A 109,769-nucleotide genomic window follows, 5' to 3' on the forward strand; every position below is an offset into this window, starting at 1 on the left:
CAGGTCGCACCCGGCGTCTTCGGCCATTTTCACCAATGCGCCGGTCACATGATGGGCATCGCGGAACGGCATGTCCAGTTCGCGCACCAGCCAGTCGGCCAGATCGGTCGCGGTCGAAAAGCCCGAGGAGGCGGCCGTTTCCAGCGCATCGCGGTTGGCGGTCATGTCGCGCACCATGCCCTCCATCGCCGCCAGCGCCAGCATCAGCGTGTCGGCCGCGTCGAACACCTGCTCCTTGTCCTCCTGCATGTCCTTGGAATAGGCCAGCGGCAGGCCCTTCATGACCGTCAGAAGCGCGACATTCGCCCCCAGTATCCGCCCGATCTTGGCGCGGATCAGCTCGGCGGCATCGGGGTTCTTCTTCTGCGGCATGATCGAGGAACCGGTGGAAAACCTGTCCGACAGCGTCACGAAGCGGAACTGCGCCGAAGACCAGATCACCAGCTCTTCGGCGAAGCGGCTCAGATGCATCGCGCAGATCGTGGCCGTGGCCAGAAACTCCAGCGCGAAATCGCGGTCGCTCACCGCGTCCAGCGAATTGGCGGCGGGCCGGTCGAACCCAAGCGCCGTCGCGGTCATGTCGCGGTCGATCGGAAAGGACGTGCCGGCCAGCGCCGCCGCACCCAGGGGGCATTCGTTCATCCGCGCCCGCGCGTCGCGAAAGCGCGAGAGATCGCGACCGAACATCTCGACATAGGCCATCATGTGATGCCCCCATGTCACGGGCTGCGCAGTCTGCAGGTGGGTGAACCCGGGCATGACCCAATCCGCGCCTGCGTCGGCCTGTCCCAGCAGGGCCCGGATCAGCGCCTCCAGCCCCTCCATCGCGGCATCCATCTGCGCGCGCACCCACAGCTTGAAATCGGTCGCCACCTGATCGTTGCGGGAGCGTGCGGTATGCAACCGGCCCGCCGGCGCGCCGATCAGCTCGGCAAGTCGCGCCTCCACATTCATGTGAATGTCCTCCAGCGCGGTCGAAAACGCGAAATTTCCGCCCTCGATCTCTGACAAGACCGTGAGCAGCCCTTCCCGGATCGCGTCCGCGTCCTTAACGTCGACGATACCCTGATGGGCCAGCATCGCCGCATGGGCACGGGAGCCGTCGATATCCTGACGCGCCAACCGCTTGTCGAAACCGATCGAGGCATTAATTGCCTCCATGATCGCATCCGGCCCGGCGGCGAAGCGCCCGCCCCACATCGCGTTCGATTTTGTGTCTGTCATGTCGTGAACCCCGAGGAAGGGACCAGAAAGATGATCCGTGCCGTGATTTTGCCTGTGCTCTACATGGCCTTGGCCCTTGGTGCAAACGCCCAGACGCTCGATGATCTGCGGGTGGGCGACATGCGCGGGCTGGTGTTCCATGACGCGCCGGTGCCGGTGCCGGACACCCCGTTTATCGATATGGAGGATGTGGAACATCGGCTGGCCGATCTTCAGGGGCGCTACATCCTGCTGAATTTCTGGGCCACGTGGTGTGCGCCCTGCCGCCATGAAATGCCCTATCTGAACACCCTTCAGCACGAGCTGGGGGGCGAGCGGTTTCAGGTCGTGACCCTTGCGACCGGACGCAACCCGCCCCCGGCGATCCGCCGCTTCTTCGAGGAGGAAGGGATCGACGCGCTGCCGATGTATCGCGATCCGGGGCAGGTGATCGCCCGCGAGATGGGTGTTTTCGGCCTGCCGATCACGGTCATCCTCAACCCGGACGGGCAGGAGATCGCCCGCCTGCGCGGCGATGCGGATTGGGCCAGCCCGGAGGCCATGGCGCTGATCCGCGCGCTCCTCGCGGAGGAGGAGGGGTAAGCCCGCCCCGCGCCAGCATCGTCCCGCTTCCGTGACCCAACTGCGGCCGCACCGAGACAACTTCACCTAGTGAAAAGCGATGCGGCCGGGCTCAGCGCGCCAGGGCGGCCACCCGGGCATGGGCCGGGCAGGTCACCAGATGGTCGTTGACCAGCCCCATCGCCTGCATCGCCGCGTAAACGATGGTGGGGCCGCAAAACCGGAACCCCGCCTTCTTCAGGTCCTTCGATATCTGCGTGCTGAGCGGCGTGAAGGCGGGCACCTCGGCCAGCGCGGTCCAGGAGTTCTGCACCGGGCGGCCGCCGACATAATCCCACAGAAACCGGTCAAACCCCTGCTGCTGCTCGATTTTCTGCCAGGCGCGCGCGTTTCCGATTGTCGCCTCTATCTTGCCGCGGTGGCGCACGATGCCGGGGTTCGACAACAGATGCGCAACCTCCGCCTCGCCCCATGTGGCAATCACATTGGGGTCGAACCCCTCGAACCCCTCGCGGAACGCCGCGCGCTTCTTCAGGATCGTGATCCAGCTCAGCCCGGCCTGAAACCCGTCCAGTATCAGCTTCTCCCACAGGGCGCGGCTGTCATATTCCGGCACGCCCCATTCATCGTCGTGATAGGCCACATAGATCGGGTCGTCTCCGCACCAGCCGCAGCGTTCCGCCATATCGGCGTCTCCCGTTTCGTAAAATTAGAACAAAATGCGAATATTCATCCCTTCTTAAAGATTTTCGCGGCAACACTGCAAGCGCCGTGATCGGAGGGGCTCATGCAGGGGCAACAGCAGAAATTCAGCGATCTGGACAACGCGGGCAGCCCGCTGGACATGGCCGTGATGGAACGGGACCGTGACACGATCGCGATGGTCGCCCGTGCGCTGGACGTGAACGATGTGGCGCTGGCGTTTCAGCCGGTCGTGTCCTCGCGCGCGGGCAACAACGTGGCCTATTACGAGGGCCTGATCCGGATCTTCGACGAAACCGGCAGGGTCATCCCCGCCCGCGATTTCATGGGCGCGGTCGAAACCCGGGAGCTGGGCCGCCGGATCGACTGCGCCGCGCTCGGCATCGGGCTGAAGACGCTGCGGGCCAACCCGTCGCTCCGGCTGGCCATCAACATGTCGGCCCGGTCGATCGGCTATCCGCACTGGATGAACATTCTCAAGAAGTTCATTCGCCTGCATCCCGATGTCGTCGAACGCCTGATTCTGGAGATCACCGAAACCTCGGCCATGCTGGTGCCCGAAATCGTGACCATCTTCATGGCGGAAATGCAGGAGAAGGGTATCACCTTCGCGCTGGACGATTTCGGCGCCGGCCAGACCTCCTTCCGCCACCTCAAGGATTTCTGCTTCGATATCCTCAAGATCGACGGTCAGTTTTCCCGCAAGGTCCATTCCGATCCCGACAATCAGGTCCTGACCCAGGCATTGATGTCCATCGCCCGGCATTTCGACATGCTCGCCGTGGCGGAGGCCGTCGAAACCCGGGAAGAGGCGCAATGGCTCGTCAATTCCGGGGTGGACTGCCTGCAAGGCTATTACTTCGCCGCGCCCAGCCTCTCCGCCCCCTGGAAGGTGCAGGAGGCCCAGACCCTCATCACCGGCTGATCCGCCCTCTCCGGGGGCCGATCCGCATCTTCCGGTTGAACCGCGCGCCGGACTGAGACACCGTGTCAGTTGTGACCCGGGGTTCAACCGCCTATGACCGCCCCGGAACTGCAGCCTGTCTTCCGCGCGGGCGCTCCTGCCTGTCTGTCCGCGCGATGGTCCAAATCGAAAGGGACGTCTTCATGACCAACGTCGTCATCGCCTCCGCCGCTCGCACGCCCGTGGGCAGTTTTCTTGGCTCCTTCGCCAACACGCCCGCCCATGATCTGGGCCGCGCCGTGCTGGAAGAACTCGTTGCCCGCGCCGGGGTCGACAAATCAGAGGTGTCCGAAACGATCCTGGGTCAGGTCCTGACCGCCGCGCAGGGCCAGAACCCCGCGCGCCAGGCCCATATCAATGCAGGCTTCCCGCAGGAAAGCGCCGCCTGGGGCATCAACCAGGTCTGCGGCTCGGGCCTCCGCGCGGTCGCACTCGGCGCGCAGCACATCATGCTTGGCGATGCCACGATCGTTGCCGCCGGCGGGCAGGAAAACATGTCGATGTCGCCCCATGCGGCTGCACTCCGTCAGGGCCAGAAAATGGGCGACATGAAGTATATCGACACCATGATCCGGGACGGTCTTTGGGATGCGTTCAACGGCTATCACATGGGCCAGACCGCCGAAAACGTCGCCGAGAAGTGGCAGATCAGCCGCGAGCAGCAGGACGAGTTCGCCGTCGCCAGCCAGAACAAGGCCGAGGCCGCGCAGAAGGCCGGCAAGTTCGACGACGAGATCGTCAGCTACACGGTCCCGGGCCGCAAGGGCGACACCGTGGTCGACAAGGATGAATACATCCGCCACGGCGCCACGATGGAGGCGATGCAGAAACTGCGCCCCGCCTTCACCAAGGACGGCTCGGTGACCGCCGCCAACGCCTCCGGTCTGAATGACGGCGCGGCGGGCGCGCTGCTGATGTCCGCCGACGAGGCCGAAAAGCGCGGCATCGAACCGCTGGCGCGCATCGCCAGTTACGCCACCGCCGGGCTTGACCCGTCGATCATGGGTGTGGGGCCGATCTATGCCTCCCGCAAGGCGCTGGAGAAAGCCGGCTGGAAGGTCGAGGATCTGGATCTGGTGGAGGCCAACGAGGCCTTCGCGGCCCAGGCCTGCGCCGTCAACAAGGACATGGGCTGGGACCCGGAGATCGTCAACGTCAATGGCGGGGCGATTGCCATCGGCCACCCGATCGGTGCATCGGGCGCGCGCGTCCTCAACACGCTTCTGTTCGAGATGAAGCGCCGCGACGCCAAGAAGGGCCTCGCCACGCTGTGCATCGGCGGCGGCATGGGGGTCGCCCTCTGCGTCGAACGCCCGTAAGCGAAAAGGCGGCGTAATATCGTTGCGCCGCCTTCCGCGACCGCCTAACAATATTTCAAGGGAAGCTTAAGGAGGAGATGGGTATGGCCCGTGTTGCATTGGTCACTGGCGGAAGCCGTGGCATCGGTGAGGCGATTTCGAAGAGACTGAAAGCGGACGGCTATGAGGTTGCGGCCACATATGCCGGCAATGACGAGGCCGCCGCCGCCTTCACCAAGGAAACCGGGATCAAGACCTACAAGTGGAACGTCGCCGATTACGACGCCTCCAAGGCGGGCATCGAACAGGTCGAGGCGGATCTCGGCCCGATCGATGTCGTCGTCGCCAATGCGGGCATCACCCGCGATGCGCCGTTCCACAAGATGACCCCGCAGCAGTGGAAAGAGGTCATCGACACCAATCTCACCGGCGTGTTCAACACCGTCCATCCGGTCTGGCCCGGCATGCGGGAGCGCAAGTTCGGCCGGGTCATCGTGATCTCGTCGATCAACGGTCAGAAAGGCCAGTTCGCGCAGGTGAACTATGCCGCAACCAAGGCCGGTGACCTCGGGATCATCAAGTCCCTTGCTCAGGAGGGGGCCCGCGCCGGCATCACCGCCAATGCGGTTTGCCCCGGCTATATCGGCACCGAAATGGTCCGCGCGATCCCCGAAAAAGTTCTCAACGAGGTGATCATTCCGCAGATCCCGGCGGGCCGTCTGGGCGAGCCCGAGGAAATCGCGCGCTGCGTGGCGTTCCTTGCCTCCGACGATGCGGGCTTCATCAACGGCTCGACCATTTCGGCCAACGGGGCGCAATTCTTCGTCTGACCGGCGCGAAACAGCTTTTGCAGAACGAAAAAGGGCCGGCCCGTCATGGGCCGGCCCTTTCTTGCGGCGCGAGGGGCGCCTAACGGGCTGTTCTGGAGGTGAACAGCCCGTTGAGGGCGGCCTTGGCGGCCCGCGCCCGCTCCTGATGAGCGATTTTGTAAGCGCGGCGGGCCTCGGCGGTCATGGAAACTTCGATCATGGGTCAAATCCTTTTATGTGAGCGTTGTCTTGACACTTGTATGACGCCTTGAAACAAAATCGACAAACGAGACTTTTCAACGGTTCAGATAAGTTATACTTAACTGACATGTCCGATCGTCTCCCCCCGCTGACGGCCTTGCGCGCCTTCGATGCCGCCGCGCGGCACATGAGCTTTGCCAAGGCGGCGGAGGAGTTGAGCGTCACGCCCGCCGCGCTCAGCTTCCAGATCAAATCGCTGGAGGAGCATCTGGGCGCGCCGCTTTTCCGGCGTCTCAACCGCGCGGTCGAGCTGACCGCGGCGGGCAAGACCCTTGCCGCCGGGACCGAACAGAGCTTCGAAGGTCTGCGCCTTGCGTGGCGCAATGTGACCCGGGCGCAGGAGGAAAACACGCTGACGGTCACGGCGGGCCCCGCCTTCACCGCGAAATGGCTGGCGCCGCGGCTGTTTCACTTCGTGCAGGCCCATCCCGAGATCGAGCTGCGGTTTTCCGCCACGCTTCGGATCATGGATTTCGACCGGGACGATGTGGATGTGGCGATCCGCTTCGGAATGGGCGGGCGCAACGATGACGGGCTGTATTCGAAACCGATCATCCAGGATTGGGTCACGCCGATGATGCACCCTGTTCTGGCCGAGAAGTACCCCGACCCCGAAAGCCTGGCCCATGCCCCGCTTCTGGATCAGGAAGACACCAGATTTCTGAAGCCGGCGCTTGACTGGCCCGCCTGGTTCCGCGCCGCCGGGCTGACCGCGTCGCCCGACATTTCGGCGCATTTCAATCAGGCGGATCACGCCATCGATGCGGCGGCCGCCGGTGGCGGTGTGATTCTGGGTCGGGTGTCGCTGAGCGAACGGGACCTGCTCGAAGGGCGGCTTGTGATGCCCTTCCCCCTCGCCCTGACGACCGAGGCGCATTACCGCTTCGTCTGCCCGCATGGCACGGAAACCAGGCCGCAAGTGGCCGCGTTTCTCGCCTGGCTGGAGGCGGAGGCGCAATCCCTGCTAGCCTACCGCGAGGGGCGGGAGTTCATTTCCGCGGCGGATGTCTCTGTCTGAGATGGGGGCGCCGGTTTCGCGCCCCCGGAGTTCGCGTCCGGATCAGCCGTCGAGGCGGCTGATTTCTTCCTTCAAACGCAGTTTCTGCTTTTTGAGGTCCCGAATTGCAAGTTCGTCCATACCGGGGCTGCGTTGCGCCTGTTCGACCCGTTCCGAGAGGTGTTCATGCTTTTTCCGCAGTTCCTGAAGATGGGCGCCTAGCGACATCCGTCGTCCTCCTCTCAATGTGTATGTCATATGACAATGCAACCACAGCTTGGGCTGCATGTCACGCTGCACGTGCAATAGGATATCTCAAATTGAGCGGGTTTTCGGCGGACCGTCCCAGACAACCGGCATCCCGTCGCGCAGAATGGCGCGCGCGATCTCGCCATGGCTGTCCCCGTCGCGGTCATGCCGCGCCCCATCATGCAGGCAAAGCGGCGCCAGCAGGGTGAACGGCCCCCGCCCGGCCTTGCGCGCCTTCAGCAGGACCCGGCCCGCCGGGCGCTCCTGCCGCGGCATCAGCGGCAGGACGGTGACCGACCCGAACCCGCCCGACAGCGCCGATAGTAGATCGGGCAATCTCTCGGTCATCTGGATCATCGTCAGCCAGCCCTTCGGCGCCAGCCGCCGCCCGGCCACCGCGATCCACCGGTCGAGCGGCGTATCTTCCCGCAGCGCGGCTTCGCGGCCCGGATCGTCCGCCGCGGTGCCGTGCCCGGCGCGGTAATAGGGCGGGTTCGCGATGACATGATCGAAGCTTTGCCGGCGCAGGTCATCGGGCAGATCGGTCAGATCGGCCTCCACCACCTCCACCCCGTTCCGCCGCGCCAGATCGGCATAGGCCGCCTGCCGCTCGACGCCCAGAATGCGCAGCCCCGGCACCCGCGCGGCAAGGCAGAGGCCCGCCACCCCCGCGCCGCATCCAAGCTCCAGCACCGATTGCCCGGGCCGCGCGTCGCAGGCGGCGGCCAGAAACACCGGATCGGTCGCCGCGCGATAGCCATGGCGCGGTTGCCACGCCTGCACGCGCCCGCCCAAAAAGGCGTCCCGGGTCAGATCCTCTTCGGCAAACACGGGGCGGGCTCAGTCCGAGACGTGCAGGTCATTGTCGCGCAGAACCGCGCGGGCCGCGAAGGCGTCCTTGCTCCGCACCATCAGCCGGCGCGGCAAAATGCCGATGGAGCCTTCCAGAACGCTCATATGGACGTCGATCTCGAAGAACTCTATATCCTCCCCTGACAGAAGTGCCGAGGCAAAGGCGATGATCGTCGGGTCATTGCTGCGCAGAATTTCTTGCATATCCGGCATTTAGGCATGTGCCGCACACTTGTCGAGAGAAGGGATGACCGACCGATGAGTCTCGATGAGACCAACACCAAACCCCATGACCGGCTGCGCGCCTATCTGGAGGCCGATCTGGAAGCCGTGAACGGGCTGATCCGCGCCCGCATGGCATCCGAACATGCGCCGCGCATCCCCGAGGTAACCGCCCATCTGGTGGAGGCTGGCGGCAAGCGCATCCGCCCGATGATGACGCTCGCCGCGGCGCGGATGTGCGGCTACGAGGGCGATGCGCACCAGAAGCTGGCGGCGACGGTGGAGTTCATCCACACCGCCACGCTCCTGCATGACGATGTGGTCGACGAAAGCGGCCAGCGGCGCGGGCGGCCCACGGCCAACCTGCTCTGGGACAACAAATCCAGCGTGCTGGTGGGCGATTACCTCTTCGCCCGCGCCTTCCAGCTGATGGTCGAAACCGGCTCTCTGAACGTGCTCGATATCCTCTCCAACGCGGCCGCCACCATCGCCGAGGGGGAGGTGCTGCAACTCACCGCCGCGCAGAATCTCGCCACGACCGAAGCGATCTACACGCAGGTCATTCGCGGCAAGACCGCCGCCCTGTTCGAGGCCGCGACCGAGGTCGGCGGCGTCATCTCCGCCGTACCCGACGCGCAGGTCGAGGCGCTGGCCGCCTATGGCGATGCGCTCGGCATGAGTTTCCAGATCGTCGACGACCTGCTCGACTGGGGCGGGGCCTCGGGCGATATGGGCAAGAATGTCGGCGACGATTTCCGCGAGCGGAAGCTGACCCTGCCGGTCATCCGCGCCATTGCAAGGGCGGACGAGGCCGAACATGCCTTCTGGACGCGCACCATCGAACGCGGCCGCCAGGAGGAGGGCGATCTCGATCGGGCGATGGAGCTGCTCCGCCGCCATGGCACGCTGGAAGAGACGCGGGACGAGGCGTTGCGCTATGCCGGTCTGGCCCGGCGCGCGATGGCCCGGATGCCCGATCACCCCTTGCGTGACATGCTGGCCGATCTGGCCGATTACGTGGTGGCGCGGGTCAACTAGGGCCGCGCCTGGTCCACCAGCCGCGCCCGCGTGGTCCCGGTCAGACGTGTTGCGCGCCGTTCACCTCGATTTCCGTGCCGGAGATGTAGGAGCTGTTTTCCGAACACAGGAAATAGATCGTCTCCGCCACTTCCCGGGGCTGGCCAAGGCGCCGCAGGGGCAGGGCTGCCACGATCTTGTCGGTGCCCTCGCTCAGGATACTGGTCTCGACCTCGCCCGGCGCGATGGCGTTGACACGCACACCCAATGGCCCGAAATCATGCGCCATTTCGCGGGTGAGCGCGGCAAGTGCGGCCTTGGAGGTCGCATAGGCAGCCCCGGCAAAGGGATGCACGCGCGCCCCGGCGATGGAGGTCACATTCACCACCGCGCCCTTGCCCGCGGCCAGTTCATCCTTGAGCCCGCGCGCCAGAACGACCGAGGCGAAGAAGTTGACGTGAAACACCTTGCCCCAGGTGGCAAGATCGGTGTCCAGCGTGTTCAGCCGCCCGCCCTCCGGGCCCTTGGGGGAAATGCCCGCATTGTTCACCAGCGCGTTCAGAACGCCACCGCTCAGGCGGGATTTGATCTGCTCGATGGCCGTGATCGTCTGCTTGGGGTCGCTCAGGTCTACCTGAATATGGTCCTCCTCGCCGCGTGGCCATGGGCACTCGCTTGAAAACGGCTGCCGCGAACAGCTGATCACCCGCCATCCCTCATCGGCGAATTTCTTGACGGTGGCATGCCCGATCCCCCGGCTTGCGCCCGTCAGGAGGAGCGTCTTCTGCGTTTCATCTGCCATTGGCCATATCCTGATTCCGCGCGGTGACAGCGTATGTGTAGGTAGGTTTCCGGTCGATGGCGAGACATCGCCTCGCCATCGCGGCGGCTATCGGCGTATGATCCGGGCCTTGGCGGGCCCGGAACGTGGGGGCTAGAGCACCCGCGCCGCCGTCACCCACCACCCGGGATGTTCCGCGCCGATCGCCCGCGCCGCCTGTCGCGCGTCGGCTTCCGCGGAGAACAAACCGAAACAGGTCGCGCCCGACCCGCTCATCCGCGCCAGCGCGCAGCCCGGTTGCGCCTCCAGCGTCGCCCGTGCCGTTCCGATCCCGGGGGCGATCATCTGCGCCGGGCGCTCCAGATCGTTCCGTTGTGCGCGAAGCCATCGGGTGAAGCTGTCGAAATCGGTCCAGTCCGGCGGGTCCATGGGTGGGCCCGCAACCGTGTCCAGCCCGCCGAACACCGCGCCGGTCGGTACCGCGACACCCGGGTTCGCCAGCACCATCCACAGCACCGGCAGCGCCGGCACCTCCTCCAACATCTCGCCGATCCCACGCATCCGCGTCGGGCAGCCCGCCAGACACACCGGCAGATCGGCGCCAAGCGCCACGATCTCCGCGGTTTTCGGCAAGGGCCGGTCCCAGAATTCGGCCAGCCCTTTCAGCGCTGCCGCCGCATCCGCCGATCCGCCGCCGATCCCCGCCGCGCTCGGCAGGTGTTTTTCCAAGGTGATCCGCGCGCCGTGCCCGGGCCCGAACAGGGCCGCCGCCCGCAGCACGAGGTTCTCGGGGCCGGTCGGCACGCCCGCCGCGCGCGGGCCCATCACCTGCAACTCGACTTCGTCGGCGGCGGAAAAATGCAGCCGGTCGCCGATATCGGCAAAGACCACCAGACTGTCGAGCAGATGATACCCGTCGTCCCGTCGTCCCGTCACATGCAGCGCGAGGTTGATCTTGGCCGGCGCGAACGCACTGGCGCCTGTCACTGGGTTTCGCTCTCGGCGGCCTCTTCTTCCAGCACGCGGGTCAGACCGATCTCCAGCTTCCGGCGGATCCGCACGGCATCGTCCTCGGTCGGCTCGAAGGACAGGGCCCTGTGCCACTGAAACTCGGCCTCGCGGGTGCGTCCGACCATGTAATAGACATCGCCCAGATGGTCGTTGACGATGGGGTCGTTGGGCAGCAATTCCACCGCGCGCTCCATCGGCGCCACCGCCTCGTCGAAGCGCTCCAGCCGGTAGAGAACCCAGCCAAGGCTGTCCACGATATAGCCGCTGCGCGGTTCCGCGGCGACGGCGCGTTCGATCATCTGCAGCGCCTCGTCCAGGTTCCGGCGCTGCTCGACAAGCGAATAGCCCAGATAATTCAGCACCTGCGGCTGGTCCGGGTTCAACTCCAGCGCGCGGCGGAAATCGGCCTCCGCCTCGTCCCACCGGCCTTCCCGCTCCAGGCTGATGCCGCGGGCGTAGAACAGGAACCAATACCGGGTCTGATCCTGATCGACCTGCGCCAGCGCCGCATCATAGGCCGCCGCCGCCTCGCCGAAGCGTTCCATCCGGCGCAGCATGTCGCCAAGGGCCGCCTGAACCGAGGCCAGCTCGGGCCGGTCCTCCGTCAGCGCCTGCAACAGCGCCACCGCCTCCTCCTGCCGGTCCATGGCGTTGAGCGCCTCCGCACGGCCCAGCGTCGCCGCGATCGCCGCGGGATGGTCCTCCGGCACCTCGGCATAGACATCCGCCGCCAGATGGGCCTGCTCGTCGCGCATCAGCCACTCCGCCGCCAGCAGCAGCGCGTCGTAATGGCCGTCATCGATCACATGGGCGGCGCGGGCATAGATCAGCGGCAGGGTGGGGCCGCCCTCGTCGCCCAGCCCGGTGGCGACGCTGTAGAACACCTCCGCCACGCCCTGTTCGGCGCGGACCAGGAAATCATAGGGCCGGGTCGGATCGGCCGCGATCGCATCCCGCAGCCCGATCAGCACCGGGTCCGGCGCGTTCAGGATCGCCATGTCCAGCAGCTCAAGCGCGTCCTCGTGCCGGTCCAGCTGTACCAGAACCTGCGCATGGGCGCGCAGGCCGCGCGCGGTGGCCTGTTGCGGGCCGTAGGTTTCGCCCGACATGATCGCCTCTGCGCCCTCGAAATCGCCCACCGCCGCGCGGGCCAGCGCAAGATGGTACTGGGCCAGTCCTGCCAGCGGGCCGTCGGCGGCCATATCCTCGAAAGCGGCCTCGGCAATGCGCATGTCGCCCTCGCCCAGATGCAGCCACCCGGCGGTCAGCCCGTCGATCAGGGGGCCCGCCCCGCGGCCCGCCTCGATCGCCTCAAGCGCGCCGGACAGGTTGCCGAGCCGCACCCGCGTGACCTGTTCGACCATCCACGCCAGTTCCCGGCCCGGATCGTCGTCGGGCAGGCGCGCGGCCACCTCCATCGCGCGGTCCCACTGGCCCAGCGCGGCACGGGCCAGAAGCGCATTGCCGATCAGTCCGCGATTTCCGGGGTCGCGCTGCATCGCCCGTTCGAAATAGAGCGCCGCCTCCCGGTGATCGCCATCGATCACCGCCTGACGCGCGGCCAGATACGACCCGGCCAGCCCCAGCTGGTTCTGCGCCGCCGCGGGCAGGGGCAGGATCAGGCCGAGACCCAGAAGGGCGACAAGGGGCAGGGCGGCAAGGCGCATCGGGCTCTCCCATTCAGAACTGGTGCAGACACTAGGCACGGGCGCCGCGATAGGCAATGCGCGCGGGCCCGCGATGGCCCGCGCCTGATGGGGAAGTGATCACATATTGGGGTAATTCGGGCCGTCGCCCCCCTGCGGCACGGTCCAGTGGATGTTCTGCGACGGATCCTTGATGTCGCAGGTCTTGCAATGCACGCAGTTCTGGAAGTTGATCACGAAGCGCGGCGCCTTGCCGTCCTCCTCCACCACCTCGTACACACCGGCCGGGCAATAGCGCTGCGCGGGCTCGGCATATTCCGGCAGGTTCACCTGTATCGGAATGCTCGGATCCTTGAGCTGCAGATGCGCGGGCTGGCTTTCCTCGTGATTTGTCATCGAGAAGCTGACATTGGTCAGCCGGTCGAAGGACAGGACGCCATCGGGTTTCGGGTAGTCGATGGGCTGGAAGTCCTTGGCCTTGCCGGTGTGCTCGGCGTCGTTCCTGTGGTGCTTCATGGTGCCGAAAAGCGTGACACCGGTGATGTTCGCGGTCCACATGTCCATGCCGCCCAGAACCAGCCCGCCGGCCAGCCCGTAATGAGACCAGAGCGGCTTCACGTTCCGGACCCGTTTCAGATCCTTCGCAATGGGCCCGGTGCGCAGTTCCGTCTCATAGGCGTCCAGCTCGTCGCTGCCGCGCCCGGCGCCGATTGCCGCGAAGGCCGCCTCCGCTGCCGCCTTGCCCGACAGCATGGCGTTGTGGTTGCCCTTGATCCGCGGCACATTCACCAGACCCACGCCGCAGCCCAGAATGGCCCCGCCGGGGAAGGTCGCCTTGGGCATCGACTGCCACCCGCCTTCGGAAATCGCCCGCGCGCCATAGGCCACGCGCTTTCCGCCCCTCAGCAATTCGGCCACCATCGGATGATGCTTGAACCGCTGAAACTCCATATAGGGGTGGAGATAGGGGTTCTCGTAGTTCAGGTGAACGACGAAGCCGACATAAACCTGATTTTTATCAAGGTGGTAGATGAAGGATCCGCCGCCCGCGTTACGGCCCAGCGGCCAGCCCATGGTATGGGTGACCGTGCCTTCGCGGTGCTTGTCGGGGTCGATCTCCCAGATTTCCTTCATCCCGAGGCCGAATTTCTGCGGCCCGCGCCCCTCGCTCAGGTTGTATTTCTCCATGACCTCCTTGGTCAGGGAGCCGCGCACGCCCTCGCCCAGCAAAACGTATTTCCCGTGCAGCTCCATTCCCGGCTCATAGGCGTCCGACGGGCTGCCGTCGGCGTTCTTGCCGAACTCGCCCGCGACCACGCCCCTGACCTCGCCGTTCTCGCCATAGACCAGTTCCGAACAGGCCATGCCGGGGAAGATCTCCACGCCAAGCTCTTCGGCCTGCTCCGCCATCCAGCGGCACACATTGCCCATCGAGACGATGTAGTTGCCGTGATTGTTCATCAGCCGCGGCATGATGAAATTGGGAAGGCGGATCGATCCGCCTTCGCCCAGCATGTAGAAGTTGTCCTTGCGCACGGGCACGGTGATGGGTGCACCCCGCTCGCGCCAGTCCGGGATCAGCGCATCGAGGCCCACCGGGTCCAGCACCGCGCCCGACAGGATATGCGCGCCCACTTCGGAGCCTTTTTCCAGCACCACGACGGACAGATCGGCGTCCAGTTGCTTCAGCCGTATCGCAGCCGACAGGCCCGATGGCCCCGCCCCCACGATCACCACGTCATACTCCATCGACTCGCGTTCGATCTCGGCCATGTTGCTCCCCTTTGGCGATATGCATGTCCTCCGACTGCATATAGCTTGCAAAACAAGTTCGCGGAGGCGTAGCGCGACTGCAGGTCGCGGGTCAATCGTGACGCGGCATCACGGATGCCGCAGCGGGCCGTTGGCGCGGGACGCCGGGCGCGCTATGTCCACGATCAGGATCTTACCCCGGCGGAGGCCTGAAATGTCCATCCTGCGCATGACCTATCTGGCCCTTGCGATCATCGGCACGATCTGGCCGATGTATTACTTCATCAGCTGGTTCATGGCCAATTCATGGTCGCTCATGGCGATGATCGACGCCTGGCACGTGAATGACGCGACCTCCGGTCTGGTCTGGGATCTGACCATCGCCGCCGTCACCCTCACGATCTGGGTGCTGGTGGAGGCGATAACCCGGCGCGATTACCTCTCCCTTCTGGCGGTGCCCGCGACCTATTGCATCGGGGTCAGCTGCGGGCTGCCGCTCTACCTCTTCCTGCGGTCGCGCCCGCGGAATTGATATACCATTGTTATACCTGGGTCACGGGATCAGCACCGTCGAGCCCGTCGTTTTCCGGGCCTCCAGCACCCGGTGCGCCTCCGCCACGTCCTCCAGCGGGAACCGCTGGTCGATCCGCAATGTCACGTCGCCGGACGTGACTTTGCCGAACAGGTCCGCGGCCATCCGCTGACAGGTGTCGTGATCCGCGATATGGGTGAAGAGCGTCGGACGGGTGATCTTGAGAGAGCCCTTCTGACCCAGAATACCCACCGAAAACGGCGGGACAGGGCCGGAGGCATTGCCGAAAGAAATCATCATTCCCAAGGGCTTGAGGCTGTCGAGAGATCCTTCGAACGTGTCGGCGCCGACCGCGTCCATCACCACGTCGACGCCCGCGCCATCGGTCAGATCCCTGACTTGCGCCACCCAATCGCCGCTCCGGTAGTTGATGCAATGCGCCGCGCCGTGTTCCAGCGCCAGCGCGCATTTCTCATCCGTTCCGGCGGTGCCGATCAACGTGATCCCCTCGGATCGCGCCCATTGGCAGGCGATCAGCCCCACACCCCCGGCCGCGGCATGAAACAGCACCGTATCGCCCTTGGAGATCGGCGTGGTCCGGCGGAAAAGATAGTGTGTTGTCAGACCTTTGAGCATCATCGCGGCCCCCTCCTCGAAGGAGATGCCATCGGGCAGCGGGCAGACCTGCGCCGCGCCCATCACCCGGGCCTCGGCATAGGCGCCCGGCGGAGCCGCGGCATAGGCCGCCCGATCCCCCGCCTTCAGATGGGTCACGCCCTCCCCGACCGCCTCGATCACACCGGCCGCTTCCATGCCCAGCGCATGGGGCAACTCCATCGGATAAAGGCCAGTCCGTTGATAGACATCAATAAAATTCAGGCCACAGGCTTCGTGTCTGATCCGCACCTCGCCGGGCCCCGGGGCGCCCACCTCACGGTCCACCAGCTTGAAGACCTCCGGCCCGCCATGTTCGTCGATCACCACCGTTTTCGCCATCTGGGGCTCCTGTTCCCTGTTTCCGCGCATCATAGCCATGTCGATCCGCTTTGAAATCCCCGCACAACCTGCTACCTGCGCCAGACGTATGATTTAAAGGCTGAATATGGATCATTTCCTCTATCGCAACGGCATTCTCCATGCCGAGGATGTGCCCCTGCCGCGGATCGCGGCGGATGTCGGGACGCCGTTTTACGTCTATTCAGCCGCGACGCTGACCCGGCATTACCAGCTTTTCAAGGAGGCGCTGGACGGCATTCCCAATCTCGTCTGCTACGCGATGAAATCCAACAGCAATCAGGCGGTCCTGAAGCTTCTGGCCGATCTCGGCGCGGGGATGGACGTGGTTTCGGGCGGCGAATACCTGCGGGCCAAGGCGGCGGGCGTGCCGGGGGACCGGATCGTCTTTTCCGGCGTGGGCAAAACCCGGGCAGAGATGGAACTGGCTCTTGGCGGCGGCGTCCGGCAGGTCAATGTGGAATCGGAACCGGAACTGGAGCTTCTTGGACAAGTCGCTGTTTCAATGGGAAAAACCGTGCCGGTCACCATCCGGGTGAACCCGGATGTCGATGCGAAGACCCATGCCAAGATCGCCACCGGCAAGTCCGAGAACAAGTTCGGCATCCCGATTGCGCGCGCGCGCGAGATCTACGGGCGTGCCGCATCGACCCCCGGCATTCAGGTCATCGGCATCGATGTGCATATCGGCAGTCAGCTCACCGATCTCGCCCCGTTCGAGGCCGCCTATCTGAAAGTCGCCGAGCTGACCCATCGGCTCCGCGAAGATGGCCATGATATCAAACGTCTGGACCTTGGCGGGGGTCTCGGCATTCCCTATGCGCGCTCCAACGAGGCGCCGCCCCTGCCCGCGGATTACGGCGCGCTGATCAAGCGCACGGTGGGTGATCTGGGTGTCGAGGTCGAAATCGAACCGGGCCGCCTGATTTCGGGCAATGCGGGGCTCATGATCGCCGCCGTGATCTATGTGAAACAGGGCGAAGGCCGCGATTTCCTGATCCTCGATGCCGCGATGAACGATCTGATCCGCCCGGCCATGTACGACGCCTATCACGATATCGTGCCGGTCACCGAACCGGAGCCGGGCGTCGAACAGGCGCGGTATGACATCGTCGGTCCGGTCTGCGAGAGCGGAGATACCTTTACGAAACAACGCGATATGCCGCCGCTCGCGGCGGGCGATCTGGTCGCTTTCCGGTCGGCCGGGGCCTATGGTGCGGTGATGTCCAGTGAGTACAACACCCGCCCGCTCATTCCCGAGGTGCTGGTGAAGGGCGATCACTTTGCGGTCATCCGCCCAAGACCCGCAATTGACGAGATCATCAATCGCGATATCGTTCCGGAATGGCTATGATGGCCGAAATGCCGCCCCGAAAGGGAATATGACGGATCAGATCCCCCCCACCGACGCCGTTCTGCGGCGTCTGGCCTGGCCCCTGAGGCTGACCCGGGCCGGCATGTTTGCCGAGCGCGCGGTGCGTGCCTTCTGGCCGGTCTGGACGATCCTCCTGCTTGCGATCGCGGTTTTCGCCTTCGGCGCGGCGGATGCATTGCCGCTGGAGGTGCTCTGGGTCGCGCTGGTGCTGATCCTTGCAAGTCTGATCTGGTTCACCGTCAAGGGCTTGCGCGGGTTCCGCCTGCCCACGCGGGAGGCGGCGCTGGACCGGCTGGACCGGACGCTTCCGGGGCGCCCGATCACGGCGCTGATCGACACGCCCGCCGTGGGCGGCGACGACCCGGCCTCCCGCGCGGTGTGGGAGGCCCATGTGGCGCGCATGGCCATACGCGCCGTCACGGCCCGCGCGCCCGAGCCGGATCTGCGCATCTCCGACCGCGATCCATACGGTCTGCGCTTCATCGCGGCCACCGCCTTTGCCATGGCGCTCGTCTTCGGGGCGATCTGGCGGGTCGGGGATGTGGGGGATGCGGTTGTCGGCGCGGGCGAGGCAAGCATCAGCGGGCCAAGCTGGGAAGGCTGGGTGGAGCCGCCGCTATATACCGGGCTGCCCTCGCTCTACCTCAATGACATAACCCGGGAGGAGTTCGAGGCGCCCGCCGGTTCCCGGATCACCATGCGGTTTTACGGTGAGGTCGGCGCGCTCAGGCTGCGGCAGAGCGTGATGGCGCCCCCCGCCGGCGAGACGAACGACACGGCGGCGCCCGCGCAGGATCTGATACTGGAACGCTCGGGCGAGATCGCCGTCGAAGGCACGAACGGGCGAAGCTGGCAGATCGTCATGCTGCACGATCAGCCGCCTGCGGTCGTTCTGGATGGCGAGATGACCGGCATTCCACCGGGCCAGATGCAGTTCACCTATACCGCTACAGATGATTACGCGGTCATTTCCGGTCAGGCGCGGCTGATGCTGAACGCGGACGCGGCCGACCGCCGGTTTGGTCTGGCGGTCGAACCCGAACCCCGCGAAGCGCTGGTTCTGGACCTGCCGATGCCTTTCGCGGGGTCGCGCGCGGAGTTCTCGGAACTGCTGGTCGAGGATCTGTCTCAGCATCCTTTCGCCAATCTGCCGGTCACCCTGACGCTGACCGTGGTCGATGACGCGGGACAGATCGGCACGATCCGCGAGACGATCGACCGTTTGCCCGGAAGACGGTTCTTCGACCCGCTGGCCAATGCGATCATCGAGCAGCGGCGCGATATCCTGTGGTCCCGCGAAAACGCCCCCCGCGCGGCGCAGATCCTGCGCGCGATCAGTCACCGCCCGGACGGGGCGTTTGACGATGACGGGGCGTATCTGATGGTTCGCACGGCGATCCGTCGGCTGGAAGCCGCGGTGGACAGCATCTCGGTCGAGACCCGCGATCAGGTGGCGGAAATCCTTTGGAACGCGGCCATCGAGCTGGAGGAGGGCGATCTGGCCGATGCGCTGGAACGTCTGCGCCGCGCGCAGGATCGGCTGGCCGAAGCGATGCGGCAGGGCGCGAGCGACGAGGAAATCGCCCAGTTGATGGATGAGTTGCGGCAGGCGATGGACGATTACATGCAGCAACTGGCGGAAAACGCACAGCCGGGTGAAGATCAGCCCGATGGCGGCGAAACCATGGAAATGTCCATGGCCGATCTGAACGAAATGCTGCGCCGAATCGAGGAGTTGATGCAGCAGGGCCGGATGGCCGAGGCGCAGGAGATGCTGGATGCGCTGCGCCAGATGATGGAGAATATGCAGATCACCCAGGGGGAAGGGGGCGACGGCCCGCAAACCCCCGGGGAACAGGCGATGCAGGACCTGCAGGATACGCTGCGCGATCAGCAGAGCCTGAGCGACGACAGTTTTCAGGAGTTGCAGGAGCAGTTCAACCCGGGCCGGCCAAACCCGCAGCAGGGCCCGCAGGGTCAGCAAAGCCAGCAGGGGCCGGGGCAGCCCGGCCAGCAGGGCCAACCCGGTCAGGGCGGTCAGAACGGCGAACCCGGCGAACAGGCGCAGGACGGGCAGGGCGGCCCGCAAAGCGGCCAGCCCGGGCAGCAGCCTGGAACCGAGCAGGGCGAGGGCCGGGGCGGCGAGGGCGACGGACGCAGCCTTGCCCAACGGCAGGAGGATCTGCGCCGCCAGTTGCAGGAACAGGCCCTGGACCTGCCCGGAGAGGGCACCGAAGGAGGCGAGGCCGCCCGGCAGGCGCTTGACGATGCGGAGCGCGCGATGGATGAGGCCGCCGAGGCGCTGGGCCGGGGCGACCTGGCCGACGCGCTCGACAGCCAGTCAGAGGCCATGGAGGCGCTGCGTGAAGGCATGGGCGAACTGGGCCGGGCGCTGGCGCAGGAAAGCGGCACCGAAGAGCCGGGGCAGGGGCAGGCCGACGGTACCGCGCCGCCGGACAGGCCGCTGCAGGATCCGCTGGGGCGGCAGGCCGGGAATGCAGGTGCCTTCGGGTCGGAAGAGGGTTTCGAGCAGCGCGAAGAAGCCTTCCGCCGTGCGCGCGAATTGCTCGATGAGATCCGCCGCCGCTCTGCGGAACAGGACCGCCCCGAGGTGGAACTGGAGTATCTGAGGCGGCTTCTGGACCAGTTCTAGCGCCGATTACTCGGCGGCCTGTGCATCCTCGCGCTGCAACACGCCCTGTGCGAGCCCATCCAGCCAGAACCGCGCCTCGTCCACTTGGGTTACATAGGCCTGTATCGCGGGGCTCGCCTGCGGCAGCCGCTCGGCGATCTGGACTGCGTTGGAGTAGACGGCCACCAGCCCCGCCGCGATCAGCAGGACGAGGCCAAAACCAAGCCTGATCCCGCGGCGTCGGCGCGGCGCCTCGTCGAGCGTTTCCACATCGCTGGCCTCGCTCTCGCCGGCATTGCGGTCGCTGGTGGCCCTGAGGGTCGAGTTGATTTCTTCGATATCGGGCAACAGATCGCGGCGCGGCCCGTCATGCACGCTGGAGCTGATCATCTCGTCCAGCGCGTCATCGTCAAAGCTGTCATCGGCATCCGGCATCTGGCGATCCGCTTGCCCCCGGCCTGCCGGCGGCGCCGGCGCCGGCTGGTCCAGCGGCATCTCGTCCTGGGTTTCGACGGTTTCCTGTGCAGCCTGCCGCAGGCGCGCTTCGCGCTCGGCTTCCTCGCGCAGCAGGTCGCGCAGGGCCGGGTCCAGATCGCGGCGGGTGCGGGGCTGCGCCGATGTATCGGTCTCTTCCGGCGCGTCGTGGTCGTTTTCGCCGCCGTCCTGCGCGCGCTCGACCTCCGGCTCGACCGGCGCCTCCGCCGTCTCGGGCTCGGCGGGCTCATCTGTTTCGGTCTCTTCGGGCGGCAGCGATGCTTTGCCTGTATGTGGTGCCTCAGGCTCGCTCTCGGAAGCAGAAGCCGCAGTCCGCGGGCCGGGCTGGAACCAGGTTGTCGAGCAGTTGGAGCATTGCACGTCCCGGCCGTCGGCCGGGATCATGTCGTCGTCAACCTCGTATCGTGCGCTGCAATTGGGACATGTCAGCCGCATCGTCACCCCGTTTCCGCTTCGCGTCTGTGTGACCGCTTATTCTCTAAACTGTAATAATGTTTAACAACCAAGCGAATTGTTTCCAAGTGATTGTATATCTGTGCCAATTGCAACCTCGCTCAGCCTGAGGCATGAGAGTGACATATCGGGACGCGCGGAGTATGGAACTTTGATCGAACTGGAAGACGCGGCATATGGCTACGGGACCGAGCCGCTTCTGTCCGAGATCGGCCTGCGGCTTGCGCCGGGGTCGTTCCATTTCCTGACCGGGCCGTCCGGCGCGGGCAAGACGACGTTTCTGAGGCTTTGCTACGCTGATCTGTTGCCCACGGGCGGATCTGTCCGCCTGTTCGAGCAGGAGGCCAAGGCGATGTCCCGCGACGACATTGCGAAGGCCAGACAGCGGATCGGTGTCGTTCATCAGGATTGCCAGTTTCTGGACCATCTGCCGGTGGCCGAAAACATCGCCCTGCCCTTGACCGTGTCAGGCCGCAAAACGGGGCAGGAGGCGGCAAATCTGGAGGAACTGATCGGATGGGTGGGGTTGCGCGCCCGCGCGGATGCCCTGCCGCCGGAACTGTCGGGCGGCGAGAGGCAGCGCGCGGCCCTTGCCCGGGCGGTGATCATGGACCCGGACGTGATTCTGGCCGACGAGCCCACGGGCAATGTCGATTGGGAGATGTCGCTGCGCCTGCTGACCCTGCTGGTGGAGTTGAACAAGATGGGCAAGACCGTCCTGATCGCCACCCATGATCTGGCCCTGATCCGCGCCGCAAAGGCGCAGGTCTCGGCCCGTGTGCTGCGCATCGGGGGCGGACGGATTCATCTTGCGGGGGCGGATTTATGAACGTCGTCTCCCGATTTCTGCGGTTTGTTCAAGGCGATAGCCAGGCTGATCGCGTGGTCCCGCCGACGGGCTATTCCGCGCGGCTGACGGTGTTCACGGCCGGGGCGATGGCGTTTCTGGCGGTCTTCGCGATGGCCTTGTCTCTGGCCGCGGACCGGTTGGCGGATCGCTGGTCCGACGCGCTGGCCCGCACCTCGACCATCCGTATCTCGGCCCCTTTGGCTGAACTGGAGGCGCAGACCTGGGCCGTTCTGACGGTGCTGGAGCAGACCTCCGGCGTGGACAGCGCGCGGGCGCTGACCGATGACGAGCAGCGCGCGCTGCTGGAGCCGTGGTTCGGCCCCGATCTGCCGGTGGCCGATCTGCCGATCCCGCGGCTTGTCGAGGTGGTCGAAACGGCGGAAGGATACGATGCCGAAGGCCTGCGCCAGCGTCTGGCGGCGGAGGCGCCGGGCGCGGTGCTGGACGACCATACCCGCTGGCGCCGCCCGCTGGTGGAGGCCGCAAACGGTCTCCGTCTGCTCGGATGGGTCGCCATCGGGCTGATCCTTGCCTCCACCGCGGCGATGATCACCCTTGCCGCAGGATCCGCGCTGGCGGCCAATCAGGGTGTCATCAAGGTGCTGCGTCTGGTGGGCGCGCGGGACAATTACATCGCGCGCGCCTTCGTGCGCCGGTTCACGCTGCGCGCGCTCAGCGGAGCGATGGCGGGCACGATTGCCGGCATGATCGCTGTTGCCCTTCTGCCACGGGGGGGGGACGAACAGGCGTTTCTGACCGGGCTCGGCTTTTCCGGTCTTCACTGGCTCTGGCCGCTGACTGTGCCGGTTCTTGCCGCCGTCACGGCCTTCTGGGCCACCCGCATCGCCGCATTCCGGACGCTTGGGGGGCTCAGATGATGCAATGGCTGAGATCGCTCGTCTTCATCGTGCAGATGTATCTGGCGATGCCGGTGGTGGCGATCATCTATCTGCCATGGGCGGTGTTCAGCCCTGCGGGCGCCCATGCGGCCTGCCATGCCTATTGCCGGTGGGTGTTGTGGACGCTGGACTGGATGGTCGGCTTGCGGGTCGAGGTGCGCGGCACGCCACCGACGGACGAGGTGATGGTGGCCGCGAAACACCAGAGTTTTCTCGATATCCTCGTGATCTACAACGCCATGCCGCGCGGCAAGTTCATCATGAAACGTCTGATCATGTTCGCGCCGATCATCGGCCAGTTCGCCTTGCGCATCGGCTGCGTGCCGGTTAACCGGGGCAAGCGCGGGGCCGCGATCAAGAAGATGCTGGGCGATGTGAAAAGCGGGCGGCAACAGGGCGGGCAGTTGATCATCTATCCGCAAGGCACCCGCGTCGCGCCCGGCGTGTCGGCCCGATACAAGGTGGGGACCGGCGCGCTCTACGAACAGCTCGGGCAGCCTTGCGTTCCCGTGGCCACCAATGTCGGCGTCTTCTGGCCCAAGCGTGGCATCACCCGCAAGCCCGGTCTCGCGGTGGTGGAGTTCCTGCCGCGGATCGAACCGGGCCTTTCAGTTGCAGATTTCATGGCCCGGCTGGAGCACGACGTCGAAAGCGCAAGCGACGCGCTTCTGAACGAGGCCGGACTGGATCGGAGCCTGACATGAAGACGATCGAGGATATCGAGGCGCTGGAAACCCTTTACGATGTTGTGAACCCGCTGGCGATCCGCAAGGTCACTCCGGTTCTGACACCGCTCTACCGGCAATGGATCGGGGCCGCGCGTTTCGTGGTGTTATCGACCATCGGCCCCGAGGGCACCGATGGCAGCCCACGCGGGGATGACGGCCCGGTGGTCCGGATCGTGGACGACAGCACCCTCTGGATGCCCGATTGGCGCGGCAACAACCGGATGGATTCCCTGCGCAACATCGTGCGCGATGGGCGTGTGTCGCTGATGTTCATGATCCCGGGTGAAAACAACGTCGTCCGCGTCAACGGCACCGCCGTGGTCAGCGATGATCCCGATGTGACACGCACCTTCGAACAGGGCGGACGGTATCCGCGGACCGTCATCGTGATCCGCACTGGCGAGGTCTATTTCCAATGCGCCAAGGCGCTGATGCGGTCCGGGCTCTGGACCCGCGACGGGATGGAGGGCTTGCCGACTGCGGGGCAGTTCCTCAAGGAACGCCAGCAGGCGTTCGACGGTGCGGCCTATGACGAGACCTACGCCGATTATGCGAAGGACCGCATGTGGTGAGGACCCCGGCGGGGGGGGGTGTATCACCGCGATCGGATCGGGCCGCAGGGGCGCGCGTCCCGCCTTGCGTTCAGATCGCGCCGAGTGCGGCCAGCGACACGTCGGCCTGATGATCCCGGCCGTAGGCTACCAGTCCGAGAGAGCGAATGTCCTCCGACCGGATCCGGGCCCGCAGCATCCCGCCCGATGGCGTGAAGTCGGCCAGCGGGATCGTCACATCGACCCAGTCCAGCGGCGCATGGAACCCGGCCTGATAATACTGCCACGGCAAGCGCGAGCCCGTCGTGCGCAGATGGATGAAGTATCGCTGCTCATTGCCGCGCACCCGCAGCCGCAGGGCCGTGGCGGCCGGGGGCAGCCCATCGGGCAGGGCGGTCCGGGCCTGAATGAACCCGCCCCTGTTTTCCGTGCTGACCGAGCCGCTCAGGCGCAGGACCTCGCCGTGAAGCGCCGCTTCCCCCTCGGACACGCCGCCCATGACCGTGTCGGCCAGATAGGTCCAGTCATAGCTGTTGGCAGGTGTCATGGTCAGGGTGCTCCAGCTTTCGGACAGCGCCGCACGGGGCGCAAGGCCCGCCGCCCACCCGGTCAGGAGGAGAAAGCGCCGGTCCAGCGGTTTCAGGCCGCCAATCCCTTGAAGCCCATATCCAGATACTTCTTCCGCCGGGCCTTCACGAGCGTCTTGCCGCTCTGCCCGTCCATCTCGGCCAGCAGCGCCCCGATCGCCTTGCCGACGGCGGCGATTGTCGCGTCGCGGTCCCGCTGCGCGCCACCCATGGGCTCCTTGATGATGTGATCGGCCACGCCGAGCCGTTTGAGATCCTGCGCGGTCAGGCGCAGCGCCTCGGCGGCCTCGCGCATCTTCTCGGCATCTTTCCAGAGGATCGAGGCGCATCCTTCGGGCGAGATCACGGAGTAGATCGAGTGTTCCAGCATCGCGAGCCTGTCCGCGGTTGCAAAGGCCACCGCACCGCCGGAACCGCCCTCGCCGATGATGACTGAAATGAGCGGCACACGGATCTGAAGGCATTTCTCGGTGCTGCGCGCAATCGCCTCGGATTGTCCGCGTTCTTCGGCGCCCTTGCCGGGATAGGCGCCGGGCGTGTCGACGAGGGTGACGACGGGCAGGTTGAACCTGTCCGCCAGATCCATCAGGCGGACGGCCTTGCGGTACCCTTCGGGCCGTGCCATGCCGAAATTCCGCTCGATCCGGGTCTTGGTGTCGTGCCCCTTTTCGTGGCCGATCACCACCACGGGCGTATCGTCGAACCGGGCAAGCCCGCCCATCACCGCATGGTCGTCTGCGAAGTTCCGGTCGCCGGCCAGCGGCGTGTATTCGGTGAAAAGCGCCTCGATATAGTCGCGGCAATGGGGACGGTCCGGATGGCGCGCGACCTGACATTTCCGCCAAGGGCTGAGATCGCGGTAGAGATCCACAAGCAGGTCCGACGCTTTCTTGTCCAGCGCCTTGGCCTCCGCCTCGACATCCATCTCCTCGTTGCGTCGTGCCAGCGCGCGCAGCTCCTCGGCCTTGCCTTCGATCTCGGCAAGCGGTTTCTCAAAATCGAGATAGTTCATGCGGGCCTCCGCCAAGCGATCCTTGCGAGGTTATATGACGGTGTGGACCGGCGGATGCAACTCGGCAAGATTTGTGAATGCAAGGCGCGGCATGACAGTGGCCGAACGCTCCGGAGGACCGGCCATGGCCACAAGCTACGAAGACAGACTGCTGCGCGTGCTGGCATATATCCACGACAATCCGGCCGGTGACCTGTCGCTTGACGAACTGGCCGATGTCGCCGCGATGAGCCGGTTTCACTGGCACCGCGTCTTTCGCGCGATGACCGGCGAAACCTGCGCCCAGGCCGTGCGCCGGGTGCGTCTGCATCGCGCGGCCGTCTGGCTGGTGCAGACGGATCGGCCGCTCCGGCGGATCGCCGCGGATGTCGGTTACCCCAGCCTGTCCAGCTTCAGCCGTGCCTTTGTTGCAAGCCATGGCCTGACCCCCGGTGCGTTCAGAACCCGCGGCGAGCTGATGCCGCCGCTTCTGACTGCTGAAAAAGGAGGTTACCCCGTGTACCCGATTGATATTGCCGACCACCCCGCGCGCCGTCTGGCGGCCATCGCCCATCGTGGCCCGTATGTTATGATCGGCAAGGCATTCGAAAGCCTTGGCGCCGTCTTCAGCTCCCGCAACCTCTGGCCCCATGCGGGCGGGATGGTGGGGGTCTATTACGACGACCCCGATGCCGTTGCCGCCGACGACCTGCGCAGCCTGGCCGGTGTTGTGGTGGATGACGCCGCGCCCGTGGCCGCACCGCTGGAAGAGGTCAAGCTGCCTGCCGGGCGCTACGCGGTCATGCATTACAAGGGCCCCTATTCCGGCCTCGCCGCTGCCTACAAGCATATGTATGGCGTCTGGCTGCCGCGCTCGGGGGAGGAACTGGGCGATCACCCGCCGATCGAGGTCTATCTCAACAACCCGCAGGACACCGCGCCCGAGGATCTGCTGACGGATGTTTGTGTGCCGCTGGCGGAGCAGGCCGCATGAGCTGGCTTGCCATGGCCGCGTCGGGCCTGTCGCTGGACATCAGGGAAAGTCCGCCGTTGCGAGTGGGCGCGCTTGTGCATCGCGGGGCGCATCACGAAATCGGCGAGAGCTTCGGCAGGCTGATGCGCATTCTTGCCGCTGGCAATGCCGTCCCGATGACCCGCGGCATGATCAGCCTGCACCGCGAGGCGCCCGGCGACGTGCCGGAGGCCGACTTGCTGAGCCATGCCGGGGCGATCTGGGTTGGCCCGGGCGCCTTGCCGCCCGGTCTGGTCGAGATCACCGTGCCGCCCGGCCGGGTCGCCGTCTGCCGCTATCGCGGCCCCTATGACGGGCTTGGCGCGGTCTGGGCGCAGTTCACGCCGGCACGACTGGCCGCGCATCGGCTGGTGCGGCGCGATGCACCTGCATTCGCGCTCTATCTCAACAGCCCTGTGGAGGTCGCACCCGCGGACCTGCTGACAGATCTCTGCCTGCCGGTGGTTTAGCCCGCGATCATCTCGGATTGCCTGACGATCACTTCGGCCTGCTTGATGGATGCGATATCGACCAGGCGGCCCTTGTAAACCGTTGCTCCCGAACCGCTTTTCTTGGCCGCTTCCATTGCGGCCAGGATCTCGCGGGCTTCCGCCACGGCCTCGTCCGACGGTGTGAACACCTCATTGGCCAGCGCGATCTGTTTCGGGTGGATGGCCCATTTCCCGACCATGCCCAGCGTCGCCGAGCGGCGCGCCTGGGCGCGATAGCCGTCATCGTCGCTGAAATCGCCGAACGGCCCGTCGACGGGCAGCACGCCATGGGTGCGGCAGGCGGCGACAATCGCGGTCTGCGCCCAGTGCCAGGGGTCGCTGAAATGCCGCGCCCCGCCGTGAAGCATGTAGTAGTTTTCCTGTGTCCCGCCGATGCCTGTTGTCTGCATCCCCATGCTGGCGGCGAAATCGGCGGCGCCGAGGGACATGGCCTGAAGCCGTGGCGATGCCGCGGCTATCTCCTCCACATGGGACAGGCCGGCGGCACTTTCGATGATCACCTCGAAGCTGACTTTCCGGTCGCGGCCCCGCGCGGCTTCAATCGCCGTCACAAGCGCGTCGACGGCATAGACATCGGCGGCGCAGCCCACCTTGGGGATCATGATCTGATCCAGCCGGTCGCCGGATTGCTCCAGCAGATCGACCACATCGCGGTACCAATAGGGCGTGTCCAGCCCGTTGATCCGCACGCTCAGGGTCTTGCTCCCCCAGTCGATATCGCCGATCGCCTGAATGACATTTGCGCGGGCTTGCGGCTTGTCGTCGGGCGCAACGCTGTCTTCCAGATCGAGATTGATCACATCCGCCGCGCTGTCGGCCATCTTCTGAAACAGCTTTGTATTGGAGCCGGGCCCGAACAACTGGCAACGGTTGGGGCGGGCGACGGGCTGGGGCTGGATACGGAAGGACATAAGGGCTCTTTCGGCGCAAGGATGTTTCGTGGGCGTTGCCGGAATGGGTAGGTTATTGCGCGACCGGGCGCAAGTGCTGCGGCGCGGCATGGCGGGAACGGCAGAGTTTCTGGCGCGGTGACCGTCGATCTTCACCGTGCGGCCCTGCAGGACCTGGGCGAGCCTTCCGGGCTGCGGAGCCAATAGCCGCGTGGCCAGAACATCAGCGTTCAGGGATAGCGACCGTGATCCTTCATGATCGGCGCTCAACGCTCTCCAAGCGCGGTCTCCGCATTCGTCTGCATTCTGAGGAGAAAAGAAAACGCCAGTTCCCGTTCACTCGGCGAAAATCCCTCCAGAAGCACTGTGTTGATCCTTTCGTGGAAATCGGACAGGTGATCGAGGTCCCGGCCCTTTTCCGTCAGCGTGACGACCATGACACGGCCATCTGACGCGTGCCTTCGGCGACGTACCAACCCCCGGTCGATCATTCGATCCACAATGCGTGATGTCGCCGGAAGTCCGGTGCCGACAAGCTCCGCCAATGCGCCAACGGTCAATCCGTCGGACCGCCAGAGGCATGACAAGACAACCCATTGGGGCAATGAAAGATCATAAGGATCAAGCAGTTGCTGACAAAGCGCATTCATGCGGCCCGCCGTGAAGTTCAGCGAACGGCCAATGGATTTTGGAGGTCCGTCTTTTTTACTTGCCATGTAAATAAAAATACGATGTAGTTTACGTGTAAACCAACATAGCCCACCGGACCAGCGTCAACAACGACAATCGCGTTCAGCGGGGGTGGAGCGGCAACAATACGGGGACAAGGAAATGACAAAGACAGTGCTCATGGTGGGCTGGCACCCGACCGTCGTGGATTACGCGAAGTATCCGGGGCTGACCGCCGACAAGCTTGAAGCTGCGCTGCGGGCGGATGAGAAAAAACTGAACGATCTTGGCTACACCGCGTCTATCGGGTTCCTATACAGCGGCGATACCGCCACGGATCAACTCGTTCAGGCGTTGAAGGAAACGGCCTTTGATGTGGTGATGATCGGCGCCGGCGTCCGCAAGGATGACGACCATTTCCTGATATTCGAAAAGCTGGTGAATGTGGTTCACGAACATGCGCCCAAGGCGCGCATCGCCTTTAATACCGGGCCTACAGATTCCGAGGCCGCAATCCAGCGTTGGTGTTGATAGGAGACCGAAAGATGGCCAACCAGATCAAGAGTTCCGAGAGCCGTTTCGGTGTCGTCGCCGTCTCGGTTCATTGGATCAGCGCGCTGCTCATTCTTGTATTGCTCGGGAGCGGCTTCAGCGCAGGGTATGCATCGGACGCGGAGACCAAGGCCGCCATCCTTCGTGTGCATCTTCCCGTCGCGGTGGCCGTGTTGCTGCTGACCATCGCGCGGTTGATCTGGTGGTGGCGCTTCGACCGCAAGCCATCCTCCGTCGGCGGTGTTGCTCCTTGGCAGGATCGTATCGCGCGCTGGACGCACCGGGCCCTCTACGTCGCTTTGTTGCTGCTGCTGGCGAGTGGGATCGCAGTGTCGATCTTGTCGGGATTGCCCGATGCCCTATACGGCGAGGCGGGATTTCCCGAGCTGGCAGAACTTCCGCCACGGGTGGGCCACGGGATTGCCGCAAGGCTGCTGGTCGGGCTTGTTCTGCTTCACGCCGGCGCTGCGCTCTACCATCATTGGGTGCTCAAAGATGGAACGCTCAAGCGCATCTGGTTTCAAAAGGCATAGCGGCCGTCGGCCAGTTGCAGCTCGATAGCCAGTGAGAGCCATTGGCTGGAAACCGGCCAAGGGGCCAGCGCGGCATTGCTCAGAACGGGCGCGACGCGAAGTTTACTGCAAGTCCTTGAAAGCGGATCGCATCCGCGCCACCGCATCCTCGATCACCGCCCGTGGCGCGGCGATGTTGAAACGCAGGAAATCCTCCCCGCCCTTGCCGAAGGTCGGCCCGTGGTTCACGGCGATTTTCGCGTCCTCCGCGGTGCGCCGGGTAAATTCCGCCATATCCATGCCCGTGCCCGAGAAATCGACCCAGGCCAGATAAGTGCTTTCCAGTTTCATCGAGTGCAGGCCGGGGATGGCGTTGATCCCGTCATCGAAGATCCGCGCGTTTTCGGCCAGATACGGGGTCAGGCTGTCAACCCAGGCGGCGCCGGCGGGGGTGTAGGCCGCCGTAGCCATGAACAGCCCGAAGGAGTTGGGCGACATGCCCATCGCCATCATCCGGGCGTTGAACCGTGCGCGCAGATCCGGATCCTCGATGATCACGTTGCCCACATGGGACCCCGCGATATTGAAGGTCTTGGTCGTGGCCGTCATCATGATCAGCCGGTCGGCGATACCGTCGATCTTTGCCATCGGGATATGGGTATGCCCGGGCAGCACCAGATCGTGATGGATCTCGTCGGAGACGATCAGCAACTCGTGGCGTTTGGCAAAGGCGGCCAGCGCCTGCAACTCCCCTTGCGTCCAGACACGGCCACCCGGGTTGTGCGGCGAACACAGGATCAGCATCCGCTCGTTGCCGGTCATCTGTGCATCCCACGCGTCGATGTTCAGTTCGTACCGGCCGTCGGCATTGATCATCTCGCATTCCACCAGTTCGCGACCGGCGGCGCGGATCACCTTGGCGAAGGCATGATAGACCGGCGTCATCAGAACGATGCCATCGCCGGGCTGGGTATAGGCGTCGAGGCACATCGCCGTGCCGTTGACGAGGCCGTGGGTGGTGAAGATCCAGTCCGGCTCTATGGTCCAGCCATGGCGATGCTCCATCCACCAGCAGATCGCCGCGCGGTATTTGCTGTCATCGCCGAAATAGCCGTAAAGGCCGTGGTCGATCATCCCCTGCAGCGCATCCTGAATGCATTGCGGCGGGCGGAACTCCATATCCGCCACCCACATGGCGATCCCGTCCGACGGAGAGACGCCGTAAAGCTGCTCCATCATGTCCCATTTCACGCAATGTGTGCCGCGCCGGTCGATGATCTCGTCAAATGACATGAATGCCTCCGTCCTTGGTCCGGGCCAAGCTAGCGGACGCGGAGCCGGGCGCAAGAGCTAGCCGTCCGGCGGCAATTCGAAGAGGTCATGCACGCTGACCTCCAGTTCATCGGCCAGACACAGCGCAAGATAGGTCGACGGCGTGAAGATCCCGTTCTCGATCGTGTTGACGGTCTTGCGCGAAACGCCCACCGCGTCGGCCAGGTCGGCCTGGGTCAGTCCGGCCTTGGTCCGGTGGGCTTTCAGATGAACGATTAACCTTGCCGTCATTCGGCACGGCCCCGCAGGATCGAGGCGAGGTAATGGGCCGGTGGCGCGGCGCCCAGAACCGGCCCGAGCCAGAAGAAGGCCATGCTCGCGTCAAGGCGCCCGCTCAGCACGAGCACGAGGAAAACGATAAACACCGCAAGGACGGCCCAGAACCCGAAGATCAGGCTGTCGCGATGGGCGGCGGTGTTCTGTTCGTCCCATGCCGCCTCTGCAGCTTCGGGGTGGCGCAGGTGCATGATGGCAGACAGCACCGCGTAGCCGATGGCCGCGCCGCCGATCAGCCAGGCCCAGGTCAAGCCCGAAGGCCCGACGGAGGCAAATGAGGCGATCACCGCGGTCAGGGTGAGGATGACAATCATGGCGCTGCCGATCAGGCGGATGCGGCTGACAGGATTTGCGGACATAAGAGTGGTCTCCATGACAAGAAGTAAGTAACCTTGGGGTTACATATCCGACTCGAAAAGTAACGTCAAGGTTACACTTCCCATAACTTGCGAGATGTGCGGCGGGGCGCTAAATGCATGGCTATGAAACGTTCCATTCTGATCCACCCCGACCCGCGCCTGAAAAAGGTGGCCGACCCGGTGCCTGACAGCAGCGATGAGTTGCGCAGCCTTGCCGATGACATGCTGGAAACCATGTACGCCGCCCCCGGTATCGGGCTGGCCGCACCACAGGTCGGCATCCTGCAACGGCTGATCGTTCTGGATTGCGTGAAGGAGGAGGGGGCCACGCCGCGCCCGCTGACCATGTTCAACCCCCGCGTCCTGTCCAGCTCTGACGAGCGTAACGTGTACGAGGAGGGCTGCCTGTCGCTGCCCGAAATGTATGCGGATGTGGAACGCCCGGCGGAGGTGACGGTGGAATGGATGGACCGGGATGGCCGGGCGCAGACCGAAACCTTCGATGGGCTCTGGGCGACCTGCGTGCAGCATGAGATCGACCATCTGGATGGCAAGTTGTTCATCGACTATCTGCGCCCGCTGAAACGCCAGATGATCACCCGCAAGATGGTCAAGCTGAAGCGCGAACTGGCCTGGGAGAAGGTGTGAGCCTGCGCCCCATCCTGCGTTGGCCCGACCCACGCCTGAGCGAAACCTGCACGCCGGTGGCTGGCGATATCCGCGAGCTTTCGGCCGATATGCTCGATACGATGTATGCCGCCCGCGGGCGTGGGCTGGCCGCGCCGCAGATCGGCGTTCTGCAGCGGCTTTTCGTGATGGATGTGGGCTGGAAGGAAGGCAGCCCGACCCCCTTGATCTGCGTGAACCCCGAGATCCTGGATCGGTCGGAGCGTCAGGTCAGCGGCCCCGAGGGTTGCCTGTCGATCCCCGGCATCACGGCGCAGGTGGCGCGTGCCGAATGGATCGTCCTGCGCTGGACCGATCCGGCCGGTATGGGCCAAGAGGCGCGATTGGACGGGTTCGCCGCGATCTGCGCCCAGCACGAATACGATCATCTGGACGGGATCGTGACATTCGACCGTGTGGAGCCTGCCGCCCGCGCCGCGCTGGAGGCCGACTATGCCGGCTAGGCCATTTGTCATGTGGCCGGACAGGCGGCTGCAAACGGTCCGTGAGCCGGTTGCAGAGGTGACCGACGCGGTGCGGGCGATCTGGACCGACATGATCGACACGATGGATGCCATGCCGGGTGTGGGCCTTGCCGCGCCGCAGATCGGCGTGATGCTGCGGCTGGCGGTTGTCGATGCCTCCGATGAGCGGGGCCGGGCGATACAGATGGCCAACCCCGAGTTGCTTCATGCAAGCGTCGAGTTGCGGTCCCATCCGGAAGGCAGCCCGAACCTGCCGGGCGTGCACGCGGAGATCCGCCGTCCCCGCGCCGTGACCGTGGCCTATCTGGATGAAACCGGCGCACGGGTGGAAAAGGATCTGGTCGGGCTGTGGGCCACCAGTGTGCAGCATCAGATCGACCATCTGGACGGGCGGATGTATTTCGACCGGTTGAGCCGTGTCAAACGCGACATGCTGCTGAAAAAGGCGAGGAAACGGGCGTGAACATCCACTCGGAGAGATGCGTATGAGAGTTGTGTTCATGGGCACGCCGGCGTTTTCGGTGCCGGTGCTGGAGGCGCTGGTCGATGCGGGCCATGACATTGCGGCGGTCTATTGCCAGCCACCGCGCCCCGCGGGCAGGGGCAAGAAGGACCGGCCCTCTCCGGTGCAATCGCGTGCCGAGGCGCTGGGCCTGACGGTCCGCCACCCGATCTCTCTCAAGACGCCCGATGCGCAGTCGGACTTCGCCGCGCTTAGTGCCGATGTCGCCGTGGTGGTGGCTTACGGGCTGATCCTGCCGCAGGCGATCCTGGATGCGCCGGCGGGCGGTTGCCTCAATATTCATGCAAGCCTGCTGCCCCGCTGGCGGGGTGCCGCGCCGATCCACCGGGCGATCATGGCCGGTGACCGGGAAACCGGCATCTGCATCATGGAGATGGAGGCCGGGCTCGATACCGGGCCTGTTCTGCTGCGCAAGACCGTCGAAATCGGGGCCGAGGAAACAACCGGCGAGTTGCATGACCGGTTGAGCGTTCTGGGCGCTGACGCGATTGTCGAGGCTCTGGCGCGGCGCGATGAGCTCGTGGCTCGGCCGCAGCCGGAGGCCGGAGTGAGCTACGCGGCGAAGATCGACAAGTCCGAGGCGCGGGTGGACTGGACCCGCCCGGCGTTGGAGGTGGATCGGCTGATCCGCGGATTGTCCCCGTTTCCGGGGGCGTGGACGATGTTGGCCGGCCGCAGGATCAAGCTCTTGCGCAGTCGGGTCGTGCCGGGCGAGGGTGAACCCGGCGTCGTGCTGGACGGGCTGCGCGTGGCCTGCGGCACGGGGGCGGTGGAACTGACCGAACTTCAGGCCGAGGGGCGCGCCCGGCAGGATGGCGAGACGTTTTTGCGCGGAACCCCGGTTGCTCCGGGCACAGTGTTGGGAGACGGATGATGGGCTTTTTCGCGTTTTTCGGCTCGTTGATGATCGGCGGGTTCATGGGCTACCTCTTTGAACGCTGGGGGATCACCCATAACGGGATCATTCCATCGGTCCTGATCGCGCTGGGGGCGGTGATCGTCGTTTTCATGCTGCGGGTGATGTTCCATCTGAGCTTCGGGTCGCCCGGTGTGGATGCGATCATCGGGTCGGCGGCGGCACTGGTGCTGATCCCGACGGAATGGGCGCATCGGCGGCGCAATCGCCGGAAGTAACCGCTGTTTCCGAAAGAGGACGGGATCCGAACGAGGGGCGTTTTCCTCCGCCGCGGTCTGGCGTCGCTCAGGATCTGGGCGGGCGCGGTCGGTAGACCGGCAGCCGCCAGCCAAAGGCAAGCGAGCCTGCCCGCAGGGCAAAGGTGGTCAGGATGCAGGCGATGATCGGGGCAAGCGGATCGGCAATCACATACGGTATGGCAAGGGCGGCCCCGGCCCCGGCAAGGGCGGCGGTGACGTAGAGTTCCCCCTGTTTCAGGACCAGCGGTACCTCGTTGCAGACGACATCGCGCATCAGGCCGCCAAGCGTGCCGGTGGCAACCCCCATCACAAGGATGATCGGCACCGACTGATCCATGGCACCGGCCACGCTGACGCCTGCCGCGACCGCGATGGCCAGCGCGGCGGCGTCCAGCCAAAGTAGGACCGTGTACCGGCTTTCCAGAAGATGGGCGGTGAAGAAGACGAGAAACGCGGCGGCGCAGGCGATGGCCAGATGGGTGGGATCGGCAAGCCAGAACACCGGGTCGCGGTCAAGCAGCAGATCGCGGACCGTACCGCCGCCGACCGCCGTCAGACAGGCGACGAAGAAGAAGCCGATGATGTCCAGCTGCGCGCGGGAGGCGACCAATGCCCCGGTCAGCGCAAAGACCGCCACGGCGGCATAATCCAGCATGGCGATCATGTCGGTTTGAACGGGGCCATGCCGGCCCGGGCCAAGGCGTCGGCGCGTTCGTTTTCGGGGTGGCCCGCATGGCCCTTCACCCATTCCCAGGTCACGCTGTGGCGGGCATTCGCCGCATCCAGACGGCGCCACAGATCCTCGTTCTTGACCGGTTTTTTCGTGGCCGTGCGCCAGTTGTTCCGTTTCCAGCTATGCAGCCACGCGGTGATGCCGCCTTTGACATAGGCGCTGTCGGTGATGACGGTCAGGGTGGAGGGACGGTCCAGCGCCTCAAGGGCATGGATGGCGGCCAGCAGTTCCATCCGGTTGTTGGTGGTGTCCGCCTCGCCGCCCTTCAACTCGCGGGTCTTCAAGACCCGGGCGCCGTCGCGCGCGATCAGCAGGGCGCCCCAGCCGCCGGGGCCGGGGTTGCCGGAACAGGCCCCGTCCGTATAGGCGAACAGCTCAGCCACGGGCGATGATCAGGATATAGGGGTCAAGCGTCCCCGTAAGGCCGCGGCCCTCGCCGGTTTCGGCGCTGAGCACCGTCAGGCCGGCATCCTCCAGATGTTCGCGCAACGCGGGCTCGGTGTAATAGGTGTAGAAACGGCCAATATCGTCCCGCGCCTCGCCTGTGCCCAGCTTCATCCCGAGAAAGAGGTGCCCGCCCGGTTTCAACGCCTTTGCCAAAGCGGCGAAATGGCGGGCAAAATCGGCGCGGCGCGCATGGAGCAGGGAGAAGCTGGCCCAGACCCCGTCATACAGATCGGTTTCGGTGACATCATCGAAACTGCCAAGTCTGGCATCGACCCCGCGCGCCCGTGCGGCCTCGACGAATTCGGCGGTCGGGTCGAGCGCGGTGACCCGAAACCCGGCCTCCTGCATGGCCGCCGCATGGACGCCCGGGCCGCAACCAACATCCAGAACATGCGCGCCGGGCGGGAGATGGGACAGAAAATCCTCCATCGCCCGGGCCTGGATTTCCGTCATCGCGACGGCGGCATATTCGTCGACACGGGCGGAATAGGCCCTCAGCGTCTCCTGATCCGTCATCTGACGACTCCCACCGCAAGGCAGGCCACGACGACCGCCGTCAGCAGCAGACGCAACGCCATCCACCAACGTGGCGCGAGCCCCTGTTGCCAGAACATGTAATCCATCGGCAGCAACGCGATGAACCCCGCCAGAAGCGCGACCATGGCGCTGTCGGGCCGGCCCTGGGCCATGAAAAACGCCCAAAGCGCGGGCAGCACCGAGAGCGCATACCCGGTTGCGGCGACGGCGCCCCTGGCCTTCGTGGCGAAGCCCCAGAGCGCGCCGGACATGAAGCACAGGATCACGATGCCATAGCTCTGAAGCACAAACGGCCCGGTAAGTGCCGGGCCCAGCACACGCGCGGACCAGCCTTGCAGGGCGGGGTCGCTCAGGGTGGCGGCGCCCCACAGAAACGGGATCAGGCCGGCAAGTCCGATAAGAAGGGCGGAGCGGGGAATTCTGGTCATGGTGCCTATGTGCCGGGGCTTGGCCGCTGCGGCAAGAGGGTTCCCCGCAAATGCCGCCATTCGCGCCGCAGGGTGCATCGGCTGCGACATGAGGTGCGCCTTCGCCCGGGTCGGAACGGGTCAGGGGCCGTAGGTGGTGCAGGTCACGGCGCGCGCCATCAGCCGGGCACACGCGCGCGCGGCCTGATCCTCGGTCATGCCGTCAAACCGTGCCTCGAACCCGCCGGAGCGGCTGACGACGCGGCGCAGGGCTTCGTCGAAGGTGCCGAGTTCCGCAAGCGCCGTGGTCAGCAGCAGACGTTCGGCGCCGTGACGGGTCGGATAGCGGCCGAGCGAGACACCGTAAAGCCGGCTGCCGGTGGAGGAGGCGCGGGTCACGACCTCGGGCTCCAACGGCATGGCGCGGGCCACAACCTCGGTCAGTTGCAGGGGCCGGGGTGCGGGGGACGTATCCAGCGGGGTCAGCGCCGCAACTTCGATGGCTTCGGGTTGGGCGGGCTCCATGGCCTCCGTGACCTCTGCCTCCGCAAGCAGAGTGGCTGCGGGCGCGTCGGAGGGTTCGGGGGTGGGGTCCGCTGTCGCCGGTGCATCCTCTGCCGCCGGGGCCTCCACCGGGGCGGTGACCGCATCTTCCAGCGCGTCTTCCACCGCGGCGTCGATCGCGGCAAGCAGCACGGGCGACGCTTCGCGGACCGGGCGGCGCACCGGAACGATGCTTTGTGCCACGGCCAGGGTCGCGGGGCTGCCAGGCCGGCTTGGCTGGTTGTCATAGGTCGGCAGACTTGGCCGCCGGATCGTGGCCCGCGTGGGTGCGCGGGCGAACCCCATATCCAGAAGCTCCATGATCCGTTGATTTCGGGAGGCTGTGGATTGGCCTCCGAACACGGTCGCGATGATCCGTTCCTGCCCGCGCTCGGCGGAGGCGACGAGGTTGAACCCGGCCGCCCGGGTATAGCCGGTCTTGATCCCGTCCGCGCCGCGATAGGCGTCAAGGAACCGGCGGTTGGTGTTGCGCACCGTGGCGATACCCGCATCGGTCGAGCGCCTGGAGAAGATGTTGTAGTATTGCGGGTAGTCGAAAAAGAGACGGCGCCCCATCACGGTCATGTCACGGGCCGTGGACAGGTGGCCTTCTTCGGTCAAGCCGTGAGCATTGCGGAAGGTCGTGCGGGTCATGCCCAAGGCGCTTGCTGTACGGTTCATGCGGCGGGCGAAGGCCGCTTCGGACCCTTCGATCGCCTCGCCGATGGCCGTGGCCGCATCGTTTGCCGAGCGCACGGCGGCGGCCCGCACCAAATAGCGCAGCGCGATCCGCGACCCGGCCCGCAGGCCCAGTTCCGAAGGCGGCTCAGCGGCGGCATTGGCCGAGATCGTCACCGGCGTGTCCATGGTGATCTCGCCAAGGCGCACGGCTTCGAACGCGATGTAGAGCGTCATCATCTTGGTCAGAGATGCGGGATGAAGCCTTGTATCGGCATTGCGGGAATGCAGTACCTCGCCGGTGCGGGCATCCATGACCATGGCGGCATACGGCGCGGCGCGCGCGGGCGCACCGACCGTCAGCACCACGCACAAAAGCGCAATGAACCCGAAAAGGGCCAATGAAATCCGTCTGTGTCTCACGAGACCTGCTCTGTCTGCCTCTGGTGCCGTCTTGTGCGGCGTTTCTCTAATCGTAGGGGATTTTCCCAAGGAAATCCATGACAAAGGTGTTAACGCCGGCAGCAAATTTTTGCCTGTTGCGACCTGCGGGGAACATATCGGTGATGGCCCGGATCATGCCGCAACATCTGCCATGGCCGGGACGGATCCAGGGTCAATCGGTCGCGTCATCTTGCTCTGGCCCAATGGTCTGGGCATAAATCGTCCGGAGCGAGAGAAGGACCACCATGACCGACATGTTCGAGACCCGCAAAGCCCGCGCCTCTGCGTGGTTCCGCAGTTTGCGCGATGAGATCGTCGCCGCCTTCGAAGGGCTGGAAGACACGCAGGGCGGCGCGGAGGAACCCGGCCGGTTCGACGTCTCCGAAACCACCCGCGCCTCCGACAATGGCAGCGATGCGGGCGGCGGGCTGATGAGCGTCATGCGCAGCGGGCGGGTGTTCGAGAAAGTCGGCGTCAATGTCTCCACCGTCTATGGCACGTTGGGGGAGCGTGCGGTGCAGGCCATGGCGGCGCGCAAGGACCTGTCTGGCCTCAAGGACGACCCGCGCTTCTGGGCGTCGGGCATCTCTCTCGTGGCGCATATGCAGAATCCGCATGTGCCGGCCGTTCACATGAACACGCGCATGTTCTGGACGCCCCATGCCTGGTGGTTCGGCGGGGGGTCGGACCTGAACCCGGCGATCGAATACCCCGAGGATACGGCCGCGTTTCATGACGTGCTGAAGGATCATTGCGACCGGCATCAGCCCGCGTACTATCCGCGCTTCAAGGCCTGGGCGGATGAGTATTTCTTCGTGCCGCACCGGGGCCGGGCCCGCGGGGTCGGCGGGATTTTCTACGATGACCTGAACACCGGCGACTGGGAGGCCGATTTCGCCTTCACCCAGGATGTGGGCCGGGCATTCCTGCCTGCCTTTCTCGGGGTGGTCGAGAAACGCCGGCATGCAGCATTCACCGAGGCCGACCGGGAGGCGCAGCTGGTTCACCGGGGTCTCTATGCGGAGTACAATCTGGTCTATGACCGGGGCACGAAGTTCGGGCTGGAGACGGGTCACGACGCGAATGCCGTGTTGATGAGTTTGCCGCCGATCGCGAAGTGGACCTGAGACAGGTTACAAAAAGACGCAAATTCGGAATCTTTTGTAACCTATTTCGACCCATCCAGCAGCGCGCGGTAGATGGCGACAATCGCCTCTGCCTCGCGCTCGATCCCGAAATGGGACACCACATGAGACCGGGCATTGGCCGATTGGCGGGACCGCTCGGTCGGGTCGTCCAGCAGCCTCGCGGCAGCGCTGACCATGGCGGCGACATCGCCGGGGGCAATAAGCGCGCCCGTTTCGCCGGGGACGATCAGTTCCTCGAACGCGCCGACTGTCGTGGCGATCACCGGAACACCGCAGGCCATGGCTTCCAGCGGGGTCAGGCCGAACCCCTCCCATCGTTGCGGCGCGATGAAGAGATCAAGCGCCTGATACCATTCGGCAATGTCGTGAACGGGCACTTCCGGCGGAAACAGGAACCTGTCCGAAAGGCCCGCGGCGGCAACTCGGGCCTTCAGATCCCGCTCGAAGCCGATGTGTTTTTCGGTGGCGCGCCCCATGACGATGGCCGCGGCCTCGGGCCGGTCGCGCAGCAGCTCGATCATCGCGTCGACAAAGACATCGGTGCCCTTCTGCGCGCGGATGCGTCCGAAGCACCCCACCAGCGGGCCCGACGGCAGGCCGAGGGAGGCCTTGACCGCCGCGCGGTCGGCTGGCGGGGAAAAGCTTTTGGTGTCGATGCCATGCAGGATCACGCTGGACGGGCGATCCAGATACTCGGCGGTTTTCCGTGAGGTGGAAATCAGGGCGTCCATCTGCCGGATCAGCCATTTCGAATAGCCGGTATGGTGGCGTTGGGAGGCGGAGGTGAAAAGCAGCTTCAGCCGTTTGCGAAACAGGTGTTTCAGGACCAACCCGGCCAGCATTTCGGAGTTCCGTCGCGCATGCCAGACCCGGTGCCCCGACGGCCCGGAGGCGGACATCGTCAGAAGATCGCGCCGGCGGATCTGCGGGACGTGATCGGGGAGCGCCGGCGCCACGGCGGCAATCGCGATGTTGTCGGCCTGTAACGGCACCAGCCGCACCACGGTTGCCGTCACGCCCGACAGGCGACGTTTGAAATTCGGCGCAAGTACGTCGATCTGCCCGGGGTCGCGATAGGTCATTCTGCGCCCATAACTCGTGTGCCGGAGCCATACAAGCGCTGAGCCGGGAACCCGATGGCGGGGGCGGGCGTTCACACAATAGTTAACGGTTCTGTCGCTTGCAGTGTTTCGGGATCGTTCTACCATTAAATACTATGGGTATTGCCCCATTAATAAACACGGAAAGAGGAAAAGATGCGTATCAAGACACTTGCACTCAGCACTGCGATGCTTGCGCTGGCCGCTCCCGCGCTTGCCTCTGGCCCGGTGCAAACGACCACGCCACCGCCGGTGACGATCGTCCCGCCTGCGCCGGCCTACGACTGGACCGGCCCTTCGGTCGGTCTGCAATTCGGCCAGATCGATGTGGAAACCAGCGGTGCGGCCGCGCTCAGCGGTGACGACATGCTGATCGGTCTTCGGGCCTATTACGATTACGACTTCGGCAACTTCATCGTCGGCGGCGGTCTGCAATACGACACCACGGATGTGGATCTGGGCGGCGTGACGAATGTCGATTCCGTCCTGCGCGTCGGTGGCCGGGCCGGTATCGACCTGAACCGCAACTGGATCTATGCGACCGCCGGTTGGGCGCGGGTTGAAACCAGCGCCGCAGCCGTGGGCGATTCCGACGGGTACTTCGCCGGTCTGGGCTATGAGATTTTCCTGACTCAGAACGTGACCCTCGGCGCCGAAGTTCTGTACCATGAGTTCGACGATTTCGATCTGGGCGGACTGGAAGCCGAGGCAACGACCGCGGCACTTTCGCTGAACTTCCGGTTCTGATCCTAGGTTCTCTACCGATATGTCCCCCGGTCCGCCCGATGGGTGGGCCGGGGGTTTGATTTTGCGGGGGGGGTCAGTCAAGTACGGCGCCAAAATCCGTGCCGTATCCTTCCGCGTTCAGGGGCTGCCCCCGGGCAACCACCGCCCCCAACCGCCCCAACTCGTCACAGCATTTCGCGCCCGCCCCGTTTCCGCCTGTCAGAAGGGTGAGCCTGTCGGACAGCCGCGCGATATAGGGGAAGCCGGTTTCGGTGAAGCTGACCGCGCAACTGCCCGTATGGACCGACCGGATCGCCAGTTCCGGCATCAACTCGCGAAGATGGCCGATCAGTTTTGCGCCGACCGCAGGATTGCCATCGCCCTGAAACCATGCGGTCATTTCGGCATCATCCTGCATAATCGGGCTGTCCCCCTCACCGCCGATTTTCAGGTAGAGCCTGCCATCGGGATAGCGGATGGGTGGCAGCACATAGAGATCGTAAGCCAGCCCTTCTGGGAAGAATATGAGGCTTGGCATATGGGCCAGCCGTGCGGCTTCGGCCTCGTCGACCTCGGCGAACGCGATGGTGCGGGCGTAGACCCGCAGGTGCGGGCGCGCGGTCAAAAGCCGGTCCGTGGCGGCATAGCCGCCGGTGGCGACGACGACATGATCCGCCGCCAGATGCGTGCCGTCCGCCAGCCCGACCTTCCCACCGCGCAGGCGGGTGGCGGGGGTGCGGACCAGTTTGGCACCGGCCCGTTCGGCCAGCAGGGCTTCGGCATCCCTGATCGCGCGGGGGTTGATGTGGCCGCCGGTCGCCTCCCACGCGGCGCAGGTGCCGGGGGCAAACCGGAAGAACGGGAAGCGGCCGGGCAGGGTGGTCGCATCGTGATACTCATGGGCGATGCCCAAATCCCTTGCCACGGCCAGAAACCCCTTGGTGAAGCTTTCGCCCGATCCCGTGACGGGGCCGGCCATCATGCCGCCGCACGGGGTGAAGATGGACAGGCCGCTGCGCGCCTCCAGATCGCCGTAGCGCGCGATGGAGCGGCTGGACAGGCGGGACCAGTCCGGATCATGGGCCAGTTTGCGCGTGATCCGGCCCTGATCGTGATGGCTGCCGAAAGGGCCGATAAATGTGGCGCGATCATCGGGCTCGTCGGGCCCGACCAGCGCCACCGATGCGCCGGCTTCGGCGAGATGCCGGGCGCAGGCGCTCCCCATCAGCCCGCGTCCGATCACGGCGACGTCGAAGCCCGGTGTCATCAGCCGCGGATCGCCTCCAGCATCCGGTGTACGTTCTCGGGGTCCGCGTTCGGGGTGATGCCATGGCCCAGGTTGAAGATGTGCGGCCCGCCCCTGAATGCCTCGACGATGGCGCGGGTATCATCGACCAGCGCCTGCCCCCCGGTGACCATGTGCCGGGGGTCCAGATTGCCCTGAATGCAGCTGTCAGGTTGCAGGTGTTTCGCCGCCCATGCGGCATCCACCGACGTGTCGATGGCAAGCCCGTCGGCGCCGACGGCATTCGCGAACCCCAGATAGGCGTTGCCGGCTTCGCGCGGGAAGGCGATGACGGGCAGGCCGGGGTGGCGGGATTTCAGCTCGGATATGATCCGCTTCGCGGGCGCCAGCGCGTATTTCGCGAAGTCGTCGCCTTTCAGCGACCCGGCCCAGCTGTCGAAGAGCTTCACCACCTCCGCGCCGGCCTCCACCTGTTTGGAGAGATACTCGATCGTTGCCTCGGTCAGAAGGTGCAGCAGCGCATCGAATGTCGCGCGATCCTCGGCCTTCAGCTTGTGAGCCGGGGCCTGATCCGGCGTGCCGCGCCCGGCGATCATGTAGGTCGCAACCGTCCAGGGCGCGCCTGCAAAGCCGATCAGCGCGGTCTCCGCCGGAAGCTCACGCGACAGGATGCGGAGCGTTTCGTAGACCGGCGCCATGTGATCGTGGATGTCATCCTTGCCCTTCAGAGGAGCAAGCCCTTCGGGTCCGGTGATGGTTGACAGCCGCGGGCCTTCGCCGGTGACGAACCAGACATCCGCCCCAAGCGCATCGGGCAAGAGCAGGATATCGGCGAACAGGATCGCCGCGTCGAAACCATAACGGCGGATCGGCTGCAACGTAACCTCGGCGGCCAGATCGGAATTGTAGCAGAGCGACAAGAAGTCCCCCGCCTCCGCGCGCGTTTCCCGGTATTCTGGAAGATAGCGCCCGGCCTGCCGCATCATCCAGACGGGCGGGGTTGGCAATGTCTCGCCGGCGAGGCTGCGGAGGAGTAATTTGGTGTCAGGCATTCGTATGATCCTTTGTCGTCGCCGCACCGTCTCGTCCGGCGGGCAAACTGTCAAGCCAAGGCCCGTTGTCAAGACAAGTTGACACATATAGGAATATGAAATGACGACCGAAATGCCCTCCCCCGCCTCGCCGCTGAAGATCGGAACCCGCGGCTCGCCGCTCGCGCTGGCGCAGGCCAACGAGACCCGTGCCAGACTGGCAAAAGCCTTCGATCTGCCGTTCGAGGCGTTTCAGATCGTGATCATCAAGACCACCGGCGACAAGGTGCTGGACCGGCCTTTGAAGGAGATCGGGGGCAAGGGCCTGTTCACCAAGGAAATCGAGGAGGACATGTTGTCGGGCAAGATCGACATTGCCGTCCACTCGATGAAAGACATGCCGGTGGAGCAGCCGCGGGGGCTGCTGCTGGATACCTATCTGCCGCGCGAGGATGTGCGCGATGCGTTCGTGTCGCTGACCCATGACGCCATGGGCGATCTGGAAGCCGGTGCCAAGGTCGGCACGTCCAGCCTGCGCCGGCGGGCGCAGCTTATGGCGCGGCGGCCCGATCTGGAGGTGGTGGAGTTTCGCGGCAATGTGCAGACCCGGATGATGAAGCTGGGCAACGGGGTGGCGGATGCCACATTCCTTGCAATGGCGGGGTTGCGCCGGCTGGGCATGGAAGATGTGGTGAAATCGGCGATCGAGGTGGAGGACGTGCTGCCGGCCGTGGCCCAGGGCGCCATAGGCATCGAAAGACGGGCGGAGGACAGCCGGGCGGCGACGCTGCTGGAGGCCATCCATGACGGGCCGACCGGCCAGCGGCTTGCGGCCGAACGGGCGTTTCTCGCAGGGCTCGACGGATCCTGCGAGACGCCGATTGCGGGGCTGGCCGAGCTGGATGGCGGCACGCTGCGCCTGCGCGGAGAGATCCTGCGGCCGGACGGGTCCGAAGCGCTGAACGACGACAGGCGCGCACCGGTTGAAGACGGGGCCGAACTGGGCGCCGCGATGGCGGCCACGTTGCGGGCCGAGGCGGGAGAAGGGTTTTTCGACTGGATTACCGGATAGAAAGCCCTTGACCTTCCAGTTGCTGGAAGCCTTATGTGGGGCGGGACCGCAAATGCAGGACCTGCCCGATGCCCAAGGATCAAAGCTTTTCAGAAACCCGACTGAAGGTTGAAAACCTCACCTGCGGCAGTTGCGTGGCGCGGGCCGAGGCCGCATTGGCCGCCCAACCCGGCGTCGTTTCGGCGACGGTGAACCTGGCCACGAAACGGGCGGATGTCACAAGCGAGGGTCCGTTGGACATGCCCGCGCTGGAACAGGCGATGACCCATGCAGGGTATCCCGTGCATGCCGAGACATCCGCGCAGATCACGCGGCTGAGCGTTGAAAACCTCACCTGCGGAAGCTGCGTGGCCCGCGCTGAAACCGCGCTGCTGCGTATTCCCGGGGTGGAGAAGGCGCATGTGAACCTCGCGACCCACAGCGCGGAAATCGAAAGTGGCGGCCCGCTGGATCTGCACGCGATGCAATCGCATATGGCCGCGGCCGGCTACCCGGTCATGCCGGTTGCCGAGGCGGGCGACCCGGACGATGACGCCGCCAGCGAGATCGCCGCGCTCTGGCGCAGCTTCCTGCTGGCCGGCGTCCTGACCCTGCCGGTTTTCATTCTGGAAATGGGCAGCCACCTGATCCCGCCGTTTCACCACTGGGTGATGGCCAATATCGGAACCTTTCCGTCGCATTTCACTCAGTTTGTGCTGACCACGCTCATTCTGGCGGGGCCGGGGCGTATCTTCTTTCGCCATGGGGTGCCCGCGCTCATGCGTGGCGCGCCCGAGATGAACTCGCTCGTGGTTCTGGGAACCTTCGCGGCCTGGGCCTTTTCCACGGTTGTGACCTTCGCGCCCGGGCTTGTCCCCGAAACCTCGCGCTTCGTCTATTTCGAAGCGGCGGCGGTGATCGTGACGCTGATCCTGCTCGGGCGGTATCTGGAGATCCGCGCCCGCGGGCAGGCCGGGAGCGCGATCCGGCAATTGATGGGGTTGCGACCGGAGACGGCGACGCGCGCCAATGGCGAGCCCGTCGCCGTGGCCGGTGTTGTTCCGGGCGACGAGCTGCGCCTTTTCCCCGGTGAGCGGGTGGCCGTGGACGGGGTCGTGATCGACGGGGAAAGCTATATCGACGAGGCCATGATAACGGGCGAGCCGGTGCCATCGGCCAAGGCCGTCGGCGACACGGTGACGGGCGGCACACTGAATACGACCGGATCGCTGGTCTATCGCGCGACCCATGTGGGCGCCGATACGGTGCTGGCCCAGATCGTGCGGATGGTCGAGGATGCGCAGGCCACGCGGCTTCCCATCCAGAGCCTGATCAACAAGGTCACGGGCGTGTTCGTGCCCATCGTTCTGGTCATTGCGATCACGGCGGCCGGCGCATGGTTCCTGTTCGGTCCCGATCCGGTGAAGGCCCTGGTGATCGGGGTTTCCGTGCTTATCATCGCGTGCCCCTGCGCGATGGGGCTGGCCACGCCCGTCTCGATCATGGCGGGCACCGGGCGGGCGGCAGAACTGGGCGTGCTGTTCCGCAAGGGCGATGCCCTGCAAAGCCTGGGCCGCGTGGATCTGGTGGCGTTCGACAAGACCGGAACGCTGACCCTGGGTGCCCCTGCGGTGACGCGGATCGCCCCGGTTGCCGGGTCCGAAGAGGTGCTGCTGGCGCTGGCGGCGGCGGTTGAACAGAACTCGGAGCATCCCCTCGGCCAGGCGGTGGTGGCCGAGGCGAAGGCGCGGGAGCTGACGCTGCCCGAGGTGTCCGGCTTCCAAAGCGTCACCGGTGTGGGTGTGACTGCGCGGGACGGCGCGGCGGTGATCCGGATCGGGACCGAAGCGATGATGGCGGAGGCGGGCATAGATGAAGAGCTGTCCGGCCACGGCAGCGAGACGCTTATCCATGTCGCCCGTGACGGCGACTATCTGGGCGCGATTGCCCTGGCCGACCCGGTCAAGGAGGATGCGGCCCAGACCATCGCAACGCTGAAGGCGCAGGGCAAACGCGTGGCGCTTTTGTCAGGCGATGCGCGGGGGCCTGTCGATGATGTAGCACAGAGGCTTGGCATCGACGAAAGCTTTGCCCGGCTCAGCCCGGAGGAAAAGCTCGCCCGGGTCGAAACGTGGCAGGCCGAAGGCCTCAAGGTCGCGTTCGTGGGCGACGGCATCAACGACGCGCCCGTGCTGGCGACGGCGGATGTGGGGGTGGCTCTGGGATCCGGCACCGATGTGGCGATGGAAGCCGCGGATGTGGTCCTGATCAGCGGGGCGCCATCGGGCGTGGCGACGGCGAGCGAGGTCAGCCGCCGGACGATGCGGAACATCGTGCAGAACCTTGTATGGGCCTTCGGCTACAACGTGGCGCTGATCCCGGTGGCGGCCGGTTTGCTGGCGCTGTTCGGCGGGCCGTTCCTGTCGCCGATACTGGCGGCCGGTGCGATGGCCGCGAGTTCGGTTCTTGTGGTCATGAATGCGCTGCGGCTCAGACGGATGGAGGCGGCATGAATATCGGCGATGTGGCGGAGCGGACCGGTTTGCCGGCGAAAACCATCCGCTACTATGAGGAAATCGGACTGGTCCACCCCCTGCGCGGCACCAATGGTTACCGTAGTTTCACCGATGCGCATGTTCACAAACTGGCCTTTCTGGGCCGGGCGCGCGGTCTGGGCTTTTCGATCGAGGAATGCCGGGCGCTGCTGGCGCTTTACGAGGATCGGGGCCGTGCATCGGCGGATGTGAAGCGCATCGCCAAGACGCATCTGGCCGAGATCGAGGAAAAGATGAAGGAACTGTCAGCGATGCGCGATACGCTGGCCGATCTGGTCGAGAAATGCGCCGGCGATCACCGGCCGGATTGCCCGATCCTGAAAGACCTGTCCGAGGTCGGGCAGGACGCGCCCTGACCGGCGGTCATGCGGTCGCGAAATCGGCGACCGCGTGATCCACCAGCGCGCGCAGGTCGCTGAAATATCCGCCGGATCGCGCGGGCAGGGTCGGATCGGATGTGATGGAGATCGACATGTCCAGCGCGGGCACCACCACCAGCATCTGGCCGCCATAGCCCCGGCCGTAACAGGCCTGCTGACCGGCAAAGCTGGTGAGGAACCAGCCATATCCATAGGCGTCGCCCGACCAGCGCGAGCGCCCCCGTGGCTGCCAGGAGGTGTGGATCCATTCGGCGCTCACCACCTGCTCGTCGCCGACGCGACCGTCATTGAGAACCAACTCGCCGATCCGCGCCAGATCGCTTGGCGTCATCGCCATCTCGTTGCCGCCGAGATAGCGGCCCTGACGGTCCTGCACCCAGGGCGCGAAAGCGATGCCCATCGGCGCGCCAAGCCATGCGCGGGCCATCTCCAGCAGGCTGAGCCCGCTGGCCTGCGACAACGCCGCGCCAAGGATGTGCCACGAGCCGGTGGAATAGATGAACCGTCCGCCCGGCCTGCCGACCAGATCGCGGGTCAGCGCGTAGTCGACCCAGTCGCGGCTGGCGATCCAGGCGCCGTAATTCTCGCCCGACGTGCTTTCTAGCCCGGCCCGCATCGACAGAAGATCGCCGATGGTCAGATCATCCCGTGCGTCCCCGAAGGGCGCGCGTCCCAAAATGGGCAGAACCGGTTGATCAGGGCCTTCCAGAATGCCGCGGTCGATGGCGATGCCGGTCAGCGTGGCGAGAACGGTTTTCGAGACGGATTTGATATTGGCTGTCTGGTCAAGCCTGCGACCGCCGAATGCGTTTGCGAATCGGGTCTGCCCGCCGACCGTGATGATCAGCGTGCGAAGCTGATCGAGCCCGTCGGCATGGGTTGCCAGATCATCGGGGCGCGGCGGCGTCTGCGCCAGAAGCGCAGGTGCGGCCAGCGTTGCGGGCAGAGCCCCAAGCAAGGTGCGGCGAGACATCAAGCGGCGCATGAACGGGGTGCCTGTCGGTTGTTCGACCTCTTCGGCATCCAGCTAAACCCGAATTGTGCCGAAGTCCAATATCTTGTGGCCGGAGGCGAGTAACACCTCCGTCAGTTGTGTGACATGCCGGGTTTTCAGGCCGAGCCGGAGCATGTTGCCAATGTGGCGGGCATTATCGCAGGCGCAGGCCGGAGTCCGCGTCGAAGAACAGTGGCGCATCGGGATCGAAGCTGAGCCCCACGGTGCTACCGGGCGCGGGCGCGGTCTGGTCATGGGCTTCGACGATGATGCGCGTGCCGTCCTGCGCCGTCAGATAATGATAGGCCACACCGCCAAGCTGTTCGCTGAGATCGACGCGATGGGTTTCCCCCTCGACGATCTTCAGATGCTGCGGTCGCAGGCCCACGGTTACCGCGCCGGTGCCGATACTGGTAAGGCCCGGCGCCATTTCCGCGCCGCCGAGGCCCGGTACGGTCACCAGCCGCGCGGCGGCCTGACCGGGGAAGAAATTCATCGCTGGCGAGCCGATGAAGCCTGCCACGAACTGATTGTCCGGATCGTTGTAGAGATCCAGCGGTCGCCCGGCCTGTTCGATGATGCCGGCGCGCAGAACCACGATCTTGTCGGCCAGCGTCATCGCCTCCACTTGATCATGTGTGACATAGATCATCGTGGCGCCGATCTCCTGATGCAGGCGCGCGATTTCCACCCGCATCTCGACCCGCAATTCGGCGTCCAGATTGGACAGCGGCTCGTCGAAGAGGAACACCTCGGGCCCGCGCACGATGGCCCGCCCGATGGCGACACGCTGCCGCTGGCCACCCGACAGGGCCTTGGGTTTGCGGGCCAGGTAGTCGTCGAGCTTCAGGACGCGGGAGGCCTCCGTCACCTTCTTCCGGATCTCTTCCTTCGGATGGCCGTTCATCTTGAGGCCAAAGCCCATGTTCTCGGCCACAGTCATGTGCGGATAAAGCGCGTAGGTCTGGAACACCATCGCCACCCCGCGATCTGCGGGGTCCATATGTGTGACGTCGCGGTCGCCGATCTCGATCCGGCCGCCCGTCGTCTCCTCCAGCCCGGCCACCATGCGCAGAAGCGTGGATTTCCCGCAGCCCGACGGCCCGACAAAGACGCAGAAATCGCCATGATCGATTTGCAGATCGACCCCGTGGATGACCTTCACATCACCGTACTTCTTCACCACATTGCTGAGTGTGACGCCTGACATGGGTTATCCCCTCCCGATTTTCGGTGTGGTGTCCGCATCGGGAAAGCGCCAGCTTTGCGCCTCCTCCGCGATGGCTTGCGTGGTTCGCCGGATAAGCGGAACATGGTCTTCCAGCGCATCCAGAGAGGTGCGTTCCGTCGAGGATGTGACCGACAGCGCGCCGAGAACCCGGCCGCGCGCGGTCAGAATCGGAAGCGCGACGCAGATGATGCCCGGCTCGTGTTCTTCCCTGTCAAAAGCGTAGCCGCGCGACCGGATGCGCGCCAGTTCGGTGCGAAGCGCGGCTTCGGAGGCAAGCGTGTTCGGCGTGAAGCGGTGAAAGGACTGCTGCGCCAGTATGGGCGACAGGCCGTCCTCGGGGAGAAAGGCGATCATCGCCTTGCCCACTCCGGTGCAATAGGCCGGGCCGATCTTGCCTGCCTGCGAATACATCGGCAGCGGTTCGCGCGCGTTCCGCTTGTCGACATAAAGAACCTGGGCCGCGTCAAGCTGCGCCAGATGCACGGTTTCCCCCACGGCCTCGCTCAACAGGTCGATATGGGGCCGTGCGATGGGGGCAAGCGACGAGGTCTGCCATGCCGCATGAGCCAGCCGGACCAGCCGGATGCCAAGCGTATAGGTCTGCCGTTCGGGCTCGTAGGCCAGCATGCCCTGATTGGTGAGGGTCTGGAGAAACCGGTAGAGCGTGGCCTTGGGATAGGGGCTCTGCGAAAGCAATTCGCCGAACCGGACCGGGCGGCCGAACCCGGCCACTTCGTCCAGAACGCCAAGCGCCTTGCCCACGGTTCCGTCACCGGGTTTGTCGCCGGAATTGTCCGCGGCATGTCCCAAAACTGTTCCTCCCATCGCGTCCTCCGTTCTCGGTCGGCACTCTGGCGGTGCGGAGGAAACTGTTGACAACCCTAAGCCGAGTCGCATTATGATTTCAATATAAGAAACTAAGTTTCACATAATGGAACCAATCGGGAGGAAACCATGCGGTCCATCTTTACCACCGGCGCTGCTGCCCTGGCGGCGGCCACCATCCTGTCTGGCTCGGCTTTTGCCGAGAGCCACGCGGCGCTTTCGGGCGATCTTGTGATCTTCTCGGACATGTCCAACCCCGCGCCCCGCGCGGTGATGGAAGGCATGGTCGAGCGGTTTGGCGAAATGCACCCCGATCTGAACATCGAACTGACGATCATCGACCGGGAAGCCTACAAGACGCAGATCCGCAACTTCCTTCAAGCCAACCCGCCGGATGTGGCGAACTGGTATGCGGGCAACCGGATGCTGCCTTATGTGGAGGCGGGCCTGTTCACCGATATCTCCGATCTCTGGGAAGAAGGCGGGCTGACCGAGACGCTGGCCTCAACGCAGGCCTCAATGACGATCGGCGACGGCATCTATGGCGTGCCCTACACCTATTACCAGTGGGGTGTTTACTACCGCGAGGACATCTTCGAGGAACTTGGGCTTGAAGCGCCCGAGACCTGGGACGAGGAGATTGCGAACTGCCAGGCGATCATCGACTCCGGCCGGTTCTGCTATACTATCGGCACCAAGTTCCTGTGGACCGCCGGCGGTTGGTTCGACTATCTGAACATGCGCACCAATGGTTATGACTTCCACATGGCGCTGACCAATGGCGAGATCCCATGGACCGACGATCGCGTCCGGGCCACATTCGCCAACTGGCAGCAACTGATCGACATGGGCGCGTTTCTGGAAAATCATCAGACCTACAGCTGGCAGGAGGCGCTGCCCTTCATGGTCAATGGCGAAGCCGCGGCCTATCTGATGGGCAACTTTGCCGTGGCGCCGATGCGCGAGGCGGGGCTCACCGACGATCAGATCGGGTTCTACCAGTTCCCGCAGATCGATCCCTCGATCGAGATGGCCGAAGATGCGCCCACCGATACGTTCCACATCCCCTCGGGTGCCAATAACGTGGAGGCGGCGCGGGCCTTCCTGCTGTTCGTGACCTCGGCGGAAAACCAGACGCTGATCAACGGCGGCGACGGTCTGGGCCAGTTGCCGGTGAATTCCCAGTCCTCCGTCGATGACGACGAGTTCCTGAGTGCCGGGTTCGAGATGCTGAGCCAGAACAGCCCCGGCGGTATCGCGCAGTTCTTCGACCGGGACGCCCCGGCGGAGATGGCACAGGTGGCGATGCAGGGGTTCCAGACCTTCATGGTCGATCCCTCCTCGCTCGACTCGGTTCTCGACCGTCTGGAACAGGCGCGCCAGCGCTTCTATTGAGGATGCGAACGGGGATGGGCCCCTTGGCCCATCCCCGCGGATCTGCGGCCCGCCGGTTTCCGGATCGGCGGGCCGCCCCACCAGACCCACGCCGATATGCATCGGCTGTATCTGGATCGTCCGCGGTGCGTGCTGCCTGCGTGAACCGCTCGCCGGAGGGGCCCCGCCATGACCATGACAGCCATGCCTGAAACCGAGATTGCCGCGCCTCTGCGCCGGTTCCGCCAGCAGGCCATCGCGCCCTGGCTGTTCCTTCTGCCCGGCCTCCTGTTTTTCTCGGTCTATGTCATTGTCCCGATTATCCAGAGCTTCCAGATATCGTTCTACGACTGGAACGGGCTGGACCGGCCCGATGGCACCAGCACGGCGGTTTATGTCGGTCTGGAGAATTACCGCGATCTCTGGGACGATCCCGATTTCTGGACCTCGCTCAGAAACAACGCGATCTGGCTGGTCCTCTATCTTCTGGCGATCCCCGGCGGTCTGTTCATCGCGCTTTTCCTGAACCAGACCGTCACCGGCATCCGCCTTTACAAATCCCTGTTTTTCTTTCCGTTCGTGATCAGCCAGGTGGTTGTGGGCCTTGTCTTCACCTGGTTCTACGACCCGACCTTCGGCATGATCAACGAGCTTTTGGGCCTTGTCGGTCTGGGCCCGGTGAACATTCTGGGCGATACGCGCTATGCCACATACGGCATCATCGCCGCCGGCCTCTGGCCGCAGACGGCCTATTGCATGATCCTCTATCTCACGGGCCTGAATGCGGTGGATCCGGAACAGATCGAGGCGGCACGGCTGGACGGCGCCAAGGGTCCCAAGATGCTGTGGTACGTGGTGCTGCCGCAGCTTCGGCCGGCGACCTTCATCGCCTTCGTCGTCACGGTGATCGGGGCGCTGCGTTCCTTCGATCTGATCTCGATCATGACCGATGGCGGGCCCGGCTTCTACTCCACCAGCGTTCTGGCCTTCTACATGTGGGATGTCGCGCTCAGCGAGTTCGGGTTCCGGATGGGCTATGGAAGCGCCATCGCGGTCATCCTCTTCCTGATCATGCTGATCTATATCGCGGGCTTCCTGTGGAAGATGTACCGCGACGAGAAGGGGGTCTGAGCGATGTTTCCGACGCCTATCGCAAAGACCTCCCGCACCTGGCAGCTGACCTATCAGACGTTGCTGCCTGTCGCGATGGTCCTGTGGCTGCTGCCGCTTCTGGCGGTGATGTGGTTTTCGATCAAACCCGGCGCCGATTTCACCACCGGCAACTATTGGGGCCTGCCGAGCAGCTTCGAGGGATTTGCCAATTACTTCCTCGTGTTCACCGGGTCGGACATGCCGCGATATCTGTGGAACTCGGTGATGATCACGGTGCCGACCGTGGCGGGCGCGGTGGCGCTTTCCTGCATGACCGGGTTCGCGCTGGGGGTTTATCGCTTCAAGGGCAATCTCCTGATATTCTTCATGTTCGTGGCCGGTAACTTCGTGCCGTTCCAGATCCTGATGGTGCCCGTGCGCGATCTGACGCTGGATATGGGGCTCTATGACACCCGCATCGGGCTGGTTCTGTTTCACATCGCCTTTCAGACCGGCTTCTGTACCTTGTTCATGCGCAATTTCATCCGGGCGTTGCCCCGCGAACTGATCGAAGCGGCGCGGGTCGAAGGGGTCAGCGAATGGCGCATCTTCTGGTATGTGGTCCTGCCGCTGATGCGGCCCGCGATCGCAGCGCTGGCGGTACTGATCTTCACCTTCATCTGGAACGATTACTTCTGGGCGGTGGTCTTGACCCAGAGCCCCGAAAGCCAGCCGGTCACCGCCGGGATCACCAGCTTCAACGCGCAGTACCGGGCGATGTATCACCTGATGAGCGCGGGCAGCATCGTGGCGGCGATCCCGCCCGTGGCAATGTTTTTCGCCATGCAGAAACACTTCATAGCGGGCCTGACGCTGGGGGCCGTGAAATAACGATCTGGGTACCTTGATGGCGAGTTTTCCCGACAGCGCGGATATCCCTTCGGCCCCGGCGCATGCGCCGGTTGACGACCGTGCGGTCCGGCCTGTCCGCCGCGATGCGCGGACATGGCGGCTGGACGATGGCGGGCGGCAGACGCTTGTGCTGGCCGCCCATGGCGACCGCCTGCCGCAAGTCGTCTATTGGGGTGCGCCGCTGCCCGATGACGAGGATCTGGCCACGCTGCACGCGGCCCATGCCATCGACGTGACCGGCGGCATGCTGGACGAAAACCCCGACCTGTCGATCTGCCCCGAGGCCGTGCGAACCTTTCCGGGCCAGCCCGGGCTGATCCTGCGTGCAGGCGACGGCACGCCGCTTTTGCCGAAATTCTGCTTCGTCGCCGAAGAAGGCGATGGCCAAAGCCTGCGGCTGATCTTCGCGGATGCGGAGAACGGCCTGACGCTGACCTTCTTTTTCCTGACCGATACCAGCACGCGGGTCATCACCGCGCGGTCGCGGCTGGATGCGTCGGACCCGGTACATCTGCACTGGCTGGCGGCGCCGGTTCTGCCCGCGCCGCAGCAAAGCGTCGAGATGATCGATGTCTCGGGGCGCTGGTGCGGCGAGTTTCAGTTGAACCGCACGCCCTGGTCCGCCGGGATGCGGTATCGCGAAAACCGCACCGGGCGGACCGGGCATGAACATTTTCCGGGCCTTCTGGTTCCCTGCATCGGGTGCAGCAACACCGCGGGCGAGGCCTATGGCTTCCACTATGGCTGGTCCGGCGGGCACAAGATGATCGCCGAGGAGTTGCCCGATGGGCGGCGTCAGGTGCAGTTCGGGCATGCCGCGCGGATGGAAACAAGGCCCGCGAAACGCTTCGAAAGCGCCCCGCTCTACATCACCTATTCCGCAAGCGGGCTGAACGGTTGTGCGGTCGCGTTTCAACGCCACCTGCGGGACAGGATCGTGAACTGGCCAAAGCCGGCCGTTCCGCGGCCGGTGCATTACAATTGCTGGGAGGCCGTCTATTTCGACCATTCGCTTCCGGTTCTGAAGGACATCGCGGGCCGCGCGGCCGATCTGGGGGCGGAGCGGTTCGTGCTTGATGACGGATGGTTCGGCCAGCGCGATGACGATACCCGCTCCCTGAGCGACTGGGAGGTCGATGCGCGCAAGTATCCCGAAGGGCTCGATCCGCTGATCCGCCATGTCCACGGGCTTGGAATGAGCTTCGGGATCTGGTTCGAACCCGAGATGATCAACCCAGACAGCGATATTCACCGGGCCCATCCCGACTGGGCCCTTGGCGGCGAGGACCAGACGCTCGGGCGCCAGCAGAAAGCGCTGAACATGGCGCTGCCGGAGGTGCGCGATTTCATCTATGATCGGATGGCCGCCATCCTCTCGGCGCACGAGATCGACTATGTCAAATGGGATCATAACAGGGTTCTGCCGATGCCCGACGCGGACCAGACCCGTGGATCCTATGCCTTGATCGACCGGCTGCGCGCGGAGTTCCCGAAGGTCGAGATAGAAAGCTGCGCCTCCGGCGGGGGGCGGATAGATTTCGGGATCATGAAGCGGACGCAGCGGGTTTGGCTGAGCGACAGCAACGATGCGCTGGAGCGTCTTCGGATCCAGCACGACGCGGCGCTGTTTCTGCCGATGGTCGTCACCGGCTCCCATGTGGGGCCGCGGCGCTGCCACACCTCGGGGCGGGTTCTGGATATCGCCTTCCGGGCCTGGATCGCGGCACAGCGGCATATGGGCTTCGAGATGGATCCGCGTGAGCTGGATACCCGCGAAGCCGCCGTTCTCAGGCAAGTCACCGCCTGGTGGAAAGCCAATCGCGACTGGATGGCGGGCGCGGATATCCTCCGGCTGGACAGCGCCGACCCCGCCGTTCTTGCAGAGCAGCAGATGACCCGCGAAGGTGACCGGTTCGTGGTCTTTGCGGGCAAGGCCGCGACCTCAGCCCAGATCTCGCCGCGACCCCTGCGGCTGACGGCGCTGGACCCGCTCGCGCGCTACCGGATCGGGTTTCTGAACCGGGCGGACATTCCGGCGTTGAGCCGGGGCGAGCCGATCCTGAAGACCGGGCCGATCGAGGTTTCCGGCGCCTGGCTGATGCATCATGGTCTGGTTCTGCCTTGGGCCTTTCCGGAAACCATGTGGGTAATCGAAGGAGAACGGTTGTGACATCGGACCCGACGGAGATGACGGCTATTTTCCCCGACCTCAAAGGGGCCTCGGTGTTCATCACCGGCGGCGGGTCGGGCATTGGCGCGGCCCTGACCGAAGGGTTCCTGCGGCAAGGCGCGCAGGTGGCGTTCGTGCAGCGCTCCGACGCATCGGAGTTTGTGGCGCAGATGGAGATCGACACAGGTGCGCGCCCGCATTTCATGCCATGCGACATCACCGATATTCCTCGGCTGAGAGCCTGCATCGCCGAAGCCGCGGAGGTGAATGGACCCGCCACCATTCTGGTCAACAACGCGGCTAATGACAGGCGCCACGCGACCGAAGACGTGACCGAAGAGTTCTGGGACTGGTCGCAGGCGATCAATCTCAAGGCCTATTTCTTTGCCTGTCAGGCCGTGATCGACGGTATGCGCAAGGCCGGGGGTGGTGCGATCGTGAACTTTTCCTCGGTATCCTACATGATGGGGAATGCGGGCTATCCGGCCTATACGACCGCCAATGGCGGCATCACCGCGATGACCCGGAGCCTCGCGCGGGAGTTCGGCCCGGACGGTATCCGCGCCAACGCCCTGCTGCCTGGCTGGGTTCTGACCGACAAGCAGCTTGAGATGTGGGCCAGCCCCGAGGATCTTGCCGCTCATATGGAAAAGCAATGCCTCAAGGCGCATCTGGCGCCGGCCGATATTGTGGGCGGAACACTGTTCCTGGCTTCCGATGCCAGCCGGATGATGACCGGCCAGTCCCTGGTGATCGACGGCGGCGTGGTGTTTCCGGGATGAGCGGCGCGGCTGCATATGCCGACTGGATCGCCGTGGACTGGGGCACCTCGCGGCTGCGGGTCTGGGCGATGTCGCGGGAGGGTGTGGCACGCGCCTGGGCCAGTTCCGAAGACGGCATGAACGGGCTTGCCCGCGATGCGTTCGAACCGGCCCTGCTGCATCTGATAGAGCCATGGCTGGGAACCGGGCAGGTCCCGGTTCTGGCCTGCGGTATGGTCGGCTCCCGGCAGGGGTGGGCGGAGGTGCCCTATCAGCCGGTGCCCTGCGTGCCCGGGGCGCTCAAACCGGTTGCCGTGCCGACACGGGATGCGCGGATTCGGCTGTTCATCATGCCGGGCATGAGCCAGATGACACCCGCCGACGTGATGCGTGGCGAGGAAACCCAGATTGCCGGATTTCTTGTAGACGAACCGACGTTTGACGGTGTGCTGTGCCTGCCCGGCACGCATGCCAAATGGGTTCATATCAGCGCCGGCGAAGTGGTCAGCTTCCAGACCTTCATGACGGGCGAGCTGTTTCGGCTCCTGTCCGAGCAGAGCGTGTTGCGGCACGGGGTTTCACGGGAGAACATGGATGGCGCGCGCTTCATGTCTGCGGTGTCCGACGCGCTGTCGCGGCCCGAGAGGATGGCGCAGCGCCTGTTCGCCATCCGCGCCGAAGGCGTTTTGCAGGGCCTGACGCCCGAGGCGGCCCGGGGGCAGCTTTCGGGGGGGCTGATCGGCGCGGAACTGGCCGCCGCGCGCCCCTATTGGCTGGGCCAGCAGGTGGTGGTTGCGGGCGCGCCCGCGCTTGCCGCGCTCTATGTCGAGGCGCTTGCGTCGCAAGGTGCCGCGGCGCGGATGCTGGATGCCGGTCCGCTGACACGAACCGGATTGGCGCGCGCCTATCGGACGATTGCGGAGACGACATCATGAGCCGACCCCTCATTGCGATCCTGCGGGGAATAACGACTTCCGAAGCCGCGCCGGTCGCTGACGTGCTGATCGCGGCGGGTATCGACCGGATCGAGGTGCCGCTGAACTCGCCCGACCCTTTGGACAGCATCGCCGTGATGGTGCAGAGCTTTGGCCGGGACGCGCTGATCGGTGCGGGAACCGTGCTGACCCGGCAGGACGTGGCGCATGTGGCCGGTGCGGGCGGACGGCTGATCGTCTCTCCCAATTTCGATGCCGAGGTGGTGGCGGCCACCAAGGCGGCGGGTATGCAAAGCTTTCCCGGGGTGCTGACCCCGACGGAATGCTTTGCCGCGCTGAAAGCGGGCGCCGATGGATTGAAGGTCTTTCCCAGCCATCTGATGGGGTTTGACGGGCTGAAGGCCCTGCGTGCGGTGCTGCCACGGGGTGTGCAGGTTTACATGGTGGGCGGTGTCGGGCCGGCGAATTTCGCGGACTGGGTCGCCGCCAGCGCCGACGGTTTCGGGCTTGGCACGGGCATCTACACGCCGGGGATGCAGGTGGCCGACGTTGCCGCACGCGCCGCGGAGATCGTCGCGGCCTTCGACGAGGCATCGGGATGACAGCCGAAGTTTTCGACGACCGCCGGAATATTCTGGGCGAGGGGCCGCTGTGGCACCCCCGGCTGGAGCGCCTGTTCTGGTTCGATATCATGGGCAAGCGGCTGTTTTCACGGGCGGGCGGCGACCGGCAGGAATGGGCGTTCGATCGCCATGTATCCGCGGCGGGGTGGGTGGATGATAGCACGCTGCTGCTCGCGACGGAACGTGACCTGATCAGTTTCGATATCCTGACAGGCGCATCGGACGTGATCGTGCCGCTGGAGGCCGACAATCCCGTCACACGCTCCAATGACGGGCGCGCCGACCCCAATGGCGGATTCTGGATCGGGACCATGGGCAGGATGGCCGATGCCGGGGCGGGCACGATCTATCGCTATTATCGGGGCGAGATCAGGCCGCTTTACGACGGTATCACTATCCCCAACGCGATCTGTTTCACGCCCGACGGGAGGCAAGCCTGTTTCGCCGACACCGATAAGCGGCTGGTCTGGCGGGTTGCGCTGGATGAAGATGGCTGGCCAAGGGGCGAGCCGGAGATCTACCTTGATCACCGCGCCGCAGGGATCAATCCCGATGGCGCCGTGATCGATGCCGACGGGTGCTTCGTCTGCGCCGAATGGGGTGGCTGGCGTGTGGGGCGATATGATCGCGGTGGTAATCTTGTAGAAGAATTCTCCGTCCCGGTGGAGCAGGCATCCTGCCCTGCCCTGGCAGATGGCATTCTCTATGTCACGACGGCGCGACAAGGCCTGCCGGAGGATCGCATCGATGCGCAGCCGCAGGCGGGCATGACCTTCAGGATCGAGACCGGCATGACCGGGCAGCAGGAGCATCAGGTCATTTTATGAAGCGCACGCTTGGAACCTGTTACTATCCCGAACACTGGCCCGAGGATATCTGGGCCGAAGATGCCGCGCGCATGGCCGATATGGGTCTGACCTGGGTGCGGATCGGGGAGTTCGCGTGGTCCCGGCTGGAGCCCGCCCCCGGCGATCTGCAGTTTGACTGGATGGATCGGGCCTTCGACACACTGGCGCAGGCAGGCCTGAAGATCGTGCTTGGCACGCCGACCGCCACGCCGCCACGCTGGATGCTGGAGCGGCACCCGGACATGCTGGCAGTGGATGCAAAAGGCCGGGCGCGGGGCTTCGGGTCCCGTCGGCATTACTGTTTTTCTCATGACGGGTACCGGGCGGAGGCTGTGCGGATCACCGCCCTGCTTGCCGAGCGCTATGGGCGGCACCCCGCGCTCGGCGCATGGCAGACCGACAATGAATACGGCTGCCACGATACGGTCCTGTCCTATTCCAAAGCCGCGCGCCGCGCGTTCCGCGATTGGCTGGCGCAGCGGTATCAGTCACCGGAGGCTTTGAACCGGGCTTGGGGCAATGTCTTCTGGTCGATGGAGTATCGTGATTTTGATGAAATCGAACTGCCCAATCTGACGGTGACCGAACCCAACCCGGCCCATGCGATGGATTTCCGCCGCTTCAGTTCGGAGCAGGTTGCGCGGTTCAACACCGCCCAGGTCGAGACGATCCGGGCGCGGTCCGACGCGCCGATCAGCCACAATTACATGGGCCGGATCACCGAATTCGATCATTTCGCGACCGGGCGGCAGTTGGACATCGCCACCTGGGACAGTTACCCGCTGGGGTTTCTGGAGGACCGTCTTGAGGAGGCGGATGCCCACAAGCGCCGCTATGCGCGGCAGGGCGACCCGGACTTTCAGGCCTTTCACCACGATCTTTACCGCAGCGTCGGCCATGGCCGGTGGTGGGTGATGGAACAGCAGCCCGGTCCGGTGAACTGGGCACCGCATAACCCCGCGCCTCTGCCGGGCATGGTGCGGTTCTGGACATGGGAGGCCTTTGCCCATGGCGCCGAGGCGGTCTGCTACTTTCGCTGGCGTCAGGCGCCCTTCGCGCAGGAGCAGATGCATGCCGGTCTGCTCAGGCCCGACCATGCCGAAGCCGTCGGTCATGCGGAGGCGGCTGCGGTGGCGGCAGAGTTGGCCGCGGCACCAGATGTGGAAACGGCGAAGGCCCCGGTTGCTCTGATCTTCGATTATCAGTCCGCTTGGAGTTGGGACGTGCAGCCACAGGGCAGGGGCTGCGACTACTTCCGTCTGGTGTTCGAGGTCTATCGGGGCCTGAGGAAACTGGGGCTGTCGATCGAAATCCTGCCGCCCGATACCGGGGATTTCACAGGCTATGATCTGATATTGGCGCCGGGGCTGGACATGCCCCCGCCCGATCTGATCCCGGCGATTGCAGCGTCGGGTGCGCAGGCGCTTTTCGGTCCGCGTTTCGGCTCCAAGACCGATACGTTCGCGATCCCGGTTCCATTGCCGCCGGCGATCTCCGGGCTGGATGTGGTGGTTGCGCGGGTCGAAACCCTGCGCCCGGACATGCCCGTGCCGGTGGCGGGCGGTGGCGCCATCACGCTCTGGCGCGAACATCTGGAAGGCGGGGCGCAGGTGCTGGACCGTGACGCGGACAGCCTGCCGGTTCTTGTGCACGCGGGGCCCCTGCACTATCTGGGCGGCTGGCCCGACCCCACCTATCTGGCGCGGGTTCTCACCCGTCTGGCAGGCGCGGCGGGGGTGCCCGTGCAGGAACTGCCCGAAGATATCCGCATTCGCCAATCCGGCCCGACACGGTTCATCTTCAACCACGGGCCCGATCCGGCCGAGTTCGAGGGGACACGCATTCCGCCCGCCGGTTTTCTGCGGCGCTAGCTTCGCGCGACCGGGGCGTTATAGGTCGCGTCAAGCCGGGACATCAGGTAGTCGGCGGCGCGCACGGGCGGATATTTCGGCGCACCGGTGCCGGGCAGGGCCGTCACCACCACATCCGGGTTCGCCTCCACGAAAAACGCGACGGATCGGCGGGCCCGTTTCGGCGGCAAGACCCGATGCGGGGTGGAGACGTAGATATCGTTGGTCCAGCGCATCAGGCAGTCGCCGATATTGACCACATAGGCCCCGTCGATATGGGGGGCGTCAACCCAGTCTCCGCCGCGCGGGCGCACTTGCAGACCCGCCTCCCCATCGGTCATCAGAAGGGTGATCGCACCGTAATCGGTATGCGCGCCCGCGCCGATCTCTCCGGCGGCGCCGGTGCCCGGGGGATAGTGCAGCACCCGCAACGCGGCCAGCGGATCGACAAAGGCGCTGTCGAAATGATGCTCCTCAAGGCCCAGATCGAGGGCGATGGCGCGGTGGATATCCACGCCAAGCGCCATGGCCGCATCGTAATAGGCCAGCATCGTTTCGCGAAATCCGGGCAGGTTCGGCCATTGGTTCACGCCGCGAAAAGGGTCCCCCGCCAGCACGCGCGGATCGTCGGCGGCCAGATCAAGGCCCATGTTGAAGCTTTCCTTGCGGTCCGCCTGTCCGCTGCCTTCATCCAGAGATTCCAGCCCGTCGCGGGCCCAGCCCCGGTAATGAGGCGTCTTCAGGATCGAAATCGCCTCTTTCTCCGATTGCGGCAGCGCGAAGAACAGATCGGCCATCTCGAAGATGCGCGCCGACAGGGACGGGTCAACCCCGTGCCCCGTCAGCAGGAAAAATCCCGGCCCCCGCGCTGCCGCGCCCAGATCGGCGACGAACCCGTCGCGATCCTCGCCCGAGGCAAAGCGCTGCCAGTCCAGAACAGGGATCATGCCGGGATCTCCGTCTTGCGATTGACCGGGGCCGCCTTGCCGATGAGCCGGTCCATCTTGACGGCGACCCTGGCCAGATGCGCGGCCCGGCTGGTCTCGGTCGAACTGTCCATCAGGTAATGCGCGGCAAAGGAGGTTTTGCATCTTCTGGCGCACATCAGCCGCACGCCGCGCAGCAGGGTCCGCCTGCCCGGCGCGCCGACGAAACGTGTCAGCCACCAACTGGCCCCGCAGGTCGTGAAGACGCCCATGCGCGTAATATGGGTAAGGCCGGGGCGGATATCCGCGTTGGTTTCGTCGGGCATCCTGAAGGCGACGCCCGGCACCATCACCCGATCCAGCCAGCCTTTCAGGATCGCCGGCAGGCCATACCACCAGGTCGGGTAGATGAAAATCAGCGTGTCACACCACATGAGATCGTCGATATCGCCCTGAACAGGGTCCCGGTTCAGGCCTTCATCCTCGTAATTCTCCAGTTCCCGACCACTCAACACCGGGTCGAACCCGTCTGCATAAAGATCCGTCACACGGATATCGGCGCCTGCGGCCCGGAGCTTGTCCAGCACGACATCCCGCACGGCGGATGTGAAACTGCCCGTCCTCGGGTGCGAATAGATCACCAGCGCGCGCATTTTTCAGAACGTCTCCATCTCTTGGCCGACGCGGTTCAGAAACCCGGCGCGCCTGACATCGTTTGCCCGGTTCATGTCATACAAGGCCAGATATCGCATCTTTTCGGGTCTGCACACATGCCAGAGCGCCCTTGTGACGCATTTGCGCGGCGGGTCGCCCGCGAGCAGGGCCCGCATCCGCGTGCCGCCATAAGTGGTCACGGCGGCCAGTTTGCGGATATGGGTCAGGTTCGGGCGTACCTTGCCCGCCTCCAGCCGGAAGGAGACGCCGGGCAGGAACACGCGATCGAGAAACCCCTTCAGGATGGCCGGATAGCCGAAGTTCCAGACCGGGAAGACCATCACCAACGCTTCCGCCGCGCGCAACCGCGCGACGTATTCCGCCACCGGCCGGATGTTGTCTTCCAACGTATGATAGCCGCGGCGTTCGGCCTCCCCCAGAACCGGATCAAAGCCTTCGGCGTTCAGGTCGCAATCATCCACCTGCCAGCCTGCGCCTTGCAGCCGGTCCACCACGCGGTCGTGCAGGGCGGCCGAAAAACTCTCCGCGCAGGGATGGGCGAACAGCACCAGCGCCCGGCTCATAGGCCCCGCCCCGCATCCTGGCCGTGCGAGGTTGGAGGGCCGTCCGCAGCGCCGCTCCCGCAACGGATCGACCTGCCCGGCACGGCGATGGCCCTCTCCGCCCTCATTCCGCGGCTTCCGCCGGTTTCGACATCGCGGGATAGGCATACATGCGGTCATACTTCCAGCCCGGGTCATCCCATGCGATCATCTTGCCGGGGTTCAGCAGGCCCTTGGGATCCGCTTCCCGCTTGAAGGCAAGCTGGCGGTCATCCACCGATTGGCGGCCGCCCTCCTCCAGCGTGTAGCGATGGGGGTTGAAGATCATCGCACCGGCCTCCTCGTGGATGCGGATGATCTCCTCCAGCCGCGCTTCGCCTGAGAATTTCACCAGCGACAGGCCGGCGAACATCACCTTCCCGTTCTCCCGCAGGACCTCCAGATGTTGCAGGATCTCGGGCGCGAACTCATCGCGCATCCGTTCGATCAGTTCCAGATGCCGGGGGAAGCCATAGCGGACCTGCAGATAAGTGATGGACGGGTCCACTTTCAGGGCCCTGAGTGTCGTGTGGTTCCAGCCATATTCGAAAACCGGGCCGGGTGTTTTCGGCCAGTCGGACCTGTCGGAGCGGTAGATCAGCCGCGCCTCCGGCCTGCGGGCCAGAAAGGTCTCGAACCCGTCCATCGAATGGGGTGCGACCATCAGGCCGATCAGCGTGTCATCGGCTTCGATATGGGGCCTGACCCGGCTGAAATAGTCGAACGGCGCCGGCGCCTCGTAGACGGAGGCGAGCTTGATCAGAATGCCGTCTTCATTGGCCAGTTCCTCGGCAAAGCGCGCGGCCGCCATGAAATCCTTGGTCGCGACGAACATCTCGACCCAGTCATAGGCCGGCGCCAGCGGCATCTCGATCTCGGTGATGATCCCGTTGGTGCCATAGGCATGGCTGACCCGCGCCAGTTCCTCGCCGCGAAACTCCAGCACGCGGGGTTCGGCCTCCATCGTCACCACGCGCAAGCGGATGATGTTGCCGAGGTCGCGCAAGCTGCCCCAGGTGCAGGAGCCGACCCCGCCGGAGCCGCCGGCGATGAACCCGCCGATGGTGGCCGTGGCCCAGGTGGAGCTGAACATGCGGATCTCCTGCCCGGAATGCTCCTTGCAGGCCGTGTCGAGGTCTTTCAGCAGGATGCCCGGTTCGCAGATAACGCGGCCCGGGTGGATTTCCTTCACCGCCGTCATGTGGCGCAGATGCATGACGCAGCCGCCGCGCATCGGCATCGCCTGACCGTAATTGCCGGTGCCCGCGCCGCGGGTGGTGACCGGAACGTCATGGGCGTAACAGACCCGCAGGATCTCGATCACGTCGGCCTCGGTTTTCGGGTTTACCACGAAATCGGCCTCCAGATGGTCCATCCGGTCCTTCAGAATCGGTGAATACCAGAAGAAATCGCGGGATTTGGCCTTGATCGTGGCCGGGTTCTCGTCCTGTTCGATATGGGCCAGGGCGGCTTTGGCGGCGGCGGTGTTCGTGTCCATCATGTCCTCATCAGATCGTCGAGATCGGCATAGTCGGGCAATGTGCGGTCGATCTGCCGCCCGTTGCGCAGCACGATCCGGTCCGCCTGCGGACGGGCGAAGAGCTCGGTCCAGCTGCGGGCCTTGCAGATCACCAGGTCGGCGGGCGCGCCTTCGCTGAGGTCCGGCGGCTCAAACCCGCAGATCGCGGCCGGCGTGACGCTGAAGGCCCCTGCCCAGTCGGTGCGCGAGTGGTCCAGATGCCCGATCCGGGTCGCCTCCCGCATCACCTCCAGCATATCCATGTCGCCATAGGCGTAAAAGGGATCGCGGGTGTTGTCGGATGCGAAACAGACGCGGATGCCGCGCGCGCGCATTTCATGAACCAGGGTGATGCCACGAAAGCGCGGGGTGCGGACGGTGCCCGTGGGCGCCCGATCCTGAAGATACAGATTGCACATGGGCAGGCTGACCACATCGATCCCGGCCTTTGCCACCAGATCGAGTGTGTCCCGGGCGCGCGCCTCGTCCTGCGTCGACAAGGAACAGCAATGGCCCACGACGATCCGCCCGTCGAAGCCGGTCTCCTGCGCGATCTCGGCAATATCGCGCAGTGTCTCCACCCCCGGATCCATCGTTTCATCCACATGGAAATCCGCATCCAGCCCGCGCGCGGCGGCCTGACGGAAGAACCCCCGCAAACGGTCGCGCAGATCGGCCATCGGGTAGGTGACCATACCCAGAACGCCGCCCGGCGTCGCAGCGACCAGATCGGCGGTATGGCCGAACGGGCCGCTGTCGTCGGTCCATTTGTCACAACCGATCAGGCAGGCGGCCTGCAACGTGATCCGCCCGGCCCAGTCGGCCTGTATCTCGCGGAAGACGGGCCAGGAAATGTCATCCTGCGGGGGGATCGAATCCAGATGGGTGCGGATCGCGCGGGTACCATGGGCATAGGCCGACCGAAGGGAGAACCCGATCCGCGCGTGCAGGTCTTCGGCGGTCCAGTGGGCGGTGCTGTCCGCCCGGACCGTGTCCAGCGCGCCTGCGAAAGTCCCGTCCGGGTTCGGCGCGCGGTCCCAGATATGGCCCTTGTCCAGATGGGTGTGCATATCGACGAAAGCGGGCAACACCATCGTGCCCTGCATATCCACCGCCAGCGCCTGCGCCGGGCCGATCCTGCCGTCCGCAATCGAGATATCGGTGCGGATCAGATCGCCCTCCCGGCCCAGAAGACAGGCCGGCACCGTCACATTCGACAGTGTGATCGGGCCGTTGGGAAGGGTCCGGAAATCCATCATCCCTCCCGCTTCAGGGCGCTTTCATGCCATTTGCGCAGCAAGAGATGGGAAAAGATCGAGAGCGCGGCAAAGATGAACACACCCATCGCCGCAACGAGCGAAAGCGCGGCGAACATCCGTGCGATGTTGAGCCTGTAGCCGGCCTCCTGAATGCGGAAGGCCAGACCCGACCCGATACCGCCGGTTCCGGCGACGAGTTCGGCCACCACCGCCCCGATCAACGAGAGGCCGCCCGCGATTTTCAGGCCGCCCAGAAAATAGGGCAGGGCCGATGGCAGTTGAAGATAGCGCAGCTTCTGCCAGCGGGAGGCACCGTAGATGCGGAAGAGATCCCGCAGATTGTGGTCCACGCTGTTCAGGCCGAGGGTTGTCGAGCTCAGCACCGGAAAGAAGGCCACGATCCAGGCGCAGAGCAACATGCCCGCGATCTTGCTGTCCACATAGATGAAGATCAGCGGCGCGATCGACACCACGGGCGTGACCTGCAGGATCACGGCATAGGGGTAGAAGGACAGTTCCAGCATTTTGGACTGGTTGAACAGGATCGCCAGCCCCGCGCCCCCGACCACGGCCAGAAGCAGCGCCAGAAGGGTGATCCACCCGGTCAGATAGGCCGCATCGAGCAGCATGCCCCAATCCTCCACCAGGCTCGCCCAGACCCGGCCGGGCCCCGGCAGGATGTAATGCGGAATGTCGTTGGCCGCCACGATCCAGGCCCAGCCCGCGATCGCCAGCACCATCATGACCACCGGCAGCGCCCATTTGGCGATGCCTTCGATCCGGCGGGCGCGGGCGCGCCGGGCCTCGTCCTCGTCCAGCGCCTCGACGACGGGCAGCGGCCTGTTCTCCGCAATCGTCATGCAAGCTCCCCCATGGCTTCCTTCAGTGCCCCGGATGCGGCGCGGGTATGGGCGGCGTATTCGGCCGACGTGCGGAACTCTTCGCCGCGGGGGTAGGGCGCATCGACCCGAAGCTCCTGCAGAACCCGGCCCGGGCGCGCGGCCATGACCACGATCCGGTCGGACAGGAATACGCTTTCGAATACCGAATGGGTCACGAAAATGACGGTGCAGCCGATCTTGTCCTTCAGGCGCAACAGGTCGTTGTTCAGCTTGTGCCGCGTAATCTCGTCCAACGCGGCAAAGGGCTCGTCCATCAGGATCAGACGCGGGTTCGTCACCATCGCCCGGGCGATGGACACGCGCATCTTCATGCCGCCTGAAAGCTCGCGCGGATAGGCGTTGAGGAAGTTTTCCAGCCCCACCAGCCGCAGCGCCTCCAGCACCTCGTCCTTCACCGCGTTATAGGTCTTGCCGCGCAACCGGTAGGGCAGCCAGACATTTTGCGCCACCGTAGCCCATGGCATCAGCGTGGGTTCCTGAAACACCACGCCCAGATCGCCGATGCCATGGTCTCCTTCCCAGATCACCTTGCCGCGGGTGGGGTGCAGAAGATCGGATATGATACGGAGCGCCGTGGATTTGCCGCAGCCCGAGGGGCCGAGAAGCGAGATGAAATCGCCCTGATTGACCACAAGGTTCATGTCCTTTAGCGCGATGACCGTACCGCCGAACACCTTGTCGACGGCTTGCATCTGCAACAGCGGCGGGCGTTCACCAAGGGGCAGGGTGGGGCGCCGAAGGGCACTCATGGGGCGGCTCCGAAAATCAGCAAAGAGAGAGCGGTTGGGCGGGGGCGCCCCGCCCGCGCGATGAGCGGGTTTACTCGGCCGGGCGCAGATCCAGCCCGAGGCCCTGATTGACAAAGGCGGTCGTGTAGGTGGATTGCCAGTCGAGCCCCGCCTCCACCACGCCGGCATCGACCATGTCCTGATAGAAACCGCCGACGACCTCCTCGGTCATTGCGCCGATGCCAAGCTCAAGCGTGTTGCCTGAATCGACGATGCCATTGTCGATCATCATCGCGATGGCGAAGTCGATCTTGTCCTGGGTCATGTCGGGATTGGCCGCCAGGATAAGCTCGTTCGCGGCGGCGTTGTCGCCATAAAGATAGTTGTACCAGCCCAGGATCGAGCCGTTCACGAAGCATTCCACCATCTCCGGGTTGTCATCGATCGTGGCTTGCATGGTCTCGATCGTGGTGGCGTAGCTGGAATAGCCCGCATCGGCGATCAGGAACACGTTGGGGGTGAAACCGCCCTCGGTCTGGATCACATAGGGTTCCGATGACAGATACCCCTGCATCCCCAGCTGATCATCGGCGAGGAACGGCGCGGGGTTGAAGGTGTAGGGCTGGCGTTGCTCGACGGTGAACCCGTGCTCGGCGATCATCCACTGATAATAGGACGCAAATCCGTTATCTCCGATCAGAAGCGTCAAGTCGCGCAGGTCTTCCCAGCTTTCGGCAACGCCCGGATGGGCCACGATCACCTGCGGATGTTTCTGGAAGATGGCCGCAACGGCGACGACGGGAATATCCTCGGCCGCGGCATTGAAAGCCTGAAGCAGATCTCCGCCCATGTGAAACTGGATCCGGCCGGCCAGCAGAAGCGCGCGGTTGTTCACCTGCGGGCCACCCGAGATAATCTCCACATCCAGCCCGCATTCGGCATAGGTGCCATCGGCCACGGATTGGTAGAACCCGCCGTGTTCGGCCTGCGCGAGCCAGTTGGTGCCAAAGGTGACGGAGGTGTTTTGCGCAGCCGCGCTGCCGGCCGCAAGAGCCGCACCGAACGCAAGACAGGATATCCGGATCATCATCGAGGTTTCTCCCCAGGTTGGAAACTGCCGCAAGCCTAGGTGGCCTGAGGGCGGAGCGAACGGGTGGCCCCCGAATTGCTCCGGCAGATGGCTGCGGATGCGCAGATCGGTGGCGTGTCCTGTGATGTTTGCATAGAAATTGAGCGTCAGGCAAAGGGATTGAGCCCATTGCTGGACATTGGCCCGCCCGGATCGTCTGCTGGGGGCTGAAATCGAGTCTCTCGCCCGTTTGGAGGCCTTCATGTTGCGTGCTCTGACCCCTGCCGCGATCCGCCCGCCCTTTGCGGCCTATGCCCATGGCACCTATGTACCCGCCGGAGCCGAATGGGTGCTGGCCTCGGGCCAGTTGGGCATCGCGCCCGATGAAACGGTGCCCGATGACGCCGAAGCGCAGGCCAGCATCTGCTTCGCCTCCATAGACGCGATTCTGGACGAAGCCGGGTTTTCCCGCGCGGACACCGTCCGGATCAACGCTTTCGTGACCGACCGCAGCCATATGGCCGGCTACATGGCCGCCCGCGACGCGTGGATCGCCGGGCTGGCACGCCCTCCGGCGTCGACCCTGGTGATCGTTTCCGGTTTCACCAGAGAGGAGTTCAAGGTCGAGGTCGAGGTGACCGCCGCGCGTGTGCCATGAGCCCCGCGTCCGGCGATTTTGAGGTTGACGGAACGCGTGGGCTGTCTTAGCACCGCGCACGGCTGGCGGAGTAGCTCAGTTGGTTAGAGCAGCGGAATCATAATCCGCGTGTCGGGGGTTCAAGTCCCTCCTCCGCTACCAGCGATCCCCCCGACGCCCTGATGCGCATGTTGGGGTAGAGGTTCGGAGCCTGCATCAGTGCTGACAGTTTGCCTTCAAGCTGGAGCCGGAAGCCGGTTTCCACTGGCGAGACCACGATGCGGCTCATTAGCCCCCTGATCTTCGCGGCCGCCTCTTCGGTGTCCGGAGATATTCCTTCGCCGAAGACGGCTTCAATGTCTTCGACACATTGCTCGTATCTGCGTAACGCCGCCGGGTGGAGTCCGATGACCTTTTCGACTTTGGGGACATCCGCAAGCTCCGCCTCGATCTCCGTCCGGGTCGCCAGAAGCTCGCGCATCCGCGCGCCGATGATCTCGGTCGGGAGGCGCTCGCTCTCGTAATCAAGCCAAGCGCGGTCGAGCAGCCGCTTCGTCTCGGCGTGCTTTCGCTCCAGATCGGACCGCCGCCGATGCTTTTCGGCCGAAAGGCGTTCCCGTTCGCGCTGATAGGCCTCGACGAACTCCTTGAGAAGGGCAGGGGCCTTGAGGTGCTGCTTCAGTCCGGCGAGGACGGCGCGTTCGATCTCGTCCATGTAGAACACGCGGGCATTCTCGCAGGAGCCGGATTCCCGCCGGGTGCTGCAATGCACACGGACCCGCCCGTGATCCCGGTCCTTCACGGATATGCCACTGCCGCAGCAGCCACATTTCAGTAGGCCCGACAGCAGGTACTTCGCCTTGCGCTGGCGCTGCGGCGCGTCGTGCCCGCGGGTCTGCGGCAACTTCCCGCGCCGCTGGCGGGGATCAACCTGCAATACGGGCTGACCAACCACCGGGCCGAGCAGATCAAGACGATGGAAGTTGCGGATGGCCGTACGGAGCTGCGCGCCGTTACCAGCCCCGATTACGGCCGCATCTACGACCACGAACTGGTCTCCGCCGTGCGAGCCGCATCGCGGGCAACGGGACAGGCGACACCCGCTGGAAGGTGCCGGGCGTGCTCGACTGGTCGACCGGCATCTATTGGCTCGCCGGATGAATTAGGGTTAGGCGGCAAGCCCCCTGCCCCGCCGTAGCGGCCGTTCAGGCTGAGCGCGGCGAAGGTCTCGAAGAGCCCTCCTAGTCGCGCCATTGCGTCAGGTGCGCGCGGCCAGCCTGTCCCGCGCCTCTCGAAGTTGGCTGCGAACACTTAAAGGAAGCGCGATGTTCTCGATGATCCAATCCGCCAGTTCGACTGTTTCAGCCGCGCGGTCGCCGGTCGCACCCTGTTCGTCAGCCAGCAGAATTCGGCGGCCTAGAACCGGGTTCAGCGCCGAGCTACCGCAGCGAAGTTCTCCATGATCGTAGTCTGGTGCGAAGATCAGATTGTGGTTCAGGGCGGCATGTCGCAGCTCCTCCGATTCTCTGGCATCTGATAGCCTGGCAAACCGAGAGCCGACCATGTGAGGCATGTAATCCGCTTGTCGTTCGAGCTGCTCCCTGAAAGTGACTGTCGGCTGGCCATGGCGAGTGTTACCGAACAGATAGCTGTTGAGCGGGCAGCACAGGCGGCGGATCGCGTAGACCACACGGTCGAACTTGTAGAGGTCTTCGCGATGCAGGGTGTGCCCGTAGACTTGATAGCGGTTGTGGGCGTCTCCGTTGGCGGAAATGCGACCAACGAACTGCTCCACCGTTTCCACCCGCCAGTGCATGTCGATCTCGGTCGGCCTGATAAGCAAATCGGGCAAAAGGTCACCTGCCAGTGCAGAGACCTCCGGTAACAGCCGTTCGAGGTCATGACCGTAAGGCTGTCGCGCGCCCGCCGCCCTGATCCCGGATTGCCCGTTCAGTAGCAGCACTGCCTTCATCATTTTTTCCAGGCAGTGGGTCGCATTCCATAGGAAGTCCAGAGCGAGGTTTCGCTGAAAGCACCACCGGGCGACTATATAGTTCTGGTCGGCCGTATCGCGGTACATGTCATAAACGATGTTGTTCCTGAGTGCCTGTTGCTGGGTGATCTCCATGCAGCCTCTCTGTTTGAACGGATTTCGCTACCTTTTGCGGGTTGGAGGAGGCCAGGGACTAGTCATCAGCGTCTGGTGCCAAGCTCATACTGGTTCATCCGCCTTCTCGGATGCTGGGTTAATCGGTCCTTCTTTAGCAGACACCTGTGGCCGGAGAGTTCAGACACCCATGACCTCACCGTATAGACAAAAACGTCTGGTGGGATTCTATTGAAGCGTTTGAATTTTAAAGCGATATTGCGATCAACAGAAGGATTATCTCATGTCTGACAAAAACAAAAGTGATGGCGGGAATGTCGTCCAGCTTCGAGCACCCAAAGCGGGCCGCGCATCCGAAAAGAAATGGGGCAAACAGGTTATGGACCTCGGGTTCTGTATCGTGCCGTCTCTCCTGCTCAGGGCGCAACAGCGGCTCGGCCTGAACCCCACGCAGCTCGCTGTCCTGATGCAGCTATGCGATTTTTGGTGGGAGGACGCGCGCAAGCCCCATCCGGGCAAGAAGCTTCTGGCTGAACGGCTTGGCCTGAGTGAGTGACAGGTGCAACGATATATTGCCGAGCTAGAGCAGGCGGGCCTTGTCGAACGCATCGAACGACGTGCGTCCCACGGCGGTAAGATGACGAATACCTACGACTTGAGCGGTCTGGTGGCGCGTCTGAAGAAGCTCGAACCGGAATTCCGCAAGGTCGAAGAAGACGTGAAGACCGAGCGGAAAGCTGTAGCGAAGCGCGGCTACAAGCCGAAACGCAAACCATCCGCAACCGCGAACTAACGAATTTCAATGTCCTGAAATGCTGAGCCCCGGGCGCATACCTAGGGCAGAGGCGGGTCCAGGGCTAACGAGGCATATATGACCAGTCCCACCCCAAATGTCAAGAATTTTGACCTGAACGACGACATTCTCGATGAACTGGAAGCATCGCTGTCAGCGGATCGGCTCGGGACATATCTGACCGCCACAGGCGGTGACCGGGCCGAAGCAGTCAGACTCTACACTTGGAACACAGCAGTCAGCGCAGCTTTCTATGGACCACTTCAGGCCCTTGAGATCGCACTTCGAAACGCGATGAATCGTGAGCTGACCAGCGTCTATGGGCAGGCATGGTACGACAGCGCCAAGGCTGGTCTCGACAGCGGCTGCCTGAAACGGGTCGATCAAACCAAGCAGGGGCTACGCAAGGACAAGTATCCAGACGACGCGCCTCATGTCATCGCCGCGCTGTCGTTCGGTTTCTGGGTCTCCCTTCTAGGTCCGGGCGGCTACATTGACTGGAAAACGAAGACGAAAGCCAACTACGAGATGACGCTCTGGCGGCCCGCTCTCAGACGCGCGTTCCCGCATGCCACCAGCATCTCTCGGAAGAACGTTCATATGCCGCTGAACTTCCTGCGCACTTTCAGGAACCGGATCGCGCACCATGAGCCGATCTTCACGCGGCACCTTGAGAAAGACTACGAGAGCATCCTTGAGATTGCTGCGTGGATCGCTCCGCATAAGCGGGCATGAGGCGGCTAATCGTGGAGCGATGGACCTTGAAGAGACGCGCGGCCTCGGCCTCTGTGCGCTTGCCGGAAAGCACCAGGTCGCGGATTTCCTGGCGCTGGTCGTCGGACAGCTTCGGCTTGCGCCCAGGGTGGCGTCCCTTTTTGCGGGCGCGTTCCAGACCGGCGCGGGTCCGCTCTCGGATCATTTCACGCTCGAACTCGGCAAAGACGCCCACCATCTGCATCATCATGCGCCCGGCGGGCGTTGTCGTGTCGATGGCCTCGGTCAGGGATCGGAATCCGGCCCCGGCCGCGTCGATCTTCTCCATAATGGTCAGAAGGTCTTTGAGAGACCGTGACAGCCGGTCGAGCTTCCAGACGATCAACACGTCACCCTGGCGGAGCTGATCGAGCATCCGGTGCAGCTCCGGTCGATCCCACCGACCGCCAGAGGCGCGTTCCTCGAAAACACGCTCACATCCAGCCACGCGCAGCGCATCTAACTGCGCAGCGGTGGCCTGGTCATCGGTAGATACGCGTGCATAGCCAAGGTTCATGCAAACAGTGTTGCGCTTTCTTGTTGCTCAATGAAGTTAATTCGCAACATATATTTGCAACAATGCAGGGCAGGGCAGGGGGCGCGACTTTTCACGATAAATGGCACTGTGTTTGTTGGGGCCGCACGCTGGCAGCGGTCTGCGCCGCGTCAGTGGGGCAGGGGAGTGTTGCGCAACTGATCGTTTGCGCGCGGTCGGAGCGGGTCAGAACCCGTCCAGAGCCGTGCCGCCCTGGCCGAAGTTTCTGGCGAGGCAGAGCCGCTGGTCCTGCGTGGCGTTGAAACGCGGACAAAATCCACCGATATCGCCGGGCCTGTTGTTTCGAAAGGCCCTAGACCAAGCATAGCTCTCGTTCCGAAAGTTACCTGTGACCCGTGTGAAACGCCCGAACTGTTCCAGCCCGACGTGCAGCTGGCCTGCGCCCTACGGAAACGGAAAGTCCGTTGCGCGAGAAGACCTACCGAGGCCCGCTTCGGTCTTGGCCACAGCCGAGTCCGGGGAAGCGTCACTAGCTATGACGGGGCCCGGTCAGTCGGGCTACCCCGCCCGTGTCACCAGCCAGAATAAGGCGATCGGCCCGTCTCCGCGTAGACGACGATCCGCTTTAGATAGACTTTCTGCCGCGGGGTGGCGGGCTGATCCCGCAGCCCGTCGACCTCCCGGCGGAAACAGTCCTGCCCATGGACGCGGCGGCGGAGGACGAGCCGCGCGAGCCGCATCTCGAACGTGTCCACGTCCGGGAGCCGCGCGACGGCGCGATCCATCAAGCAGAGCTGCTCTGCGTCCGTGAAGTCGTAGCGGATCACGCGCGCTAAGTCGCGTTCCGGGATCGCGGAGCTCAGGCGCAGCACTATCGACTCGCCCACCCTCGGCGACAGAATTTCGAAGCGGTCGGCGAGAAACTCGGTACAGACGTGGATGTAGGGCAGATGGGGGTGGTGATAATCCTGATGCACCAAGACGCCCGTCCCTGGGATCAGGCGCCGCAGGAAGAGATCAGCGCATGCGCTGTGGAGCTTTCGGCTCTTGCAGATGTCCAGCAGCAGCAAGGCGACAGGATGGCGGAAGTCGCGCCGGGCCAGAAGGTCGCTCTGATGGACCGCGAGGACATCCCGGATCTCGCGCGTCTGCGCCGCGAAAAGGGGCGCGAAGCTCGACCCGGTCTCCAGCCGGATGCCGGATTTCCGGGCGATCAGGTCGTAGGTCTCCGGGAAGGGCGCGGCGAAGGTGTCGAAGCAATGGATCCGTGCTCGGCGATCATCAGACGCCGCCCGAAGTCCCAACGCCATGGCCAAAGCCGATGCGCCGAGGAAGCTTCCCGCGTCGACGTAGTCCCCAGCCTCCGGCGCCAGGCGGCTGCCGAGCTCATACAAGAGCGCGCGCTCGTCTGACGTGATGAGACCCACCGGCGCGGGGGGTGGCAGTCTGACTGGGACGGCGGTAGACCGCTGCTCCGAAAGCCGCCGCGCGAGGCGGCGGGCCGTCTCGGCGGGACTGGACGGTACGATCGGCACGAGGGCGGTGCGCGAGGCCAGGCCGAAGACGGCCTGCGCGAGGTCCGCGACCACCGCCAGTCGGTTCGCGACCGCACCTTCCGGCCCCTCGAGTATCAGGTCGTCCGTGCTGCTGAACAGGATATGCGGACCGGGCCTGTCTGCAACGACGCGCGGAACGAGAAGACGAAATAGCGCGCTCAGGAGAGCGCCACGGGTTTGGAGCGACAAAAGGCCTTGCCCGCCCCTGCGAAGAAATGTGGAACAGTCCACGATATCGAGTCGCCCTCGAAAGAGCGCGTCGCCGCCCCTCTTCCTGGTCACAGGCTCGTCTGGGGACGGTGAGAGCCACTGCGCGGGACCGTCGGTCTCAACGTCGGCCCGTCCCTTGGGTGCCGGGGGAAAGCCTGCGCGATCGGCTTCCTTCCGCGCAAAGGCCTCGGCGGAGCGGGGATCGCGCGACAGGCCCTCGCGCCATGCCGCGGCGGTCGAGACGGGGGACGTCGTCTGCACCGTCGTCGTGATCGCGGTGCCCCGCATCCGCGCCGCCGCGGCTAGGCCAACGGTCTCGGCTTCTCGAGGCGTCACCACGAGGTCGATCCGACCCATCCCGAGATAGAGGACGCGATACATGGCCAGCCCTTCGGCTCCCAGCGCCGCGTTCATGACCGCTTCGGTCGCCGCAGCCGCCGCGGCGTAGCGACCGCGTGCATCGGAGCGGGCGTCGGCCTCTTCCGGATGTAGCAGGCCGCGTAGGCCGCCGAGCTGGATCGTCGCGACGCATGCGTCCATGCCCGACAGCTCCGTTAGGGCCGCGCAGAGCGCCACCGCAATCCCAGCCGGCACGATCTCGGCACAGAGGATTGCGCGGACGAGGCCGGGATGCTCGAGCACAGCCGCGCTCACCGCGCCATGCGGGCCGCAGACCGGGCCCAGCCCAACCTCCCAGAGCACGTTCGCAGGATCGATCCCAAGCGCGTCGCACCCCTTCATAAACGCACCGGGCCGCGGCCGCCGTCCCAGTGCCCGCCCGACCGCACCAGCGAGGCGGTCATCAGGCGGGCATATCCGGGTCATGCCCTTTGGCCGAGAATTCGGAGCGTCTTTCGCAGCACGTCGGCGTGGCCGCGGGCGTCGTCGAGCCCGTGATGGGTGTGCGGCAGATCAGATGCGACCTCCGGCGGGTAGCGGCCGTGCCGGCAGAGCGCGTAATCGATGTTCAGCGCCCCCGACACAAAGGACGGAAGGTCGATCCCGGCCCCGAAAAACAGTGGGCTCCGTGTCCCGTGAAACGGCATCAGTCCCTGGCCGAGGGTCCGTTCCATGTAATGCCCGACCCAATGTCCATCAAATGCAAGCGGATGGCCGACGAAGAGGCGGCGCCCCTCAGCTGCGCGCACGAAGTCGGCGAAGGCCGCCATGCCCTGCGCGGGCGGGACGGGGTCGAAGTTGATCCGCGCCCAGATATCGGCTTGCTGTGTCTGCCACCAGGACAGGGTGTCCGGGTCAGGCGTCGTGCCGTTGGGCGGCGCTAGGTTGCGCGAGAACGCGGAGGTCTCGACGCCGTCCGCATCCGTCGCGACGGCCGAAAGATTTCGCATCGCGTGGACGCCGGGCTCGGGGCCGTCGGTCTCGATGTCCACAACGATGTAGCTGGTCCTCTCTGTCATGATGCGGCCTCCGGGGTCAGGCCGCCAGAGACGGTGCGCCGTCGACGCCGCCCCAGAGCCGTCCGTACTGCCAGCCGAAATCGTTACGGCGGTTGCCGTCCGTCAGCACCGTCTCCGGAAGCGCTGCGCCGGGCATTCCGAGACGGCGCAGGAACTCGTAGGTATAGAACATGGCGGGCAGGCTGTCGTGCCGGGTGGCAAGCGCGACGCAGCGGTCGATCTCTGCCTGCGGGAACAGGCGGGCTAGGTAGAAGAGGTCTCTGAGGACCGGCCGAGGCCGCTGTCTGGCGATGTCGAGGTAATAGCGGGTCGCCAGCAGCCAGGCCTCGACCGAGGGGTCAACGAAGGGACGGTCCTCGGGGCCGCTCCAGAGATGCTCGGCCGGGATGTCCTGTGCGGCACGCAGGTGGACGTCCAGCGTGACGAGTAGCAGGACCTCGTCCCCATCCAACCAGATCGGCGCGCGCTGCCAGAGCTCGGGGCAACCTGCCAGCAGTTCCGGCAGAGGAAACCGCTCGATCCGCGAGAAGGCATAGAGTTCGTAGCTGTCGTCCTCGTAGGCGGCGACCTTCAGGGGATCATAGGAACGCAGCGCGCGCTCGGCAGTATCGAAGTCGGCCTGCCGAAAGCCATGATGCCTCAGCACGGCGCGCGCCAGCGAGGCGCGGTCGGAGGGCACCACGAGATCGACATCTCGCATCAGGCTGAACGGCTCGCCCCCAAGGACGTCCTGCACTATGGCGGCGCCCTTGTAGAAGCGGCTCGGCGTGCTCAGGCGGGCGAGATCCGCCCGCACGGCCTCGGCCGCGGCGCGCTGACGGGCAAAGACGATCCGGTAGAGCGACTGGAACGGCGACGGCGCGGCCGGATCCTCGAAAGCTGTCTCGATACGCAGGCGGGCCATCGCCTCGCGTTCCCCGGGCGATACATCCAGGATCAGGGGCGCGCCCGCGGCCCAAGCGCGCAGGGCCTGCATTGCGAGCGGGAGATGCTGCGCGGTCGAGTTCATGAGGTTCCGCCTCCCCGCGGCTCGGGATGCGGCGGGCCCAGCTGGGCCCGCCGCCGGAGTATCAGGCGTAATCTGGGCCGCCGCCGCCGGCCTCGCTGGCCGAGGCCGTCACGTAGACGCTGCCATCCTCGACGAATAACGGCGCTCCGCCGGATGTCTCCTGCTCGACGGTTGGGTTCGTCAGGGACTTGAGCGGCGCGCCGGACGCCAGGGCGGATCCACCCACGGCGAGGCCGAGGCCGGCGGCTGCCATCGCGAACTTGTTCATCTCTTGTAGTCCTTCTCTCGTTTCGGTTTCCCGACTATCCTGCACGATGGGCCCGCAGCCGTCACGCGGCGGATCCCGCGCCGGCCCGATGTGCAGAACTTTGCCGCAATCCGTTGGCAAATCGGCGATACGTGGCCGATCCCGGCCGGGCGCAACGAAAGCGGCCTGTTAGCGGCCCCAGGCGCTGCTAGGCTTCGATCATGCTCGCGAAGTCGAAAATCCAAGCTCCTTCGCCGGCCCGGTCGGGCGCTCCGCTCGACGCGCGCCGCGCCGCCTTCCTCTATCCCGCCCATCTCCGCTTCGACGGAGACGGGACGGACTCGGACGCGTTCTGGTTCCGCGAGGACATCCACCACCCCAAGCCGATCTACCCGTTCGAGACAATCGTCCCGGAGGCGATCAAGCTGGCGATGGGCCAGGTCAATACCCGCCTCCTGGCCTTCCCGATGTCGAACGGCATCGACGTTCGCGTCCACCTCGGGCGCGTCTATTTCTCTCCGGTGGCGCCGCCGGCCGAGGCTATTGCTGCCGACCGCGCGCCAGTGTTTGAACGGCGCACGGCATATGTATTCGAGCGTTTCGAACAATACGAGGCGAACTGGCGCCGGAAGGTCGACGCGCTCATCGACGACCTCGCGCGCCTCCCCCTGCCGAGGTTGGACGAGATCGAGAGCGATGCTCGCGCCCTCGGCGGGACGGGCCTCTCCTCAGGCCACGACCTCTGCCAGTTCCACGCCCGCCTCGTCGCCAGCCTGTTCCAGGCCTACCAGTACCATTTCGAGCTGCTGAACATCAGCTATCTGAGCTTGCTCCGGTTCTCGCAGGCCTTCGAGGCCGCCTTCCCGTCGGCGGACCCAGCGACAGTCAACGCCCTGCTGCGCATGGGAGACCTCGAACTCTACGAACCGCACCGCCAGATCGAGAATTTGGCGCGCCTGGCGCACGAGCTGGACGTCGCGGACGCGGTGCTCGCCGCCGACGACTTCGCCGCGCTCACGGCCCGCGGCGGCGAGGCGCGCGATCTCGGGCTCTGGTACGCCGCCCTCGAGGCCGCGCGGGCGGACTGGTTCGACTACTCGGACGGGATCGGCTTTTCCTATTTTGACCGCGTCTGGAACGACAACCCCGGGATCGTGCTTGACCGTATCCGCGAAGCAATCCGCCGCGGCCCGCAGCCGACCGAGGCGCACCTCGATCCAGCCGTCCTGCTGGAACGCAGTCTCGCGCTGATCGCGGACCCTGAGGCGCGCGATGGCTTTCGCGCGGCGCATGCGCGAGCGCGGCGGGTGACGCCCTACCTGGAGAACCACAACCTCCACATCGAGCACCGCTTCCAGTCCGTGTTCTGGCGTCGCCTGCGGGACTTGGGCGGCCTCCTGCACAACATGGGATGGCTGGACGCGGCCGACGACGTGGTGCTGCTAGACCGCTGGGCGCTGGGCGAGATGATCTTCGAGGCGGCCGCCGACTGGGCGGCGGGGACTGGGCGCGGCCGGCCGCCGCGCTGGGCCGCGCGGCTCGACGAGGCGCGCAGCGTCATGACCGCGATTGAGGCCGCGCCCCCACCGGACCGGTTTCTCGGTGCGATCCCCGACCGCATCGGCGACCCGATCATGATCTGCCTCTTCGGCGTCACCAGCGAGGCCGTGGCGGATGCCGGCGGCACCGGGACCTCGGACTCCGCGCTGCGGGGACAGGGCGCCTCCGCGGGGATGTGCCGCGGGCCGGTCCACCTCGTTTCCCAAATCGAGGATTTCGCGGACGCGCCGCCCGGCGCGATCGTGGTCTGCGGTATGCTGCCGCCCTCCTGGTGCGTCAGTCTCTCCGGGATAGCGGGCGTCGTCTGCGAGTTCGGAGGCGTCCTGTCGCACGCCGCGATCCTATGCCGCGAGTTCGGCAAGCCTGCGGTCATCGGGGTCGCGGATGCGACGGCTCGGTTCCGTCCGGGCGAGATCGTGGAGATCGACGGCACGACCGGACGGATCGAACAGATAGAACGAGAGGCCTGACGCCATGCAGCACATCCAGATGGTCCATCCGCCGCATATCCTGAGCGGAGAATTTCCGGCCTCGGGCGGCAAGGCACAAGGTCTCCTGGCGCTTCTACGGAATGGGATGCAAGTTCCCGACTTCGCCATCGTGCCCGCTGCGGAGGCTGCGCGTGCCAAACCCGAAGACTTGGGCGACCTCGCCGAGGCCTTCCTCGTGGGTCGCCGTAGCGACGCGCGGCTCGCCGTGCGTTCCAGTTCCTCAATCGAGGACAGGGCTGCCTGCGCCGGGGCGGGGCTGGGCCTCACGGTCCTGAACGTCACGGGACGGGCCGCGCTCGCCTACGCGATGCAGTGCGTCGCGGACAGCCTGGAAAGCCCCGTCATGGCCGCCTATCGGGCGCGCCTCGGCCCCGCCGGGCGGGCGAAGCACGGGGCGCCGGGTGACGCCGTCATCCTGCAGGAGATGGTTCGGCCAGAGGTCTCGGGCGTGTTGTTCACCTGCGACCCGCTGACCGCCGACCCGTCGCAGCTCAGCGTAGAGGCGACAGCAGGGCCCTGCCACGAGGTCGTCGAAGGTTGGGCGACAGCGGTGGCGATGATCGATCGCCTCACCGGTGCGACCCGCCGCGGCGGGTCGCGGGCCGAGATCCTGACGCGCACGCGCCTCGACGCCCTAATGGACCTGGCGGACCGGCACGACGCCGCCGTGGGTCTCCGCGCTGACATCGAGTTCGCCTTCCTGCGCGACGACACGGGCCGTGAGACGCTGACCCTGCTGCAGTCGCGCCCGGTGACGACCCGCGCGACCACGCGCTTATGAGCGAAGACGCCCGGCCGCTTCTGCTGCGCGTCCCGCGGACGGCAATCTGCACGGTCTGCGACGACCGCTTCCTGCCTGGTCTGGAGACATTGCTGCATTCGCTGCGCGCAGAGGTTCCGGCCTTCGACCGAATGCCTGTCCGCGTTTTCCAGAGCGGCGACAGGACCCGACTCCATGACGACCGGCGGGCCCGCCTGCACGCCCGCCACCCGAACGTTGCCTTCGTGGAATGCGCCTGGCGCCCCGCCTATGATGGCGCGCTAGAGGCGGAGACCCACCGCTCGGCGTATCTCGCGCTCGAGAGTTTTCGGCAAACCGACATGGAGCGGGTGATCTACATGGATTGCGATATGCTCTGCACGGGAGACCTTGGGGAACTTCTGTTCCTCGACTGCGACTTCGCCGCCGTCCCCTGCCGCAAACCCTCGGCTGGGCGATTCAACTCCGGGCTGATGGTGATCGGGCGGCGGCTCCTATGTCATGGGGTCGCCGACGAGATGATCGCGAAGGAGCGGGATGGGGCCGGTTACTGGGCGGATCAGCCTCTGATAAACGCGTATCTCGAACGCCATTCGACGCTACGCGTCACCGCGCTCCCTGAGATCTACAACTTCATGTACATTGCGGGCCATCCGGACCTCGATGGCGACGACGCCTTCGCAGAGCTGCGCCCGTTCATCCGGCTCATCCATTGGGCGGGGCGCGAGCAGAAGCGTCCGAAGCCCTGGGACCTCGCGGCACCGCTGTCCGAGGCCGACCAGCTCTGGCAGGCCGCCCATCGCGCGGCGACGGCAGGGCTTGGGGGAAGGGCGTGACGGCTGCAGGCCGCCCCTCCGGTTGGGACGCGAGCGCCGTGGACTGGAGCGCGCAGCTGCGGGCCGGCTACGACCGGGTCCGCGAAGAATACAATTGGCCCGCCTTCCTGCGCCTTCTGGGGCCGCTAGACGGGCTCGACGTGGTGGATGTCGGCTGCGGTGACGGGGAGATGACGCGCCGCCTACGCGCCGCTGGAGCGCGGATCGTCGGGCTCGATCCGTCCGCGGAGATGATCTCAGCCGCGCGTGCTGCGACTGGCGACGCCGCGATCCGATATGAGACCGTCCCGGCCGACGCGCCCACGGCTGGGCTTTCGAATGGTAGCATGGACCTCGTCATAGGCTTTATGGTAGTAATGAGCGCACGTGATCTCGACGCCCTGGCAGCGGGCGCGGCGCGCGTGCTGCGCCCCGGTGGGAGGTTATGCCTCGCGCTTCTGCATCCCTGCTTCAGCCATAGCGGCATGCGCTGGAGCAAGTCCGAGGGGCGTAGGATCCTGGAACTCCTGAGTTACGATTCCCGCCGCGACGTTCTTGGCACGGTCCGGTTCCAGGGTGCGCAAGAGCGCGGTAAGCCCGGCTTTGTGGTCCTGCGGCAGGAGAGGACGCTGGCTGATACGCTCGCCCCCTTCCTAGCTGCGGGGCTACGTTTGGCCGACCTGACGGAGCCGCGACCTACAGCGACAGACGTCGTGGCGAACAAGCACCTGCGGCGGTGGCGAACCGTCGCCCCCGCCTTCTTGCACTTGGCATTCGAGCGATGAGCGGATGGCAATGCCTACCCTTCGAGATCGGTGGTCTGCGGTTCGACGTCCAGAGCGACCAAGCCGAGCTCGCTGTCTTCCTAGAGCGCGAGACGTGCGGTTCCTGGGCCACTATGTCGAGGCGGCCCGCGGATCTCGTCGTGACCCTTCTAACGGATTGCGCCCTTTCCGACCTGCCAGCGGATGGAGAAGCTCTGTTCGGCACCGGGGACACAGCCATACTAGGCCGGCGGCTCGCCGGTGGGCCGGCTACTTGGGCGACGGGCCGCATGCGGCTTCGTCCCGTGTCGCGCCGGAGGGTCGAGTTGGTCATCTCGCTCGACCCGCTCGCGTCTTACATCGCCCTCTACCGGGTCGTCTCGACGGTCCTGAAGGCGCGTGTGCTGGCGGCGGGCGGTGCGGAGCTTCATGCCTCCGCGGTCGGCGGGCACGGCCGGATCGTCGCTTTCGTTGGTCCGAAGGGGGCCGGAAAGACTAGCCTCTGTATGGACTTCGTCCTGTCGCAGCGCGCAGCGTTCGTCGCCAATGACCACATCTTGCTCCTGCCGGGCGACCCGGTCGGCGTCGTCTCCCTGCCGGAGACGCTGCGCATCGGTCAGGGCACAATCTCTCAGCACAAGGTGCTGCGGTCCCTCGCAGCGAGGACTGGGCGCGGGTTCGGATCGGACGGGAAGACACGGATCCACGTCTCGGAGATCGCACCCCTCCTCAACGACCGACCCGTCTTCTCGGGTCCGCTCGCTGCAATCGTGACCTGCGCGTTCGACAACGCCGCACAGGGCGGCGTGCTGGAGCGGGTGTCCGGCCCATCCGCGACGGTCTCGGATGCGCTCACCGGAATGGCGAAGCACGTCAGGCCCGCCTGGATAGAGGGTCTGGACGCCTGCGCGGTGCGCCGATCAGGCGTCGCGGCCCTGTCGCTCGACCGCGTCCCGACGTTCCGGCTACGGCGCGCTAAGGGGGACACCTATGCCCCGTTGCGGCTAGCGCGGTCGCTCCGGTCGGTTCTCGATGCCGATCTGACCGGAGAGCCCATCTGAGGCCTACTCTGCCCCTGAGAACTGGATAGCTTGAAGCCAAAGTTTCCGGCTGGTCTTCCCATGGGCCGGGAGAGGAGCGAGGCCGATGAAGGCATCGAGGTTTTCGGACGCGCGATACAGGCGTTCAGCCTGAAGCAAGGCATGGATGGCGCGCCGGTTGCGGAGGTCTGTCGAAAGGCGTTCTGAGCTGGTCCCGGAAAACTGGACAGTGAGCTAAGGTGTATCCCAACGACGAAGGGATATGACGATGGCGCGGAAGCGACGGAAGTTTACGGATCATTTCAAGGCCCAGGTGGCGCTGGAAGCGCTGCGTGGTGACAGGACGGTGCAGGAGATCGCGGGCGCGGCACGGGCTGCTGCCGACACAGGTGAGTGCCTGGAAGAAGCAGGCAATGGAGGGCCTGTCGGATGTGTTCGCCGGAAAGGCGGGTGGCGCGGTGGACCGAGAAGCGGAGCTGAAGGATCTGCACGCCAAGATCGGGAGGTTGGCGGTGGAGAACGATTTTTTAGCCAAAGGGCTCAAGACATGAGCCCCTGCCGTCGCAAGAATATCGTCCAGCCCGATCATCCGCAGCTCAGCCTGAGCGCGCAGTGCCGCATCCTGGGGATCAGCCGGTCGTCGCTGTATTATCGACCCGTGCCGGTTCGCGACGACACGCTGGCATTGATGAAGTCGATCGACCGGTTGTTCACGGCCTATCCGTTCTTCGGTAGCCGACAAATGGTTGCGATGCTTAAGCGTGACGGCCTGTCGGTCGGGCGGCACCGGATCCGGCGGCTGATGCGTCGAATGGGGTTGGAGGCGGTCTATCGCAGGCCAAAGACCAGCCAACCTCACCCGGCGCATCCGATCCATCCCTACCTGCTGCGGACCATGACCATCGACCGCCCGAACCAGGTCTGGTGTGCTGACATCACGTTCGTTCCAGTCAGCCGTGGCTACCTTTACGTTGTGGCGATCATGGATTGGGCGACGCGCAAGGTGCTGTCTTGGCGGCTTTCGAACACGATGCACGCGGACTTCTGCGTCGAGGCGCTGAACGAGGCGATCCGTCGCCATGGCCCGCCCGAGATCGTGAATACCGACCAAGGTAGCCAGTTCACCGGGTCAGCGTGGATCACGACTCTGACCGAGGCCGGGGTGCGGATCAGCATGGACGGCCGCGGCCGCTGCATGGACAACATCTTCATTGAACGGCTTTGGCGATCGATGAAATATGAAGCCGTCTACCTTCAGGATATCGCGGATGGCTTCGAGGCTGGGCGGGTCGTCGACAGTTGGATCGACTTCTACAACCGCCAGCGCCCGCACTCGGCACTTGGTCTGAGGACCCCCGATGAGGCATACTTAGTGAGGATCGAACTGACGAAAGCGGCCTGAGTACACAACCCGATATACCTTAGCAGGGCCGAGAAACTGTGCAGGATACTAGGACCAGCTGAGGTCGTCAGCTTCTTTCTTGGCGTCCTCGCGATTACACAGTACACAAACAGCTTCCTCCGACACCGCATCTCGGAGTTGGTAGGTCAAGATGCTATTCGTTGGGACGGTGGCCCTGCGTTTAGCGCCAAAGTGGCGCTGGATCCCGCTTAGGGCGCTGAGTCAATTCCTATTCATTCTGATAGCAGAATTTCTGACGGTCTTCGTTCTGATTGAAACAAGACCACTGCTGGATGCGGGTGCCCTTCTCGGCGCTTTCTACATATGTGGCTGAGTGCTCTTTGGGTTGGGCGCCGGACTTCGATGTGGATGCTGTCTACGCATGAACCAACGCCTTCCCGTTGCCCTGCCGCCTGTTGCGGGTGTCCGACCGGCGCTTCTGGCAGGCGTCGCCATTGTCGAGCGGGCTGGCCCGGAAATGCTGCAGATACTTCAGGCGCATACCTTTGGGCACAACAGAAACCGGTTCATGGAAGAAACCGACCATCTGATCAACACGGCGTTCGGGCTACCAGGCCCTCGCCAGATGCAGTTAATTTGAGACTGGAGATGCTCGTGGTCTCAAATTAACTGCCCAACGTACAAAAAACGGCCGCAGTCTTACAATTAAGTGCCAAGTGACACCTGGACCCATGTTCATACCAGCATTCCAATTAACTCACTAGCCGACATGGACGGCATGAAAATCCGAACATTCGATCCGTTTGGCACCAGCTTTTATCAAAAATTAGGGGCAAGCCCGATACAGATGCCGTGGGCGGAAGTTCTTCCCGCTTTGGCATCTGGTGCACTCGACGGAGTCCACACATCGGCATCTTCGGCCGTCGATGGCAAGTTCTGGGAGTTTCTGCAGGGGACTGAGTTACTTGGGCCTCAGCCACGAGCACGAGGGCGGGGATAACACGCGATTTGATTTCGACACCTTTGTCGTTCGACCCCGAAGAGCCGACATTGGTGCGATGCGCAGCATTTGGTACTAATGGGATGTACCGGCTGCTTCCCCCAGCAGGTTAGGCTGAGCGTGAGATCAATCGAGTTGACACCCGCATTGCCAATTGCACGGCGGTTGCCGGAACCTACTTGGAGCAGGCGAGAGTCTATGGCTGGCCTGAGTACGACAGTGACACAGAGCAATTTCTTCGAACCGTGCTTGATGAAGACAATGCGAACTTTGCAACCACGGCTCTGACCATCGCCCGCGCCGCTCAGCTATGCCGTATTTCCGCTGATGACCTATCAAATTGCATCGAAGAAAGAGTGAATGAAGTTTCCGAGCACTTTGTCGTTGATGTCGGGACAGACGGCGAGATCTACGAAAACCGTGTCTGTTAGCACATGCGGCCCATTCCTGCCATTCATATTGCCAGACCGCGCCGCAGTGCAGCTTCACCGAACCTGATGGGGTGGATGGCTCCTGCTCCAACCGGCGTCGCAATGCGCCATAGTGCAGGTGTCAAAAATCTGCTTATGAGAGGAGCCACCCCATGCAAGTTACCACAATCGGCGTTGATCTGGCCAAGAACGTTTTCCAAGTCCATGGGATCACTGCGACTGAAGCGGTGGTGTTCAACAAGCCCCTACGGCGGACGCAGTTTCTGCCTTTCTTCGCGAACTTAGAGCCTTGTCTGATTGGTATGGAGTCCTGCAGCAGTGCGCATCATTGGGCCCGTGAACTCACCGCTTTGGGTCACGAGGTTCGACTGATCCCACCGATATATGTGAAGCCGTATGTCAAACGCGGGAAGTCAGACGCTATTGATGCTGAGGCGATCTGCGAAGCCGTAACCAGACCGACAATGCGTTTTGTGGCTATCAAGACGGTTGAGCAACAAGCATTGCTGTCGCTGCACCGGGCGCGTGACCTTCTTGTTCGTCAAAGGACGCAATTGATCAACGGTTTGCGTGGTCTGGCCGCCGAGTTTGGCGTTTACATTCCAAGAGGGCTGGCCCGCGTGATCGGGTTTGCCGAAGACATCACCCTGGGCGAAATCCTCGACTTGCCAGACATCGCCAATGAGGTGGTCTGCAACCTGTCCGAACAGCTCATGGCTCTTCACAGGCGTGTTCGGTGGTACGAAGATCGCCTGAAGCAGGTCGCTAAAGAAGATGCGCGTGTCCGCTTGTTGCGCACGATCCCTGGCGTTGGGACGGTAACGGCTTCCGCGATCATTGCTAGTATCGGCGACGGGCATCAGTTCCGAAACGGCAGAGAGTTTGCTGCCTGGCTGGGTCTGACCCCCGCAAACAAATCCAGCGGCGGCAAAGAGAAGCTGGGGCGGATCACAAAGATGGGCGACCAGTATTTGCGATCACTGCTTGTCGTGGGCATGACATCACTTGTCCGACAAACACGGTCGCACCCGGAACGTGCCAGCAAATGGCTGACGTCATTGCTTGAACGCAAACCAGCCCGCGTTGCCACCGTAGCCATGGCGAACAAGACGGCCCGGATCGTCTGGGCGGTGCTAACTCGCAACGAACCTTACAACCCGCGAACAGTATAACGGCAGAAGGAACAAAGAGTTAGCAAGACCTGCGATGTGATGGTGCATAAGTCAGCCGCCAAAACCAGGACACCCCGCCGAATGGCCCGGGCATCATAGCCCGCGAAGCTGTTAGGGACCTGGGTTGCGGAACCCATCAGGGCCAGCGGTCAAAACCGCGCAAACAGGCCGGACACATGACTGCTTCTGACAAATGCACAAATCAGATCAAAAAGGACTTGCTATGCAGGAGCCATCCACACAGGCCATTCGCCGCGTCCGCGAGATCGATGCGCAGCCCGAGGTCGGCAGAGCGGGACGAAGCTGCCGTTGATGTTTTTGACGTGAACCGCCGTTTTGTTCGCTTCACGACAACAGCGGAAAGGACCAAAGGCGGAAAACCGTCGTTTGCCGCATGTGCAGAGTCTCCAAATTCAATAAGGCCGAACGGACATCTGTTCCTTGGTACAGACCACCCCCTGTCAGTCTCGATAGTTAACCCACATGACTCGAGCGGGTTTTCGCCCGGCATTGAGGTAGCGATGTGGGCGGCTGCTGGCGAAGCGGAAACTGTCGCCTTCGCCGAGAATATAGAGCTTGCCATCGACAAACAACTCCATCCCGCCTTCCAGAACGACCCCAGCCTCCTCTCCCTGATGGGTGAAATCTTCGTCGCTGGAGGAACCGTCCGGCTCAATTGTCATCAGGTAGATGTCTAGCCGCGGGTCGGTGTTGAACGGCGTCAGTAATTCCTTGGTGATTCCGGTGCGATTCAATTCAATCCGCTGGTGATCCTTCTTGCGCGCCACGACGCTGTCTGCGCCCGCTTGATTCAAACCCTGTTCGAACATGTCGGAAATCGCCACGTTCAACCCGTCGGACAGCTTGGCCAGCACCCGGACCGATGCGGAAGATATCCCCCGCTCGATCTGGCTGATGAGCGCGATCGAGAGCCCCGACCGTTCAGCCAGCGCCTTGATCGACATACCGCGCGCTTGCCGGAGGTGCCGAATATGGGATCCAATCGCAAAGTCCTCCTTTCGCGTTTCCGACGAAAGCTCTCTGACTGGTTCCGAACTGTCCTTGTAACTCATTTTTCATCCTTAGCGTCGCTACGCTACCTTTCGGTATACGTGAAAAAAATACTGATTATTTCACAAATGCACCAGTGTGATTTTGACTGATGCGATCAGACACCATGCCCGTTTTCTATAGCTTGGGCCGCTCCTTTTCTGACGGCCACCGCTTGCGCCCAACGCATTTCAAGTTATCTCGTCGATGCGAATGCAGCGAACCCAATGTCCTGGGTGCCGCTCCACCAATTCGGGCGTCTGCGCTGAGCAAGCCTCGGTAACGAACGGGCAGCGCGTGCTGAAATGGCAGCCCGGCGGCGGGTCGATCGGTGACGGCACCCCACCTTCCAAGATGATCTCTTCAGACTCGATCGTAGGGTCGGGCACCGGCACCGCCGACAGGAGCGCGTTTGTGTAGGGATGGAGGCGGCGGCGATACAAATCTTCGGTCGGAGCAATCTCGACGATCCTCCCAAGGTACATTACAGCAACACGGTCGCACATGTGTTCGACGATGCTCAGGTCATGCGAGATGAACAAGTATGATAGGCCCAGTTCGTCCTGCAAATCCATCAGCAGGTTGATGATCTGCGACTGGATAGACACGTCCAGCGCCGAGACCGGCTCGTCACAAACCACCAGCTTGGGGTTCAGCGCAAGCGCCCGAGCGATTCCGATGCGCTGTCGTTGCCCGCCAGAGAATTCATGCGGATAGCGGTCATGATGCTCGGACTTCAGCCCCACCAGATCCAGCAATTCTTGGACCCGGCGCTGACAGGCAGCGCGTTCACCAATCCGATGCAGACGCAAAGGCTCCATCAGCATGTTGCCCACCGTCATCCGCGGGTTCAGCGAGGACATGGGGTTCTGAAAGATGATCTGGATCTCGCGCCGAAACCGTCGCAGCTCGTGTTCGCGCAGATTGGCGATGTTGGTACCCTCGAACAGGATCTCACCCTCGGTCGGTTCGTCCAGCCGAACCACGTTGCGCCCCATAGTGGTCTTTCCGCAGCCGCTTTCCCCGACCAGTCCCAGCGCCTCACCCTTGAAGATCGACACATCAACGCCGTCCACGGCCTTGACCGATTGCGTGGCGCGGCCCAGGAAATCGCCGCCAACCGGGAAATGGCACCGGAGACCACGCACTTCCAGCAGCGGGGGCATGTTGTGAGATGGTGCCGATCGGGGCATGGTAGGGTCTTTCATGTCTTGCAATGCAGCCAGCAGCGCACTTTGCGCGCAGTCGCGGTATCCCCCGCGTCATCGGGCGCTGCAAGGGGTGGTTCGGCTTGGCGACAGCGGTCATGGACATCGGGGCATCGGTCCGAATAGCGGCAGCCGCGCGGCAATGCGTTCAGGCTGGGCACCACGCCTTGAATCGTATGCAGCCGTTGTCGCGGCCCGGAGCGTCGGTTGGCGCTTGGCATCGATTTGAGAAGCCCCACGGTATAGGGGTGCAGCGGTTGGCCGAACAGCGAGCGCACCGGCGCCTCCTCGACGACCACGCCCGCGTACATGACCAGCACCCGCTGGGCCATCTTGGCGATCACGCCCAGATCGTGGGTGATCAGCAGGATCGAGGTGCCGGTCTCGCGCTTGAGCCGGTTCATGAGGTTCAGGATCTGCGCCTGGATGGTGACGTCCAATGCCGTCGTAGGTTCGTCTGCGAGCATGATCTTGGGTTCGCAGGCCAAAGCCATGGCGATCATCACCCGCTGCCGCATCCCGCCGGACAACTGATGCGGGTAGCTGTCGAAACGTAGCTCAGGCAGTGGAATTCCAACCAGGTCCAGCATCTCGACGGCCTTGGCCCGGGCCGCCGTGCGACCGACCGGCCGATGAGTCTGAATCGCCTCGCATATCTGGAACCCGACAGTGAAGACCGGATTGAGCGATGTCATAGGTTCCTGAAAGATCATCGACACGTCGTCGCCGCGCACAGCTTTCATCCGCGCTTCGGGTAATTGGGCCAAATCGCCGACATCTTCGAGCATTATGGAGCCCGTGACGATCTTGCCAATCGGGCGCGGCAGCAATCCCATGATTGACAGTGCCGTCATGCTCTTGCCACAGCCGCTTTCCCCGACGATGCCCAGCGTTTCGCCCGCCCTCAGATCGAAGGACACGTCCTTCACGGCCTGGATCGGCCCGCCCTCGACGCGCAGTTCGGTCGTGAGGCCCTTGACCGTCAGGACCGACCGGCCGATTTCCTCGGCGAATGCTCCTGCCGGGGCATGAGGACTGGAAACCGGGTGGCCATCGGTCGGTGCCGGGCTGGTTGGCATTATTCGCCCCAGACCGTGCTGTAGACCCGCAGCAGATTGGTACGCATCACTTTCTCGATCACACGGTCCGGGTGCCCGCGCCGCGACAGCGTGTGTACCAGGTTCTGGGCCTCGGCCATCGTCTCGAACCCTGGCGTTGCCCGGTTCTCATAGGTATACCAAGGCCCCAAGATTCCGGTAACCTCAGGCCAGATTGGTTCAGGCCCATACAAGGCAAGCCAATCCTCAAGGGTTTTGGTCGCTTCTGACAGGTCGCCACCAAAGGCCACATGGTCTTCGCCCACAAGGTTCAGATAGTGGCCAATATGGTCGGCGAAATCATCCAGGCTTGGTCGTCTCTTGATGTTCAGCAAAGGGGGCCACATCGTGACGCCCACAGTGCCTCCGGCGTCCGCGGCCTGTTTGGCAAGATCGTCAGGAATATTCCGTGGCGAATTCACCAGCGCCCGCGCGTTGGAATGGCTGAAGATCACAGGCTGCGTTGACGCGGACATGACGTCTTGTGCGGTATCGTAGCCGCAGTGCGACAAATCGATCAGCAGCCCCAGCTGGTTCATTAAGGAAACCCATTCCCGTCCGGTTTCGGTGAGGCCGGTATCGGGTTTCACCAAGGCGCCACACCCGAACCGGTTCTGGCTGTTGTAAACCGGCTGGAAGATACGCATTCCAAGCGTCTTGTAGACGCGCAGCAAATTCGGATCATGATCCATGAAGCTTGAATCCTGGGTTCCGATGATGATCCCCAGCTTGCCGTCTGCTTCCGCCCGTTTGATATCCGCGACGGACCGCACGAGTGTGACGATGTCGGCTTCCGCTTCGACGATGTGCATCAGTTCGGAGAGGCTTTCGAGCGTGCCATCTATCGTTGTGTCGGGTCGCGTGGCAGTCAGATTGAAGGCGGCGATCCCGCCGGCCAATGTTCTTTCGAACTGCGCCCGGTCCAATCTTGCACAGTTCAAGCCGTCGATAATCTGGATACGAAGGGCGGCAGGGTCTTTCGCAGTCATGAAGTCTGTCCTCACTCGTGATTCAGTTGCGGGTCGAGCGCGTCGCGTAGTTCGTCACCCAAAATATTGAAAGTCAGGATCACTATTCCGATGGCCAGACCCGGAAACAGCGAAACCCATGGTGACAGCGTGATGTAATCGCGCCCGTCCGAGATCATGCCGCCCCAGGTTGGTGTAGGCGGTTGCACACCCAACCCGAGAAAGCTGAGTGTCGCTTCCAGCAAGATCATCCTCGCGAGCTCGAAACTGGCATAGACAATGATGGCCGACAGGATATTGGGCATGATGTGGTAGGCCATGATCCGCATGCTTCCCGCACCTATTGCGCGCGCGGCGTCAACATATTCCAGCCCTCTGACTGAAAGCACCGCGCCCCGCACAATGCGCGCCATCCGCGGCCAGCCGGAAAGACCCATGATGATGACGAGATTGGTCAGCGATGGGCCCACAACGGCTACGACGGCAATGACCAGAAGGATTACTGGAAAGGACAGCTGCATGTCGATCAGCCGCAAGATTACTGCGTCAGTGCGCCCGCCATAGAACCCTGCAGCCACGCCCGCGGCGATGCCAGTCGCCGTCGAAACGGCCACTGCCAGAAGACTGACCAGCAGGGTGATCCGCGCGCCATAGATGATACGGCTCAATGTGTCGCGTCCCAGGTGGTCGGTGCCCAAAAAGTGCCCGTCACGCCCTCCCTCCATGAAGCTCGGTGGTTTGAGCCGCAGGATCAGTGACTGGTCATATGGATCTTGCGGTGCAATCAGCCCTGGGGCCAAAGCGCAGAACACCGCGATCAGCAGCATCGTGCCGCAGAACAGCACGGATTTCTTTCGCAGCAGGCGTGTCATAACCAGCCGGAACTGGCTGGGCTTGCGGTCCCGTGCGGCAGAAGCGGTGTCGGTCATCACAGGATCCTCACCTATAGCCAATGCGGGGATCAACCGCGGCGTAGAGAAGATCGACGATAAGGTTCACCAGAACGAAGATCATCGCGAACAAGAACACCACCGCCTGCACGACTGGAAAGTCGCGCGCATAGATCGCCTGCACGGCCAGCCGACCTACCCCGGGCCACGAAAAGACCGTCTCGGTCACGATAACGCCGCCCAGCAAAAAACCGACCTGTAAGCCGATCACTGTCAAAACAGGGATAAAGGCGTTGCGTAACGCGTGAAGCCAGACCACCCGACGTTCACTCAGACCCTTGGCGCGGGCGGTACGTATATAGTCTTGGCCCAGCACGTCCAGCATGCAAGAGCGCGTTACGCGCGCTATCAGCGCGATGAGTTGAAACGAAAGCGTCGTCGCGGGCAACACGAGATGCAGCCATGTTCCGCGCCCGCCCGATGGAAACCACCGCAGCCAGACTGCGAAAACGATGATCGAAAGGATACCGAGGTAGAAAGAGGGCATGGCCTGGCCAAGGAGGGACACGCCTCGCACACTGATATCAACGGGTGTATTGCGCATGTATGCTGCGACAACGCCGGTCGGTATCCCAACCAATATAGCGATTGCCATCGCGGCCACCGCCAGCTCCATTGTCGCGCCCATCCGCTCCATGACCAAGCTGAGCGCTGGTTCATGGAACCGCAGAGAATTCCCAAAGTCGCCCCGAAACACGTTGACCACAAAAGTGCCGAATTGGCTGATCAGTGGGCGATCCAGCCCGTTGATCCTGCGAAAGGCTTCTCGGGCAGAGTCCGGCGCATCCGGTGGCAGAATAAGGTCAGTCGGGTCTCCGCTCAGTCGGGTGAGCATGAACGAGATTACAAGAATGCCAAAGACAACAGGTATGGTCAGGATCAGCCTTCGGACCGTGTATCGCAGCATCCCGATGTAACCTCGTTCACAGTTTCAGCGGTTACTCTTCGAGCGCGACGTTGTAGAAGAACATCCGTCCATCACCTCGGGGTTGGAAGCCCGTGAGCCGCGCGTCGACGCCGTAAATGTCGACGCCGCCATACAGGAAGACAATCGGTGCCAGTTGATGCATCAGCGCCATCAGGTCACGGTAGATTTGCGCACGTACCTCTGGATTGACCTCCGTCGCACCGGCTTCGATCAAGGCATCCATTTCGGCGTTCGCAATCGGGCTGTAACGCCAGTCGGAAAGATACTGCGAGGCTTGAAAGCCTGGATCGTCCTGCGGGGCAAGCCCGACAAAATACATCGGTGCCAGCTCCATGGTCCGCAATTGGCGCAGGAACTCGCCCGGCTCCAGCAAGATCAGTTCTGCCCTGACGCCGACTTCGGCCAGCATCCCTGCCACCGCCTCGCAGACCTCACGGTCTTGCGCATAGCGACCCGACGGACATTTGAACGTGATATCGAAGCCGTCCGGATACCCCGCCTCTGCGAGCATCTCGCGCGCTCTCTCAGGATCGTAGCCGTAGTCATCAAGATCGGTGTTGAATCCGGGCTGCGGCTCGCGCAACACCTGTCCATGCAGAGGGATTGCCCGGCCGAAGAACAGTGCGTCAATGATCACCTGCGTGTCGATCGCATAGTTCAATGCCTGCCGGACCGTCACGTCTTGCAGCGGGCTCACATACTGTTCGTGCGACGCCAGACCGATCTGATAGATGCGGTAGCTGGGAACCGTTACCAGTGACACGCTACCCTCGTTCTCGAGTACCGGGATCGCCGACACCGGCAGATCCTTTACAACCTGGAATTCGCCCGTCTGAAGGCCCGCCAGCCGCGCCGAGTCCTCAGGGACCGGGCGCCACACAAGCTCGGTAATCCCCGCTGGAGCCTCGCCCCAGTAGTCGGGATTGGCGGACATCACCAAGCGGTCGTCGCGTACCCAGCTTTCGAAGACAAAGGGTCCTGTGCCGATCGGATTCTGACCGTAGGCTTCCAGCCCGACCTCGTTCCAGTATGCCGGCGGCACCACCGAGATCTGACTGAGCGCCAGCATGAAAGCGGGAAAGGTGTTCGAAAGCATGATCCTAACAGTAAGGTCATCAACCTTTTCGACCGACGCAAACAAGTTCGACACCCGCGAATAGGCTGGCGTTTGATCTTCATCCATGAAGATCTCGATGGAATGCACGACAGCGTCGGCGTTCATCGGCTCGCCGTTGGTAAAGCTTACACCCTCGCGCAGAGCAACCAGCGCTTCGGTGGGAGACACCATCTCCACCCCGGTCGCCAGCAACGGTTCGATCACGCCGGTGGCGGGATTTTGCCAGAACAGCGCCTCGACCATTGCAGAACCCGCGTTGAGATTGTCCGAAGCCGTCGTGCCGTTGGGCCACAACGTTTGCGGATCGAAATTCTGGGCAATGGTGATGGTTTCCGCATCCGCCGCACCTGCACCGAGCAACGACGCCGACACCAGCGCAACCGTGGCCGTCTTCCTTAGCAATGTTCCGATCATTTTTTGCTCCCTTTTCGAGACGGGCAGAGTGCCTGCACCTTTTTTAGGTGACTAACTTCTTGGGCTCTGCAAGCTGGCTCTTGTGAATGTTTTGGATACTGACAGCCGATTTGTGAATTTACAACGAAAATCTTCACCAATAGACTGGTGATGAACGAACCCATTCAGCGATGCGGATACCAATGATGCAGGAAGCAAGTGAACTAGGGAGTTTGTTTAGGGATAAACTGGCAAATGCGATCGCCAGCGTCGACAGGTGGATCGGTTTGCCGGTTTGGCTGATGCGCACGATTTGGGGGCTGGCGCTCAAGTTACTGGTGGATCCAGGTCGGAATGCCGGCAAACACATGTGGTCGGTGTCGAGATGAGTGTCCTCTTCGCGCCTGTCTCGGAAAAGCCGCCGGAATCCACACTAACAACGCAAAATAGCATTCAACTCTATGACCGGCTGGAAACCAGCGGATCGGAACGCGAATGGAATATCCCGCCCACCGAAGGCAAGCGGTGTGAGCCGCAGTTTTTGCATCTGTTGGCCAGCGGTGAAGACGCATGCAACCTCAGCCCGCTTGGCGGCAACGAAACCGGGTGCGTCATGGCCGCCAACGCTGCGTCGCAGTTGGTAGATCATGGCTATCTGGTTGGATTACATGATATTTTCGTAGTTTCGGGCCAACAGTGTTTTCAAGTGCTCAACACAGGCGGGCACCTGGCTCGTATCTCGTGGGCGTTGTTCGGATTCAACGCACAGCAAACTCCGCTCCCAATCGAAATCTCAGGAAAACAATCTCAAGAAAAGGACGCGTCAGATGTCGAAGCAATGGACCCTGGATGGCTTGAACTGCGCCAACGTAAATCGCGAGCAAATGGAAAAGACACTGAAAGGTGGTGTGCATGCCCTCAACTGCACTTCCATGCGACCCTATGCGAGCTTGAGTGAAAGTCTTGTGCAGCTTGAAACGATTCGCGCTTCAATCGCTGCGATGGACGATCTTGCCTTGGTCGCGCGAAGCGTCGCGGACATCGAGGATGCCGTTGAAACCAACCGTGTTGGCGTCATCTTGGGCACGCAGAATTCCACGATGATCGAGGAAGACACCGCGCTTTTGGCGTCGATGAAAGAACTGGGTATCCGCATCCTGCAACCCAACTACAACAAGCCGAACCGCTACGCGTGCGGCGCGCCGCAGACCGGACCGGCTGACACCGGCATGACAGAAGCCGGCACAGAATGGCTCGAAGAGATGCACCGGCTACGGTTGGTGGTGGACCTGTCGCATTGCGGCCACCGCAGCACCAGTGACTTCATCGCCGCGTCGCGCGGGCGGCCACTGGTTGTTAGTCATGCCAACGCTTACGCGGTCTGCCCCAGCCCCCGCAACAAGACCGACGAACACCTTCGCGGTGTGGCCGAGACCGGTGGACTGACAGGTGCCGTGATGTGGACCCCGGCGGTGCGCCATGATCAGCGGCCAAGCATGGAAGACTACATCAACCATGTTGACCACATGGTGAAGGTCGCCGGGATCGAGCATGTTGCCTTTGCCTCCGACACTACGGAATCGCCGGCTACCGGCCCAGAGGTCTGGGACCGGACCTTTGGCCCCAACGGCACAGATCAGAACATCACCGGCATCCTGGGCGACTGGTTCACTTACGAAAATCGCCTGAACAGTGATTTCCAATCGCTGAGCCACACGCCTCGCGTGTGGGAAGGGCTCGAAAACCGCGGCTACAAGGAGGACGCGATCGAGAAGATCATGCGTGACAACTGGCTGCGTGTTCTGAGTGACATCTGGGGCGATTGAAAACTGCAGCGCGCAAGCGGTAACCTGCTGTTCTCGTGGCCACGCAGTCCGTTTTGAATTCGAGAAAACGTTAGAGAGCATTCTGAAGCCTTTTGACCCGAACGCTAACTATCGTCTCTGGGAGATATGAGCATCTATCCGGCTCCGGGGTTGTGTCTGCCACTGGGGCAGGAGACAGATGAAGATTGTCGACGATGATCGAAAGGGCGTCCCGCCGCAGCCTGCGACCTGGCCTCCCAAGCATATCGGGACTCGCATTCAGGCTTCGGGTCTACGGTATCCTCCTGCACCGGCCGTGCAGCGGACTGGCCATTGGGCGACCGTGGGCGCGCGATCAGACCCTGCCGCACAGTCGACGTCGCACGAGAACTTGTCCTTCCGGATTGTCCCGATTATTCTCCTTGCACCAACCTGCACGGGGGAGTCTCTCCCGGCCGCTTTTGCCTTTCTGCTCATACCTACGCGACAGGCACGTCCATATCCCATCGCCAACTGCGGCGTGGGCAAAATGTTCGTTTCGACGGCTTCCGACAAAAGCGCTTCGGTCCTTTCGCGGACTGGCACTGTGCAGAAACTTCAAGGAGGCTGTGACGATACGTCGACGGCAGGATCAAGATGACGACGTCAGTTCCCACTTCCGAAACAAATGAACGGCGATTCCGCCGGACAAGTGACGTGGAAGTACAGCAAGGACTGGGTGCGCTGGCCCGGATCACGCGGATGTGCATACAATACCCGTGGCGTGCCGGTCTGGCCTTCACCGCTACTCTTGCCGCCGTGGTGGCGCAACTGGCGATCCCGGTCATCCTTGGCCGCGCGGTCGACATGACCCAGGCATCCGAAGGGGATGTATTCGAGGCCGGGCCGCTGGTCGCCGTGGCGCTGATGCTTCTGGGCGCGAGTGTCCTGCGCGGGCTGTTCACGCTGGTGCAGAATTACACAGCGGAATCGCTCGGCCACGCGCTCGCCCACGATCTGCGCAACATGATCTATGACAAGATACAGCGACTGCCATTCTCCTTTCATGACCAGACCCATTCGGGCGATCTGATCACGGTCGGAATGCTCGACCTTGAAGGTGTGCGGATGTATTTCTCGACCGCCCTTGTCCGGACCTTTTTCCTGATCCTGCTAATCGGGATCGGGGCGTGGCTTTTGCTGTCGACGAACGTCGTTCTGGCCTTTCTTGCCCTTTCCTTCGTGCCCTTCGCGGCCTGGCGCAGCACGGTCATGCGGCTGATACTGCGGCGCACATGGCTCATCTTGCAGGAAAAGCTAGGTGTTCTAAGCCAGGTGATGGAAGAGAATCTTGCAGGCATCCGCGTGGTTCGCGCATTTGCCGCAAGGGATTACGAAATGGCCAAGTTCGAGCGCGCATCCAAAACCGCGCTGGAGTTGAGCCACCAGCGCATTAATGTGCGCGTGACCAATACGTCGATCATGACCTTGGCGTTTTTTACCGCGATGGGGCTGGTTCTGCTGTATGGTGGACGTCAAGTTGCGGCGGGCGAAATCACCGTCGGCACGCTGGCCACGTTCCTGACCTTTATGACAATCCTTCAGATGCCGGTGCGACAGCTTGGCATGATGGTTAACGCCTATGCCCGCGCCTCGACCTGCGGAGCACGCCTGTTTCAACTGATCGACATGCAAGAAGAGATCTCGGACGCGCCCGGTGCTCGCGATCTTGAGATCACCGAGGGTACGCTCAGGTTGGAAAACGTCGGCTTCAGCTATCAGGGGGCGGGGCGGCACGCCTTGTCGGGCATCAGTCTGGAAGCCAAGAGGGGCGAGGCGATCGGTATCGTTGGTCCACCGGGCTCGGGCAAGACGACGCTGATGCATCTGATCCCCCGGTTCTACGACGTGACCGAAGGGGCGATCCTGATCGACGGGCAGGATATTCGCGACGTCACGTTGTCATCCGTTCGCCAGGCGGTGGCAGTGGTGCAGCAGGATTCCTTCCTGTTTACCACCACGATCGAAAACAACATCGCATACTCGACGCCCTTCGTTGAGGACGCGCGAATTCGCAATGTCGCGGAATCCGCACAGTTGCACGACTATGTTCTCGGATTGCCAAGCCAATACCACACGATCGTCGGCGAGCGGGGCGTATCCCTGTCTGGCGGGCAGCGGCAACGCCTGTCAATTGCGCGCACGTTGATGATGGAACCCTCGGTTTTGATCCTTGACGATTCCACCGCTGCCATTGACGCCGGCACCGAAAGCCGGATCCGTGCTGCGATGCGCGACTACGCAAAACAGCGTGTGACGCTGATCGTTGCGCATCGACTGGCCAGCCTGATGCATGCCGACCAGATCCTTTTCGTCGATGACGGGAAGGTCGTGGAACGTGGGACCCATGACGAGTTGCTCGCACTTGGCGGCCGGTACAAGGCGCTGCATGACTTACAGATGCGCCCCGACGCCGATGTGCTTGACGAGATGGCAGGTGTTCAATGAATGACTCGGCAACAGGAGAACCACGCGATCCCCATGATGACGGGCGGCCGAAAATGCGGGCGGTCGTCGGATCGACCCGGATCGAAGAGGAGATCTTTGGCCGCGCCTTCGATGGTAACGTGATCCGGCGGATCTGGCGTTTTGTAGCCCCTTATCGCCCGCAGGTGGTCATTGCGGTGCTGGCGGCGCTGACCTTCACCCTTTCCCAACTATCGATCCCGCTGCTGATCCAGTACGCAATCGACAACGGCATGACGCCCGGCGCGGATGCCGGGACGCTTTGGAGGATCATGGCGCTTTTCGTGGTGGCGATCTTAGTGAATTTCTCAGCGTCTCTTGTCCAAGAAAAGGTAACGGCCCGTACGGCTGAAAACGTGCTCTTCGACATTCGATGGCGCATGTTCGAGCATCTGCAACGAGTGTCCCTGTCATTCATGGACAAGACCGAGGTCGGGCGTTTGATGTCGCGTCTGCAGGGCGATGTGAACTCGATGCAGGAATTCTTCGAAACCTCGGTGCAGTCGGTCGGTGACATCGCCCTACTGGGCGGCATCGTCGTGGCGATGCTCTGGCTGGATTGGCAGCTGGCGGCAATGGTTCTGTTGGTGTTGCCGGTACTGTTTGGGGTGCGGGTGCTGTGGCTGGCTCGCGCGCGGGCAGCGTTCATGGCGGCCCATGAAGCAAACTCGGTGGCCAATGGGGCGCTGGCCGAAGCGATTCACGGTGTCCGCGCGGTGCAGGCGCTCGACCGTGCCGGGTTGAACGCCGATCTCTATGGCAAGCTGGTGGGCAACGCTTACCAGGCACAACTGCGCGCCTCCCGGCTGGCACAAATCATGATCCCGATCGTCGACGGCCTGACCGGCATCGCGATGGCCGTGGTCGTCATCGCCGGTGGCCTGATGGTAGCGTCGGGCCGCGTCGAGGTCGGCGTCATGGTGGCCTTCCTGTTTTACATCCAGCGCTTCTTCGATCCGATCCGATCGCTGACCATGCAATACTCCGTAATGCAGCGCGCCATGGCCTCGGGGCATCGGTTGACAGAGGTTTTGGATGTCTCAGTGGACGTGACCGACGCGCCGGATGCAGTCGCGCTAGGTGCAGCCGATGACGGGTCAGTGGAATTCCGCAATGTCACCTTTGGCTATGATCCGCAGAACCCGGTCCTCAAGAACGTCAGCTTCAAGGTGAAATCCGGCGAGCGTGTTGCGCTTGTCGGGCCCACCGGATCCGGTAAATCAAGCTCCATTTCCCTGATTCACCGATTCTACGACGTGATGGACGGCGCGGTTCTGGTTGGGGGGCGCAATGTCCGGACCGTCACGCAGGACAGCCTTGGGCGCCACATCGCGATGGTCCTGCAAGAGCCATATCTCTTCACCGGCACGATCTTGGAAAACATCCGCTATTCCTCCCACTGGGCGTCAGATGCGGATGTGACCGAAGCCGCGAGGGCCGTGGGGGCGCATGATTTCATCGAGGCCATGCCGCAGGGTTACCAGACCGTGCTCGATGAACGCGGCGGCAACCTAAGCCTTGGGCAGCGCCAATTGCTCAGCTTCGCCCGGGCGCTGGTTGTTGATGCGAAGATCCTTGTGCTCGACGAGGCAACCGCCAATATCGACAGTTACACGGAAATGCAGATCCAGAAGGGGCTGCAGACGCTATTGGAGGGGCGCACGGGCATTGTAATCGCGCATCGGCTCGCGACCATTCGGAATGCGGACCGGATCGTCGTGCTGCAACACGGCGTGAAGATCGAAGAGGGCGACCACGAGGCTTTGATGGCTGACAAGGGGCTCTATTCGCGGCTATTTGAGTTGAACTATGCCAGCTTTGACGACCTTCCGGCGGACCTGACATTGAAGGACCGCGCTACCGCTACGTAATGTCGTAGGATCGGTGAGTCGTTTCCGGATTGGGCTCTCTGCTGCCATCCGAGGCAACGCGGCAGGCTGTGATATGTTGCCTTGGTCAACGTTGGGTTGTCGTTGTGGGAGGGCATGGCGGATCGGAGGATCAGTCATGGAAACGCCAAACCTACCGGCCATTCGCGCTCTTCGTCCAGCTTGGAACAAGGGTCGCATCGTAGGACAAAAGCGACCACTAAAACCGAAACACGTCTGGGCAATCCGCGTTAGACTCGAGCTGGCCGAGAACCACCGCGACCTCGCACTCTTCAATATGGCAATCGACAGCAAACTCCGAGGTTGTGATCTAGTTAAGATGAAGGTGGTCGATGTCATGGCGTCGGGCCAAGTCAAAGAGCGCGCGTCCGTTCTTCAGAGTAAAACCCAGAAACCGGTTCGCTTTGAGATATCCGAAGGCACCCGGGCATCGGTCGAGAAATGGATGGAAGACGAGCTGATGGTTGGCTCAGAGTACCTTTGGCCAGGCCGCTTTCATGAGCGTTTGCACATCTCGACCCGCCAATACGCACGTATAGTCAGGGACTGGGTGACATCAATTGGCCTTGAGGCAAGCGCCTACGGAACACACTCGATGCGGCGAACCAAGGTTACTCAGATCTACAAGAAAACCGGGAACCTTCGAGCCGTCCAACTTCTACTCGGCCACACCAAGATGGATAGCACGGTCCGATTGCACTATACCATCCTCTAGTACTGGTATGCCACAACTGGACACTAAAAATTGTTACAATGAAAGTTCGGTTCGAGCCCAATCGGAATGGATAACTCCATTTCGATGGAACACACTAAAAAAATGAGAAGCAGCGCTGCAAAAGATTAATTGCGGCTCAACGACTGTTGCGAGTCTTTCGAACACAGTGAGAGCTAATGATGGGCGAGCGTTTTCATGAATTCCTTGCGAGGCAACGGATCAACGTATGAAATCGCGTTTGATAGTTAAGAATACCCGCCCCGATGAGTACGTATCAGACGGAAGTAGGAATCAGTAATTCCTTTCTTTGAAAAATGCTTTTCAAGCTTTTTCGTACCGTTCGCGATGAGACGCGCTGCCAGCTCTTGATCTTCCATCAGCCGCTTGATGCCAACTACCAACGCATCACAGGAAAAGTCAGGCAACAGGAGCCCAGTCTCGCCATCCTCGATCAGCCATTTGGGACCCGGCGCAGGCGTCGAGATCACCGGTACACCACAGAGCCACGCTTCTAGGACCACGTTACCCAGAACCTCGTGGGTGGAAGTGACACATACCGCGTTGGATTTGGCAACCCAGTCGAGCGGCCTGTCCACCCAACCCGTGATCTGCAGGCGGTCGGTGACATTGAGTTCTTCCGCCAACGCTTCGAGCCCCGCACGCTGTTCCCCATCGCCCACGAGGCATAGGGCGCTGCCCTCCACCTGTGCCATCGCACGGATCAGCGTTGCGAAGCCCTTGAGTTCCACGAACCGCCCCGCTGCGCTAAGTATGAAACAGCCTTTTGGCAAGTCGAAGGATATGGCGTCCGGTTTGGCCTCCCCCTCGCGTGGGAAGTTCGAGATAATCTCGATCGGGCGGTCCCAGCCCAACTCTTGCAGGCGGGCTTGAACGCCCGGCGTGTTTCCGATCATGCAGTCGGCGCGCTGAAAGTGCTTGATATGGCGCGGGTAGTCCCCAAGCCGAACAAGCTTGGCCGGCCCGTCGGCCTTTGGCAGCAGGGTCGCGGCCTTCGGCATCCAGGCAACGACCGCATCGGGTTGCCAGTCGCTTACCTGCCGGTCAACCCACCGCTGAAGGAGCGCTCGAACTGGCGCAAAGCGAGGATAGTTGACCTCCTTCACATTACCGAGCGCACGAACCTGGTTTGCCCAACTGCGCCTAGGCCGGATCAAGAAACGCTGCTCAACACCTGCCTCCGCCATGCTCTGGCAGAGCGAAACAAAGAAGCGTTCGGCCCCACCCTCTTTGCCGAAATGAATATGAAGTACGCGCCTTGGAATGTCTTGTGCCTTTGACACCTGTTTTCACCAGCCTTTCCGTTTTTTGACTACTTTAGCGTAAAGCCTATCCCCCGGTAGGCTGCATCGCCTAGAGGCGGAAATCACTCTCGTCCTCTGGGAAAACACTCTTCAGGTCACAGAACATGTGCTTCTTTCTACCGAGAGCATGCAACGCGGCGGCCCCTCCCGCTCGAAACGCGCCGTGGGCAACGGCTAAAACGACGACATCATAAGCGTTGTTCTCAGGTTCTGCCACCAGCTCGATCCCGTACTCCGCCCTTGCCTCACCTACGTCGACCCAGGGGTCATGCACGTCCACCTCAACGCCGAAGTCCGCGAGCTCACGTACGACATCGACCACGCGCGTGTTGCGCAGATCGGGGCAGTTCTCCTTGAAGGCCAGCCCGAGGACCAGCACGCGCGCCCCGTGGACATGGATTCGGCGCTTGAGCATCGCCTTGACCAAGCGACCCGCGACGTAGCTCCCCATCCCGTCATTGATCCGGCGCCCGGCGAGGATCACCTGCGGGTGGTATCCCAAAGCCTCGGCCTTGTGCGTCAGATAATAGGGATCGACGCCGATGCAGTGCCCACCAACGAGACCGGGCCGGAAGGGCAGGAAGTTCCACTTCGTACCCGCGGCGCGGAGCACGGCATCCGTGTCGATCTCCATCCGGTTGAAGATGATGGCCAACTCATTGACCAGGGCGATGTTGAGGTCGCGCTGCGTGTTCTCGATGACCTTGGCGGCTTCTGCCACGCGGATGCTGTCGGCCTTGTAGGTGCCGGCCTCGATGATCGAGGCGTAGAGCGCGTCGACCTTGCCTGCTATCTCTGGCGTGGAACCTGAGGTCACTTTCAAGATGGTGGTGAGACGGTGCTGCTTGTCGCCGGGATTGATCCGCTCAGGGCTGTAGCCGCAGAAAAAATCCTCGTTGAAGGTCAGACCGGAGACCCGCTCGAGAACCGGCACGCAGTCCTCTTCCGTCGCACCCGGATAGACTGTGCTCTCGTAGATGACGATGTCGCCCCTCTTGAGGGCGCGCCCCACCGTCTCGGAGGCCCTCAAAAGTGGTGTCAGGTCCGGGCGTTTGTGGGCATCGATGGGCGTAGGCACCGTGACGATGAAGACCGTCGCGTCCTGCAGATCCGTTGGATCGGAGCTGAAGGCGAGGTACTGCGCCTCTGCGAGTTCCTCAGCCTCAACCTCCCGCGTGTGGTCGCGTCCTTCGCGGAGCTCCGAGATGCGTTTTTCATTGACGTCAAAGCCAATCACCCGCCGCTTCTTGCCGAACTCGACGGCGAGTGGCAGGCCCACATAGCCCAGCCCAATGACGACAATCACCGCACCGTCGATGCTCACATCACTTCCCATGATACTCCCTGAACCAGTCGACAAAGCGATCAATCCCATCTCGGAACGGCGTTTGTGGACGGTAGCCCGTCAGGCTTTGCAGGAGGGACGCATCCGCCCAGGTGGCCGGCACGTCACCCATCTGCATCGGCATGTAATTGCGGGTGGCTTTCTTCCCTAGGCTCTCCTCAATCGCGTCGATGAAGTCGAGAAGCCGCACCTTCTCCGAGTTTCCGATATTCACGATCCGAAAGGGCGCGACGGGCGAGAGACTGTCGCCCGTAGCGATGTCGTCTTTCGAGGCGGGGCGCTCCGGGATCGCGTCGATCAGGAGGCGAATTCCGCGCACCAGATCATCGACGTAGGTGAAGTCGCGATACATGTCGCCGTTGTTGTAGATGTCGATCGGGCGGTCATCGAGGATCGCATCGACGAACTTGTAGAGCGCGAGATCGGGCCGCCCCCAGGTCCCGTAGACCGTGAAGAAGCGAAACATCGTCGTCGGCAGGCCCCAGAGATGCGCATAGGCGTGCGCCATGCTCTCATTGGCCTTCTTCGTGGCGGCATAGATCGTGAGCTGCGTATCGGCCTTCTCGGTTTCCGTGAAAGGCATCTCGTCATTGGCGCCGTAGACCGATGAGGTCGAGGCCATCAGCAGGTGCCTGACCTCGAGCCGGCGCGCGGCCTCCACTACGTTGAACGTGCCGATCACATTGGCGTCGAGATAAGCGCGGGGGTTCTCCAGGCTGTAGCGCACGCCCGCCTGGGCTGCGAGATGGACGATGACATCGGGCTGGAACGCGTCGGCCACGCGGTCGACCGCCTCCTGGTCCTCGAGCATCGCTTCCGTTGCGGCGAAGCCGGGCTTTTGCAGGAGCATGTCATGGCGGCGACGTTTCAGGCGGACGTCATAGTAGTCCGTAATCCCGTCAAACCCATGAACCTCGAACCCCTCATCGAGCAGGAGCCGCGCGAGGTGGAAGCCGATGAAGCCGGCGGTTCCGGTGATCAGAACTCGCGTCATGCCGCAATAATCAGATGCTTGCCTGAGCAAATCACACCACTAACCCTCCACCCTTCAGGCTCAAGAGCACTGGCCCCTTGAGTCGATCGCTATCCCAGTATTTGTTTACTCCGACGGCCATCAGTACGCGAGCGCGAAAGAGGCCATCACCTTGCCGCAACGTCAACCACACATGACGACATACCAAAGCGCCACTGTCGTTTGAATTGGAGGCGAATCCGTTTTGATAATTTTTGACCTGCTCCCCTGAAACGTCCTCGATTTGAGGTTAGCCTGTTCTCCAATTGAGGAGACAGACGATGAAGAGATCACGGTTCAGCGAAGCGCAGGTCATTGGCATCCTGAAGGAGCATCAGGCGGGCGTGAGCGCGCCGGATCTGTGCCGGAAGCACGGGATCAGCGATGCGACCTTCTACAACTGGCGTCGCAAGTATGGCGGCATGGAAGTCGCCGATGCCAAGCGGCTGAAGGCGCTGGAAGCCGAGAACGCCAAACTGAAGAAGATGCTTGCGGAGCAGATGATGGATGTAGCGACGCTGAAAGAGATGCTCGGAAAAAACTTCTGAGGATGAGCCATGCCGCGCCATTGGTCCGAGCGACAATGGCGAATGTTCGAGGAGGAACGCTGTGGACTGGGCCATGAAGGAGAAGAGCTACTCGCAAAGGCGGGCCTGTGCGCTTGCGGGGATCGATCCGCGTGTCTATCGGCGCCGCTCGAAGCGTCCGGCTGATACGGCGCTGCGGGCTAGGATGAAGGAACTGGCCTCGGAGCGGCGGCGGTTCGGCTACCGGCGGCTGCACATCCTGTTGAAGCGGGAGGGCTGGGAAGTGAACTGGAAGAAGCTCTACCGGCTCTACCGCGAAGAAGGGTTAACCGTCCGTAAACGGGGCGGACGCAAGCGCGCGATCGGTACCAGGGCACCGATGACCATCCCTCAAGGTCCGAACCAGCGCTGGTCGCTCGACTTCGTATCAGAGGCGCTGTCGGATAGTCGCCGGTTCCGCATCCTCTGCGTGATCGACGACTTCAGCAGGGAATGCCTGGCGACGGTCGTGGACACTTCGATCTCCGGCATCCGGGTTGCCCGCGAACTTGACCGGATCGCCGAGATGCGCGGCTTCCCCTGCATAGTGGTCAGCGACAACGGAACCGAGCTGACATCGAATGCAATGCTGAAATGGCAGGAGGATCGCCAGGTCGAGTGGCACTACATCGCGCCGGGCAAACCGATGCAGAACGGCCTAGTCGAGAGCTTCAACGGTCGCCTCCGGGACGAGTGCCTCAACGAGCACCTGTTCCCGACCTTGCGCCAACGACCAGTACATCTGCCCGGAAGGCTTCGCGCTCAAGCAGTTCCGCCGGAATTACTCTGATTCCAATCGAGGCAAAGACATCCGGGGCACTCGAAAATACCGGGCACTCAAGTCCGATTGCGAGCGATGTCCTTCGAAAGAAAAATGCTGCCCTAATGCGAACTGCAGATCTATCAGCCGGGAAGAACATGAGGACGCTCGGGACTTCGCCCGCTCCAGCAGGAAGACGAAAGCGTACAAAGTCAGCCGCGACAAACGGAAGAAAGTTGAGATGCTCTTTGCGCATCTGAAGCGCATCTTGAACCTGACCAGGTTGCGATTGCGAGGCCCCAACGGAGCCAAGGACGAGTTCCTTCTCGCAGCTATCGCACAGAACCTCAGAAAGCTTGCCAAGCTCAGGCCCAAACCCGTCCAAACTGAGGCCGCAGCATGATCTGACCGGTCAAATTAGCCCAATTGGGTGTCGGCCGGACCAGCATCCGGGGCAAACAGCTCACTGGTCTTGCCCCCTGCAACTGGTCCGAGCTGAGTGCGAAATTTTGGGTACATTTCTGGCAACAGAGGAGTGTACCGATGCCGAAGAAACGCTTTAGCGATGAGCAGATTGCCTTTGCCTTGAGGCAGGCGGAAGCCGGAACCACGGTTGGTGAGATTTGCCGAAAGATGGGGATTGCGGAAGCGACGTTCTATCGCTGGAAGAAGGTCTATGCGGGCATGGGCGTGTCGGAGATCCGAAGGCTAAAGCAGCTCGAGGATGAGAACGGCAAGCTGAAACGTCTGGTCGCGGATCTGACCCTGGACAAGACTATGCTTCAGGATGCGCTGCGAAAAAAGTGGTGAAGCCTGTCCGCCGTCGCGAGGTTGTCCGGCACTATCAGGACGTGTTTGAGGTGTCGGAGCGCCGGGCGTGTAATGCCATGGGCTTTGGGCGGGCTTCTCACCGATATCAATCCAGGCGTGATCCGGCGGTGGAGTTGCGGATGCGCCTGAAAGAACTGGCCGAGAGCCGCGTGCGGTATGGATATCGTCGTCTGCATATCCTGCTGCAACGCGAAGGCTGGCAGGTGAACCACAAACGCCTGTATCGCCTTTACTGTGAAGAAGGCCTGTCGATCCGGACGCGAAGCCCGAAACGACGACGTGCCTGCCGATACCGATCCGGCCGATCGAATGCCGACGGCATGAACGATGTCTGGGCGATGGACTTCATGTCAGACCGGCTGTTCGACGAGAAACCCTTCCGGATTCTGACCATCGTGGATTGCTTTACGAGAGAAGCTCTCGCGACCTCTGCGAGGACGAACTTCCGGGCTTACCAGGTGATCGACGAACTGGACCGGCTCGCGCGGATCAGGGGCAAACCTCGAAGCATTCGCTCAGACAATGGACCGGAGTTCGCCGGCCGGCTGCTCGACCAGTGGGCCTACCTGAACAAGGTCGAGTTGGACTTCTCAAGACCCGGGCAACCAACAGACAATGCCTGCATCGAGGCGTTCAACAGCCGCCTTCGGCAGGAATGCCTCAACGCGTCTTGGTTTCTTTCCATGGACGACGCTCGAACCCGGATCAACAGTTGGAGAACCGATTACAACGAAACCAGGCCGCATTCGTCGCTCGGAAACTTGACGCCGAACGAATTTACGGCCCAACTGAAGGAAACCCGAAAGGTCGCATGAAGACCGGACCAAAAACAGGGTGAACCCCAGCGTGCGTGATGATCGTTCGCGTCACGGAGCGGGGTAGGGGGCATGGCCAGCTACCACCTCTCTGTGAAGACGATCAAACGCAGCGCCGGGCGCTCCGCCACGGCAGCGGCAGCCTACCGTGTCGGGGAGCGCATCGAGTGCCAACGTGAAGGCCGCGTCCACGACTATGCCTCACCCTTCTGGATGACGATCCGCCACGCCAACGCACTAGAGGCCAAGGTCCGAAAGGGCGAGAAATCTTCTGTCGTCGTCTATTACGGTCAGGCGCGATCTCGCGAAGACGAGAAGGAGGCCGACGACCCGAACGAGGAGACCGCGTCGACCGGCTTCCGGTTTCAGAAGGCGTATCGCGTGTTCAATGCTGATTGGGTGGATGCTCCCTCCCGCAACGGCATCGCGATGTGCCAAACTGGACTTGGTTGAAGCCAGTGAAATTGAAAGGGAGCACCCATGAAGGACGTTAGCATCTTGGCCATTGATCTCGCAAAGCACAGTTTTCAGGTTTGCGGTACCACCACGGACGGCGAGATTCTGTTCAATCGGAAATATTCCCGCGCGCAGTTCGAGCAGTTTCTGACATCCCATCCGGCCTGCCTGGTTGCGATGGAGGCTTGTGCGACGAGCCACCATTGGGGTCGGACGGCTATGGCGGCAGGCCACGAGGTGCGACTGATCCCGCCAGTATACGTGAAGCCGTTTGTCAGGCGTGGAAAGAATGATGCGAATGACGCAGCGGCCATAGCGACAGCAGTCCGACAGCCAGACATGCGCTTTGTTGCCGTGAAGAGTCAGGAGCAACAGTCGCAGGCTATCCTCTTCCGCACGCACCAGTCGTTCACGCGTGCGCGGGCTCGGATGATGACCACACTGCGCGGACAACTCGCAGAGCATGGGGTCATCGTGCCGAAGGGCCATGCCGCGCTTCTCGCCTTCGAGGAGCAGCTTGAACGAAACCCCGAGCGCGTCCCGGATCTTGTGCTGGAGACGGTTCGATTGCTCTATCATCAGATCAGCCAGCTCGGTCAGTCCATCAAGACGCTGGAGCGACAGATGGCCGATATTGCCAAGAAAGACGAAGTTGCCCGTCGCATCCAGACCATGCCCGGTGTCGGGCCCGTCAATGCAGCTGCATTCCTCGCCTTCGC

The 109,769-nt window shown here is 63.5% G+C and carries 111 protein-coding genes, 1 tRNA gene and 5 pseudogenes (2 of these 117 running past the window's edge); 63 read left to right on the plus strand and 54 right to left on the minus strand.

Annotated elements, in window-relative coordinates; translation table 11 throughout:
- Window positions 1-1,224, minus strand: partial view of an argininosuccinate lyase gene (argH, locus tag ACQ651_RS17985; protein ID WP_430450034.1) — the 5' portion only. 168 nt of this gene lie to the left of the window's left edge; the window shows 1,224 of its 1,392 coding nt (coding positions 1-1,224); the start codon lies at window positions 1,222-1,224; the stop codon falls past the left edge of the window.
- Window positions 1,225-1,254: 30 nt separating this feature from the next.
- Between argH and ACQ651_RS17990 the strand changes: the two genes are divergently transcribed.
- Entirely contained in the window at window positions 1,255-1,806 is a 552-nt protein-coding gene (locus tag ACQ651_RS17990) for a TlpA family protein disulfide reductase (protein ID WP_430450035.1), read from the plus strand.
- A gap of 91 nt (window positions 1,807-1,897) precedes the next feature.
- Here the strand turns inward: ACQ651_RS17990 and ACQ651_RS17995 are convergent, their stop codons facing one another.
- Window positions 1,898-2,470 (minus strand): DNA-3-methyladenine glycosylase I, encoded by a 573-nt coding sequence (locus ACQ651_RS17995; protein WP_375550926.1) that lies wholly within the window; start codon window positions 2,468-2,470, stop codon window positions 1,898-1,900.
- A 102-nt stretch (window positions 2,471-2,572) separates the two neighbouring features.
- Here ACQ651_RS17995 and ACQ651_RS18000 point away from each other — a divergent pair, with 102 nt between their 5' ends.
- From ACQ651_RS18000 to gcvA, 4 genes are all read left to right on the plus strand, one after another.
- Entirely contained in the window at window positions 2,573-3,412 is an 840-nt protein-coding gene (locus ACQ651_RS18000) for an EAL domain-containing protein (protein WP_227287040.1), read from the plus strand.
- A 182-nt stretch (window positions 3,413-3,594) separates the two neighbouring features.
- Window positions 3,595-4,770 (plus strand): acetyl-CoA C-acetyltransferase, encoded by a 1,176-nt coding sequence (locus tag ACQ651_RS18005; RefSeq protein WP_227287041.1) that lies wholly within the window; start codon window positions 3,595-3,597, stop codon window positions 4,768-4,770.
- 83 nt (window positions 4,771-4,853) lie between these two features.
- Window positions 4,854-5,579: an acetoacetyl-CoA reductase gene (phbB, locus tag ACQ651_RS18010; protein ID WP_121896788.1), complete on the plus strand. Its 726-nt coding sequence runs from the start codon at window positions 4,854-4,856 to the stop codon at window positions 5,577-5,579.
- A 307-nt stretch (window positions 5,580-5,886) separates the two neighbouring features.
- The gene (gene gcvA, locus ACQ651_RS18015) at window positions 5,887-6,837 is read left to right on the plus strand and encodes a transcriptional regulator GcvA (protein WP_430450036.1); all 951 of its coding nucleotides are present in this window, start codon (window positions 5,887-5,889) and stop codon (window positions 6,835-6,837) included.
- Between the two features lie 42 nt (window positions 6,838-6,879).
- Here the strand turns inward: gcvA and ACQ651_RS18020 are convergent, their stop codons facing one another.
- The 3 genes from ACQ651_RS18020 to ACQ651_RS18030 all read right to left on the minus strand — a co-directional run bounded on the left by ACQ651_RS18020 (window position 6,880) and on the right by ACQ651_RS18030 (window position 8,121).
- Window positions 6,880-7,044 (minus strand): YdcH family protein, encoded by a 165-nt coding sequence (locus tag ACQ651_RS18020; RefSeq protein ID WP_121896194.1) that lies wholly within the window; start codon window positions 7,042-7,044, stop codon window positions 6,880-6,882.
- Between the two features lie 87 nt (window positions 7,045-7,131).
- Window positions 7,132-7,896 carry a tRNA1(Val) (adenine(37)-N6)-methyltransferase gene (locus ACQ651_RS18025; RefSeq protein ID WP_430450037.1) on the minus strand — a complete coding sequence of 255 codons (765 nt, stop codon included), beginning with the start codon at window positions 7,894-7,896 and terminating at the stop codon, window positions 7,132-7,134.
- A 9-nt stretch (window positions 7,897-7,905) separates the two neighbouring features.
- Entirely contained in the window at window positions 7,906-8,121 is a 216-nt protein-coding gene (locus ACQ651_RS18030) for a DUF2007 domain-containing protein (protein ID WP_121896789.1), read from the minus strand.
- A gap of 54 nt (window positions 8,122-8,175) precedes the next feature.
- Here ACQ651_RS18030 and ACQ651_RS18035 point away from each other — a divergent pair, with 54 nt between their 5' ends.
- The gene (locus ACQ651_RS18035) at window positions 8,176-9,177 is read left to right on the plus strand and encodes a polyprenyl synthetase family protein (protein WP_430450038.1); all 1,002 of its coding nucleotides are present in this window, start codon (window positions 8,176-8,178) and stop codon (window positions 9,175-9,177) included.
- A 40-nt stretch (window positions 9,178-9,217) separates the two neighbouring features.
- Here the strand turns inward: ACQ651_RS18035 and ACQ651_RS18040 are convergent, their stop codons facing one another.
- The 4 genes from ACQ651_RS18040 to ACQ651_RS18055 all read right to left on the minus strand — a co-directional run bounded on the left by ACQ651_RS18040 (window position 9,218) and on the right by ACQ651_RS18055 (window position 14,367).
- A complete protein-coding gene (locus ACQ651_RS18040) occupies window positions 9,218-9,958 on the minus strand; it encodes an SDR family NAD(P)-dependent oxidoreductase (protein ID WP_430450039.1) in 741 nt (246 codons plus the stop codon).
- Window positions 9,959-10,090: 132 nt separating this feature from the next.
- Window positions 10,091-10,924, minus strand: a complete 834-nt coding sequence (locus ACQ651_RS18045; protein ID WP_430450040.1) for a 4-(cytidine 5'-diphospho)-2-C-methyl-D-erythritol kinase — start codon at window positions 10,922-10,924, stop codon at window positions 10,091-10,093.
- Window positions 10,921-12,615: a tetratricopeptide repeat protein gene (locus tag ACQ651_RS18050; protein ID WP_430450041.1), complete on the minus strand. Its 1,695-nt coding sequence runs from the start codon at window positions 12,613-12,615 to the stop codon at window positions 10,921-10,923. The genes ACQ651_RS18045 and ACQ651_RS18050 overlap by 4 nt, the downstream gene beginning before the upstream one ends.
- Window positions 12,616-12,714: 99 nt before the next feature.
- Window positions 12,715-14,367: an electron transfer flavoprotein-ubiquinone oxidoreductase gene (locus ACQ651_RS18055; protein WP_430450042.1), complete on the minus strand. Its 1,653-nt coding sequence runs from the start codon at window positions 14,365-14,367 to the stop codon at window positions 12,715-12,717.
- 193 nt (window positions 14,368-14,560) lie between these two features.
- On the opposite strand from ACQ651_RS18055, the gene ACQ651_RS18060 reads away from it, so the two are divergent.
- Window positions 14,561-14,878: a DUF2834 domain-containing protein gene (locus ACQ651_RS18060; protein WP_121896201.1), complete on the plus strand. Its 318-nt coding sequence runs from the start codon at window positions 14,561-14,563 to the stop codon at window positions 14,876-14,878.
- 21 nt (window positions 14,879-14,899) lie between these two features.
- On the opposite strand, the gene ACQ651_RS18065 is transcribed toward ACQ651_RS18060, so the two are convergent.
- Window positions 14,900-15,874, minus strand: coding sequence for a quinone oxidoreductase family protein (locus tag ACQ651_RS18065; protein WP_227287052.1), 975 nt, complete (start codon window positions 15,872-15,874; stop codon window positions 14,900-14,902).
- Window positions 15,875-15,980: 106 nt separating this feature from the next.
- Between ACQ651_RS18065 and lysA the strand changes: the two genes are divergently transcribed.
- The gene (gene lysA / locus ACQ651_RS18070) at window positions 15,981-17,246 is read left to right on the plus strand and encodes a diaminopimelate decarboxylase (protein ID WP_430450043.1); all 1,266 of its coding nucleotides are present in this window, start codon (window positions 15,981-15,983) and stop codon (window positions 17,244-17,246) included.
- A 28-nt stretch (window positions 17,247-17,274) separates the two neighbouring features.
- Entirely contained in the window at window positions 17,275-19,920 is a 2,646-nt protein-coding gene (locus tag ACQ651_RS18075) for a DUF4175 domain-containing protein (protein WP_227287055.1), read from the plus strand.
- A gap of 6 nt (window positions 19,921-19,926) precedes the next feature.
- Here ACQ651_RS18075 and ACQ651_RS18080 read toward each other — a convergent pair whose 3' ends face one another.
- Window positions 19,927-20,829: a zinc-ribbon domain-containing protein gene (locus tag ACQ651_RS18080; RefSeq protein WP_430450044.1), complete on the minus strand. Its 903-nt coding sequence runs from the start codon at window positions 20,827-20,829 to the stop codon at window positions 19,927-19,929.
- A gap of 169 nt (window positions 20,830-20,998) precedes the next feature.
- Between ACQ651_RS18080 and ACQ651_RS18085 the strand changes: the two genes are divergently transcribed.
- From ACQ651_RS18085 to ACQ651_RS18100, 4 genes are read left to right on the plus strand one after another with little or no spacing between them, the layout of a single operon-like run.
- Window positions 20,999-21,676 carry a cell division ATP-binding protein FtsE gene (locus ACQ651_RS18085; protein WP_121896205.1) on the plus strand — a complete coding sequence of 226 codons (678 nt, stop codon included), beginning with the start codon at window positions 20,999-21,001 and terminating at the stop codon, window positions 21,674-21,676.
- Window positions 21,673-22,575, plus strand: coding sequence for a cell division protein FtsX (locus tag ACQ651_RS18090; RefSeq protein ID WP_430450045.1), 903 nt, complete (start codon window positions 21,673-21,675; stop codon window positions 22,573-22,575). Before ACQ651_RS18085 ends, ACQ651_RS18090 begins: the two co-directional genes overlap by 4 nt.
- Window positions 22,575-23,300 (plus strand): lysophospholipid acyltransferase family protein, encoded by a 726-nt coding sequence (locus ACQ651_RS18095; protein ID WP_430450350.1) that lies wholly within the window; start codon window positions 22,575-22,577, stop codon window positions 23,298-23,300. Before ACQ651_RS18090 ends, ACQ651_RS18095 begins: the two co-directional genes overlap by 1 nt.
- Entirely contained in the window at window positions 23,297-23,896 is a 600-nt protein-coding gene (locus ACQ651_RS18100; RefSeq protein WP_430450046.1) for a pyridoxamine 5'-phosphate oxidase family protein, read from the plus strand. Before ACQ651_RS18095 ends, ACQ651_RS18100 begins: the two co-directional genes overlap by 4 nt.
- 70 nt (window positions 23,897-23,966) lie before the next feature.
- Here the strand turns inward: ACQ651_RS18100 and ACQ651_RS18105 are convergent, their stop codons facing one another.
- Window positions 23,967-24,422, minus strand: a complete 456-nt coding sequence (locus tag ACQ651_RS18105; RefSeq protein ID WP_227287060.1) for a CIA30 family protein — start codon at window positions 24,420-24,422, stop codon at window positions 23,967-23,969.
- A 92-nt stretch (window positions 24,423-24,514) separates the two neighbouring features.
- The gene (locus ACQ651_RS18110; protein ID WP_430450047.1) at window positions 24,515-25,474 is read right to left on the minus strand and encodes an acetyl-CoA carboxylase carboxyltransferase subunit alpha; all 960 of its coding nucleotides are present in this window, start codon (window positions 25,472-25,474) and stop codon (window positions 24,515-24,517) included.
- A gap of 124 nt (window positions 25,475-25,598) precedes the next feature.
- Between ACQ651_RS18110 and ACQ651_RS18115 the strand changes: the two genes are divergently transcribed.
- Window positions 25,599-26,447 carry an AraC family transcriptional regulator gene (locus ACQ651_RS18115; protein ID WP_430450351.1) on the plus strand — a complete coding sequence of 283 codons (849 nt, stop codon included), beginning with the start codon at window positions 25,599-25,601 and terminating at the stop codon, window positions 26,445-26,447.
- Complete coding sequence (locus ACQ651_RS18120; protein ID WP_430450048.1) at window positions 26,444-26,935, plus strand: AraC family transcriptional regulator; 492 nt, start codon at window positions 26,444-26,446, stop codon at window positions 26,933-26,935. Before ACQ651_RS18115 ends, ACQ651_RS18120 begins: the two co-directional genes overlap by 4 nt.
- On the opposite strand, the gene ACQ651_RS18125 is transcribed toward ACQ651_RS18120, so the two are convergent.
- Window positions 26,932-27,888, minus strand: a complete 957-nt coding sequence (locus ACQ651_RS18125) for an L-malyl-CoA/beta-methylmalyl-CoA lyase (protein ID WP_227287066.1) — start codon at window positions 27,886-27,888, stop codon at window positions 26,932-26,934. The two genes, ACQ651_RS18120 and ACQ651_RS18125, sit on opposite strands and share 4 nt — an antisense overlap.
- Before the next feature lie 245 nt (window positions 27,889-28,133).
- Window positions 28,134-28,583, minus strand: a complete 450-nt coding sequence (locus ACQ651_RS18130) for a MarR family winged helix-turn-helix transcriptional regulator (protein ID WP_227287067.1) — start codon at window positions 28,581-28,583, stop codon at window positions 28,134-28,136.
- Window positions 28,584-28,698: 115 nt separating this feature from the next.
- Between ACQ651_RS18130 and ACQ651_RS18135 the strand changes: the two genes are divergently transcribed.
- The gene (locus ACQ651_RS18135) at window positions 28,699-29,067 is read left to right on the plus strand and encodes a hypothetical protein (protein ID WP_375550911.1); all 369 of its coding nucleotides are present in this window, start codon (window positions 28,699-28,701) and stop codon (window positions 29,065-29,067) included.
- A 14-nt stretch (window positions 29,068-29,081) separates the two neighbouring features.
- The gene (locus tag ACQ651_RS18140) at window positions 29,082-29,621 is read left to right on the plus strand and encodes a cytochrome b (protein ID WP_430450049.1); all 540 of its coding nucleotides are present in this window, start codon (window positions 29,082-29,084) and stop codon (window positions 29,619-29,621) included.
- Window positions 29,622-29,723: 102 nt separating this feature from the next.
- On the opposite strand, the gene ACQ651_RS18145 is transcribed toward ACQ651_RS18140, so the two are convergent.
- Genes ACQ651_RS18145 through ACQ651_RS18155 form a run of 3 tightly spaced genes read right to left on the minus strand, consistent with a single transcriptional unit; the run spans window position 29,724 to window position 31,567 of the window.
- On the minus strand, window positions 29,724-30,893 hold the full coding sequence (locus ACQ651_RS18145) for a MalY/PatB family protein (RefSeq protein WP_227287072.1): 1,170 nt from the start codon (window positions 30,891-30,893) through the stop codon (window positions 29,724-29,726).
- 57 nt (window positions 30,894-30,950) lie between these two features.
- Entirely contained in the window at window positions 30,951-31,163 is a 213-nt protein-coding gene (locus ACQ651_RS18150) for a helix-turn-helix transcriptional regulator (RefSeq protein ID WP_227287074.1), read from the minus strand.
- Window positions 31,160-31,567, minus strand: coding sequence for a hypothetical protein (locus tag ACQ651_RS18155; RefSeq protein WP_227287076.1), 408 nt, complete (start codon window positions 31,565-31,567; stop codon window positions 31,160-31,162). The genes ACQ651_RS18150 and ACQ651_RS18155 overlap by 4 nt, the downstream gene beginning before the upstream one ends.
- Window positions 31,568-31,690: 123 nt before the next feature.
- Here ACQ651_RS18155 and def (ACQ651_RS18160) point away from each other — a divergent pair, with 123 nt between their 5' ends.
- Genes def (ACQ651_RS18160) through ACQ651_RS18180 form a run of 5 tightly spaced genes read left to right on the plus strand, consistent with a single transcriptional unit; the run spans window position 31,691 to window position 34,375 of the window.
- Entirely contained in the window at window positions 31,691-32,215 is a 525-nt protein-coding gene (gene def / locus ACQ651_RS18160) for a peptide deformylase (protein WP_430450050.1), read from the plus strand.
- A complete protein-coding gene (def, locus tag ACQ651_RS18165; RefSeq protein WP_430450051.1) occupies window positions 32,212-32,697 on the plus strand; it encodes a peptide deformylase in 486 nt (161 codons plus the stop codon). Before def (ACQ651_RS18160) ends, def (ACQ651_RS18165) begins: the two co-directional genes overlap by 4 nt.
- The gene (gene def / locus ACQ651_RS18170) at window positions 32,687-33,181 is read left to right on the plus strand and encodes a peptide deformylase (protein WP_430450052.1); all 495 of its coding nucleotides are present in this window, start codon (window positions 32,687-32,689) and stop codon (window positions 33,179-33,181) included. The genes def (ACQ651_RS18165) and def (ACQ651_RS18170) overlap by 11 nt, the downstream gene beginning before the upstream one ends.
- Before the next feature lie 22 nt (window positions 33,182-33,203).
- Window positions 33,204-34,115 (plus strand): methionyl-tRNA formyltransferase, encoded by a 912-nt coding sequence (gene fmt / locus ACQ651_RS18175; RefSeq protein ID WP_430450053.1) that lies wholly within the window; start codon window positions 33,204-33,206, stop codon window positions 34,113-34,115.
- Window positions 34,112-34,375, plus strand: coding sequence for a hypothetical protein (locus ACQ651_RS18180; RefSeq protein WP_227287086.1), 264 nt, complete (start codon window positions 34,112-34,114; stop codon window positions 34,373-34,375). Before fmt ends, ACQ651_RS18180 begins: the two co-directional genes overlap by 4 nt.
- Window positions 34,376-34,442: 67 nt before the next feature.
- Here ACQ651_RS18180 and ACQ651_RS18185 read toward each other — a convergent pair whose 3' ends face one another.
- The 5 genes from ACQ651_RS18185 to ACQ651_RS18205 form a co-directional block, all read right to left on the minus strand.
- Window positions 34,443-35,060: a trimeric intracellular cation channel family protein gene (locus ACQ651_RS18185; RefSeq protein ID WP_430450054.1), complete on the minus strand. Its 618-nt coding sequence runs from the start codon at window positions 35,058-35,060 to the stop codon at window positions 34,443-34,445.
- The gene (rnhA, locus tag ACQ651_RS18190; RefSeq protein WP_375550905.1) at window positions 35,057-35,512 is read right to left on the minus strand and encodes a ribonuclease HI; all 456 of its coding nucleotides are present in this window, start codon (window positions 35,510-35,512) and stop codon (window positions 35,057-35,059) included. The genes ACQ651_RS18185 and rnhA overlap by 4 nt, the downstream gene beginning before the upstream one ends.
- Window positions 35,505-36,092, minus strand: a complete 588-nt coding sequence (locus ACQ651_RS18195; protein ID WP_430450055.1) for a class I SAM-dependent methyltransferase — start codon at window positions 36,090-36,092, stop codon at window positions 35,505-35,507. Before ACQ651_RS18195 ends, rnhA begins: the two co-directional genes overlap by 8 nt.
- Window positions 36,089-36,541 carry a DUF3429 domain-containing protein gene (locus ACQ651_RS18200; RefSeq protein WP_227287093.1) on the minus strand — a complete coding sequence of 151 codons (453 nt, stop codon included), beginning with the start codon at window positions 36,539-36,541 and terminating at the stop codon, window positions 36,089-36,091. Before ACQ651_RS18200 ends, ACQ651_RS18195 begins: the two co-directional genes overlap by 4 nt.
- A 120-nt stretch (window positions 36,542-36,661) precedes the next feature.
- Entirely contained in the window at window positions 36,662-38,164 is a 1,503-nt protein-coding gene (locus ACQ651_RS18205) for a serine hydrolase (RefSeq protein WP_430450056.1), read from the minus strand.
- Window positions 38,165-38,430: 266 nt separating this feature from the next.
- Here ACQ651_RS18205 and hemF point away from each other — a divergent pair, with 266 nt between their 5' ends.
- Window positions 38,431-39,312 (plus strand): oxygen-dependent coproporphyrinogen oxidase, encoded by an 882-nt coding sequence (hemF, locus tag ACQ651_RS18210; RefSeq protein WP_430450057.1) that lies wholly within the window; start codon window positions 38,431-38,433, stop codon window positions 39,310-39,312.
- A 41-nt stretch (window positions 39,313-39,353) separates the two neighbouring features.
- On the opposite strand, the gene ACQ651_RS18215 is transcribed toward hemF, so the two are convergent.
- On the minus strand, window positions 39,354-40,415 hold the full coding sequence (locus tag ACQ651_RS18215; protein WP_430450058.1) for a glycosyltransferase family 4 protein: 1,062 nt from the start codon (window positions 40,413-40,415) through the stop codon (window positions 39,354-39,356).
- Between the two features lie 174 nt (window positions 40,416-40,589).
- Here ACQ651_RS18215 and ACQ651_RS18220 point away from each other — a divergent pair, with 174 nt between their 5' ends.
- Window positions 40,590-41,180 (plus strand): outer membrane protein, encoded by a 591-nt coding sequence (locus ACQ651_RS18220; protein ID WP_227287099.1) that lies wholly within the window; start codon window positions 40,590-40,592, stop codon window positions 41,178-41,180.
- 73 nt (window positions 41,181-41,253) lie between these two features.
- Here the strand turns inward: ACQ651_RS18220 and ACQ651_RS18225 are convergent, their stop codons facing one another.
- Both ACQ651_RS18225 and hemE read right to left on the minus strand, forming a co-directional pair.
- Complete coding sequence (locus ACQ651_RS18225) at window positions 41,254-42,426, minus strand: NAD(P)/FAD-dependent oxidoreductase (protein WP_430450059.1); 1,173 nt, start codon at window positions 42,424-42,426, stop codon at window positions 41,254-41,256.
- Window positions 42,426-43,457: a uroporphyrinogen decarboxylase gene (hemE, locus tag ACQ651_RS18230; RefSeq protein WP_430450060.1), complete on the minus strand. Its 1,032-nt coding sequence runs from the start codon at window positions 43,455-43,457 to the stop codon at window positions 42,426-42,428. Before hemE ends, ACQ651_RS18225 begins: the two co-directional genes overlap by 1 nt.
- Window positions 43,458-43,557: 100 nt before the next feature.
- Here hemE and hemC point away from each other — a divergent pair, with 100 nt between their 5' ends.
- From hemC to cueR, 3 genes are all read left to right on the plus strand, one after another.
- Window positions 43,558-44,508, plus strand: a complete 951-nt coding sequence (gene hemC, locus ACQ651_RS18235; RefSeq protein WP_227287103.1) for a hydroxymethylbilane synthase — start codon at window positions 43,558-43,560, stop codon at window positions 44,506-44,508.
- Between the two features lie 68 nt (window positions 44,509-44,576).
- On the plus strand, window positions 44,577-47,000 hold the full coding sequence (locus ACQ651_RS18240) for a heavy metal translocating P-type ATPase (RefSeq protein ID WP_430450061.1): 2,424 nt from the start codon (window positions 44,577-44,579) through the stop codon (window positions 46,998-47,000).
- The gene (cueR, locus tag ACQ651_RS18245; protein ID WP_227287107.1) at window positions 46,997-47,398 is read left to right on the plus strand and encodes a Cu(I)-responsive transcriptional regulator; all 402 of its coding nucleotides are present in this window, start codon (window positions 46,997-46,999) and stop codon (window positions 47,396-47,398) included. The genes ACQ651_RS18240 and cueR overlap by 4 nt, the downstream gene beginning before the upstream one ends.
- A 7-nt stretch (window positions 47,399-47,405) precedes the next feature.
- On the opposite strand, the gene ACQ651_RS18250 is transcribed toward cueR, so the two are convergent.
- The 3 genes from ACQ651_RS18250 to ACQ651_RS18260 form a co-directional block, all read right to left on the minus strand.
- A complete protein-coding gene (locus tag ACQ651_RS18250) occupies window positions 47,406-48,395 on the minus strand; it encodes a serine hydrolase domain-containing protein (protein WP_227287109.1) in 990 nt (329 codons plus the stop codon).
- Between the two features lie 175 nt (window positions 48,396-48,570).
- On the minus strand, window positions 48,571-49,626 hold the full coding sequence (locus ACQ651_RS18255; RefSeq protein WP_430450062.1) for an ABC transporter ATP-binding protein: 1,056 nt from the start codon (window positions 49,624-49,626) through the stop codon (window positions 48,571-48,573).
- A gap of 3 nt (window positions 49,627-49,629) precedes the next feature.
- Complete coding sequence (locus ACQ651_RS18260) at window positions 49,630-50,472, minus strand: IclR family transcriptional regulator (protein WP_430450063.1); 843 nt, start codon at window positions 50,470-50,472, stop codon at window positions 49,630-49,632.
- A gap of 129 nt (window positions 50,473-50,601) precedes the next feature.
- On the opposite strand from ACQ651_RS18260, the gene ACQ651_RS18265 reads away from it, so the two are divergent.
- The 9 genes from ACQ651_RS18265 (at window position 50,602) to ACQ651_RS18305 (ending at window position 61,058) form a co-directional block, all read left to right on the plus strand.
- Complete coding sequence (locus tag ACQ651_RS18265; RefSeq protein WP_227287115.1) at window positions 50,602-51,867, plus strand: ABC transporter substrate-binding protein; 1,266 nt, start codon at window positions 50,602-50,604, stop codon at window positions 51,865-51,867.
- A gap of 174 nt (window positions 51,868-52,041) precedes the next feature.
- A complete protein-coding gene (locus tag ACQ651_RS18270) occupies window positions 52,042-52,977 on the plus strand; it encodes a carbohydrate ABC transporter permease (RefSeq protein ID WP_430450352.1) in 936 nt (311 codons plus the stop codon).
- Between the two features lie 3 nt (window positions 52,978-52,980).
- Window positions 52,981-53,829, plus strand: coding sequence for a carbohydrate ABC transporter permease (locus tag ACQ651_RS18275; RefSeq protein ID WP_227287117.1), 849 nt, complete (start codon window positions 52,981-52,983; stop codon window positions 53,827-53,829).
- A 16-nt stretch (window positions 53,830-53,845) separates the two neighbouring features.
- A complete protein-coding gene (locus tag ACQ651_RS18280) occupies window positions 53,846-56,020 on the plus strand; it encodes an alpha-galactosidase (protein ID WP_430450064.1) in 2,175 nt (724 codons plus the stop codon).
- Window positions 56,021-56,037: 17 nt separating this feature from the next.
- Window positions 56,038-56,802 (plus strand): SDR family NAD(P)-dependent oxidoreductase, encoded by a 765-nt coding sequence (locus ACQ651_RS18285; RefSeq protein WP_430450353.1) that lies wholly within the window; start codon window positions 56,038-56,040, stop codon window positions 56,800-56,802.
- The gene (locus ACQ651_RS18290) at window positions 56,799-57,716 is read left to right on the plus strand and encodes a 2-dehydro-3-deoxygalactonokinase (RefSeq protein WP_430450065.1); all 918 of its coding nucleotides are present in this window, start codon (window positions 56,799-56,801) and stop codon (window positions 57,714-57,716) included. Before ACQ651_RS18285 ends, ACQ651_RS18290 begins: the two co-directional genes overlap by 4 nt.
- A complete protein-coding gene (locus ACQ651_RS18295) occupies window positions 57,713-58,318 on the plus strand; it encodes a 2-dehydro-3-deoxy-6-phosphogalactonate aldolase (protein ID WP_430450066.1) in 606 nt (201 codons plus the stop codon). The genes ACQ651_RS18290 and ACQ651_RS18295 overlap by 4 nt, the downstream gene beginning before the upstream one ends.
- On the plus strand, window positions 58,315-59,166 hold the full coding sequence (locus ACQ651_RS18300) for an SMP-30/gluconolactonase/LRE family protein (protein WP_430450067.1): 852 nt from the start codon (window positions 58,315-58,317) through the stop codon (window positions 59,164-59,166). The genes ACQ651_RS18295 and ACQ651_RS18300 overlap by 4 nt, the downstream gene beginning before the upstream one ends.
- Window positions 59,163-61,058, plus strand: coding sequence for a beta-galactosidase (locus ACQ651_RS18305; protein ID WP_430450068.1), 1,896 nt, complete (start codon window positions 59,163-59,165; stop codon window positions 61,056-61,058). The genes ACQ651_RS18300 and ACQ651_RS18305 overlap by 4 nt, the downstream gene beginning before the upstream one ends.
- Here the strand turns inward: ACQ651_RS18305 and ACQ651_RS18310 are convergent.
- The 8 genes from ACQ651_RS18310 to ACQ651_RS18345 form a co-directional block, all read right to left on the minus strand.
- Complete coding sequence (locus tag ACQ651_RS18310; protein WP_430450069.1) at window positions 61,055-61,984, minus strand: isopenicillin N synthase family dioxygenase; 930 nt, start codon at window positions 61,982-61,984, stop codon at window positions 61,055-61,057. The two genes, ACQ651_RS18305 and ACQ651_RS18310, sit on opposite strands and share 4 nt — an antisense overlap.
- Window positions 61,981-62,616, minus strand: coding sequence for an NAD(P)H-dependent oxidoreductase (locus tag ACQ651_RS18315; protein ID WP_227287129.1), 636 nt, complete (start codon window positions 62,614-62,616; stop codon window positions 61,981-61,983). Before ACQ651_RS18315 ends, ACQ651_RS18310 begins: the two co-directional genes overlap by 4 nt.
- Window positions 62,617-62,619: 3 nt before the next feature.
- Window positions 62,620-63,201 carry an NAD(P)H-dependent oxidoreductase gene (locus tag ACQ651_RS18320; protein WP_375550887.1) on the minus strand — a complete coding sequence of 194 codons (582 nt, stop codon included), beginning with the start codon at window positions 63,199-63,201 and terminating at the stop codon, window positions 62,620-62,622.
- A 103-nt stretch (window positions 63,202-63,304) separates the two neighbouring features.
- Window positions 63,305-64,717, minus strand: coding sequence for an FAD-binding oxidoreductase (locus ACQ651_RS18325; protein ID WP_430450070.1), 1,413 nt, complete (start codon window positions 64,715-64,717; stop codon window positions 63,305-63,307).
- A complete protein-coding gene (locus ACQ651_RS18330) occupies window positions 64,717-65,994 on the minus strand; it encodes a cytosine deaminase (protein ID WP_430450071.1) in 1,278 nt (425 codons plus the stop codon). Before ACQ651_RS18330 ends, ACQ651_RS18325 begins: the two co-directional genes overlap by 1 nt.
- Entirely contained in the window at window positions 65,994-66,857 is an 864-nt protein-coding gene (locus ACQ651_RS18335) for an ABC transporter permease (RefSeq protein WP_227287132.1), read from the minus strand. Before ACQ651_RS18335 ends, ACQ651_RS18330 begins: the two co-directional genes overlap by 1 nt.
- Entirely contained in the window at window positions 66,854-67,648 is a 795-nt protein-coding gene (locus ACQ651_RS18340) for an ABC transporter ATP-binding protein (RefSeq protein WP_430450072.1), read from the minus strand. The genes ACQ651_RS18335 and ACQ651_RS18340 overlap by 4 nt, the downstream gene beginning before the upstream one ends.
- Window positions 67,649-67,718: 70 nt before the next feature.
- Window positions 67,719-68,717, minus strand: a complete 999-nt coding sequence (locus ACQ651_RS18345; protein ID WP_430450073.1) for an ABC transporter substrate-binding protein — start codon at window positions 68,715-68,717, stop codon at window positions 67,719-67,721.
- A 241-nt stretch (window positions 68,718-68,958) separates the two neighbouring features.
- On the opposite strand from ACQ651_RS18345, the gene ACQ651_RS18350 reads away from it, so the two are divergent.
- Both ACQ651_RS18350 and ACQ651_RS18355 read left to right on the plus strand, forming a co-directional pair.
- Window positions 68,959-69,354, plus strand: a complete 396-nt coding sequence (locus tag ACQ651_RS18350; RefSeq protein ID WP_430450074.1) for a RidA family protein — start codon at window positions 68,959-68,961, stop codon at window positions 69,352-69,354.
- A 64-nt stretch (window positions 69,355-69,418) separates the two neighbouring features.
- Window positions 69,419-69,495 (plus strand) — tRNA-Met (locus ACQ651_RS18355).
- Here the strand turns inward: ACQ651_RS18355 and ACQ651_RS18360 are convergent.
- Window positions 69,452-70,288, minus strand: a complete 837-nt coding sequence (locus ACQ651_RS18360; RefSeq protein ID WP_430450354.1) for a recombinase zinc beta ribbon domain-containing protein — start codon at window positions 70,286-70,288, stop codon at window positions 69,452-69,454. The genes ACQ651_RS18355 and ACQ651_RS18360 overlap by 44 nt on opposite strands.
- On the opposite strand from ACQ651_RS18360, the pseudogene ACQ651_RS18365 reads away from it, so the two are divergent.
- Window positions 70,229-70,479, plus strand: a pseudogene (locus ACQ651_RS18365) (DUF932 domain-containing protein); the annotation flags it as partial. The gene ACQ651_RS18360 and the pseudogene ACQ651_RS18365 sit on opposite strands and share 60 nt — an antisense overlap.
- A gap of 112 nt (window positions 70,480-70,591) precedes the next feature.
- On the opposite strand, the gene ACQ651_RS18370 reads toward ACQ651_RS18365, so the two are convergent.
- Window positions 70,592-71,461 (minus strand): hypothetical protein, encoded by an 870-nt coding sequence (locus tag ACQ651_RS18370; RefSeq protein ID WP_430450075.1) that lies wholly within the window; start codon window positions 71,459-71,461, stop codon window positions 70,592-70,594.
- A 262-nt stretch (window positions 71,462-71,723) separates the two neighbouring features.
- Between ACQ651_RS18370 and ACQ651_RS18375 the strand changes: the two genes are divergently transcribed.
- The 3 genes from ACQ651_RS18375 to ACQ651_RS18385 all read left to right on the plus strand — a co-directional run bounded on the left by ACQ651_RS18375 (window position 71,724) and on the right by ACQ651_RS18385 (window position 72,968).
- Complete coding sequence (locus tag ACQ651_RS18375) at window positions 71,724-71,996, plus strand: helix-turn-helix domain-containing protein (protein WP_430450076.1); 273 nt, start codon at window positions 71,724-71,726, stop codon at window positions 71,994-71,996.
- A gap of 3 nt (window positions 71,997-71,999) precedes the next feature.
- Window positions 72,000-72,233 (plus strand): hypothetical protein, encoded by a 234-nt coding sequence (locus ACQ651_RS18380; protein WP_430450077.1) that lies wholly within the window; start codon window positions 72,000-72,002, stop codon window positions 72,231-72,233.
- A 78-nt stretch (window positions 72,234-72,311) separates the two neighbouring features.
- Window positions 72,312-72,968, plus strand: coding sequence for a hypothetical protein (locus tag ACQ651_RS18385; RefSeq protein ID WP_430450078.1), 657 nt, complete (start codon window positions 72,312-72,314; stop codon window positions 72,966-72,968).
- Here the strand turns inward: ACQ651_RS18385 and ACQ651_RS18390 are convergent.
- The 5 genes from ACQ651_RS18390 to ACQ651_RS18410 all read right to left on the minus strand — a co-directional run bounded on the left by ACQ651_RS18390 (window position 72,892) and on the right by ACQ651_RS18410 (window position 77,943).
- Entirely contained in the window at window positions 72,892-73,503 is a 612-nt protein-coding gene (locus tag ACQ651_RS18390; protein WP_430450079.1) for a recombinase family protein, read from the minus strand. The genes ACQ651_RS18385 and ACQ651_RS18390 overlap by 77 nt on opposite strands.
- A gap of 551 nt (window positions 73,504-74,054) precedes the next feature.
- Window positions 74,055-75,989: a hypothetical protein gene (locus ACQ651_RS18395; protein ID WP_430450080.1), complete on the minus strand. Its 1,935-nt coding sequence runs from the start codon at window positions 75,987-75,989 to the stop codon at window positions 74,055-74,057.
- 80 nt (window positions 75,990-76,069) lie between these two features.
- A complete protein-coding gene (locus tag ACQ651_RS18400; protein ID WP_430450081.1) occupies window positions 76,070-76,666 on the minus strand; it encodes a 3'-5' exoribonuclease domain-containing protein in 597 nt (198 codons plus the stop codon).
- Window positions 76,667-76,682: 16 nt separating this feature from the next.
- Window positions 76,683-77,675: a hypothetical protein gene (locus tag ACQ651_RS18405; RefSeq protein WP_430450082.1), complete on the minus strand. Its 993-nt coding sequence runs from the start codon at window positions 77,673-77,675 to the stop codon at window positions 76,683-76,685.
- Window positions 77,676-77,736: 61 nt separating this feature from the next.
- Complete coding sequence (locus tag ACQ651_RS18410; RefSeq protein WP_430450083.1) at window positions 77,737-77,943, minus strand: hypothetical protein; 207 nt, start codon at window positions 77,941-77,943, stop codon at window positions 77,737-77,739.
- A 200-nt stretch (window positions 77,944-78,143) separates the two neighbouring features.
- Here ACQ651_RS18410 and ACQ651_RS18415 point away from each other — a divergent pair, with 200 nt between their 5' ends.
- From ACQ651_RS18415 to ACQ651_RS18465, 11 genes and pseudogenes are all read left to right on the plus strand, one after another.
- Window positions 78,144-79,952, plus strand: a complete 1,809-nt coding sequence (locus tag ACQ651_RS18415) for a PEP-utilizing enzyme (protein ID WP_430450084.1) — start codon at window positions 78,144-78,146, stop codon at window positions 79,950-79,952.
- A gap of 4 nt (window positions 79,953-79,956) precedes the next feature.
- Window positions 79,957-80,754 carry a PEP/pyruvate-binding domain-containing protein gene (locus ACQ651_RS18420; RefSeq protein ID WP_430450085.1) on the plus strand — a complete coding sequence of 266 codons (798 nt, stop codon included), beginning with the start codon at window positions 79,957-79,959 and terminating at the stop codon, window positions 80,752-80,754.
- Window positions 80,751-81,569 (plus strand): glycosyltransferase, encoded by an 819-nt coding sequence (locus ACQ651_RS18425; RefSeq protein ID WP_430450086.1) that lies wholly within the window; start codon window positions 80,751-80,753, stop codon window positions 81,567-81,569. Before ACQ651_RS18420 ends, ACQ651_RS18425 begins: the two co-directional genes overlap by 4 nt.
- Window positions 81,566-82,333, plus strand: a complete 768-nt coding sequence (locus ACQ651_RS18430; protein WP_430450087.1) for a class I SAM-dependent methyltransferase — start codon at window positions 81,566-81,568, stop codon at window positions 82,331-82,333. The genes ACQ651_RS18425 and ACQ651_RS18430 overlap by 4 nt, the downstream gene beginning before the upstream one ends.
- A gap of 269 nt (window positions 82,334-82,602) precedes the next feature.
- The gene (locus ACQ651_RS18435; protein WP_430450088.1) at window positions 82,603-83,373 is read left to right on the plus strand and encodes a hypothetical protein; all 771 of its coding nucleotides are present in this window, start codon (window positions 82,603-82,605) and stop codon (window positions 83,371-83,373) included.
- Between the two features lie 60 nt (window positions 83,374-83,433).
- Window positions 83,434-83,559 (plus strand): hypothetical protein, encoded by a 126-nt coding sequence (locus tag ACQ651_RS18440; protein ID WP_430450359.1) that lies wholly within the window; start codon window positions 83,434-83,436, stop codon window positions 83,557-83,559.
- Between the two features lie 61 nt (window positions 83,560-83,620).
- Window positions 83,621-84,754: pseudogene (locus tag ACQ651_RS18445) on the plus strand (IS3 family transposase).
- Window positions 84,755-85,136: 382 nt separating this feature from the next.
- Window positions 85,137-85,355, plus strand: a complete 219-nt coding sequence (locus ACQ651_RS18450) for a hypothetical protein (RefSeq protein ID WP_430450089.1) — start codon at window positions 85,137-85,139, stop codon at window positions 85,353-85,355.
- 69 nt (window positions 85,356-85,424) lie between these two features.
- A complete protein-coding gene (locus ACQ651_RS18455; RefSeq protein WP_430450090.1) occupies window positions 85,425-85,715 on the plus strand; it encodes a hypothetical protein in 291 nt (96 codons plus the stop codon).
- A gap of 179 nt (window positions 85,716-85,894) precedes the next feature.
- Complete coding sequence (locus ACQ651_RS18460) at window positions 85,895-86,146, plus strand: hypothetical protein (protein WP_430450091.1); 252 nt, start codon at window positions 85,895-85,897, stop codon at window positions 86,144-86,146.
- Window positions 86,147-86,298: 152 nt separating this feature from the next.
- Window positions 86,299-87,318, plus strand: coding sequence for an IS110 family transposase (locus tag ACQ651_RS18465; RefSeq protein ID WP_430449423.1), 1,020 nt, complete (start codon window positions 86,299-86,301; stop codon window positions 87,316-87,318).
- A gap of 461 nt (window positions 87,319-87,779) precedes the next feature.
- Here the strand turns inward: ACQ651_RS18465 and ACQ651_RS18470 are convergent, their stop codons facing one another.
- The 7 genes from ACQ651_RS18470 to ACQ651_RS18500 form a co-directional block, all read right to left on the minus strand.
- Window positions 87,780-88,391 carry a cupin domain-containing protein gene (locus tag ACQ651_RS18470; protein WP_227287955.1) on the minus strand — a complete coding sequence of 204 codons (612 nt, stop codon included), beginning with the start codon at window positions 88,389-88,391 and terminating at the stop codon, window positions 87,780-87,782.
- A 168-nt stretch (window positions 88,392-88,559) separates the two neighbouring features.
- Entirely contained in the window at window positions 88,560-89,561 is a 1,002-nt protein-coding gene (locus ACQ651_RS18475; protein WP_430450092.1) for an ABC transporter ATP-binding protein, read from the minus strand.
- A gap of 11 nt (window positions 89,562-89,572) precedes the next feature.
- Window positions 89,573-90,496: an ABC transporter ATP-binding protein gene (locus ACQ651_RS18480; RefSeq protein ID WP_227287957.1), complete on the minus strand. Its 924-nt coding sequence runs from the start codon at window positions 90,494-90,496 to the stop codon at window positions 89,573-89,575.
- 158 nt (window positions 90,497-90,654) lie between these two features.
- The gene (locus ACQ651_RS18485; RefSeq protein ID WP_430450093.1) at window positions 90,655-91,662 is read right to left on the minus strand and encodes a dipeptidase; all 1,008 of its coding nucleotides are present in this window, start codon (window positions 91,660-91,662) and stop codon (window positions 90,655-90,657) included.
- An 11-nt stretch (window positions 91,663-91,673) separates the two neighbouring features.
- Window positions 91,674-92,570: an ABC transporter permease gene (locus tag ACQ651_RS18490; RefSeq protein WP_430450094.1), complete on the minus strand. Its 897-nt coding sequence runs from the start codon at window positions 92,568-92,570 to the stop codon at window positions 91,674-91,676.
- 10 nt (window positions 92,571-92,580) lie between these two features.
- Window positions 92,581-93,498, minus strand: a complete 918-nt coding sequence (locus ACQ651_RS18495) for an ABC transporter permease (protein ID WP_375550873.1) — start codon at window positions 93,496-93,498, stop codon at window positions 92,581-92,583.
- 31 nt (window positions 93,499-93,529) lie between these two features.
- The gene (locus tag ACQ651_RS18500) at window positions 93,530-95,050 is read right to left on the minus strand and encodes an ABC transporter substrate-binding protein (RefSeq protein ID WP_430450095.1); all 1,521 of its coding nucleotides are present in this window, start codon (window positions 95,048-95,050) and stop codon (window positions 93,530-93,532) included.
- 364 nt (window positions 95,051-95,414) lie between these two features.
- Between ACQ651_RS18500 and ACQ651_RS18505 the strand changes: the two genes are divergently transcribed.
- The 5 genes from ACQ651_RS18505 (at window position 95,415) to ACQ651_RS18525 (ending at window position 101,943) form a co-directional block, all read left to right on the plus strand.
- Entirely contained in the window at window positions 95,415-95,987 is a 573-nt protein-coding gene (locus ACQ651_RS18505) for a hypothetical protein (RefSeq protein WP_430450096.1), read from the plus strand.
- Window positions 95,914-96,855, plus strand: a complete 942-nt coding sequence (locus ACQ651_RS18510; protein ID WP_286193624.1) for a dipeptidase — start codon at window positions 95,914-95,916, stop codon at window positions 96,853-96,855. Before ACQ651_RS18505 ends, ACQ651_RS18510 begins: the two co-directional genes overlap by 74 nt.
- A gap of 675 nt (window positions 96,856-97,530) precedes the next feature.
- The gene (locus tag ACQ651_RS18515; RefSeq protein ID WP_227287963.1) at window positions 97,531-99,321 is read left to right on the plus strand and encodes an ABC transporter ATP-binding protein; all 1,791 of its coding nucleotides are present in this window, start codon (window positions 97,531-97,533) and stop codon (window positions 99,319-99,321) included.
- A gap of 119 nt (window positions 99,322-99,440) precedes the next feature.
- A complete protein-coding gene (locus tag ACQ651_RS18520) occupies window positions 99,441-101,210 on the plus strand; it encodes an ABC transporter ATP-binding protein (protein ID WP_430450097.1) in 1,770 nt (589 codons plus the stop codon).
- Window positions 101,211-101,346: 136 nt separating this feature from the next.
- Complete coding sequence (locus ACQ651_RS18525; protein WP_375550878.1) at window positions 101,347-101,943, plus strand: tyrosine-type recombinase/integrase; 597 nt, start codon at window positions 101,347-101,349, stop codon at window positions 101,941-101,943.
- Window positions 101,944-102,188: 245 nt separating this feature from the next.
- On the opposite strand, the gene ACQ651_RS18530 is transcribed toward ACQ651_RS18525, so the two are convergent.
- The 3 genes from ACQ651_RS18530 to ACQ651_RS18540 form a co-directional block, all read right to left on the minus strand.
- Complete coding sequence (locus ACQ651_RS18530) at window positions 102,189-103,244, minus strand: glycosyltransferase (protein WP_375550879.1); 1,056 nt, start codon at window positions 103,242-103,244, stop codon at window positions 102,189-102,191.
- A 70-nt stretch (window positions 103,245-103,314) separates the two neighbouring features.
- On the minus strand, window positions 103,315-104,601 hold the full coding sequence (tviB, locus tag ACQ651_RS18535; RefSeq protein WP_430450098.1) for a Vi polysaccharide biosynthesis UDP-N-acetylglucosamine C-6 dehydrogenase TviB: 1,287 nt from the start codon (window positions 104,599-104,601) through the stop codon (window positions 103,315-103,317).
- Window positions 104,591-105,604, minus strand: a complete 1,014-nt coding sequence (locus tag ACQ651_RS18540; RefSeq protein ID WP_375550881.1) for an NAD-dependent epimerase/dehydratase family protein — start codon at window positions 105,602-105,604, stop codon at window positions 104,591-104,593. The genes tviB and ACQ651_RS18540 overlap by 11 nt, the downstream gene beginning before the upstream one ends.
- Window positions 105,605-105,903: 299 nt before the next feature.
- On the opposite strand from ACQ651_RS18540, the pseudogene ACQ651_RS18545 reads away from it, so the two are divergent.
- From ACQ651_RS18545 to ACQ651_RS18565, 5 genes and pseudogenes are all read left to right on the plus strand, one after another.
- A pseudogene (locus tag ACQ651_RS18545) lies at window positions 105,904-106,915 on the plus strand (IS3 family transposase); the annotation flags it as partial.
- A gap of 1 nt (window position 106,916) precedes the next feature.
- Window positions 106,917-107,351, plus strand: a pseudogene (locus tag ACQ651_RS18550) (transposase); the annotation flags it as partial.
- 140 nt (window positions 107,352-107,491) lie between these two features.
- A protein-coding gene (locus ACQ651_RS18555; protein WP_430450099.1) for an IS3 family transposase occupies window positions 107,492-108,594 on the plus strand; the annotation gives its coding sequence in 2 pieces (ribosomal slippage) (window positions 107,492-107,744 and window positions 107,744-108,594; 1,104 coding nt in all).
- Window positions 108,595-108,666: 72 nt separating this feature from the next.
- Window positions 108,667-108,987 (plus strand): annotated as a pseudogene (locus ACQ651_RS18560) (ArdC-like ssDNA-binding domain-containing protein); the annotation flags it as partial.
- A gap of 87 nt (window positions 108,988-109,074) precedes the next feature.
- Window positions 109,075-109,769: the 5' portion of an IS110 family transposase gene (locus ACQ651_RS18565; RefSeq protein WP_430448200.1), read on the plus strand. Its footprint extends 334 nt past the window's final position; the window shows 695 of its 1,029 coding nt (coding positions 1-695); it begins with the start codon at window positions 109,075-109,077; its stop codon lies beyond the right edge, outside the window.

It is taken from the genome of Rhodophyticola sp. (genome assembly GCF_965284195.1).
Classification (GTDB): domain Bacteria; phylum Pseudomonadota; class Alphaproteobacteria; order Rhodobacterales; family Rhodobacteraceae; genus Rhodophyticola.

What these genes read in the sequence shown, in the direction of transcription:
- ACQ651_RS17990 (WP_430450035.1), top strand. Translation starts at nt 1,255, where the DNA reads ATGATCCGTGCCGTGATTTTGCCTGTGCTCTACATGGCCTTGGCCCTT.
- ACQ651_RS17995 (WP_375550926.1), bottom strand. Translation starts at nt 2,470, where the DNA reads ATGGCGGAACGCTGCGGCTGGTGCGGAGACGACCCGATCTATGTGGCC.
- ACQ651_RS18000 (WP_227287040.1), top strand. Translation starts at nt 2,573, where the DNA reads ATGCAGGGGCAACAGCAGAAATTCAGCGATCTGGACAACGCGGGCAGC.
- ACQ651_RS18005 (WP_227287041.1), top strand. Translation starts at nt 3,595, where the DNA reads ATGACCAACGTCGTCATCGCCTCCGCCGCTCGCACGCCCGTGGGCAGT.
- phbB (WP_121896788.1), top strand. Translation starts at nt 4,854, where the DNA reads ATGGCCCGTGTTGCATTGGTCACTGGCGGAAGCCGTGGCATCGGTGAG.
- gcvA (WP_430450036.1), top strand. Translation starts at nt 5,887, where the DNA reads ATGTCCGATCGTCTCCCCCCGCTGACGGCCTTGCGCGCCTTCGATGCC.
- ACQ651_RS18020 (WP_121896194.1), bottom strand. Translation starts at nt 7,044, where the DNA reads ATGTCGCTAGGCGCCCATCTTCAGGAACTGCGGAAAAAGCATGAACAC.
- ACQ651_RS18030 (WP_121896789.1), bottom strand. Translation starts at nt 8,121, where the DNA reads ATGCAAGAAATTCTGCGCAGCAATGACCCGACGATCATCGCCTTTGCC.
- ACQ651_RS18035 (WP_430450038.1), top strand. Translation starts at nt 8,176, where the DNA reads ATGAGTCTCGATGAGACCAACACCAAACCCCATGACCGGCTGCGCGCC.
- ACQ651_RS18040 (WP_430450039.1), bottom strand. Translation starts at nt 9,958, where the DNA reads ATGGCAGATGAAACGCAGAAGACGCTCCTCCTGACGGGCGCAAGCCGG.
- ACQ651_RS18050 (WP_430450041.1), bottom strand. Translation starts at nt 12,615, where the DNA reads ATGCGCCTTGCCGCCCTGCCCCTTGTCGCCCTTCTGGGTCTCGGCCTG.
- ACQ651_RS18055 (WP_430450042.1), bottom strand. Translation starts at nt 14,367, where the DNA reads ATGGCCGAGATCGAACGCGAGTCGATGGAGTATGACGTGGTGATCGTG.
- ACQ651_RS18060 (WP_121896201.1), top strand. Translation starts at nt 14,561, where the DNA reads ATGTCCATCCTGCGCATGACCTATCTGGCCCTTGCGATCATCGGCACG.
- ACQ651_RS18065 (WP_227287052.1), bottom strand. Translation starts at nt 15,874, where the DNA reads ATGGCGAAAACGGTGGTGATCGACGAACATGGCGGGCCGGAGGTCTTC.
- lysA (WP_430450043.1), top strand. Translation starts at nt 15,981, where the DNA reads ATGGATCATTTCCTCTATCGCAACGGCATTCTCCATGCCGAGGATGTG.
- ACQ651_RS18075 (WP_227287055.1), top strand. Translation starts at nt 17,275, where the DNA reads ATGACGGATCAGATCCCCCCCACCGACGCCGTTCTGCGGCGTCTGGCC.
- ACQ651_RS18080 (WP_430450044.1), bottom strand. Translation starts at nt 20,829, where the DNA reads ATGCGGCTGACATGTCCCAATTGCAGCGCACGATACGAGGTTGACGAC.
- ACQ651_RS18090 (WP_430450045.1), top strand. Translation starts at nt 21,673, where the DNA reads ATGAACGTCGTCTCCCGATTTCTGCGGTTTGTTCAAGGCGATAGCCAG.
- ACQ651_RS18095 (WP_430450350.1), top strand. Translation starts at nt 22,575, where the DNA reads ATGCAATGGCTGAGATCGCTCGTCTTCATCGTGCAGATGTATCTGGCG.
- ACQ651_RS18100 (WP_430450046.1), top strand. Translation starts at nt 23,297, where the DNA reads ATGAAGACGATCGAGGATATCGAGGCGCTGGAAACCCTTTACGATGTT.
- ACQ651_RS18105 (WP_227287060.1), bottom strand. Translation starts at nt 24,422, where the DNA reads ATGACACCTGCCAACAGCTATGACTGGACCTATCTGGCCGACACGGTC.
- ACQ651_RS18110 (WP_430450047.1), bottom strand. Translation starts at nt 25,474, where the DNA reads ATGAACTATCTCGATTTTGAGAAACCGCTTGCCGAGATCGAAGGCAAG.
- ACQ651_RS18115 (WP_430450351.1), top strand. Translation starts at nt 25,599, where the DNA reads ATGGCCACAAGCTACGAAGACAGACTGCTGCGCGTGCTGGCATATATC.
- ACQ651_RS18120 (WP_430450048.1), top strand. Translation starts at nt 26,444, where the DNA reads ATGAGCTGGCTTGCCATGGCCGCGTCGGGCCTGTCGCTGGACATCAGG.
- ACQ651_RS18125 (WP_227287066.1), bottom strand. Translation starts at nt 27,888, where the DNA reads ATGTCCTTCCGTATCCAGCCCCAGCCCGTCGCCCGCCCCAACCGTTGC.
- ACQ651_RS18130 (WP_227287067.1), bottom strand. Translation starts at nt 28,583, where the DNA reads ATGGCAAGTAAAAAAGACGGACCTCCAAAATCCATTGGCCGTTCGCTG.
- ACQ651_RS18135 (WP_375550911.1), top strand. Translation starts at nt 28,699, where the DNA reads ATGACAAAGACAGTGCTCATGGTGGGCTGGCACCCGACCGTCGTGGAT.
- ACQ651_RS18140 (WP_430450049.1), top strand. Translation starts at nt 29,082, where the DNA reads ATGGCCAACCAGATCAAGAGTTCCGAGAGCCGTTTCGGTGTCGTCGCC.
- ACQ651_RS18145 (WP_227287072.1), bottom strand. Translation starts at nt 30,893, where the DNA reads ATGTCATTTGACGAGATCATCGACCGGCGCGGCACACATTGCGTGAAA.
- ACQ651_RS18150 (WP_227287074.1), bottom strand. Translation starts at nt 31,163, where the DNA reads ATGACGGCAAGGTTAATCGTTCATCTGAAAGCCCACCGGACCAAGGCC.
- ACQ651_RS18155 (WP_227287076.1), bottom strand. Translation starts at nt 31,567, where the DNA reads ATGTCCGCAAATCCTGTCAGCCGCATCCGCCTGATCGGCAGCGCCATG.
- def (WP_430450050.1), top strand. Translation starts at nt 31,691, where the DNA reads ATGAAACGTTCCATTCTGATCCACCCCGACCCGCGCCTGAAAAAGGTG.
- def (WP_430450052.1), top strand. Translation starts at nt 32,687, where the DNA reads ATGCCGGCTAGGCCATTTGTCATGTGGCCGGACAGGCGGCTGCAAACG.
- fmt (WP_430450053.1), top strand. Translation starts at nt 33,204, where the DNA reads ATGAGAGTTGTGTTCATGGGCACGCCGGCGTTTTCGGTGCCGGTGCTG.
- ACQ651_RS18180 (WP_227287086.1), top strand. Translation starts at nt 34,112, where the DNA reads ATGATGGGCTTTTTCGCGTTTTTCGGCTCGTTGATGATCGGCGGGTTC.
- ACQ651_RS18185 (WP_430450054.1), bottom strand. Translation starts at nt 35,060, where the DNA reads ATGATCGCCATGCTGGATTATGCCGCCGTGGCGGTCTTTGCGCTGACC.
- ACQ651_RS18195 (WP_430450055.1), bottom strand. Translation starts at nt 36,092, where the DNA reads ATGACGGATCAGGAGACGCTGAGGGCCTATTCCGCCCGTGTCGACGAA.
- ACQ651_RS18200 (WP_227287093.1), bottom strand. Translation starts at nt 36,541, where the DNA reads ATGACCAGAATTCCCCGCTCCGCCCTTCTTATCGGACTTGCCGGCCTG.
- hemF (WP_430450057.1), top strand. Translation starts at nt 38,431, where the DNA reads ATGACCGACATGTTCGAGACCCGCAAAGCCCGCGCCTCTGCGTGGTTC.
- ACQ651_RS18215 (WP_430450058.1), bottom strand. Translation starts at nt 40,415, where the DNA reads ATGACCTATCGCGACCCCGGGCAGATCGACGTACTTGCGCCGAATTTC.
- ACQ651_RS18220 (WP_227287099.1), top strand. Translation starts at nt 40,590, where the DNA reads ATGCGTATCAAGACACTTGCACTCAGCACTGCGATGCTTGCGCTGGCC.
- ACQ651_RS18225 (WP_430450059.1), bottom strand. Translation starts at nt 42,426, where the DNA reads ATGACACCGGGCTTCGACGTCGCCGTGATCGGACGCGGGCTGATGGGG.
- hemE (WP_430450060.1), bottom strand. Translation starts at nt 43,457, where the DNA reads ATGCCTGACACCAAATTACTCCTCCGCAGCCTCGCCGGCGAGACATTG.
- hemC (WP_227287103.1), top strand. Translation starts at nt 43,558, where the DNA reads ATGACGACCGAAATGCCCTCCCCCGCCTCGCCGCTGAAGATCGGAACC.
- ACQ651_RS18240 (WP_430450061.1), top strand. Translation starts at nt 44,577, where the DNA reads ATGCCCAAGGATCAAAGCTTTTCAGAAACCCGACTGAAGGTTGAAAAC.
- cueR (WP_227287107.1), top strand. Translation starts at nt 46,997, where the DNA reads ATGAATATCGGCGATGTGGCGGAGCGGACCGGTTTGCCGGCGAAAACC.
- ACQ651_RS18250 (WP_227287109.1), bottom strand. Translation starts at nt 48,395, where the DNA reads ATGTCTCGCCGCACCTTGCTTGGGGCTCTGCCCGCAACGCTGGCCGCA.
- ACQ651_RS18255 (WP_430450062.1), bottom strand. Translation starts at nt 49,626, where the DNA reads ATGTCAGGCGTCACACTCAGCAATGTGGTGAAGAAGTACGGTGATGTG.
- ACQ651_RS18260 (WP_430450063.1), bottom strand. Translation starts at nt 50,472, where the DNA reads ATGGGAGGAACAGTTTTGGGACATGCCGCGGACAATTCCGGCGACAAA.
- ACQ651_RS18265 (WP_227287115.1), top strand. Translation starts at nt 50,602, where the DNA reads ATGCGGTCCATCTTTACCACCGGCGCTGCTGCCCTGGCGGCGGCCACC.
- ACQ651_RS18270 (WP_430450352.1), top strand. Translation starts at nt 52,042, where the DNA reads ATGACAGCCATGCCTGAAACCGAGATTGCCGCGCCTCTGCGCCGGTTC.
- ACQ651_RS18275 (WP_227287117.1), top strand. Translation starts at nt 52,981, where the DNA reads ATGTTTCCGACGCCTATCGCAAAGACCTCCCGCACCTGGCAGCTGACC.
- ACQ651_RS18280 (WP_430450064.1), top strand. Translation starts at nt 53,846, where the DNA reads ATGGCGAGTTTTCCCGACAGCGCGGATATCCCTTCGGCCCCGGCGCAT.
- ACQ651_RS18285 (WP_430450353.1), top strand. Translation starts at nt 56,038, where the DNA reads ATGACGGCTATTTTCCCCGACCTCAAAGGGGCCTCGGTGTTCATCACC.
- ACQ651_RS18290 (WP_430450065.1), top strand. Translation starts at nt 56,799, where the DNA reads ATGAGCGGCGCGGCTGCATATGCCGACTGGATCGCCGTGGACTGGGGC.
- ACQ651_RS18295 (WP_430450066.1), top strand. Translation starts at nt 57,713, where the DNA reads ATGAGCCGACCCCTCATTGCGATCCTGCGGGGAATAACGACTTCCGAA.
- ACQ651_RS18300 (WP_430450067.1), top strand. Translation starts at nt 58,315, where the DNA reads ATGACAGCCGAAGTTTTCGACGACCGCCGGAATATTCTGGGCGAGGGG.
- ACQ651_RS18305 (WP_430450068.1), top strand. Translation starts at nt 59,163, where the DNA reads ATGAAGCGCACGCTTGGAACCTGTTACTATCCCGAACACTGGCCCGAG.
- ACQ651_RS18310 (WP_430450069.1), bottom strand. Translation starts at nt 61,984, where the DNA reads ATGATCCCTGTTCTGGACTGGCAGCGCTTTGCCTCGGGCGAGGATCGC.
- ACQ651_RS18315 (WP_227287129.1), bottom strand. Translation starts at nt 62,616, where the DNA reads ATGCGCGCGCTGGTGATCTATTCGCACCCGAGGACGGGCAGTTTCACA.
- ACQ651_RS18320 (WP_375550887.1), bottom strand. Translation starts at nt 63,201, where the DNA reads ATGAGCCGGGCGCTGGTGCTGTTCGCCCATCCCTGCGCGGAGAGTTTT.
- ACQ651_RS18325 (WP_430450070.1), bottom strand. Translation starts at nt 64,717, where the DNA reads ATGGACACGAACACCGCCGCCGCCAAAGCCGCCCTGGCCCATATCGAA.
- ACQ651_RS18330 (WP_430450071.1), bottom strand. Translation starts at nt 65,994, where the DNA reads ATGGATTTCCGGACCCTTCCCAACGGCCCGATCACACTGTCGAATGTG.
- ACQ651_RS18335 (WP_227287132.1), bottom strand. Translation starts at nt 66,857, where the DNA reads ATGACGATTGCGGAGAACAGGCCGCTGCCCGTCGTCGAGGCGCTGGAC.
- ACQ651_RS18340 (WP_430450072.1), bottom strand. Translation starts at nt 67,648, where the DNA reads ATGAGTGCCCTTCGGCGCCCCACCCTGCCCCTTGGTGAACGCCCGCCG.
- ACQ651_RS18345 (WP_430450073.1), bottom strand. Translation starts at nt 68,717, where the DNA reads ATGATGATCCGGATATCCTGTCTTGCGTTCGGTGCGGCTCTTGCGGCC.
- ACQ651_RS18350 (WP_430450074.1), top strand. Translation starts at nt 68,959, where the DNA reads ATGTTGCGTGCTCTGACCCCTGCCGCGATCCGCCCGCCCTTTGCGGCC.
- ACQ651_RS18370 (WP_430450075.1), bottom strand. Translation starts at nt 71,461, where the DNA reads ATGGAGATCACCCAGCAACAGGCACTCAGGAACAACATCGTTTATGAC.
- ACQ651_RS18375 (WP_430450076.1), top strand. Translation starts at nt 71,724, where the DNA reads ATGTCTGACAAAAACAAAAGTGATGGCGGGAATGTCGTCCAGCTTCGA.
- ACQ651_RS18385 (WP_430450078.1), top strand. Translation starts at nt 72,312, where the DNA reads ATGACCAGTCCCACCCCAAATGTCAAGAATTTTGACCTGAACGACGAC.
- ACQ651_RS18390 (WP_430450079.1), bottom strand. Translation starts at nt 73,503, where the DNA reads ATGAACCTTGGCTATGCACGCGTATCTACCGATGACCAGGCCACCGCT.
- ACQ651_RS18395 (WP_430450080.1), bottom strand. Translation starts at nt 75,989, where the DNA reads ATGAAGGGGTGCGACGCGCTTGGGATCGATCCTGCGAACGTGCTCTGG.
- ACQ651_RS18400 (WP_430450081.1), bottom strand. Translation starts at nt 76,666, where the DNA reads ATGACAGAGAGGACCAGCTACATCGTTGTGGACATCGAGACCGACGGC.
- ACQ651_RS18405 (WP_430450082.1), bottom strand. Translation starts at nt 77,675, where the DNA reads ATGAACTCGACCGCGCAGCATCTCCCGCTCGCAATGCAGGCCCTGCGC.
- ACQ651_RS18410 (WP_430450083.1), bottom strand. Translation starts at nt 77,943, where the DNA reads ATGAACAAGTTCGCGATGGCAGCCGCCGGCCTCGGCCTCGCCGTGGGT.
- ACQ651_RS18415 (WP_430450084.1), top strand. Translation starts at nt 78,144, where the DNA reads ATGCTCGCGAAGTCGAAAATCCAAGCTCCTTCGCCGGCCCGGTCGGGC.
- ACQ651_RS18420 (WP_430450085.1), top strand. Translation starts at nt 79,957, where the DNA reads ATGCAGCACATCCAGATGGTCCATCCGCCGCATATCCTGAGCGGAGAA.
- ACQ651_RS18425 (WP_430450086.1), top strand. Translation starts at nt 80,751, where the DNA reads ATGAGCGAAGACGCCCGGCCGCTTCTGCTGCGCGTCCCGCGGACGGCA.
- ACQ651_RS18435 (WP_430450088.1), top strand. Translation starts at nt 82,603, where the DNA reads ATGCGGCTTCGTCCCGTGTCGCGCCGGAGGGTCGAGTTGGTCATCTCG.
- ACQ651_RS18440 (WP_430450359.1), top strand. Translation starts at nt 83,434, where the DNA reads ATGGGCCGGGAGAGGAGCGAGGCCGATGAAGGCATCGAGGTTTTCGGA.
- ACQ651_RS18450 (WP_430450089.1), top strand. Translation starts at nt 85,137, where the DNA reads ATGAACCAACGCCTTCCCGTTGCCCTGCCGCCTGTTGCGGGTGTCCGA.
- ACQ651_RS18465 (WP_430449423.1), top strand. Translation starts at nt 86,299, where the DNA reads ATGCAAGTTACCACAATCGGCGTTGATCTGGCCAAGAACGTTTTCCAA.
- ACQ651_RS18470 (WP_227287955.1), bottom strand. Translation starts at nt 88,391, where the DNA reads ATGAGTTACAAGGACAGTTCGGAACCAGTCAGAGAGCTTTCGTCGGAA.
- ACQ651_RS18475 (WP_430450092.1), bottom strand. Translation starts at nt 89,561, where the DNA reads ATGCCCCGATCGGCACCATCTCACAACATGCCCCCGCTGCTGGAAGTG.
- ACQ651_RS18485 (WP_430450093.1), bottom strand. Translation starts at nt 91,662, where the DNA reads ATGACTGCGAAAGACCCTGCCGCCCTTCGTATCCAGATTATCGACGGC.
- ACQ651_RS18490 (WP_430450094.1), bottom strand. Translation starts at nt 92,570, where the DNA reads ATGACCGACACCGCTTCTGCCGCACGGGACCGCAAGCCCAGCCAGTTC.
- ACQ651_RS18495 (WP_375550873.1), bottom strand. Translation starts at nt 93,498, where the DNA reads ATGCTGCGATACACGGTCCGAAGGCTGATCCTGACCATACCTGTTGTC.
- ACQ651_RS18500 (WP_430450095.1), bottom strand. Translation starts at nt 95,050, where the DNA reads ATGATCGGAACATTGCTAAGGAAGACGGCCACGGTTGCGCTGGTGTCG.
- ACQ651_RS18505 (WP_430450096.1), top strand. Translation starts at nt 95,415, where the DNA reads ATGAGTGTCCTCTTCGCGCCTGTCTCGGAAAAGCCGCCGGAATCCACA.
- ACQ651_RS18510 (WP_286193624.1), top strand. Translation starts at nt 95,914, where the DNA reads ATGGAAAAGACACTGAAAGGTGGTGTGCATGCCCTCAACTGCACTTCC.
- ACQ651_RS18525 (WP_375550878.1), top strand. Translation starts at nt 101,347, where the DNA reads ATGGAAACGCCAAACCTACCGGCCATTCGCGCTCTTCGTCCAGCTTGG.
- tviB (WP_430450098.1), bottom strand. Translation starts at nt 104,601, where the DNA reads ATGGGAAGTGATGTGAGCATCGACGGTGCGGTGATTGTCGTCATTGGG.
- ACQ651_RS18540 (WP_375550881.1), bottom strand. Translation starts at nt 105,604, where the DNA reads ATGACGCGAGTTCTGATCACCGGAACCGCCGGCTTCATCGGCTTCCAC.